The 95,348-nt window shown below is 33.9% G+C and carries 96 protein-coding genes and 1 pseudogene; 43 read left to right on the top strand and 54 right to left on the bottom strand.

The annotated features are described in order from the left end of the window. Together IL45_RS01315 and clpB are read right to left on the bottom strand one after the other, a co-directional pair. Positions 1-909 (bottom strand): annotated as a pseudogene (locus IL45_RS01315) (hypothetical protein); the annotation flags it as partial. Between the two features lie 292 nt (positions 910-1,201). Next, positions 1,202-3,808 carry an ATP-dependent chaperone ClpB gene (gene clpB / locus IL45_RS01310; RefSeq protein ID WP_036579314.1) on the bottom strand — a complete coding sequence of 869 codons (2,607 nt, stop codon included), beginning with the start codon at positions 3,806-3,808 and terminating at the stop codon, positions 1,202-1,204. A 211-nt stretch (positions 3,809-4,019) separates the two neighbouring features. On the opposite strand from clpB, the gene ytxJ reads away from it, so the two are divergent. From ytxJ to IL45_RS01295, 3 genes are read left to right on the top strand one after another with little or no spacing between them, the layout of a single operon-like run. Then, on the top strand, positions 4,020-4,430 hold the full coding sequence (ytxJ, locus tag IL45_RS01305; RefSeq protein WP_036579312.1) for a bacillithiol system redox-active protein YtxJ: 411 nt from the start codon (positions 4,020-4,022) through the stop codon (positions 4,428-4,430). A 1-nt stretch (position 4,431) separates the two neighbouring features. After that, complete coding sequence (locus tag IL45_RS01300; RefSeq protein WP_036579308.1) at positions 4,432-5,256, top strand: M48 family metallopeptidase; 825 nt, start codon at positions 4,432-4,434, stop codon at positions 5,254-5,256. 50 nt (positions 5,257-5,306) lie between these two features. Continuing rightward, the gene (locus IL45_RS01295; protein WP_036579305.1) at positions 5,307-6,644 is read left to right on the top strand and encodes an MFS transporter; all 1,338 of its coding nucleotides are present in this window, start codon (positions 5,307-5,309) and stop codon (positions 6,642-6,644) included. Between the two features lie 25 nt (positions 6,645-6,669). Here the strand turns inward: IL45_RS01295 and IL45_RS01290 are convergent, their stop codons facing one another. The 6 genes from IL45_RS01290 to IL45_RS01265 all read right to left on the bottom strand — a co-directional run bounded on the left by IL45_RS01290 (position 6,670) and on the right by IL45_RS01265 (position 11,366). After that, the gene (locus tag IL45_RS01290; RefSeq protein ID WP_036579303.1) at positions 6,670-7,194 is read right to left on the bottom strand and encodes a DUF421 domain-containing protein; all 525 of its coding nucleotides are present in this window, start codon (positions 7,192-7,194) and stop codon (positions 6,670-6,672) included. Between the two features lie 176 nt (positions 7,195-7,370). Continuing rightward, positions 7,371-7,676, bottom strand: coding sequence for a hypothetical protein (locus IL45_RS15050; protein WP_146128676.1), 306 nt, complete (start codon positions 7,674-7,676; stop codon positions 7,371-7,373). 324 nt (positions 7,677-8,000) lie between these two features. Further along, a complete protein-coding gene (locus IL45_RS01280) occupies positions 8,001-8,375 on the bottom strand; it encodes a hypothetical protein (RefSeq protein ID WP_036579297.1) in 375 nt (124 codons plus the stop codon). Positions 8,376-8,483: 108 nt separating this feature from the next. After that, positions 8,484-8,867: a VOC family protein gene (locus IL45_RS01275; RefSeq protein ID WP_036579294.1), complete on the bottom strand. Its 384-nt coding sequence runs from the start codon at positions 8,865-8,867 to the stop codon at positions 8,484-8,486. A gap of 38 nt (positions 8,868-8,905) precedes the next feature. Then, positions 8,906-10,090: a YHYH protein gene (locus tag IL45_RS01270; RefSeq protein ID WP_036579292.1), complete on the bottom strand. Its 1,185-nt coding sequence runs from the start codon at positions 10,088-10,090 to the stop codon at positions 8,906-8,908. Between the two features lie 166 nt (positions 10,091-10,256). Then, the gene (locus tag IL45_RS01265; RefSeq protein ID WP_036579290.1) at positions 10,257-11,366 is read right to left on the bottom strand and encodes a M42 family metallopeptidase; all 1,110 of its coding nucleotides are present in this window, start codon (positions 11,364-11,366) and stop codon (positions 10,257-10,259) included. A gap of 99 nt (positions 11,367-11,465) precedes the next feature. Between IL45_RS01265 and IL45_RS01260 the strand changes: the two genes are divergently transcribed. Next, positions 11,466-12,293, top strand: a complete 828-nt coding sequence (locus IL45_RS01260) for a DUF4294 domain-containing protein (protein ID WP_036579288.1) — start codon at positions 11,466-11,468, stop codon at positions 12,291-12,293. Positions 12,294-12,310: 17 nt separating this feature from the next. On the opposite strand, the gene IL45_RS01255 is transcribed toward IL45_RS01260, so the two are convergent. From IL45_RS01255 to IL45_RS01240, 4 genes are read right to left on the bottom strand one after another with little or no spacing between them, the layout of a single operon-like run. Further along, positions 12,311-12,685, bottom strand: a complete 375-nt coding sequence (locus IL45_RS01255) for a DoxX family protein (protein ID WP_235183306.1) — start codon at positions 12,683-12,685, stop codon at positions 12,311-12,313. Next, positions 12,682-13,065 carry a hypothetical protein gene (locus IL45_RS01250; RefSeq protein WP_036579284.1) on the bottom strand — a complete coding sequence of 128 codons (384 nt, stop codon included), beginning with the start codon at positions 13,063-13,065 and terminating at the stop codon, positions 12,682-12,684. The genes IL45_RS01255 and IL45_RS01250 overlap by 4 nt, the downstream gene beginning before the upstream one ends. A gap of 51 nt (positions 13,066-13,116) precedes the next feature. Then, complete coding sequence (locus tag IL45_RS01245) at positions 13,117-14,238, bottom strand: GNAT family N-acetyltransferase (protein WP_036579282.1); 1,122 nt, start codon at positions 14,236-14,238, stop codon at positions 13,117-13,119. Between the two features lie 9 nt (positions 14,239-14,247). After that, on the bottom strand, positions 14,248-15,216 hold the full coding sequence (locus IL45_RS01240; protein WP_036579279.1) for a transporter: 969 nt from the start codon (positions 15,214-15,216) through the stop codon (positions 14,248-14,250). A gap of 86 nt (positions 15,217-15,302) precedes the next feature. On the opposite strand from IL45_RS01240, the gene IL45_RS01235 reads away from it, so the two are divergent. Genes IL45_RS01235 through IL45_RS01220 form a run of 4 tightly spaced genes read left to right on the top strand, consistent with a single transcriptional unit; the run spans position 15,303 to position 20,806 of the window. Next, positions 15,303-15,569 carry a DUF4834 family protein gene (locus IL45_RS01235; RefSeq protein ID WP_036579276.1) on the top strand — a complete coding sequence of 89 codons (267 nt, stop codon included), beginning with the start codon at positions 15,303-15,305 and terminating at the stop codon, positions 15,567-15,569. A 30-nt stretch (positions 15,570-15,599) separates the two neighbouring features. After that, a complete protein-coding gene (locus IL45_RS01230; protein WP_036579274.1) occupies positions 15,600-18,068 on the top strand; it encodes a YfhO family protein in 2,469 nt (822 codons plus the stop codon). Continuing rightward, positions 18,069-19,364: a glycosyltransferase family protein gene (locus IL45_RS01225; protein ID WP_036579272.1), complete on the top strand. Its 1,296-nt coding sequence runs from the start codon at positions 18,069-18,071 to the stop codon at positions 19,362-19,364. It begins immediately after the preceding gene. After that, positions 19,355-20,806 (top strand): oligosaccharide flippase family protein, encoded by a 1,452-nt coding sequence (locus IL45_RS01220; RefSeq protein ID WP_036579269.1) that lies wholly within the window; start codon positions 19,355-19,357, stop codon positions 20,804-20,806. Before IL45_RS01225 ends, IL45_RS01220 begins: the two co-directional genes overlap by 10 nt. 53 nt (positions 20,807-20,859) lie before the next feature. Here the strand turns inward: IL45_RS01220 and IL45_RS01215 are convergent, their stop codons facing one another. Both IL45_RS01215 and IL45_RS01210 read right to left on the bottom strand, forming a co-directional pair. Then, a complete protein-coding gene (locus IL45_RS01215; protein ID WP_036579267.1) occupies positions 20,860-22,116 on the bottom strand; it encodes a hypothetical protein in 1,257 nt (418 codons plus the stop codon). Positions 22,117-22,295: 179 nt separating this feature from the next. Then, positions 22,296-23,000, bottom strand: coding sequence for a LytR/AlgR family response regulator transcription factor (locus IL45_RS01210; RefSeq protein WP_036579265.1), 705 nt, complete (start codon positions 22,998-23,000; stop codon positions 22,296-22,298). 204 nt (positions 23,001-23,204) lie between these two features. Between IL45_RS01210 and rpsF the strand changes: the two genes are divergently transcribed. From rpsF to IL45_RS01190, 4 genes are all read left to right on the top strand, one after another. Beyond that, positions 23,205-23,549 (top strand): 30S ribosomal protein S6, encoded by a 345-nt coding sequence (gene rpsF / locus IL45_RS01205; protein ID WP_036579261.1) that lies wholly within the window; start codon positions 23,205-23,207, stop codon positions 23,547-23,549. 3 nt (positions 23,550-23,552) lie between these two features. Beyond that, positions 23,553-23,849 (top strand): 30S ribosomal protein S18, encoded by a 297-nt coding sequence (gene rpsR, locus IL45_RS01200; RefSeq protein WP_036579259.1) that lies wholly within the window; start codon positions 23,553-23,555, stop codon positions 23,847-23,849. Positions 23,850-23,864: 15 nt separating this feature from the next. Continuing rightward, positions 23,865-24,317, top strand: coding sequence for a 50S ribosomal protein L9 (gene rplI / locus IL45_RS01195; protein ID WP_036579256.1), 453 nt, complete (start codon positions 23,865-23,867; stop codon positions 24,315-24,317). Between the two features lie 64 nt (positions 24,318-24,381). Beyond that, entirely contained in the window at positions 24,382-24,876 is a 495-nt protein-coding gene (locus IL45_RS01190) for a DUF6495 family protein (protein WP_036579254.1), read from the top strand. Here the strand turns inward: IL45_RS01190 and IL45_RS01185 are convergent. Both IL45_RS01185 and IL45_RS01180 read right to left on the bottom strand, forming a co-directional pair. Further along, positions 24,873-25,403, bottom strand: coding sequence for a methylated-DNA--[protein]-cysteine S-methyltransferase (locus IL45_RS01185; RefSeq protein WP_036579252.1), 531 nt, complete (start codon positions 25,401-25,403; stop codon positions 24,873-24,875). The two genes, IL45_RS01190 and IL45_RS01185, sit on opposite strands and share 4 nt — an antisense overlap. Further along, positions 25,396-26,637 carry an ABC transporter permease gene (locus IL45_RS01180; protein WP_036579249.1) on the bottom strand — a complete coding sequence of 414 codons (1,242 nt, stop codon included), beginning with the start codon at positions 26,635-26,637 and terminating at the stop codon, positions 25,396-25,398. The genes IL45_RS01185 and IL45_RS01180 overlap by 8 nt, the downstream gene beginning before the upstream one ends. A 125-nt stretch (positions 26,638-26,762) precedes the next feature. Between IL45_RS01180 and hisS the strand changes: the two genes are divergently transcribed. Continuing rightward, positions 26,763-28,133 (top strand): histidine--tRNA ligase, encoded by a 1,371-nt coding sequence (gene hisS / locus IL45_RS01175; protein ID WP_036579246.1) that lies wholly within the window; start codon positions 26,763-26,765, stop codon positions 28,131-28,133. A gap of 66 nt (positions 28,134-28,199) precedes the next feature. Here the strand turns inward: hisS and IL45_RS01170 are convergent, their stop codons facing one another. The 3 genes from IL45_RS01170 to IL45_RS01160 form a co-directional block, all read right to left on the bottom strand. After that, positions 28,200-29,357: a peptidylprolyl isomerase gene (locus IL45_RS01170; RefSeq protein ID WP_036579244.1), complete on the bottom strand. Its 1,158-nt coding sequence runs from the start codon at positions 29,355-29,357 to the stop codon at positions 28,200-28,202. A gap of 117 nt (positions 29,358-29,474) precedes the next feature. Then, positions 29,475-30,035, bottom strand: coding sequence for a gliding motility-associated peptidyl-prolyl isomerase GldI (gene gldI, locus IL45_RS01165; RefSeq protein WP_036579241.1), 561 nt, complete (start codon positions 30,033-30,035; stop codon positions 29,475-29,477). After that, positions 30,004-31,029 (bottom strand): DHH family phosphoesterase, encoded by a 1,026-nt coding sequence (locus tag IL45_RS01160; protein WP_036579239.1) that lies wholly within the window; start codon positions 31,027-31,029, stop codon positions 30,004-30,006. Before IL45_RS01160 ends, gldI begins: the two co-directional genes overlap by 32 nt. 186 nt (positions 31,030-31,215) lie before the next feature. Here IL45_RS01160 and IL45_RS01155 point away from each other — a divergent pair, with 186 nt between their 5' ends. Further along, on the top strand, positions 31,216-33,756 hold the full coding sequence (locus IL45_RS01155; RefSeq protein ID WP_051788599.1) for a DUF7619 domain-containing protein: 2,541 nt from the start codon (positions 31,216-31,218) through the stop codon (positions 33,754-33,756). A gap of 206 nt (positions 33,757-33,962) precedes the next feature. Further along, positions 33,963-34,382: a nucleoside-diphosphate kinase gene (locus IL45_RS01150; RefSeq protein WP_036579237.1), complete on the top strand. Its 420-nt coding sequence runs from the start codon at positions 33,963-33,965 to the stop codon at positions 34,380-34,382. An 88-nt stretch (positions 34,383-34,470) separates the two neighbouring features. On the opposite strand, the gene IL45_RS01145 is transcribed toward IL45_RS01150, so the two are convergent. The 8 genes from IL45_RS01145 to IL45_RS01110 form a co-directional block, all read right to left on the bottom strand. After that, positions 34,471-35,313, bottom strand: coding sequence for a DUF6503 family protein (locus IL45_RS01145; protein WP_036579235.1), 843 nt, complete (start codon positions 35,311-35,313; stop codon positions 34,471-34,473). 27 nt (positions 35,314-35,340) lie between these two features. Beyond that, a complete protein-coding gene (locus tag IL45_RS01140) occupies positions 35,341-35,715 on the bottom strand; it encodes a DoxX family membrane protein (RefSeq protein ID WP_036579233.1) in 375 nt (124 codons plus the stop codon). Between the two features lie 49 nt (positions 35,716-35,764). After that, positions 35,765-36,499 carry an SDR family oxidoreductase gene (locus tag IL45_RS01135; protein ID WP_036579231.1) on the bottom strand — a complete coding sequence of 245 codons (735 nt, stop codon included), beginning with the start codon at positions 36,497-36,499 and terminating at the stop codon, positions 35,765-35,767. A gap of 123 nt (positions 36,500-36,622) precedes the next feature. Continuing rightward, the gene (locus tag IL45_RS01130) at positions 36,623-36,832 is read right to left on the bottom strand and encodes a hypothetical protein (protein ID WP_036579229.1); all 210 of its coding nucleotides are present in this window, start codon (positions 36,830-36,832) and stop codon (positions 36,623-36,625) included. Position 36,833: 1 nt separating this feature from the next. Continuing rightward, positions 36,834-37,415 carry a Maf family nucleotide pyrophosphatase gene (locus IL45_RS01125; protein WP_036579227.1) on the bottom strand — a complete coding sequence of 194 codons (582 nt, stop codon included), beginning with the start codon at positions 37,413-37,415 and terminating at the stop codon, positions 36,834-36,836. A 2-nt stretch (positions 37,416-37,417) separates the two neighbouring features. Further along, entirely contained in the window at positions 37,418-38,329 is a 912-nt protein-coding gene (locus IL45_RS01120; protein WP_036579224.1) for a geranylgeranylglycerol-phosphate geranylgeranyltransferase, read from the bottom strand. A 33-nt stretch (positions 38,330-38,362) separates the two neighbouring features. Beyond that, on the bottom strand, positions 38,363-38,896 hold the full coding sequence (locus tag IL45_RS01115; RefSeq protein ID WP_036579222.1) for a KdsC family phosphatase: 534 nt from the start codon (positions 38,894-38,896) through the stop codon (positions 38,363-38,365). Further along, a complete protein-coding gene (locus IL45_RS01110; RefSeq protein ID WP_051788596.1) occupies positions 38,886-39,683 on the bottom strand; it encodes a Rossmann-like and DUF2520 domain-containing protein in 798 nt (265 codons plus the stop codon). Before IL45_RS01110 ends, IL45_RS01115 begins: the two co-directional genes overlap by 11 nt. Before the next feature lie 86 nt (positions 39,684-39,769). Here IL45_RS01110 and ccsA point away from each other — a divergent pair, with 86 nt between their 5' ends. Next, positions 39,770-43,042: a cytochrome c biogenesis protein CcsA gene (gene ccsA / locus IL45_RS01105; RefSeq protein WP_036579219.1), complete on the top strand. Its 3,273-nt coding sequence runs from the start codon at positions 39,770-39,772 to the stop codon at positions 43,040-43,042. 62 nt (positions 43,043-43,104) lie between these two features. On the opposite strand, the gene IL45_RS01100 is transcribed toward ccsA, so the two are convergent. From IL45_RS01100 to IL45_RS01085, 4 genes are all read right to left on the bottom strand, one after another. Beyond that, positions 43,105-43,602, bottom strand: a complete 498-nt coding sequence (locus IL45_RS01100) for a YehS family protein (RefSeq protein ID WP_036579216.1) — start codon at positions 43,600-43,602, stop codon at positions 43,105-43,107. A gap of 122 nt (positions 43,603-43,724) precedes the next feature. Next, complete coding sequence (locus IL45_RS01095) at positions 43,725-44,684, bottom strand: D-2-hydroxyacid dehydrogenase (RefSeq protein WP_036579213.1); 960 nt, start codon at positions 44,682-44,684, stop codon at positions 43,725-43,727. A 139-nt stretch (positions 44,685-44,823) separates the two neighbouring features. Next, positions 44,824-45,882: a 3-phosphoserine/phosphohydroxythreonine transaminase gene (gene serC, locus IL45_RS01090; RefSeq protein ID WP_036579210.1), complete on the bottom strand. Its 1,059-nt coding sequence runs from the start codon at positions 45,880-45,882 to the stop codon at positions 44,824-44,826. A gap of 71 nt (positions 45,883-45,953) precedes the next feature. Beyond that, positions 45,954-47,051, bottom strand: a complete 1,098-nt coding sequence (locus tag IL45_RS01085; RefSeq protein ID WP_036579208.1) for an autophagy-related protein 101 — start codon at positions 47,049-47,051, stop codon at positions 45,954-45,956. A 37-nt stretch (positions 47,052-47,088) separates the two neighbouring features. Here IL45_RS01085 and IL45_RS01080 point away from each other — a divergent pair, with 37 nt between their 5' ends. From IL45_RS01080 to IL45_RS01065, 4 genes are all read left to right on the top strand, one after another. Next, positions 47,089-47,439: a 4Fe-4S binding protein gene (locus IL45_RS01080; protein WP_036579206.1), complete on the top strand. Its 351-nt coding sequence runs from the start codon at positions 47,089-47,091 to the stop codon at positions 47,437-47,439. 116 nt (positions 47,440-47,555) lie between these two features. Continuing rightward, entirely contained in the window at positions 47,556-48,251 is a 696-nt protein-coding gene (locus tag IL45_RS01075) for a hypothetical protein (RefSeq protein WP_036579203.1), read from the top strand. Beyond that, complete coding sequence (locus tag IL45_RS01070; RefSeq protein WP_146128677.1) at positions 48,235-49,002, top strand: hypothetical protein; 768 nt, start codon at positions 48,235-48,237, stop codon at positions 49,000-49,002. The genes IL45_RS01075 and IL45_RS01070 overlap by 17 nt, the downstream gene beginning before the upstream one ends. 253 nt (positions 49,003-49,255) lie before the next feature. Continuing rightward, positions 49,256-49,969, top strand: coding sequence for a DUF6503 family protein (locus IL45_RS01065; protein ID WP_036579320.1), 714 nt, complete (start codon positions 49,256-49,258; stop codon positions 49,967-49,969). Here the strand turns inward: IL45_RS01065 and IL45_RS01060 are convergent. From IL45_RS01060 to IL45_RS01030, 7 genes are all read right to left on the bottom strand, one after another. Further along, the gene (locus IL45_RS01060) at positions 49,966-50,478 is read right to left on the bottom strand and encodes a hypothetical protein (RefSeq protein WP_036579199.1); all 513 of its coding nucleotides are present in this window, start codon (positions 50,476-50,478) and stop codon (positions 49,966-49,968) included. The genes IL45_RS01065 and IL45_RS01060 overlap by 4 nt on opposite strands. Before the next feature lies 1 nt (position 50,479). Further along, entirely contained in the window at positions 50,480-52,606 is a 2,127-nt protein-coding gene (scpA, locus tag IL45_RS01055; RefSeq protein WP_036579196.1) for a methylmalonyl-CoA mutase, read from the bottom strand. Next, positions 52,606-53,988, bottom strand: a complete 1,383-nt coding sequence (locus IL45_RS01050) for a methylmalonyl-CoA mutase subunit beta (protein WP_036579195.1) — start codon at positions 53,986-53,988, stop codon at positions 52,606-52,608. Before IL45_RS01050 ends, scpA begins: the two co-directional genes overlap by 1 nt. After that, positions 53,981-54,316 (bottom strand): FtsB family cell division protein, encoded by a 336-nt coding sequence (locus IL45_RS01045; protein WP_036579192.1) that lies wholly within the window; start codon positions 54,314-54,316, stop codon positions 53,981-53,983. Before IL45_RS01045 ends, IL45_RS01050 begins: the two co-directional genes overlap by 8 nt. Positions 54,317-54,326: 10 nt before the next feature. Continuing rightward, positions 54,327-54,944 carry a uridine kinase gene (gene udk / locus IL45_RS01040; protein WP_006795138.1) on the bottom strand — a complete coding sequence of 206 codons (618 nt, stop codon included), beginning with the start codon at positions 54,942-54,944 and terminating at the stop codon, positions 54,327-54,329. A 166-nt stretch (positions 54,945-55,110) separates the two neighbouring features. Continuing rightward, a complete protein-coding gene (locus IL45_RS01035) occupies positions 55,111-56,346 on the bottom strand; it encodes a M48 family metallopeptidase (protein WP_036579190.1) in 1,236 nt (411 codons plus the stop codon). A 43-nt stretch (positions 56,347-56,389) separates the two neighbouring features. Beyond that, a complete protein-coding gene (locus tag IL45_RS01030) occupies positions 56,390-57,205 on the bottom strand; it encodes a TrmH family RNA methyltransferase (RefSeq protein ID WP_036579189.1) in 816 nt (271 codons plus the stop codon). A gap of 172 nt (positions 57,206-57,377) precedes the next feature. Between IL45_RS01030 and IL45_RS01025 the strand changes: the two genes are divergently transcribed. Continuing rightward, positions 57,378-57,776, top strand: a complete 399-nt coding sequence (locus IL45_RS01025; RefSeq protein ID WP_036579187.1) for an acyl-CoA thioesterase — start codon at positions 57,378-57,380, stop codon at positions 57,774-57,776. Here the strand turns inward: IL45_RS01025 and IL45_RS01020 are convergent. Continuing rightward, positions 57,773-58,063: a DUF3817 domain-containing protein gene (locus IL45_RS01020; RefSeq protein ID WP_036579186.1), complete on the bottom strand. Its 291-nt coding sequence runs from the start codon at positions 58,061-58,063 to the stop codon at positions 57,773-57,775. The genes IL45_RS01025 and IL45_RS01020 overlap by 4 nt on opposite strands. Positions 58,064-58,211: 148 nt before the next feature. Between IL45_RS01020 and IL45_RS01015 the strand changes: the two genes are divergently transcribed. Then, positions 58,212-59,456, top strand: coding sequence for an FAD-dependent oxidoreductase (locus IL45_RS01015; protein ID WP_036579184.1), 1,245 nt, complete (start codon positions 58,212-58,214; stop codon positions 59,454-59,456). Between the two features lie 537 nt (positions 59,457-59,993). Here IL45_RS01015 and IL45_RS01010 read toward each other — a convergent pair. Together IL45_RS01010 and IL45_RS01005 are read right to left on the bottom strand one after the other, a co-directional pair. Further along, positions 59,994-60,548, bottom strand: coding sequence for a mechanosensitive ion channel domain-containing protein (locus tag IL45_RS01010; RefSeq protein ID WP_036579183.1), 555 nt, complete (start codon positions 60,546-60,548; stop codon positions 59,994-59,996). After that, positions 60,545-61,459: a septum formation inhibitor Maf gene (locus IL45_RS01005; protein WP_200875658.1), complete on the bottom strand. Its 915-nt coding sequence runs from the start codon at positions 61,457-61,459 to the stop codon at positions 60,545-60,547. Before IL45_RS01005 ends, IL45_RS01010 begins: the two co-directional genes overlap by 4 nt. A gap of 152 nt (positions 61,460-61,611) precedes the next feature. On the opposite strand from IL45_RS01005, the gene IL45_RS01000 reads away from it, so the two are divergent. The 7 genes from IL45_RS01000 (at position 61,612) to IL45_RS00970 (ending at position 68,317) form a co-directional block, all read left to right on the top strand. Beyond that, positions 61,612-62,655, top strand: coding sequence for an NAD(P)-dependent alcohol dehydrogenase (locus tag IL45_RS01000; protein WP_036579180.1), 1,044 nt, complete (start codon positions 61,612-61,614; stop codon positions 62,653-62,655). A gap of 118 nt (positions 62,656-62,773) precedes the next feature. Then, positions 62,774-63,763 (top strand): UDP-3-O-(3-hydroxymyristoyl)glucosamine N-acyltransferase, encoded by a 990-nt coding sequence (gene lpxD, locus IL45_RS00995; RefSeq protein ID WP_036579179.1) that lies wholly within the window; start codon positions 62,774-62,776, stop codon positions 63,761-63,763. 28 nt (positions 63,764-63,791) lie between these two features. Continuing rightward, a complete protein-coding gene (locus tag IL45_RS00990; protein ID WP_051788595.1) occupies positions 63,792-64,820 on the top strand; it encodes a hypothetical protein in 1,029 nt (342 codons plus the stop codon). Positions 64,821-64,882: 62 nt separating this feature from the next. Continuing rightward, a complete protein-coding gene (locus tag IL45_RS00985) occupies positions 64,883-65,338 on the top strand; it encodes a KTSC domain-containing protein (RefSeq protein WP_036579175.1) in 456 nt (151 codons plus the stop codon). Between the two features lie 36 nt (positions 65,339-65,374). Beyond that, positions 65,375-66,922, top strand: coding sequence for an SDR family NAD(P)-dependent oxidoreductase (locus IL45_RS00980; RefSeq protein WP_036579174.1), 1,548 nt, complete (start codon positions 65,375-65,377; stop codon positions 66,920-66,922). Further along, complete coding sequence (locus IL45_RS00975) at positions 66,922-67,809, top strand: EamA family transporter (protein ID WP_036579173.1); 888 nt, start codon at positions 66,922-66,924, stop codon at positions 67,807-67,809. The genes IL45_RS00980 and IL45_RS00975 overlap by 1 nt, the downstream gene beginning before the upstream one ends. Before the next feature lie 82 nt (positions 67,810-67,891). Then, on the top strand, positions 67,892-68,317 hold the full coding sequence (locus IL45_RS00970) for a PepSY-like domain-containing protein (protein WP_036579171.1): 426 nt from the start codon (positions 67,892-67,894) through the stop codon (positions 68,315-68,317). 50 nt (positions 68,318-68,367) lie between these two features. Here the strand turns inward: IL45_RS00970 and IL45_RS00965 are convergent, their stop codons facing one another. Further along, entirely contained in the window at positions 68,368-69,576 is a 1,209-nt protein-coding gene (locus tag IL45_RS00965) for a GAF domain-containing sensor histidine kinase (protein ID WP_036579169.1), read from the bottom strand. Positions 69,577-69,855: 279 nt separating this feature from the next. On the opposite strand from IL45_RS00965, the gene IL45_RS00960 reads away from it, so the two are divergent. From IL45_RS00960 to IL45_RS00930, 7 genes are all read left to right on the top strand, one after another. Continuing rightward, entirely contained in the window at positions 69,856-70,860 is a 1,005-nt protein-coding gene (locus IL45_RS00960; RefSeq protein WP_235183305.1) for a glycosyltransferase family 9 protein, read from the top strand. Between the two features lie 18 nt (positions 70,861-70,878). Continuing rightward, positions 70,879-71,394 (top strand): membrane protein, encoded by a 516-nt coding sequence (locus tag IL45_RS00955; protein WP_036579166.1) that lies wholly within the window; start codon positions 70,879-70,881, stop codon positions 71,392-71,394. 34 nt (positions 71,395-71,428) lie between these two features. Continuing rightward, complete coding sequence (locus tag IL45_RS00950; RefSeq protein WP_036579165.1) at positions 71,429-72,532, top strand: MBL fold metallo-hydrolase; 1,104 nt, start codon at positions 71,429-71,431, stop codon at positions 72,530-72,532. Positions 72,533-72,686: 154 nt separating this feature from the next. Further along, positions 72,687-73,997 carry a DEAD/DEAH box helicase gene (locus IL45_RS00945; protein WP_036579164.1) on the top strand — a complete coding sequence of 437 codons (1,311 nt, stop codon included), beginning with the start codon at positions 72,687-72,689 and terminating at the stop codon, positions 73,995-73,997. A 170-nt stretch (positions 73,998-74,167) separates the two neighbouring features. Beyond that, positions 74,168-74,359: a cold-shock protein gene (locus IL45_RS00940; protein ID WP_036579162.1), complete on the top strand. Its 192-nt coding sequence runs from the start codon at positions 74,168-74,170 to the stop codon at positions 74,357-74,359. A 179-nt stretch (positions 74,360-74,538) separates the two neighbouring features. Beyond that, a complete protein-coding gene (locus tag IL45_RS00935; RefSeq protein ID WP_036579160.1) occupies positions 74,539-74,730 on the top strand; it encodes a cold-shock protein in 192 nt (63 codons plus the stop codon). Positions 74,731-74,908: 178 nt separating this feature from the next. Then, positions 74,909-75,736, top strand: a complete 828-nt coding sequence (locus IL45_RS00930) for a hypothetical protein (RefSeq protein ID WP_036579159.1) — start codon at positions 74,909-74,911, stop codon at positions 75,734-75,736. Positions 75,737-75,793: 57 nt separating this feature from the next. Here the strand turns inward: IL45_RS00930 and IL45_RS00925 are convergent, their stop codons facing one another. Then, a complete protein-coding gene (locus IL45_RS00925) occupies positions 75,794-76,099 on the bottom strand; it encodes a hypothetical protein (protein ID WP_036579157.1) in 306 nt (101 codons plus the stop codon). A gap of 200 nt (positions 76,100-76,299) precedes the next feature. Between IL45_RS00925 and IL45_RS00920 the strand changes: the two genes are divergently transcribed. Next, a complete protein-coding gene (locus tag IL45_RS00920) occupies positions 76,300-76,551 on the top strand; it encodes a hypothetical protein (protein ID WP_200875657.1) in 252 nt (83 codons plus the stop codon). A 98-nt stretch (positions 76,552-76,649) separates the two neighbouring features. After that, the gene (locus IL45_RS00915) at positions 76,650-77,012 is read left to right on the top strand and encodes a DoxX family protein (protein WP_036579155.1); all 363 of its coding nucleotides are present in this window, start codon (positions 76,650-76,652) and stop codon (positions 77,010-77,012) included. 3 nt (positions 77,013-77,015) lie between these two features. Here IL45_RS00915 and IL45_RS00910 read toward each other — a convergent pair whose 3' ends face one another. From IL45_RS00910 to IL45_RS00870, 9 genes are all read right to left on the bottom strand, one after another. Beyond that, entirely contained in the window at positions 77,016-77,363 is a 348-nt protein-coding gene (locus IL45_RS00910) for a DoxX family protein (RefSeq protein ID WP_036579153.1), read from the bottom strand. 258 nt (positions 77,364-77,621) lie between these two features. After that, positions 77,622-78,350 carry an acyl-CoA desaturase gene (locus IL45_RS00905; RefSeq protein WP_036579152.1) on the bottom strand — a complete coding sequence of 243 codons (729 nt, stop codon included), beginning with the start codon at positions 78,348-78,350 and terminating at the stop codon, positions 77,622-77,624. A gap of 55 nt (positions 78,351-78,405) precedes the next feature. Next, positions 78,406-78,975, bottom strand: a complete 570-nt coding sequence (locus tag IL45_RS00900; RefSeq protein WP_036579319.1) for a Crp/Fnr family transcriptional regulator — start codon at positions 78,973-78,975, stop codon at positions 78,406-78,408. Positions 78,976-79,150: 175 nt separating this feature from the next. Next, positions 79,151-79,450, bottom strand: a complete 300-nt coding sequence (locus IL45_RS00895; protein WP_036579150.1) for a hypothetical protein — start codon at positions 79,448-79,450, stop codon at positions 79,151-79,153. Between the two features lie 221 nt (positions 79,451-79,671). Beyond that, on the bottom strand, positions 79,672-80,922 hold the full coding sequence (locus IL45_RS00890) for a mechanosensitive ion channel family protein (protein ID WP_036579148.1): 1,251 nt from the start codon (positions 80,920-80,922) through the stop codon (positions 79,672-79,674). A gap of 238 nt (positions 80,923-81,160) precedes the next feature. Next, complete coding sequence (locus tag IL45_RS00885; protein ID WP_036579147.1) at positions 81,161-81,727, bottom strand: DUF4494 domain-containing protein; 567 nt, start codon at positions 81,725-81,727, stop codon at positions 81,161-81,163. A gap of 195 nt (positions 81,728-81,922) precedes the next feature. Then, a complete protein-coding gene (locus IL45_RS00880) occupies positions 81,923-82,360 on the bottom strand; it encodes a TlpA family protein disulfide reductase (RefSeq protein WP_036579145.1) in 438 nt (145 codons plus the stop codon). Between the two features lie 164 nt (positions 82,361-82,524). Beyond that, on the bottom strand, positions 82,525-83,130 hold the full coding sequence (locus IL45_RS00875) for a hypothetical protein (protein ID WP_036579143.1): 606 nt from the start codon (positions 83,128-83,130) through the stop codon (positions 82,525-82,527). Between the two features lie 62 nt (positions 83,131-83,192). Next, entirely contained in the window at positions 83,193-83,825 is a 633-nt protein-coding gene (locus IL45_RS00870; protein ID WP_036579142.1) for a thiamine phosphate synthase, read from the bottom strand. Positions 83,826-84,252: 427 nt separating this feature from the next. Here IL45_RS00870 and IL45_RS00865 point away from each other — a divergent pair, with 427 nt between their 5' ends. The 4 genes from IL45_RS00865 to IL45_RS15210 all read left to right on the top strand — a co-directional run bounded on the left by IL45_RS00865 (position 84,253) and on the right by IL45_RS15210 (position 90,757). Next, the gene (locus IL45_RS00865; RefSeq protein WP_036579140.1) at positions 84,253-84,912 is read left to right on the top strand and encodes an oxygen-insensitive NAD(P)H-dependent nitroreductase NfsB; all 660 of its coding nucleotides are present in this window, start codon (positions 84,253-84,255) and stop codon (positions 84,910-84,912) included. 592 nt (positions 84,913-85,504) lie between these two features. Continuing rightward, on the top strand, positions 85,505-85,963 hold the full coding sequence (locus tag IL45_RS00860; RefSeq protein ID WP_146128678.1) for a hypothetical protein: 459 nt from the start codon (positions 85,505-85,507) through the stop codon (positions 85,961-85,963). Positions 85,964-86,151: 188 nt separating this feature from the next. Beyond that, the gene (locus IL45_RS00855; protein WP_036579138.1) at positions 86,152-86,799 is read left to right on the top strand and encodes a hypothetical protein; all 648 of its coding nucleotides are present in this window, start codon (positions 86,152-86,154) and stop codon (positions 86,797-86,799) included. A gap of 163 nt (positions 86,800-86,962) precedes the next feature. Further along, a complete protein-coding gene (locus IL45_RS15210; RefSeq protein ID WP_051788594.1) occupies positions 86,963-90,757 on the top strand; it encodes a YecA family protein in 3,795 nt (1,264 codons plus the stop codon). 395 nt (positions 90,758-91,152) lie between these two features. On the opposite strand, the gene IL45_RS00845 is transcribed toward IL45_RS15210, so the two are convergent. Both IL45_RS00845 and IL45_RS00840 read right to left on the bottom strand, forming a co-directional pair. Next, the gene (locus IL45_RS00845) at positions 91,153-91,719 is read right to left on the bottom strand and encodes a DUF4251 domain-containing protein (RefSeq protein ID WP_036579137.1); all 567 of its coding nucleotides are present in this window, start codon (positions 91,717-91,719) and stop codon (positions 91,153-91,155) included. 43 nt (positions 91,720-91,762) lie between these two features. Beyond that, positions 91,763-93,076 (bottom strand): hypothetical protein, encoded by a 1,314-nt coding sequence (locus IL45_RS00840; RefSeq protein ID WP_036579135.1) that lies wholly within the window; start codon positions 93,074-93,076, stop codon positions 91,763-91,765. Between the two features lie 319 nt (positions 93,077-93,395). On the opposite strand from IL45_RS00840, the gene IL45_RS00835 reads away from it, so the two are divergent. Next, on the top strand, positions 93,396-95,348 hold a 1,953-nt coding region (locus IL45_RS00835), incomplete at its 3' end, for a hypothetical protein (RefSeq protein WP_036579134.1).

The following is a 95,348-nucleotide window of genomic DNA, read 5'->3' as shown; positions in this document are numbered from 1 at the left end:
AACTAAAGCTGTAAAATCTAATTGAGTTGTCACACCATCTTCATCGGTATAATCTAGATTCGTATCATCCGCATTCAGCACTAAAGTCGTAAGCGTCTCAGCAGCATTCGTATCAATAGTGACTGGTGTTCCAGCTTCATTAGTATACGTAAAGGTACCATCGGTGTTATCCACTAGAGTCGTTATGGTTTCCAAGTTCTGAACAATGGTGGTTAAATCTAATGTAGTGATTACTCCATCCTCATCGGTATATTCTAGCCCAGTTTGGGAAGCATTTAAACCTAATGATGTAAGTGATTCAATAAAAGATGTATCGATTATTGTCTGGTTACCTAATTCGTCGGTATAAGTATAAGTCCCATCGGTGTTATCTATTAATGTAGATATACTTGTGTCTGCTATAGTAACTGTATTACCAGCGGCATCTGTAAATGTATATGTACCGTCTGCATTATCGATTAAAGAGACATTAGATGCGAGTCCACTTAGTTCATCGATAGCATCTTGAATGTTCATTGCAGCTAGACCTGATGTTGCATTGTTATATGGATTAGCAATGGCGTTAGTATCAATAGAGACAATACCACCGTTATCATTAGTAAAAGTGTATGTTCCATCATTGTTATCTACTAGAATACCACCGTTACAAAGACTTTCCCAGTTGTTATTTCGGTATTGAAATAAACAGTTTTGCGAGGTGTTGTAAATAATCGCACCATTAAGTGGTAAAATGGCAGCCATCTCTGCATCAGTGATACGAGTAACGACTAATACAGTTTCAGAACTTTCTAACTCTAAAATAGAGAAAGGATCAATTGTATTAGGGTTGTTTCCTATCTTAACTTGTGCGGTTGTAATTGCACCCATTAGGAGAAACAAAACACACAATAAATTCAATAATAATTTCATAATAAAAAATTAACTTCAAACAAAAATCACATATATTTTTCTCAAAACGCAATGCGTAAAATCCATTTGTAAATAATTGGATGAAATACTGAGTTTAACGCTGTAATACGTTAAATTGTTCATTATTGAACGTTTCTTGAAAATATTCTTGGTAAGTCAAATTGGTTATTAAGTATTGATATTAAATTTTTATTTTCACTTTCGCGAAAGCGATATGAAATGGAATTATATAAAAAAAACAGCATATTCTTACATAAAGAATATGCTGTTTTATCATTTTGTGCCTATTACATTATACTTCTACAGCGTCTGTTTCATTCCTAAAAACTATTTGACTTTCAAAAGCATCGATAAGGACGATACTTTCTGTAGAAATTTCTCCAGAAAGAATCTGTTTTGAAAGTTCGTTGAGCACATTTTTCTGTATGACTCTTTTTACTGGTCTAGCTCCATATTGTGGATCATATCCCTGCACTGCTAATAGCTCAATTGCCGCTGGTGTAGCATCAATAGTGATACCTTGAAGAGCTAACATTTTAGTGACACCTTTTAATTGCAAACTCACAATTTGCTGAATTTCATTTTTAGTGAGTGGTGTAAACATGACAATATCATCAATACGATTTATAAATTCTGGTCTAACACGTTGTTTTAAGGCTACTAAAACCTCTTTTTTTGTTTCCTCTAATAAAGATTCGGTCACAGAACTTGCGTTTTCAAAACGATCTTGTATTAAATCTGCTCCCATGTTAGAAGTCATTATAATGATAGTGTTTTTAAAATCTGCTACTCGTCCTTTATTATCTGTTAATCTTCCTTCATCTAGTACCTGTAATAAAATATTGAAGGTGTCTGGATGAGCTTTTTCAATCTCATCTAAAAGAACTACACTATAAGGTTTTCTTCTAACAGCTTCTGTTAATTGTCCTCCTTCATCATACCCTACATATCCTGGAGGTGCACCTACAAGCCTGCTCACGCTGTGACGTTCTTGATATTCACTCATATCAATACGTGTCATAGAATTCTCGTCGTTAAAGAGGTAGTCTGCTAACGCTTTTGCAAGTTCTGTTTTACCTACACCTGTGGTACCTAAGAATAGAAATGAACCAACGGGTTTTTTCTGATCCTGTAAACCTGCGCGACTACGACGCACGGCATCACTGACTGCAATTATTGCTTCTTGCTGACCTACAACACGCTTATGTAATTCATCTTCTAATTTCAATAATTTGTCACGCTCACTTTGTAACATTTTTGTAACAGGTATACCAGTCCATTTTGCAATGACTTCGGCAATATCATCATAAGTAACTTCTTCTTGTATTAAAGATTTACCGGTATCATTATGCGCTACTTCTTTTTGTAATTTATCTAGCTCTTCTTGAGCTTCTTTTATCTTTCCATAACGCAGTTCTGCTACTTGACCATAGTCTCCATCACGTTCTGCACGTTCTGCCTGTTGTTTATAGTTTTCTATGTCACTTTTTGCATTTTGAATGGCATCGACAATGTCTTTCTCATTCACCCATTGAGCATTAATCTCATTACGAGATTCTTTGAAATTTGCTAGTTCACTGCGTAAAGCCTTTAACTTAGTCTCATCATTCTCACGTTTAATGGCCTCAATTTCAATTTCTAATTGCATGATCTTGCGATCCAGTACATCTAGTTCTTCTGGCTTTGAGTTAATTTCCATACGCAACTTTGCAGCAGCCTCATCCATTAAGTCAATAGCTTTGTCTGGTAAAAAGCGATTTGTAATGTATCGTTGTGATAATTCAACAGCACCTATAATGGCTTCATCCATGATGCGTACTTTGTGATGCGTCTCGTATTTATCTTTAATACCACGCAAAATGGATATAGCGCTCTCTGTATCTGGCTCATCTACTAAAACACGTTGAAAACGTCTTTCTAATGCTTTATCTTTTTCAAAATATTTTTGATACTCATCTAGAGTAGTGGCTCCTATAGCACGTAATTCTCCTCGTGCTAGCGCTGGTTTTAAAATATTAGCAGCATCCATAGCACCTTGTCCACCACCAGCACCTACTAGTGTATGTATTTCGTCTATAAATAAAACAATATCTCCAGAACTTTCTGTAACCTCTTTAATAACTGCTTTTAATCGTTCTTCAAATTCCCCTTTATATTTTGCACCAGCAATCAGTGCTCCCATATCAAGTGAAAATATTTGTTTATCCTTAAGGTTTTCAGGCACATCACCAGCAACGATTCTATGTGCAAGACCTTCTGCAATAGCTGTTTTACCTACACCAGGTTCTCCAACTAACATAGGGTTATTTTTAGTACGTCTGGAAAGGATTTGTAAAATACGTCTGATTTCTTCATCTCTGCCTATTACTGGATCGAGTTTTCCCTGATCTGCGAGCTGGTTTAAATTTTTAGCATATTTATTAAGACTATTATATGTTTCCTCTGCGGTAGCACTGGTTACACGACTGCCTTGTCTTAGTTCTTCGATAGCCTTTTCTAGTTGACTTTTAGTAATTCCTTGATCTTTTAGAATATGTGCGGCTGTTGATTTACCATCAAATAAAGAGAGTAATAGATGTTCTAAGCTTACATATTCATCATCCATTTTTGTAGCAATACTCATGGCGCCATTAACGGTTTTAGAAGCATCTCTAGATAATTGAATATCACCGCCTTCTACTTTAGGAAGAGCGCTAAGACTACTGTCTATAAGCTGTATGACCAATGCTAAGTTTACATTTAATTTTTTAAAGATAAAAGGAAGTACATTTTCGTCTATTTGTATCATTCCTTTTAAAAGATGCAGGTTTTCTATAAATTGATGACCTGACTCTTGTGCAAGTTGTTGCGCTGCCTGGAGCGCTTCTTGCGACTTTATTGTAAGTTGATTCATGTTCATGTCTTTTTCTTTGTTTCCTTTTAGTAGTCAAATGTTATACCTCTTCTAAAAATTGCCAAAAAGTCACATGAAACGCAAATAAATACGACAAACTGTCTGTTAGTAAATCATTAGCGAGATTTAATTGTTACATCCCTTATCTTTGTAATTTAGTAGTGGAATGAGTTAGGTTCCGCTTTCGCGAAAGCGAGATAATTAATAAATATACAACATGGGATTGTTAGATAAGTTGTTTAAGTCACAACGTGATATTGCAAAAGATGAAATTCAAGAAGGATTACCATGGCAAATGCTGGAGTCTGAAGATCAGTTGAATAACTTGATCTCAAATTCAAAAAGAATTCCTAAGGTAATTTTTAAACACAGTACCAGATGTGGTATTTCTAGAATGGTACTTAAGAATTTTGAAGCTGGTTATTCTTTAAAAGATGAAGATGCTAGTTTTTACTTATTAGATTTATTAAATCATAGAGAATTAAGTAATACTATAGCTAGTAAGTTAAATGTGATGCATCAATCGCCTCAAATTATTGTTATTGATAATGAGGAGATTATACACACAGATTCCCACCACGGAATCGATATTAAAAGAGTTGAACAATTAATAAAAAAAGAGAATTAATATGAGGTTTAATAAATTACTGATCCTTACCATCGCGGTGACCTTGTTTTCTTGTAAAACAAACGTTTTTACTGGTAAAAAGACCCTTAATTTTATGTCTAATAGTCAGTTGTTCCCTATGGCTTTTAGTCAGTATGGAGAATTTCTCAATACTAATAAGGTAGTCACAGGTACGGCAGACTCTGAAATGATTAATCGTGTAGGAAGCAAGATAAAGGTAGCTTCTCAACGCTGGTTGAATGCATTAGGAGAAGAACAGTATTTAAAAGATTATGCGTGGGAATATAATTTAGTAGATGACCCAACGGTAAATGCATGGTGTATGCCTGGTGGGAAAATTGTTTTTTACACAGGTATTTTACCTATTTGTCAAGATGAAACAGGTGTTGCTATAGTAATGGGTCACGAGGTAGCGCATGCACTTGCTGATCATGGTGCACAACGCATGAGTGCTGGTCAAGTTCAAGCACTAGGTGCTGTAGGTGTTGCTGTAGGTGGACAACTAGGTGGCCTTAATGAAGGTACACAACAAATATTAAATCAGGCTTATGGTATTGGTTCTCAGGTAGGTGGAATGCTACCTTTCTCAAGGTCTCATGAAACTGAAGCAGATAAAATAGGATTGTACCTTGCTGCAATTGCTGGTTATAACCCAGACGCAGGCTCTGAATTATGGGAACGTATGAAAGCTAATAGTGGTGGAGAAGCACCACCTGAATTTATGAGTACGCACCCATCTAACGATAGTCGTATCGCATTTTTGAAAGAACTAGCACCGCTAGCAAAAGCTGAAGCTCGTAAATATGGTGTGACAAGTTTCAAATAAACGCTCGTTTTTATATACTTTTAAAGGGTTCTTAATAGAACCCTTTTTTTATGAAAAATATTTTACCGAGAGGTCACAAAAAGTTACTACATGCTTGGGCATTTTATGATTGGGCAAACTCTGTTTATTCACTAGTAATCACTAGTGCTATATTTCCGATATTTTATTCGGCCGTTAGTAAAACAGCCTATGAGGAAGGAAATGTGCCTGATTTTCTTAAGGATGTTAATAATGAGAATATCATATTTGTCACCACGGCAATCGCCTTTTTAGTAGTCAGTGTATTGTCTCCTATCTTATCTGGTATTGCAGATTATTCTGGGCAAAAAAAGCGATTCATGCAGTTCTTCTGCTATTTAGGTGCGTCTTGCTGTATCGGTTTAGCCTTTTTTAGTTTTGATTATTTGTGGTTTAGTCTTGCTATGTATTTTCTTGCTTTGATAGGTTTTTGGGGTAGCTTGGTTTTTTATAATAGTTATTTACCAGATGTTGCTTTACCAGAACAGCAAGATGCAACTAGTGCCAAGGGTTTTTCTTTAGGTTATATAGGTAGTGTAATTTTGCTGGTTTTTTGTCTAGCAATGAATGAATTTGGTCTTTATCCGGAAAGTGGCTATTTATTAAGACTTGATGCCGTACAAATGTCATTTATTCTAGTAGGAGTCTGGTGGATAGGATTTGCTCAATATACATATGCCTATTTACCTCTAGGAAATAAAAAGGACACTAGTGAGGTTAAAAACATTTTTACAAATGGTTTTAAAGAACTACATAAAATCTGGGATCAACTAGGTGATAATATACAAATGAAACGTTATCTAGCTGCATTTTTTGTCTACAGTATGGCAGTCCAAACAGTGATGCTGGTCGCTACCTACTTTGGTACAGAGGAAGTACAATGGGAAGAAGGTGGCGCAACAATGGGATTAATTGTATCTATATTACTCATTCAAATAGTTGCTATTGCTGGAGCTTTTATAGCAAGCAAATTATCTAACTATTATGGTAATATAAAAGTGCTTATAGGTATCAATATGATATGGGTAGCTATATGCATTTATGGATATTTTGTGTATTCACCAATGGAATTCTATTTAACAGCAGCAGCGGTAGGTTTTGTAATGGGGTCCATTCAATCGCTTTCGCGAAGTACATTTTCTAAAATGATACCAGAAGGTAATCCAGATACTGCTTCTTACTTTAGTTTTTATGATGTTGCCGAGAAAATAGGAATTGTAATCGGTATGACTATTTTTACCTTAGTTACACAATGGAGCGGTTCTATGCGTGGTAGTATTTTATTTTTAGTAGTATTTTTTGCAATAGGAGTGGTACTTTTATTAAGAGTGCCTAAGATTAAAACAGCAATCTTAGATCATAAAGTTTAGTAAGGTTTAGGATGTTATTAATAGGTTAAGGAGTTTTACGCACTCCTTCTAATAAATCTTGGTGTAGAGAATCTTCACCTTCTGTGCGGTGTAAAACTGAAATATCACCAGTAGATTCTAATACAACAGCTTCTACTTGATCAAAACTCATAACATTAGCCTCTCTTAATTTTGCAATAATCTGTTCTTTTTCAATTCGAGCGTGTTTTAAATTTTCATTTAAAATTTGATTACCATCCATTAATAGTAATGGTTTATTAGATGTTAGTTTTTTGATACTAGGAAGTACTCTTTGTAAATACGAAAATATAAACGTTAAAAACAGAAGAGTAGCAATCGCGGTAACTCCATGAACTACTGTTGTGCTTGAAGTAAGCGTCGCAGATATGATACTACCTATGGCTATGGTAAAAGCAAAATCATATGCAGTAAATTTAGCAAAAGACCTCAAACCTACGAGACGTGTGATAATGATAATGGCAAAGAATATTAAAAAGCTTCCTGCTATTGTGATTAAAATTGGGTCGTCCGATTGATAAATCCAGTCCATATTAATATTTTATGTAAATAGTTGATGTTTATATCATAAAAATAAAAGTATTTAAGAGTTATTAAGTGAGTATTATGTTAAATCATTATTGATAATTGATTTTTCTTTAAAAAGAAACTAAAGGGTTGACTTAATGTCAACCCTTTAGTAATAATGATTTTGGTCAATCTGTAGGATTACACAAAAATATTATTAGACTCTAATGTAGTCATTGTTGTAGGCCTCGTATCTGATGTATGTAGGATCTCATCTAATTTCTGTTTCCAGCTATGAGCCAGTGCTATTTCACCATCGAGTTGTGAGTTATCTTCATCGTTATAAAGTTCAAATTGTTCTTCTTCACTGTTTTTTGAGTTGTAAAATACTAATTTAACTCGTTCGATTAATTCATAATTCGACTTACCATTTGTGATACGCTTTGTAACTTTCACAACCTGACAGGTAGAAATTTGAGTTAGTTTGATCTTTTTAAATTGTTCCATCTCGCTCTTTTTAATATAAAAATAAATGAGACTGTTATTGCTGTCTATGCCGATAGCAAAACTATTATGAACTTCGTAATCCCCTAAAATCTTATTGTCCTTTTGAATTTTAGTTTCGAGAGTTGATTTAATTAATTGAGCTCTCTTTTTGGCTTTACCATTTATGATTAAAAAAGGTAAGACGCATATAATTATAAGTGTGATTGAAATAATCACCTTTGATGTTTCCATAATTTGAAATAATTTGATAATATAAATAGTTAGCAACCATTCATTATACTAATAATGATGGATGCCATAATCGAAGTAAGGTCAACTATGAGATTACCAAAATGTATGAAAAGGAAATATTAAAGCTTTTTTATAAGAGTTCTGAAAGGATAAGTGAGTATATAATAACAGACGATTTATACTCACGGAAGTTAATAACTGACTTCTTTTTAAAAGACCTTTTATCGTAATAGTGAAGTAATCTAATGAATAAGAATAACCATCAGTAGTGGACGTATTTACCACTAATTCTGTTTGAGAATCAATAATAAACAGTTTTGTGATGTTGGATTTTTGTTGAACAGTAGATTCTACATTAATTGATGTGACTATGGAGGATTCAGTTAATAAAGGTCCATGAGCACTTGCTTTTCCTAGAAAAAGAAGGGCTAATGCTGTAAAAATAAATATGTTGTGAATCGCTCTCACTATAATTTAAATCCTTAGGTTATATAAAACTTGTCAGTTTTGAACTTTTAAATCACATAACAAATGAAAAGTAAATAAATTAGTTCTATTATAATTTTACGTTATTTTTTAGATGTCATTATTAACTTCTATCCAATAGGCATCTGGATCCTGAAAGTAAACTTGTTGAATTCCATCTTTTCGTATATAATCTTTGAGAGCTGTTCCTAGCCAGTCCGAATATTCAATATTTAATTTTTTTAACCTTAAAACAAAATTTTCAAATTCAGAAGTAGTTAAGGCAAAATGAACTGCTTTATTTGTGTTAATACTGGCATCTGGACGCGGTATTAGATGTAGTTGTTTGCCATCGCCTAAAGACAGCCATCGTGTTTTTGAATTTGAAGCAGTGTTCTCAATCTCGTTAAGATCAAATAGTTTTTGATAAAACAATATAGATTTGTCTACATCCTTAACAGATAATGCGATATGATTGATAAAGAATTTTGACATGAATAATATTATTCTTTTAAAGCTAATTGATTTCTTTATTACTCTTTAACCTCTGTGTATCCTGCTAATCCGTGAAGACACTTTATTATCTGGTTACTACCAGGTTCACCTGCGTGATAATGATATCCTCTATGGTCATCGGTATGTCCGCCGCACTCATCTAAATCTGTAGGTTGATGATCGTGTTCATCGAGCATAGAATAAATCCCAAATCCATCAATAGCATACCCAATAATAGCCGAATGTAAATCTGACTGAGAAACTTCTTTTGTAGATCCTGTAGCGGCATGATAATGATAACCTCCATGTGGATTTACATGTCCACCGTGATCATCTAATGGAGCTATCGTATGTGCAGCAAGAATGGCATCCGTAGGTGCAGGTGGATCGTAGTTAACTCCATTAAAAGCAACACCTATAGCACCTCTTCCAAAACTTTGAGAGGTATTAACGTAAACTGGTGTCACAGGTATAACATACGTGGTGATTTGATCCTTGAAATATTCTGGTAAGCATTCTACACAATAATTTTGATAGGCTTCTTCAACATCTGGCTTTGCAGCTGCTAAACAACCTTCTTTGGTATCTGTATATTTCACAGTTCCATCTTCGCGATAAAGTTTCCATTTATCATCATTATAGAAATCATCTAAACTAGCAATAAAATGACCAGAAACGTCATAAACCTTACCACCATCAAACCATATTCCAGCTTTTTCATCGGTATCAGTGATTAATTCTGGGCACCATGGACCCATTTGATGTTCTGTAGCTTGTGAGTTGGTCTTGAATACATAACAAAGGGTTTCTATTCCATTTAAATTAATCAATTGTTCTTGAATGCCATCAATCATATTTTCTGAAATAAAATAATCGGTATTTACAGGAACAACCTTAATTTCATGATTAACCTCTTTTGATAAATCCTTATCGTTGTTAGATGGTCTAGGAGGCCTATTACCTGGATTTGTCTCTGCAGTATTTAATTCTTTTAAGGTTAAAAAGCCATCTTGATCTGTATCTATATTTTTAAAATCACTAGAGATTGGTCCATGAGCCTCTTCCTTAGATAATCGACCATCGTTGTTACGGTCCATTTCTGTTATCAATTGCGCTGCAGATGGTTTGTTGTCTTTAGATAAGTTAGAACTGCCTTGTTCTTGATTTGATTTACAAGAAAGTAAAATAAATAATAAGAAAAATAAGTAGATATAAGACTTCATAAGTGTGATATTATTTATTTGAGACTTAGCTATATTGAATTAGTTTAAAATTACTAAAACTATTGTTAAGTGGCGATGATTAAAAAAAAACAAAACCCTACCAGCACATGCCAGTAGGGTTTTAAATTGTTTAAAATAAATTTTATGCTAGAGTAGTGAGCTACTACTAGAATAAACCTTCATTATTATTGTTGAAGTAATTAAAATCATGATTGTTTTCAATCTTTAATAAAGACTGATAGATCATTTTAATCACATTTTCTACATCATCTCTATGTACCATTTCAACAGTAGTATGCATATAACGTAGAGGTAGTGAGATAAGCGCACTAGGGACACCACCATTAGAATATGCAAACGCATCAGTGTCAGTACCAGTAGAACGAGATGTCGCACGTCGCTGGTATGGAATTTCATGAGCATCTGCTGCATCCATAATCAGGTTGCGCAAGTTATTTTGTATTGCTGGCGCATAGGCTAGTACAGGACCTTTTCCTATAGCAGCCTCACCATTTGATTTTTTATCGATCATTGGTGTAGTCGTGTCATGGGTTACGTCAGTAACGATAGCTACATTAGGCTTTATAGTCTGCGTGATCATTTCTGCACCTCGTAATCCTATTTCCTCTTGAACAGAATTGGTTACATAAAGGCCAAAGTCTAATTCTTGTTTATTTTCTTTCAATAGACGAGCTACCTCTGCAATCATAAAACCACCCATGCGGTTATCTAATGCACGACATACAAATTTATTTTTGTTCAATACAAAAAACTCATCTGGATAGGTGATTACACAACCTACATCCACACCTAGAGCAAGAACTTCTTCTTTAGTCTCACAACCAGTATCTATAAAAATATTATCAGGTTTAGGCGGTTGCTCTTTTGCACGTGATCGTGTATGAATTGCTGGCCAGCCAAAAACGCCCGTCACGATTCCATTCTTAGTATGAATATTTACTTTTTTAGACGGTGCAATTTGGTGATCTGATCCACCATTGCGCACAACATATATAAGTCCATCGTCTGTAATATAGTTGACGTACCACGATATCTCGTCTGCGTGTCCTTCAATAACAACTTTAAACTTAGCATCCGGATTTATCACACCTACTGCTGTACCATAATTATCTGTAATAAACTCATCTACATACGGTTTCAGGTAGTCCATCCATACTTTCTGACCATTCCATTCATAACCAGTCGGTGATGCCGTGTTTAGGTATTTTTCTAGAAAATCTAGAGATTTTTTATTTAAAATGCTTTCTTGAGCCATGTGATAAAATTTAGTTTGTGAAGATAATAAACACCTTCATAAATCGCTATTAATAGACAGCTTTCTTATTTTTGGAATGCTTTTGGCAATTAACATTTTATGATCAATAAGATAATTATTATAGGACTAGTATTGTTGGGTTCCGCTTTCGCGAAAGCGCAAACAACACCTACCACATTGCCTATAGAATCAGATACGATTCAAACGCCACAGTACTTTTTTATAGATGGTGATTCTTTGAGTGCGATAGAACTGGATCGAGTAATGTTATTACAATCTCTAAAATTTGATAGCCGGTATGAAAATATACGCTACCAAATCATCAAGCGCAAGGTTAAAAAAGTGTGGCCTTATGCAAAACTAGCGGCAGAACGATTAACCGAGCTAGATCGTAGGCTTGCATCGCTAGAGTATGAAAGCGATAAAAAGAAGTACACAAAAATAGTCCAACGCTATGTAGAAGAAGAGTTTACAGCCGAGCTTAAAAAATTAACCACAACAGAAGGTCAGATATTAATTAAGCTATTGCATCGTCAAACTGGTATGACCACTTTTGAACTTTTAAAACAATTGCGTAGTGGTTGGAGTGCTTTTTGGTTCAAAAATGCGGCAAGTCTCTTTGATATTGATTTAAAAGCAGAGTATAGCCCAGAAACTAATATCGAAGATTTTTATATAGAAGATGTCTTGCTCAGTGAGTTCAAAAAAGAAACCCTTGAAGAACAAGCACCTGCAATAGATTATGATTATTTTAAAGGTCGTACTGCATGGAATGAATATGAAGATAATCTACCCAAAGACTATGATTCTATACAATTGGCAGAGCGTGCCAGAATACGTAAAGAGTATCTTGAAAAAAAGGCTAAAGAAAACGAGAAGAAACGCAGAAAACTAGAGCGCAAAAGACGTCGTGCTAGTAAACAATAACTAAATCTGTGTCGGGATTAATAGGATATCTTTCTAATAAACCATGCCCACCATATAAGTAATGGGTGGATAATTAACAATCTCACCCATGCAATCCATGGTGCAATGCAAAAAGTACCTGCACAACTACCTTGTTGTATAAAATAAACATGTGATATAGTAAAGGCTAGTAACATGGCAATTGTAATGTAAACGGCAACTACACGAGTATTTTTAGAGTAAGCAAGTATGGCAACCAGCAGTTCCATAGCACCAGCGAGGTAATTAATGATTACTTTATTACCCAGCCATTCAGGTATGACTTCTAGATATAAATCTGGTTGAACAAAATGTAAAATACCAGCGATGCCATATAAAAAGATGAAAGAATAGAGTAGTAGTTTATGGATCATGTTAGTCTCCATTTATATTCCGTATGGACTTTTTTCAAAATTAAGAAGAATGGTATCCACCAGATAAAATCATTAGTTATTAGAGTATAACTAAATTCAAATGGTACTACATCTTGCAAATAATTAAAGATAAAACCTAATGGGCCAAATATTTTTCCTAAAAAACCTACTGCAACTATAGGCCAGTGGCGCATCGGATTATAACTAGCCCACCAATATCCCAATCCATAAACACCTATAACCATTCCCATACCTTGCCACACCATGGGATGGTTTAATGGTTCCATACCTACAAGTTCAAAAAAATGATTGGGCATAAGGACTACCCATGCACCCCAAATAAGGTTATAGATTGCCGCTAATTGTAAGGTAAGTTTCATAATCTTTTTTGTGTAAGTCCGATAGTAAGACGAATCATTACACAATTAGAATTATGAAATATCTTTTCTATAAGTACGCCTGCGTTTGTGCAGTATAGGGTCATAATTTTTCCAAGATGCTTGTACTGCAAGATTATCCTCTAGTTCTGGATTGGTCTCACATAAGGTGATACCGTAGTCTATGAAATTTTGTGTAACATTTCTAAACATCATAGCAGTAACGCCTTTACCTTGGTATTCTGGATCGATACCTATCAAATAAAAAGCGGCTCTGTCATTTTTCTTTTTGGCTTTCAATAAATGTAAAAAGCCTAATGGAAATAGTTTACCATTTGCTTTTTGTAAGGCTTTAGAAAAAGAAGGCATTGTGATTGCAAACCCGATTAGTTTTCCTTTCTCATCTACCACTAACTCTAGGAAATCAGGATTAATAAATGGTAGGTATTTTTCTTTATAAAGATCAATCTGATATTGTTGTATAGGTACAAAAGTAACCAGTTGACTATAAGTCTTGTTAAGTAAATCAAACATGTCATCTACATAAGGCAGAATCTCTTTAGTAGATTTAAATTTAAGGGTTTTCAACTTATAACGTCTACCTATGATGTCAGCAAACTTGTTGATTTTTTCTGGTATAGGATTTGGCGGTTTAAATTTAAACTCTACCCATTCTGCTGCTTTTTCATAACCTAACTGCTCTAAATGCTCTTTGTAGTAAGGAGCATTGTACCAAGTGATCATGGTGCTTAATTCTTCAAATCCTTTTATTAGCAAGCCAGCTTTATCCATGTTAGAAAATCCTACCGGACCTTCTACAAATTCGAGCTCTTTTTCTTTTCCTATTTGGTGTACTTTATCGAGTAGGGCTTTTGTAACTTCTATATCATCAATCATGTCCAGCCATCCAAAACGCATCTTAGATTTTTTCTGTTCATTGATTTCTACATAGTTAATAATAGCGGCAATACGTCCTACGATCTTTTTACCTTCATATGCTAGAAAAAGCCAGCAGTCTGCATTTTTAAATACTTGATTCTTTTCAGGATCAAAGTTGGACATTTCGTCATTGACGATAGGCGGTACATAATAAGTATTGTCTTGATACAGCTCTTGCTGGAATTTGACAAATTTTTTGATATCAGCTTTTGCTGTAATTCTCTTGATTTCAATCATAATAGATTCCTAGAAATCGATTTTTTTCTTTTTTTCTTTTTTGGCTTTTCTACCGCTATCGTCACCAGTACCTTTCAAATTCTTTTTCTGGCTTATTGTTTCATCATCTTTATGAAAATCAAAACGATAAGACATTCCTACATTTGCTTGAAATACTGAAGGTGTGTCTTTAAAATTAAAAGTAGCACTAGCGTCAACTTGCCAGTCTTTAGTGATTAAATAAGCTAATCCACCACGGCCTAAATCATCACTATAAAAGTCTGATTTAAATCCTTGATATTCTCCAAAAACAGCCCATCGTCCGTTAATACTATGTGTCATCGTTAGTATCCATTCATAAGAAGGATAGTCTGTGGTAATGCGATCTACAATAAAATTAGTCACAAATACCCATTGTCCCCAATTGTTTTGAGTTATTAATTCAAAGCGCGGTGAGAATGTTGGATCATTAGGCGGCGTTAATAAATTATTATCTGATAAATCAATATTTGCACCAGCATAGACAGATATCGCTGGTACAAAATCTCTCCAGTTCAATCTATTGTTTGCTTTCCAACTCATGATATTTACTTTTTTCTCTCCAAAGAATTTTAAAGGATCAAATACTAAATATTTTGCTCCTATTGTACTTCTAGAAAAATTAGAAAAGCTGCTCTCGACATTACCAAAACCTCTGTTATCCATTTGATTTACAGAAGCAAAGCTACCTATAAAAGAAAATTCTAGTCGTTCCATAAATGCACCATAACGTAGTTGCATACTTAATCCGGTATAATCTCTTTCATATCGTTGCAAATCATGTTGTTCTGTTCGATAGAATAGATTTCCCTCAATTTGAGCAACTCCTTTACCTACTGCAAATGCGCCTTGAGATAAACCAGGATTGTTAGTATTAATAGTTTCTGTGTATTGCGCCGTTGCCATCACACTTAATAGGCATAGGGATACAAATAATAGTTTTTGCGTAAAAGCAGTCATAAAATGATTCCTTAAAAGTTCAAATTTAAGATATATTAAAGAGTAATAATAAAATGACTTTTTAATTTTACTTAAAATTACTTCTATTGAAACTTCTTCAAGTCATACTTATTGTTTTAGTGATCTATGTATCTGTGCGATTAATACTTAAATATTATGGCGCTAGTATTATAAAGTGGTTAGGTAAAAAGGCAATGCAGCGCATGTCTCGCAGCTTTGAAAAACGCAGTGGCATGTCTACAGATGACTTATTTAATCAACAACAAGGCTCTAATACAAATCAGAAAAAAGTTAATAATCCTAAGGAAAAGAAAACCGTAGGTGAGTATGTGGACTTTGAGGAAATTGATTAATTTTCAACTTTCATCCACCTAGACGACTTCATGACTTTTAATTTTAAGAAATTAGTACCACATCTGGCTGTTCTAGCCGTATTTGTTATTGCTGCATTAGCTTATTTTAATCCAGTGTTAAGCGGTAAAAAACTATACCAAAATGATATTGTTCAATATAAAGGTAACGCCAGACAACTTATAGAGCATCGCGCTGCTACTGGTGAGGAATTGTATTGGACAGATTCCGTCTTTGGAGGAATGCCTACATATCAGTTAGGAGCAAGATATCCTTATGATTTTATAGATGGATTAGATCGTGCTTTAAGATTTTTACCTCGTCCGGCAGATTACCTATTTCTGTATTTCTTTTCTTTTTATATGCTCATGCTTGTCATGCGTGTGAATTGGAAGATAGGATTGTTAGGTGCATTAGCCTTTGGTTTTTCAACTTATCTCATAATTATCTTAGGTGTAGGGCACAATGCCAAAGCTCATGCCATTGCTTATTTCCCACTAGTACTCAGTGGAATTATATTAGTCTTTCAGAAGCGATATTTATTAGGGTTTATCGTGACTGCACTAGCTATGGCACTAGAACTACAGGCTAATCATCCACAGATGACTTACTATTTATTATTAGCTGTTTTGATTTTAGGTATCGCATATCTAATCGATGCAATTCGTAAAAATATGGTACCACATTATTTTAAGTCTATAGGTATCATGGTGGCTGCGGTCCTATTAGCTTTAGGAACGAATGCTGGAAACCTTATGGCAACTAGCGAATATTCAAAAGAAAGTACTCGTGGTAAATCTGATCTTTCCATCAATGCTCAAGGCGAAGAAGTAATTCCACAATCAGGTCTAGATTATGATTATATCACGCAATACAGCTATGGACTTAGCGAGAGCTTAAATTTATTAGTCCCTAGATTTTCTGGTGGTGGTAGTAGTGCAAGACCAGATGAGGATTCTAATACGGTAAAGTATCTCACAGATCAAGGTTTACCTAAAGCAGACGTGGTGCGTTTTGTAAACGACAATGTACCTTTATATTGGGGTGATCAGATAATTGTTGAAGCACCACCTTACTTAGGAATAGGTGTAGTATTTCTTGCAGTGCTAGGATTGTTTTTAATTAAGGGTAGATTAAGATGGTGGACTAGTTCTGTGATTATTCTCGCCTTGCTATTATCTTATGGTAAAAACGCAGATTGGATTACTAGTTTTTTCATTGACGTTGTACCGTTGTATAATAAATTCCGTGCCGTTACATCCATTCAGGTTTTAATTGAATTGTGCGTTCCTATATTGGCTGTAATAGGACTTTGGCAGTATTTCAATGAAAAGAATACCGAAGAGACAAAAGCAAAAGCCCTAAAATATGCTGGTATAATTGTCGGTGGTTTTCTATTAATTTTAATCACTTTAGGTGGTCAATTATTTGATTTTGCTAGTGCTATGGATCAGTATTATATGGATAGTGATCAATTAGGAATCGGTTTTGTAGATGCGTTACGAGATGATCGATTTGAAGTTATGCGAGCAGATGCATTACGATCTTTGTTAATTGTAGGTGTAATCGCTGGTGCTTTATTCTTATTGCTTAAAAAGAAACTATCAGAAAATCTAGTTTTAGTAATTGCTGGAGTCGTTATTTTATTTGACTTAGTGAGCTTTGATATGAACTATGTCAACAGTGATGATTATGTAACAGCAAGTGAATATGACAATGCACATCGCAAAACTCCTGCAGATGATATCGCTATGAAAGACGCACAAGCTGGTGACCATTATCGTGTTTATGACTTATTGCTTAATCCGTTTAACTCAGGTAGAGCACCTTATTTTCATAAATCTATAGGTGGTTATCATGGAGCAAAGCCTAGACGTATTCAAGAATTATCTGAATTTTATCTTTTTGATGATAATGGAATAGCTCCTATAGGTCGTGAGAATATTGAAATTTTAAGTATGTTCAACGTGCGTTATGTCATCGATACAGAAGAAACAGGCTATGTTGCTAAAGAAAATCCTATGGCGATGGGTAATGCTTGGTTCGTCGATTCCTTAAAAACGGTATCTAACGATAATGAAGAGATAACAGGACTTTCTGAACTTAATGGAAATCAACTTGCGGTTATACAGCAAAGTCAAAAAGAATTACTGGATCTTACGACCACACATGCAGATTCTACAGCCAGCATACAATTAGTAGATTATGATACGCAACGATTGGTCTATAGAAGTAGTAATACTCAAGAAGCATTAGCTGTTTTTAGTGAGATGTTTTATCCTTATGGCTGGAAAGCAACTATTGATGGGGCAGAAACACCTATTGCTAGAGTTAATTATACCCTACGTGGTATTAAAGTACCTGCGGGATCACATGAAATTGTTATGAGTTTTGAGCCTCAGGTTGTTAAAACAGGAAGCAATATCATGCTAGGAAGTAATATTATGTTGTTGCTTATCATTTTAGGTGGGTTATTCTATACGTTTAAGAAAAATTCTTAAATGAAAAATCCTGTTCTTATTATAGCTTATTACTGGCCACCAGCTGGTGGTCCTGGTGTTCAACGTTGGTTAAAATTTGCTACATACCTAGGTCGACATAATTTTGATGTAACGGTAGTCGTACCGGATAATGCAGATTATCCAGTGGTTGATGAATCACTTATAGCAGAAGTACCTGATCATATTAGTATCATTAAAGTTCCTATTAATGAGCCTAGTCGTCTGGCGAGTTCGCTTTCGCGAAAGCGAACTAAAAATCTACAAAAAGGTATACTACCTAAGAATGCAGGACCTTTACAACGCGCAATGATATGGATGAGAGGTAATTTATTTGTGCCAGATGCTCGAGTAGGATGGAAGTCTAGAGTTCTTAAAGGCATACATCCTTACCTGTTAGCACATAAAAATCCAACAATTATTACGACTGGTCCTCCACATTCAATTCATTTAGTAGGATTAGAACTTAAGAAAAAATATACAGGTTTTAAATGGCTGGCAGACTTTAGGGATCCATGGACAACAATAGGTTATCATAAACATTTAAAAATAGGAACGAGAGCTCAAAAAAAACATGAAAGATTAGAGCAAGAGGTTTTAGATAGTGCGGATATGATAATTGTTACCAGTCCACATACTGGAAGAGAATTTGCGTCTAAATCTAGTACACCTATCCAGGTAATTACTAATGGGTTTGATATAACAACAGCTTCAACGACACGTCAACCTGATGGTGCTTTTACACTATCACATGTAGGTACATTATTATCAGACCGTAATCCTTTAGTTTTATGGGAAGTTCTTGCAGATTTGTGTAATGATGATGCTAGTTTTAAGGCTGTTTTTCAATTGCAATTAGCTGGTAATGTAAGTGATGAGATTATAGATTCCATTAAGGAATATGGTCTAGGCACGAATTTAAAACAGTTAGGTTACCTTTCTCATCAAGAGGCTGTAGAGGTCATGTTCAACTCACAATGTTTATTGTTAATTGAAATTGATAGCCATGATACTAAAGCGATTATACCAGGTAAGATTTTTGAGTATTTTGCCAGCGCAAGACCTATTATAGCGATAGGACCAAAAGATGCCGATATTGAAAACCTTATTCAACACACGCACTCTGGTCAATATTTTAATTATCTTGAAAAGCAAAATCTTAAAAATTATATTCTTGAAAAATATAAGTTATATAAGAATGGTAATAATGAAGGTCAATTGAATGATAACATTACCAGCTATAAAAGAGAAAACCTTTCAAAGACACTAGCTAAAACGATCGCCTATACATGGGAATAGTTATTAAACAATCTGGATGGAATCTGGCTATTACTGCGGCTGGGTTTGTATTAGGTGCGCTTAATGTATTGCTACTAGCAACGACTTATCTAGATGATGAATATTATGGGTTATGGGGCTATATATTATCGACAGCTTTTTTATTATTTCCTTTAATGTCTTTTGGTATTCATAACACTATTGTGAAATTCTATTCTAGATATGATGATAAGAAAGAACGTGATTCTTTTTTAACCCAAATGTTATTATGGCCACTTATTGTTATTATTCCAGTATTTATCCTCATCTATATTTTTTACGATCCTATCCGATTGTATATCGCAAATCGCAATCAAATAACGAGTGATTATGTGTGGTCTATTGCTATCATAGCAGTTTTTCAAGCCTATTTTGAAATATTTTATGCTTGGACTAAGGTTCACATGAAAACCATAGGCGGGAATTTTTTAAAGGAAGTCTTTTATCGGTTTGGTGCTACTATAATGTTAATATTACTAGCACTGGACAGTATTACGCAGGTACAATTTATATATAGTCTTGTTTTAATATATGGATTAAGGGCTTTTATAATGAAAATGGTCGCTTTGAAAACATACACACCGCAATGGCAGTTAGGTACAATTAAAGCTAGTAAGGATTTAGTTAATTATTCATTATTAATGATTGTCGCAGGTTCTGTAGGTACAGCACTGCTAGATCTAGATAAATTTATGATTAATGATTATCTTATAATAGATAATATATCCTGGTACAATGTCGCTGTTTTTATCGCTACTGTAATTGCCGTCCCTGCGCGTGGTATGGCTCAAATTATGCATCCTTTAACGGCTGGCCACTTTAATCGAGGTGAGATGGTAGAGGTAGAGCATCTTTACAAGCGCAGCTCACTTAACCTAAGTATTATAGCTGGATTTTTAGTAATTATTATTGTATGTAATGTTAATGAATTTTACGAGTTGATGCGCCCAGAATATCGCGTGGGAATACCAGTCGTAATGTTGATTGCTGTTGTTAAATTTTCAGAAAGTCTTTTAGGTAGCAATAATGCCATACTATATAATTCTGATTTATATCGTGTGACTTTATGGTTAGGTTTATTGCTAGCGGTTTTGGCTATAGTACTTAATATGTGGTTGATCCCACTTTATGGGTTGATGGGAGCAGCTATTTCGACATGTATAGCTTATGTTTCCTACGCTTTCGCGAAAGCGTTATATGTATATCATAAATTAAATATACATCCTTGGACTGCTAGAACTAGCCATTCGATTTTATTAATCTTAATATTTATCGGGATATTTTATTTCTGGGATTTTAATTGGCATCCTGTGGCTAATATATTTTTAAAGAGCGTTCTACTTACCATATCTTATATTTTGATTGTCAGGAAACTAAAATTATCTGATGAAATAAATGGATTGCTTGCTAAATATCTACGATAAAAAAAGCCAACTCAATTAAGAGTTGGCTTTTTAAGGCTTCATCAAATATAATATTAACTTCTTCCAGATCTTCTCGTTGAAGTTGAACGTTTTCTAGTAGTTGTAGCTTTACGACTGCTAGAATTGGTAGCTCTAGTATTTACTCTCGCTGAACTATTTCTTGAAGTAGCCGTATTAGACCTTGAACTTCTGGAAGAACCAGAAACAGTACCAGTGCTTCTGTTAGTTCTAGATGAACTACTTACTGCAGGCGTAGACCTTCTACTTGTTCTAGAATTAGAGACTGCTGGTGTCGATCTACTACTGCGATTAGAAATTGCAGGTGCGCTCGTTCTATTACTACGAGTTGTCGTTGCTGTAGTTGCTCTTCTCGATGTTCTACTATTTCTAGCTACTTGTGGTGATCTTGTCGTTGTAGTAGTCGCTCTTGAACTTCTATTACTTCTACTAGATGTTACATTATTATCACTACGCCTGGTTGATCTAGCCTGACTGTTACGACTATTATTAGCAACACGGTTATCACTTCTGGTAATAATTCTACGACCTCTAGTAATTGCCTCACGATCTCTTCTAGCATCCGTAGTAGCTATCGCACGACCATTGTTATTTCTACGACCTCTTTCAAAATTACGATAAGTTACTCTATCGTTAGGTCTATGGAAAGAACGTCTAACATTAGCTCTTGTAAATCTACCGTTATAATAGTTAGGTCTGTTCCAGTTTGTACGGTGATAGCTCCATCCATATCTATAAGGATTATAGTATAGACGATAAGGATTATTCCATACAATACAATTGTTTACTAATGGGATTCCATAGTAACCATGCCATGGTTGATAAACATAATGTCTATTAAACCTATTGATGTATCCGCTGGTCCTTAAAATTATTCCAGGTCTATTATAATAAACACGTAGGTTTCCAACACGGTTTACATAACCATTGCGATAATTTATAAAAACGTCTCCTGCTTGAATAATGCGACCATAACTATCATAATAGATAGGAGTGTTTTCTATTTGAATAACAGCTCCATATGTGTCATATTGTACATAAGCATCATAGTCATATCCTGTGTTAAATGATATACTTACGTTTGGAGTATTGATAACGGCTCCAAATTGAGGACCATCATTAAGATAATTAAAGTCAAATTGACCATCAGGAAAAACTGCAAATTCAATTCCACCTTCATTGAATATAAAACTGTTATCATATCCTTGATAACGATCATCTTCAATTGTGGTTGCATAGCTTATCCCGATTCCCATCAAGAATACTAATAGTAGGGTAGATAGCTTTTTCATAATTACTGGGTATTATAAGTAGACTTCAATGTCGTACTTGATTATGTAATTACAATCAGCGTGCCAAAAACCGAAATCGTTATAGTTACTCCTTTAAATATGAAGTGATAATTATAAATAAAAAAGGTCACTATTTCTAGTGACCTTACTTAATTAGGGGATATTAGGGTTCTATTATTTTAAAATTGAGATAAGGCATCGATTAATTCTGATTTACGATTTCTACTTAATGGTAACACTTCACTACCCAATTCAACTGCTTTAGAATTAAACTTTTCTATTTTACGTAAATTAACAATGTATGACTTATGAATACGTAAGAACTCATCTGAGGGAAGTTCGTTTTCAAAACTTTTCATTGTAGATAAAACAACTAGGCTATCATCTTCGGTTATTAGTTTTACATAATCACCTAACGCTTGAATATATTTTAATTCTTTAAGGTAGACTTTACGTTTCTTCAGATTACTTTTAACAAAAATAAATTCTCCACGATCTTCAATCATTTCTGTACGTAACTTGTGCGCAAGTAATGCTCTTTCTACAGCATAAAGAAAACGATCTTTCTTAATAGGCTTTTGTAAATAATCTATCGCGGCATAGTCAAAAGCTTTAAAAGCATATTTTGTCTGACCGGTTACAAAAATAACGCCTGGTTTCTCTGTAATATCATCTAATAAATCAAAACCAGTAAGGATAGGCATCTCTACATCTAAGAAGATAAGATCTACTTTTTGATCCTTAATAGCCGCTTTAGTTTCAATAGCATTACTAAATTCACCAATTAATTTTAAATTAGGATGATTCTCAATCATCTTCACTATAGCAAGGCGTTGAATACTTGAGTCATCAACTACATAACAGTTTAAAATAGTGTTGTTCATCGTTTAAGTGTTATATTAACGTGACAATGTTAACACTTTAACTGATGTAATGCAAATAAATCTGTTGTTTAAACGATTTTATTTTGTTTTTCATCGAATTTATATACAAATATGTTGTGCTGAATTATTTTATCTCTATGGTTTAAAAGTGTTGCGAGAACAAAAGAAAAGGAGTATTTTTGCAACCGTTTTAAACAATATATTATGAATCAATACGAAACTGTTTTCATTTTGAATCCCGTTTTATCTGATGATCAGGTAAAGGAAGCAGTAAAGAAGTTTGAAAATTTCCTTACTACACGTGGTGCAAAAATGGTAGCCAAAGAAGATTGGGGCTTGAAAAAACTAGCTTACACAATCGAAAACAAGAAGAGTGGTTTTTACACACTTTTCCAATTTGAAGTACCAGGTGAGGTAATCAACGACTTTGAAGTTGAATTCCGTCGTGATGAACGTGTAATGCGTTATCTTACTGTAAAACTTGATAAGTATGCTATCGAGTGGGCTGGTAAAAGAAGAGATAGAATGTCTAACAAAGCTAAAGCGTAACCGATGGCAACTTTACAACAACAAGCTAAAGGAAAAAAAGATGGTGACATCCGTTACTTATCTCCTTTAAAAATTGAAACTCAACAAAGAAAAAAATACTGTCGTTTTAAGCGTAGCGGTATTAAATACATAGACTATAAAGATCCTGATTTCTTAATGGGCTTTGTTAACGAACAAGGTAAATTGTTACCACGTCGTTTAACAGGTACTTCATTAAAATATCAACGTAAAGTGGCTGTAGCTGTTAAGCGTGCGCGTCACATCGCTATCATGCCTTACGTAGGTGATTTATTAAAATAAAACCAGATTAACGATATGGAACTTATATTAAAGAAAGACGTAGAACATTTAGGTTTTACTGACGATGTAGTAACTGTTAAGCCTGGATATGGTCGTAACTTCTTAATTCCTAACGGTATGGCTATTATGGCTACACCTGGTGCTAAGAAACAACTAGCTGAAACTATCAAGCAACGTGCTCATAAAGAAGCAAACAATATTAAACTTGCTCAAGAGCAGTCTGATAAGTTAAACGGTCTTGATGTTAAAATCGCTGCCAAAACTGGTGACGGTGACAAGCTTTTTGGATCTGTAACTACACAAGATCTTGCAGATGCACTTGCTAAGCAAGGTGTTGAATTAGATAAGAAATTTATTACTGTAGCTGGTGGAAACATCAAGCGTCTAGGTCAGTATGAAGCAACTTTACGTTTCCACAGAGAGGTAACAACTGCTTTTAGTTTTGACGTAGTTGGTGCTAAGAACTAGTCATTTCAATTTAGAATAATAACTAAGCCGTTCCTTTACTGGAGCGGCTTTTTTACATCATATTATGAAGTATAGAAGGTTAACAAAAGAACAATTAGAAGAATTACATCCAGAATTCATCAATTTTCTAGCGACACAAACCATCACAGCTGGAGAATGGGATGAAATAAAAAATAACAAACCAGAAGTTGCAGAGCAAGAACTCGATGTCTTCTCTGATTTGGTATGGGAAGGAGTACTTACTAAAGCTCAGTACTTGGAACATATCTCACCTCAAACCATGAATTTATTTCATTTACAAGAAAAAGAAATTTCTTTAATATCTGTAATGGTAGGTGATGAGTTGATCGATATAACTACCAAGGAAGGTTATGCCTGGTTACAAAAGAATTTGATGGACGACACTGTAAAGTTATTCACAGCAGTAAAAAAATATAGTGATGATCCTAACGGCGATAAATTTAAGTTGATTGAACAAGGAGCGGTAATCACAAAAGGTGATCTTTTCAACTACTTTGATGATTTAATGGAACTAGGAAAAGAAAAAAACGGATTCTAGAATAAATTTAATTGTCCTCTATTTAAAGCTCCTTCAATTTGTAGGAGCTTTTTCTTTACAGTTAATCCACCTGCATAACCTGTTAATTCACCATTAGACGCAATCACTCGATGACATGGTATGAGTATAGATAAGGCATTTGCACCATTTGCACTAGCTACTGCTCTAATAGCTTTTTCATGGTTTAGCTTTCGCGAAAGCGTTAAATATGAAATTGTGTACCCATATGGAATTTTCATTAACTCATTCCAGACTGTTTGTTGAAATGCGCTTCCGGTTAATAGTAGAGGAATTTCAAATTGTTTACGTTTTTTACAAAAGTATTCTTGTAGTTGCTCAATAACCTTTTGATGAAGTGGATGATCTTCAAAAATATAAGAAGCATCTAAATACTTGGTAACTCGGTGGTCAATAGCCACGCGTTGTTTGCGATATTGCCAGTCTAATAAGCAAAGTTGATGATCATAAACACCTATTAATACATTACCTAGATGAGATTGGTAAGGCTTTATAAATATTTTATTCATGCCTTAAAGCCTCAATAGGATCTAATCGAGCAGCTTTAATTGCAGGGATAACACCAGAGAAAATGGCTATAATAATAGAAATAATTGTGGCCCAAATCACTGGCGTCCATGGCATCATAAATTCAACTTCCAGATAATTTGAAACGGCATATCCTATAAGGATACCGAATAATATACCCAAAATACTTCCATACTGACTGATGAGCATGGTTTCTATAAAAAATTGCCACGATATAGTAGAACGCTTTGCGCCCAAAGCTTTTCGTACACCTATTTCTCGGGTACGTTCTGTAACTGATACAAGCATGATATTCATCAACGCTATAGAGCTTCCAAAGATTGTAATGATACTAATAATAAATCCTGCCGCATAAAGGGCTACTTTTATCTCATTTGCGGCACCTAGTAATTGATCACTTTGAATCACACCAAAGTTGTTCTCCTCTACTGGTGCAAGACCTCTAATATTACGGAAAAGGACAACAGCACGATCTTTAGCTCCTTCCATAAATTGATCATCTTTAACTTTCACACTTAAATCATAATTGATATTAGGACTAGTGTATATACTACGTGCAACATCTATGGGAATTAATACTCTCAAATCTATATTGTTTCCAAACGTGGAACCTTTTTCCTCAAGTAAACCTACAACGGTAAACTTATTACCTCTTATACTTAAAACCTGTCCTATAGGATTAAGACCTTGAAAGAGTTCATCTTCCATATCACTTCCTATAATACAAACACGGGCATTATTCTTTATGTCAAAACTTGAAAATCCACGGCCTTCATTAATTGTTAATCCCGCATTCTCAACATAGTTTGCATTAACACCAGAGATGATAACCTTAGGTTTTGTTTTGCGATCTTCACTTTTAACTTCGGCTTGTGACGTGGCCTGAAAAGATACTCCTACTTGAGAAAATGGGTAGTCCCATTGATTTTCAAAATCTTTCACCTCGCGGTAACTAATGATTGGATTTACTTTTACACGTTCACCACCACCACGACGCTGCATGGTGAAAGGATAGCGTTGCATGCTAAAGGTATTAGCACCTATACCAGAAAAGCCACCACCGATAGTGCTTTCTAAAGCACGTACCGAGCTTAAAATACCAACTAGTGCCGTAATTCCTATAGCTATAATTATAACTGTAAGAGCAGTTCTCAAGAATTGTCCCTTAATACTTTGCTGTGCAATATTGATATTTTGCCTTAATAATCCTGCCATACGTTGTTAGACTCATTTTTCTACACAATGTTACAAGTTCTAGAAAGTAAATCCCATTACTTTAAAATATAATTATGAAGTCTAGCCTGATTGATGTGTTTATATTTGCATCTTTAAATAAAGTTATGGCACAAAAACCTTCTATACCTAAAGGAACTAGAGATTTCAGTCCTGTTGAAGTACAGCGACGTCAATATGTTATGAATACCATTAAGCATCATTTTGAGCATTATGGTTTTATGCCTATTGAAACACCTAGTTTTGAGAATAGTGATACTCTACTAGGTAAATATGGTGAAGAAGGTGATCGTCTCATTTTTAAAATTTTGAATAATGGTCAGTACTTGAGTAAAGTAAATGATCAAGACCTACAATCTAAAAATGAATATAAAGTTTCACCACAAATCAGTAAACGTGCTTTACGTTATGATTTAACGGTACCATTTGCTAGATATGTCGTACAACATCAAAATGATATTGCTTTCCCATTTAAGCGTTATCAAATCCAACCGGTATGGCGAGCAGATCGACCACAGCATGGTCGTTTTCAGGAATTTTATCAATGTGATGCAGATGTTGTAGGAAGCGATTCTTTATTGCAAGAAGTTGAGCTTGTCAAATTATATGACGCTGTATTTTCAGATTTAAAATTAGATGGCTGCACTATAAAGATTAATAATAGAAAAATACTGGCAGGTATTGCTCAAATGATAGGTGCAGAAGATCAACTGATCGATTTTACCGTAGCACTGGATAAACTAGATAAAATAGGGGCAGATAAGGTTAAAGAAGAAATGGTACAAAAAGGTATTTCTGAAACAGCCATTGAAAAGCTTAATCCTGTTTTTAGTCTTCAAGGTGACTTTGCGACAAAACTTCAGGTAATGAGATCTCTATTATCAGAATCTGAAATAGGATTAAAGGGTATTGAAGAGCTTGAATTTATTAATCATAAAGTTGTGAAATTAGGCTTAAAATCGGCAACCTTAGATCTAGATATCACTCTTGCTCGTGGACTTAATTATTATACAGGTTGTATTTTTGAAGTAGCTGCTCCAGAAGGTGTGAAGATGGGTAGTATAGGTGGTGGTGGTCGATATGATGATCTTACTAGTATGTTTGGCTTAAAGAATGTGAGCGGTGTTGGGATTAGTTTTGGACTAGATCGTATTTATCTAGTGATTGAAGAGTTAGGGTTATTCCCAGATTCTGTAAGAGCAGGAGTTGACGTGTTATTCATAAATTTTGGAGATAAAGAAGCAGCACATGCTATGGATTTAGTATTCCGTTTCCGTGATAACGGTATCAAAACAGAGTTATATCCTGAAGCTACCAAAACTAATAAACAAATGAAGTATGCTGATCGCAACCAGATTCCTTATGTCATATTACTAGGTGAAGATGAAATGGCTGCAGGAGCTTTACTTTTAAAAAATATGGAAACTGGTGAGCAAGAATTGTTACAACCAGAAGCCGTTATTGAAAAGTTTAAATAATTTAAAAATAAACGTATAAAAAAAGCGCCCATCGGGCGCTTTTTTATTTTCATTTAACTTAGGAAATTAATCTTGTGGTAAGATTTCCATTTCAAAAATAAGCTCAGTATTAGGTGGAATTACATTTCCAGCACCACGCTCACCATATCCTAGATCAGATGGTACAAAAGCCACAATCTTATCACCATAGTTCATCGTTAAATAAGCATATTTAAAACCTACAGCACCCATAGGTGTTGCAGGATCATATTTAACAGGTATTTCTTGATAAGCTCCAGCTTGATCTTTACGCTCATTATAGTTTCCATAAGTCTGAGCAATTTCTACATCACTAGTGTCAAAAAGTTTACCATCCATAAAGAAGCCGCTATAATCTATGAAAACTTCAGATCCCATCGCTGGTTGAACGCCACTACCTTCAGAAATTTTATAAACTAATACATCACTATCTTTAAGTTTAGTTGCTTTAGCCTTCCATTCTTTTAATTGTGCAGCTTTTTTAGCTTGCATCTCTGGCGCTTGTGCCATTCTTTTTTGTAAAAGTTCTGCGGCCTCTTGTGCAGCCATAGCTTTGTCTTCTTGAACTGTTTTGAAAACTTCAACAGCATCCCATTTTTTTGCAGCTTTACCTTTTCTAATAATGCGAATAGTTTGCATTTTAACATCGTCAATAGGTCTGTTATTTGCTTGAGCATTCACTGGTACTGCAGCAATAGAATCGATAACAGCAAGGCCTTCTACCACTTTTCCAAAAACATTATACTTACCGTTTAAGAATGGTGTTTCCTTATGCATGATAAAGAATTGAGTTCCATTAGTATTAGGACCAGCATTTGCCATAGAAAGAATACCTTTTGCATTATGGTTTAAGGTGTCAACAATTTCTTGATCAAATTTATAACCTACGTTCCCTGATCCAGTGCCTGTATAATCACCACCTTGAATCATAAAATCCTTCATTACCCTATGAAACAATAATCCGTCATAATAAGGTTTTCCTTTAAGGCTATCCACGCCTAATTGTGGATGGTTTCCTTCTGCAAGGGCTACATAATTAGCAACAGTTAACGGTGCAGCCTCATAATATAATTCAGCAAGCATAGTTCCTTTATCGGTAACTATTTCGGCATAAATTCCATCTGGAGCATCTGCATATTTATCCTCGCAAGATGCTGCTGTAAGAATGACAGCTAGTAATAAAAGTAATCCGTGTACTTTTTTCATTATTCTAATTTTTAATAATTGGGTTGTTATTTTAAATTCTAGTTTGAAACTTGTTTTGTTATTGATAATTACGCTTTCGCGAAAGCGAATATCATATACCAATCACAATGATAAGAATTATTCTTCTATATTAATACCTAGTAATTTGACATCACTTTTAAAAGGTACATTAGTTCCTATACGGTCTTGATCACCATAATATCCGTAACCTGTGTATGATGGAAAATAAAAGGTAGCTTCTTCACCGGTTTGCATCAATTTTAAAGCATCACGCATACCGCGGAAGATCCCATATTCTTGCTCCATACTTTTAGTAATAGGTGAAAGTTCATCTTTACTATAAATCGTATCACCATTAAGCGCTATAACATTGTATTCAAAAGTAACACGATCACCAAAAGCAGGAGTTTTTCCTTTTAGACTATCCTTTTGAGTAAAGGAGTAATAGAATCCATAAGTTGAGCGCTCAAACTTTTGATCTAATCCTGCAATAACTTTTTCAATGGCGGCTTCTTCGGCAGCATATATTTGTTTATTGTTTTCGATAGATAATTCTGTAGTAGAACTGGTAGTACGACTTATAGGTTTACGAGGTTCTGGTGTTTTACAACTATAGGTAACTAGTACAAATAGTAATAGTATAGCTTTAAATAATGGTGTCGCTAAGTGCTTTTTCATAAGAAGGCAATATACTAATTAATTTTTGCTCTGTAGCTTTCATATCTAGGTCTGAACGCCCACCAGCAGCATTTTTATGACCACCACCGTGAAAGTGTTCTCTTGCTAATAGATTAACGTCAAAATCACCTTTAGATCGTAAAGAAATTTTTATAATTCCGTCGTCTTTATTCTCTATAAAAATAAGAGCAAACACGATACCTTTTAAACTTAGTCCATAGTTTACAAAACCTTCTGTGTCACCTTTTTTAAAATTATTATCGTTAAGCTCTTGCTGTGTTAGGGTGATGTAGGCTGTTTTAAACTCTGGTAATATCTGTAAATTATTAAGCGCTACACCTAGTAATTTCATACGCGATGGCGTATTTACATCATATATATTACGATTAATCGCCTCGCTGTCTGCACCTTTATCTTTTAAATGAGCTGCGACTCTTAATGTTGCACTGGTAGTGGATCGGTATTTAAAATTACCAGTATCTGTGATAATACCGGTGTACATTGAAGAAGCCATGTCTGCCGTAATGAGGTCTGTATGTCCCATCATATCTATGAAATGATAAATCATCTCACAAGTAGAACTCATAGATGTGTCGCTATACAAATATGTTGCAAAATCATCTGGTTGCTGGTGATGATCAATCATTACATAAGTCGTGTCAGTGGCAGTAAGTATGGTTTCCATTTCACCAGCTCTATGAAAAGCATTTTGATCTAGTATAAAGATGAAGTCAGCCTCTTTAATTAAGGAGTCTGCTTTATTTTTTTCTCTTTCATAAATCATTATTTCATTTGTAAATGGCATCCATTTTAAAAAGTCTGGATAATCATTAGGTGAGATAATAGTACAATCGTGATCCAATTGATTTAAGTATCCATAAAGAGCTGTGGTAGAACCTATAGCATCACCATCAGGATTGCGATGTGGTACAATAACTATATTTTGAGGTGTGCTCAGTTCTTTTTTGAGCTCTGCAATTTGTGCTGTATTCATAAGTGCAAAAATAGGGAATCGTGGTTTTGGAATGATGGTTTTGTTAGATACAAATTTTCTGTTTTGCTGAATTCGGAGATATCGTGTTTGATAAAATATTGAAATCAGTAAATCTTTGAAAACTTATCTCTCATTATTAGTTAGTTCTATTTTTTTTTTTTTTTCATTTGTAGGAAATATTTGATTATGAGAAAATTGATACTTGCTGTTCTTCTACTTAGTTCAATAAATTGTTTTGGACAAATTATAAATATTCCAGACCCAGCATTTAAAAACTTTTTAAGAACAGAATTATTAATTGATACAGATTTTAACGGAACACTAGATCAAGATGTCGATTTGAATAATGATGGCGAAATTGAACTTAGTGAGGCGTGGCAAGTGAAAGCTTTAAATATTAATAATACTCATGGAATTACTAATTTACAAGGGATCGAGTCATTTGTTAGGCTGACCGGAATCCAGCTAACAGATACAGTAATAACTACAATACCAGTTTCAACTTTATCAGATTTGTATCGAATTGATTTGATTAGAAATCAAATAATAAGTTTAGATGCAGGAAACCTTACAGATTTGAGGTATATCACTATACAAGATGAACCTCAATTTACCTCAATTAATTTCCCTCAAACGGCTACAATTTTCGGTATCAATATTCGAAATTGCCCATTATCAACACTTAATTTTACTGGACCAACCTCTGTTATTAGTCAACTAAATATAACTGATTGCCCAATCACTTCTATATCATCATTAAGCAATAAATATATTGGAGAATTGACATTACAAAACACTTCATTAACCAGTTTAACATTAGATCCCGTGGCATCGACTGCATATCCTGATGTTACTATTATGGGGAATTCAAATCTCACGAATATTGATGTTGAAGGTAATTATGGCGATTTGAATATTCTTTCTAATACAGGTTTAACAACCTTGGATATTTCCAATTATAGAATTTCTAGATTAATTATTGAAAATAATACGTCGTTAAATAATTTGATGAATTCAAATAGTGAAGTTAATATACTAAAGGTTAAAGAGAATAATTTCTTTTCTTTGAATTTTGATCAAATTAGTGGATTATATGATATTGAAATAAACGGTAGTTTTGGTTTGAGAGAACTCTCTATTCAAAATTTAGATATTTTTGCAGGTGTGGATGTAACAATAAATGGTCAATTACAAAGACTATATATGCAAAACACTAGATTGGATGATTTTGAAATTAATAATAATACAACATTATTATATATATGTGTTAGAGATAATATCTCTGATTACAATAAAGTGATTAATGAATTGCAAAGTCAAAACTTAAACAATGTCGTGGTTAATAGTTATTGTTCATTTGGAGCCGGTGGAGTAACAAGTGAAATTAGTGGTGCATTAATATTTGATGAGAACAACGATGGATGCGATCTTATGGACCCGTCATTTACAAACTTGGTTTTAAATGCTACAGATGGCAATGTTTCAGGTTTTATTTCCACTAATGCAGATGGTGATTATATAATTCCTGTCTCAGATGGTCAACATACCATCACTCCAAACCCAGAAAATCCAACCTACTGGAACTTCTCACCACCTAACGTAGTCGTAGATTTCCCAACCCAAGCTAGTCCATTTACACAAGACTTTTGTGTTACCGCAAACGGAACAATAGAAGATCTAGAAGTTATAGTAGTTCCATTAGAACAAGCAAGACCAGGTTTTGATACAGATTACAAAGTGGTAATAAAGAATAAAGGAAATGTGACTTCTAGTGGAACGGTAACGCTAGACTATGAAGAAGATTTTATGACTTTGCTGTCTACTAATCCTAACGCTGGAAATACACCAAGCAATCAATTGAGTTGGTCGTTTAGTAATCTACAGCCATTCCAAATGGAAGAGTATGAATTTACAATGACCTTAAATACTCCAACCGCAACGGTAAATCCATTAAATGGTGGCGATATTATAACCTATACAGGAACAGTTACAGGAACAGGAACAGACGCAATGCCAGCAGATAATGTGATGGTTTTTGACCAAACGGTAGTCAATAGTTATGACCCTAATGATAAAACCTGTCTGGAAGGAGAAACGATAGATCCAGTAGACGTAGGTGAGTATGTACATTATATAATTCGTTTTGAAAATACAGGAACAGCTAGCGCGATTAACGTTGTTGTAAAAGATGAAATCAATTTAAATCAATTTGATATCACGACATTGATTCCGCTAGGTGGCAGTCATGATTATTACACAAGAATCAGAGAAGGAAATGTGGTGGAGTTCATCCATGAAGACATCAACCTTGACTTTAATAATGCGACTAATGATGGTTATGTGTTATTTAAAATTAAAACCTTGAACACATTAACTGTAGGAGATACTTTTGATAATACGGCCGAAATATTCTTTGATTTTAACGCTCCGATTGTTACAAATACAGAAACCGTAACGGTTATGAGTACGGCGAGTATAGTAGAAGTAACAGATTCTAGCATACAGCTATATCCTAATCCTGCTAACAGTTTTGTAAATATCACAGCAGATTTAGGAATCAAAAGCGCTACCATCGTTGACTTAAATGGTAGAACGATATCACAGACAAACTTTACTGGTAATGAAAGCTCGCAGCGCATTTCTTTAGAAAATCTAAACTCAGGAATATATTTTGTGACTATTAAAAGTGAAGTAGGGCAAAAGGTAGAGAAATTGGTGGTACAGTAGTTTGCTTTTTACATAGTATTTGAAAAACACAAATTTAGAGATTTGTGCTTTTCTGTTTTGTTAGCAATGGTTAATGATAATTATCATTGACCGTTCCTCTTAACCACCTTGATTACAACAAAAAAGAACTGTTTTAATTAACTATTTTAATTTTATGTGCAACCATTAAAAATCAGTACTTTTGCAGCCTATTTAAAAAAATAAAGATGGCAACTAATAGAACATTTACAATGATTAAGCCTGATGGCGTTGAAAACGGACACATCGGTGCTATACTTGAAAAAATCACAGCAAGCGGTTTTAGAATCGTAGCGTTGAAGAAAACTCAAATGACTAAGGCAGATGCTGAGTCTTTTTATGCTGTGCATAACGAGCGTCCGTTCTTTGGTGAGTTAGTTGAATTTATGACTCGCGGACCTATCGTTGCTGCTATTCTTGAAAAAGAAAACGCAGTTGCAGATTTCCGTACGCTTATAGGTGCTACTAACCCAGCAGATGCTGCAGAAGGTACAATCCGTCAGTTATATGCAACTAGTATGGGAGAAAATGCTGTTCACGGTAGTGATAGCGATGAGAATGCTGCTATAGAAGGCGCGTTCCATTTCTCTGGTCGTGAGATGTTTTAATTAGAAGACATTTATCATATTATCTAGGGCTGGTCTCTAGAAAAAAAATCCACCGATAGGTGGATTTTTTTGTTTATAAAGATTTGAACTAGATGGCTTTGTTCTGAAAGTCTTGGTTGTTTATATCATTATTGAATTTTATATCTGTCCAATTAACATATATCCAAGGAGCATCTGTTACCGTTGCTTGCCAGTCGGATGCTTTATATTTTCGTTTTGTAGGTATTAATAATCCATCAATATTTTCATATTCCATTTGCATTAATGAAGGTTCCATTTTATTGAAGTCTGCAACGGTAAACAAAAATTGGTCAACTAATTTTGTATCGCGATTGATATACAATTGATAAATATCCTTAGGTGAATTATCTGTTGATTCAAATGATACTTTTATGATATCATAGGTATTATCACCTATAGACTCTTCCTTTATATAATCATAATTTACACCAGGATCTAATAATTTAGGCATCATGGTGAACCAGTAATAATTTGTAGGCCTATTAAAAGCAACTCTTTTTAATTTTTGTTCATCTAGAATGTTATGGTTGTTATGATTGAGCCAGTAGTTGGTTCCATCATATCCTTGTACAATAGTTCCAGTTAAATCAGGGAAAGTACGTTCATGTTTTTGATAGGCACCATAAGAAAGCTCGCCTTCAAATTGATACATTTCTGTTGACTGGTCTGTCTTACCATCAGGCGTTTGGTAAGTATAAGTGTAAATAACGTTTTGTTTTTCTAACAGTTGATTATAGTTGCCCACATTTTGCACCATATCATAAACTAATTGATGAGCTTGATTTGCAAATTGAGCATCTGTTTCTAAGTCAGGTTTCTGATCGTTTGTAGAAACATTAGTTTCCATCTGTTCTTTGCAGCTGGTAGTTATCAAACTGGCGATAAAAGCTATGGCTAATAGTTTTTTCATTTTATTCTTAATATAAGTTAGAGAAGTTTACTTTTTATTTTTAATTATGGTGTCTAGCGACCAATTATTATAATTGGTGTGCCATAAAAGAAATGCAAAAACGGCTGCATGAATAAGTTGTGAGTTAATCACAGTCCAGTTTTCAACCATCGTGCTTCCTAAGACTAATAACATCATCGTAATGATGCTACCGGTTAGTGCTTGTCTAGTAAACAATCCGAGCACTAATAAAACACCTAGTAAAAATTCTGCTATTGTCAGAACATAACCAAAGGGTTCTACTAAAAAGGATGGGATCATAGATTCACTGAATTTTGCCACCATACCGTTGCTAAATGCTACAATCTTAGGTAAACGTACTAATCCATGACCCAGCATACTTATACCTATAATAAGACGTATTAATAGATAGGTAAGGTTTTATCTTTCATAATTATAATTTTATTGATTATTAAACGACAGCTCCGTTTGCTAGTATGACCTGTCCAGATATCCATTTTGAATCATCACTAGCGAGAAATAATACCACCTTTGCGATGTCTATAGGGTCTGCGATTCTGTCAAATGCAGACATACCTTTTAGTTTTTCTATAAATTCTTCTGATTTTCCCTCTAAAAAAAGTTCCGTTTCTGTAGGACCTGGCGCAATGGAGTTTACTGAAATTCCACGACCTATTTCTTTTGAAAACACTCTAGTTAGTTGCTCTACAGCTGCTTTAGAGGCAGAGTATAACCCATAAGTAGGCAACATCATTTTTACAGTGCTCGAAGAGAAATTAATGATGTTTCCGTGATCTGCTAACTTTTCATCAGCTTCTTTTAGCCCGTTAAAAACACCTTTAAGGTTGACATTTATAATAGCTTGAAAATCATCATCTGTATAATCTTTAACATGCTTGTTAATCATAATACCAGCATTATTAATAAGAACGTCTACTTTACCATAAGCCTTTATCGCAGTGTCAAATAATCTAGTAAAATCTTCTTTAACACTTACATCTGCTTGAACAGCAATGGCTTCACCACCTAAGTTAAGGATTTCTGTAATTGTCCGATCCGCGGCATCCTTATTTGAATGATAGTTCACGACTAATTCTGCACCGTTTTGAGCGAGTAGAAGAGCAATTTCCTTTCCTATTCCTTTGGAGGAGCCTGTTACAATAATGGATTTGTTTTTTAGTTTCATAATTCTTGTATTTATGAACTATAAAACTAAACAATCGTTTAGTAATCGTATAGCATTTTAACTTTTTAGAAAGTTTAAGTTTGCTTTCGCGAAAGCGTAATCACATCAAGTTTGTGTAAATAATTATTGACTTTCATCTTTTTTCCGGCTCCATCGTTTGCCATGCCTTAACGAGATAAAGCCACTAATAGCTCCTACTACTAGAAAAAATAATACCTCACTGGCCCATAATTTTAATTTAAAGGCATCTATTTGAAAGGAAATACGTGAGAAGTAAAAAAGTGTGCCCAACGCAATGGATAGAATGATGATTAATAGAATGACTTTTTTCATTTTATAAACTCTTTAAAAACCCATATACCTTAGGCAATGGTAATCCCATTACATTGTAATAGCAGCCTTCAAGCCTGGTAACCGCTGCATAGCCTAACCAGTCCTGAATACCGTATGCACCGGCTTTATCCATTGGTCGGTATGTTTTTACGTAATATTCAATCTCTGCAGCAGTTAAATTTGCAAAATGCACTTTAGTACAATCGTTAATTACGGTTTGTTGAGTAGTAGAGGTAAAACAAACTGAGGTATAAACTTCATGAACTTGACCACTCATTGAAGTAATCATGTCGATAGCATGCTGATCATTTTTAGGTTTTTCCAGCGGTGCATCATTGAACCAAACGATAGTATCACTTGTAATTAATAGTTGATCATCCTTTAAATCATTTATGAAGGCATCAGCTTTAAGAACTGATAGGTAATCAGTGATTTGTGCACCTTTTAAATCATTAGAATATACTTCATTTACTGGTCTGGTTTCAATCTTGAAATTAATGTCAAGTCCTTTTAAAAGCTCTTGTCTTCTAGGTGATTGCGACGCTAGAATGATTTCGGTATTCTTAAATTTTTCTTGAAGCATAGTTATACAGTTAGGGAGATGACTGCCATAGAGCATATTCCGGCAAATAATACGATTTTAAGAATCATACTCAACAATGTGAATTGAGCTGTTTTTTCAGAACTCCATAGCCTTAACATCACATACATAAGTGGTGCAATAATGATAAATACAAAGTAGAATAGTGCTATTTGATTTTGATAAAGGTAATTATAGATGTACCACACAAATAAGGCTATCACGCCTAATAGAAAAATACTTACAACTCGTGCAGCTCTTATTCTGCCTATAGCAATGGCTAGCGTATTTCTTCCACCAGAATGATCTCCATTAATGTCTTCGCAATCTTTTACCCATTCACGAGCTAGATTTATTAAAAATGCACCAGTGGCAAAATCAAATAATATCTTTAACATGACTTGTTGCGCACCTTGATTTACCGGTGTTATCACTGGATATAATTCAAAGATTCCAGTAATCATAATTACTAACCCTACTAATAATGAAATCAATAGATTCCCTATCAGCAACATACCTTTTAAGGTGGTAGCATAGATATAAAGTACAAAGGCTATAAAAACAAAAACAGTGGCCATGATAGGTTTGTCAAGACTGTTTGAAAGAACAAAACCAGCAATAACCGCTATAATCGTTAAAACACCATAGATGGTAAACGCATTATTCTCGCTAATTACTTTGCCTACTAGAACTTTTTCAGGTTTATTGACTTTGTCGATTTCAACATCTTGTATATCATTAATAACATTACCACCAGCGGTTAATAATGCGGTCGATAGAATAAGTAATGTAAGTTGCCACCAGTTTAAAGCGAGATCAACACCAGACGGATTTAAAATTGCATAAACGATGACCAATTGTGCAAGTATGGTCATCAAAACATTAGGCCAGCGAATTAATTTAAGAAATGTAAGCATTGTCATTATAATAGTAGAAAATGTATAATCTATTTAAGATGATTGAATATTCTTTCCACCAGCCACATGCCATTTTCCTTGTACTTTGAGAACCTGCTCTATGACATCACGCACACAACCATCACCACCATGCTTGTGTGAGATATAATCGCTTACAGCTTTAACTTCGGCTATAGCATCTTGTGGGCAAGTTCCTAGGCCTACAAACTCGATAGCCTCGACATCTGGCATATCATCACCCATGTAAAGCATTTGTTCGGGTTTTAAATCATGTGCAGCAGCATATTGATGAAGGTATTTCATTTTATCATGCGCATCTAGAAATACATCTTTAACGCCTAGACCTTCTAACCTAGACTTTACTCCATTATTACGACCACCAGTAATAATACAAACATTAAAACCTTGCTGTAGTGCAGTTTTAATAGCATAACCATCTTTGGCATTCATCGTTCTTAATAACTCGCCACTTTCTGATATTAACATTCTACCATCGGTAAGTACGCCATCTACATCAAAGAAGAAGGTTGTAATCTCGTGTAATAATTCTTTATAACTAATTGCCATAGGTGTTTTTAATTGATTGTGTAATCGCGTCATACATATTGCGATCATTAGATTTTATAGCCTCAAGATGTCTCGCAATGGTTTGCACATCGTTACGCCTTGCAGGACCTGTTTGCGCCTCATATGGGCTTATTTCTTGTGCTTTTGCAAGCGTTTCATTCATTAAAGGATATAGTAAAGAAGCATCAATATTAGCTTCATTTAAAATTTCATCGGCTTTTGTATAACAGTGGTTGACAAAGTTATTCATATAAACGGCAGCGATGTGTAAACGTCCACGTTGTTGTGAATTAAGATATGTAAGCTTGCTAGACAACTGATTGCCTAATTTCTCCAATCCTTCTTGAGCAATATTGTTATTAAACTCGACACAGATAGGCAATTCTTTAAAGTTCATTTCTCTAGACTTACTGAAACTTTGTGGTATATAAAAAACACCGTGATTAACATGGTTAGATACAGCCTGCATTGCAACGCTACCACTGGTGTGAGCTATAATGGCGTTACTGTTAATGGTAGTACTTACATTAACGATGTGATCATCTGGTGTTGCGATAATAACCAGATCTGCTTTAGGAAGAGCCTTGATAGAGTAGAGTAGTGGTGCCTTTAGAGTATCTATACACGTAGCGCTCGTGTTGTAGTAACCTACTAATTTTAGGGTATTTTTAACGTTCGTGTTTTTTGCTTTCGCGAAAGCGGAATCATTATTAACATATTGATTTTCAATAGCCTTACATAGATTTAAACCTAGGTTACCAGTACCGATTACAATTATCTCCATCATGTTGTAAAAATACAAACTGTGGAACGACCTACAAGCTAGGTGAAACGGGTTTTGTAAAGTATCTTTGCAAACTGTAAAACAGCGCTATGAAAGACCACTGGATTGTCAAGTTACTCTTCTCTACTAGAACCATGACTTTTTTATTATTTGCATTTGCGTTGAGCATGGCGGTAGGTACATGGATAGAACATATTTATGACACACCTACTTCAAAAAAGTGGATTTATAACGCATGGTGGTTTAGTGCAATGATGTTCTTATTGGTACTCAATTTTATAGGGAATATAAAGCGTTATCAATTATTACAGTGGAAAAAGTGGGCGACGCTAACTTTACATTTATCATGGATACTTATCATTATAGGAGCTGGTATTACTCGTTATATTTCTTTTGAAGGAATGATGTTGATACGTGAAGGAAATACAGAAGAGGCTTTTTATTCTGATGAAACTTATATGAGTGTGATCATGCAAGGAATGAGTCCAGATGGGCAAGAAATGCAGCGTGAGATAAAGGATAAGATGTTAATCACACCATACGATTATGATTACTCTTTAAATGAAGAGTTTTATGATAAAGACATTTCCATAACAATCGACACATTGATTTTTGATGCTGTAGAAGGTTTAATACCTAGTGAAGATGGAAAAGAACGTTATCTTAAAATCGTAGAAGCCGGACAAGGAACACGTCATGATCACCTATTGAAAGATGGTGAAAAGGCTTTAATACACAATACACTTTTTGGAGTTAATTTAGATCCAGAACTAGCAGCAGCAGAGGACATTGTCAATATTGTAGAAAACTGGAATGGTTATACTATTCAAACACCTTTTGAAGGTCAGTTCATGCGTATGGCAGATCAGATGCAAGGCGAAGTTTTTAAAGATAGTATTCAGACTTTAAATTTAAGATCTCTATATACTTTAGGGAATATGCAGTTTGTGATTCCAGAACCGATTACAGCTGGTAACGTTGGTATTATTAAATCACCTGAGCCTACTGCGGCAAAGGCTTATGGGATAAAGGCAACGGTAACATCTGGTGGTGATAGTAAGAGAATAGAAATGCTAGGTGGAAAAGGTATAGTGTCTGATTATGTAGATGTTGAAGTTAATGGAGTGAATCTTTACATTAAGTATGGTTCTATCATGCGTGAACTTCCATTTTCTATCACTCTTGAGGATTTTATAGCAGATAAGCATCCTGGTACCGAGAAGGCATATGCCGCTTTTGAGAGTAAAGTTTTAGTAAACGACGATAATGGGAGTACCTCACAACGTATTTATATGAACAACGTTTTAGATAAAGAAGGATATCGATTTTTTCAAGCAGGATTTGATCCTGACGAACTAGGAACTCACTTATCTGTTAATTATGATTTTTGGGGTAAGACCGTGACTTATGCTGGTTATTATCTTTTATATCTAGGATTACTAGCCCTATTATTTGATCCTAATACTCGATTTGGTGAATTAGGACGATTGATAAAACGTGTTAATAAAAGAAAAGCCAAATTGAATATCACCGCTGTTCTCATCTTATTGATGTCTACTTTTAGCTTTGCCCAAGATGGACATGAAGGTCACGATCACGCTCCTGGAGAACATCAAGAGGTAACGGCTACAAACACTAAATTAAGACAAACGCCAGTATCTAGGTTGGATAGCATCATTGTTGCTAATATGATACCGCAAGAACAGGCAGATAAGTTTGGTGAAGTGATTATACAGGATAATGGTCGTATGAAGCCTATTAGTACACTAGCTTCTGAATTATTGCGTAAGATATCAGAGCGTGATTATTATGAAGCAACGGTAGGAGATAGTGTTGTACGTCTTTCGCCAGAACAGACTTTGTTAAGTATGATGCAGTTTGGTAACCTATGGTATGAGGTTCCATTGATTAGATTAAAAAGAGGAAATGATTCTATCAGAGATATTTTAGGTATAGATCGTTCTAGAAAATATGCTGCTGGGATGGACTTTTTTAGATCTCCAGACGGTGAGTTTATAGCTTTCAAACTTGCACCATATCTAGATGAAGCAAATCAGTCGGATCGCAAAAATGCTTTTCAAAAAGATTTTATCGATGTTAACTCAAACCTAGGAATACTAGATCAGGTGGTTTCTAGTTCTATGATTAGAATATTCCCTAAACCTAATGATCCTATTAATAAATGGTATTCTTATCCAGAATTGAATGATGCAGGATTTAAATCTACTGACTCTGTACTAACTAAACAGTTTATACCAGCATATCTTCAAACATTGAGATATGGAAAGGTAAAAGGAGATTATACCGAGGCAGATCAAGTATTAGCAAGTCTTAATCGTTTTCAAAAAGCATATGGAGGCGAGGTGATGCCTAGCGAGAATAAAATTAAAGCTGAAATCCTCTATAACAAATATGATGTTTTTAGAAACCTTTACATGTGGTATGCATGGTTTGGCGTTTTCTTAATCATTCTACTGGTTTCTGAAATTTTAATGAAGAAACCGTTGAAAGAATTACGATACGCTATTCAATTTCATAAAGTAGTGATTATTGGATTGTTTGTCGTTCACATGGCAGGTTTAATTACTAGATGGTATATCAGTGGTCACGCACCATGGTCTGATGCATATGAGTCTTTGCTGTATGTAGCTTGGGCAATCATGCTATTCGGTTTGCTACTAGGTCGTAAGAGCGAATTAACGATGGCGGCGGCAGCTTTTGTGGTAGCTATAGTATTATGGGTTGCACATTTAAACTGGTTAGATCCAGATGTGGCAAACATACAACCAGTCCTAGATAGTTATTGGTTGATGATACATGTTGCTGTTATTGTGGCTAGTTATGGACCATTTGCTTTAGGAATGATTTTAGGAATTATCACTTTTATACTTATGATTTTTTCAAATGATAAGAATAAAAAGCGCATGGATTTAAATATTAAGCAACTTACTTATATCAATGAAGCAGCCATTACCATAGGATTAATAATGCTCACCATAGGTAACTTTTTAGGTGGTATGTGGGCAAATGAAAGTTGGGGACGTTACTGGGGCTGGGATCCTAAAGAGACTTGGGCGCTTATTAGCATCTTTGTTTATGCCATTGTACTCCACTTAAGATTAGTACCAGGACTAAAAAGTAGGTGGACATTTAATTTGTGGTCTATCCTTGCTTTTCTATCGATTTTAATGACTTATTTCGGTGTGAATTTCTACTTATCTGGCTTACATAGTTATGCTAGTGGAGATCAAGTCTTGTCTTTAAAATATGTTGGATACTTCTTAATATTTGTTGCTGCCATCGGTATACCAGCTTATATAAAAGAAAAGAAAGTCTTTAAAAAGAAGGATCGAGAAGAATAATCCTTGAATGAAACTATGCATAAAAAAAGCCTCATCATTAACGATGAGGCTTTTTTTATATATTACTTTTTGTAAGAGTTCCGTTTCTCCTCTTTTTCACGTTGTGTTTTACGCTGAATTTGAAAGCCTTTTAAAAACTTACGTAAGTATTGATCATTTAAGTATTTATACTTAGCATGTGTTTTTTTTCTAAAGAAAGCACTTAATTCTGTTTCACTTATTTCGACATCTGCCTTTTTCCAGATATAAATTAATTCATCAGACTTAAAGTTAAAAGCAATTTTAAGTTTACGCAGAATCGTATTGTTGTCCAGAACCATTTCTGCTTCAGGAGTAACGCCATCTTTTTTACCACGATAATTAACAATCACACCATTAAGAAAGGTCGCTAAATTAACGTCTACAACTTCTTTAAAATCTACATCTTCTTCCTTTTTAAGCCAGTCGCTTACTTCAGCACGTGTTACTGGTGCGCCACCTTTAGCATAGGTATCGATCATTGCATCGTCACTCAAATTGAGTATAAATCGCAAGCGTCTTAAAATGTCATTATTGTCCATGTATCGTTATTGGATTGTAAAGATAGCAATAGTGTGTTGTTGTTACGCTTTCGCGAAAGCGTAATTATATACCATAAAAAAGCCGAGAAACAATTCACGACTTTTCACAGTTTTGAAATTATTTATCCTAATATCTCAATAATCTGATCTGCAAGTTCAGTTCCTATACGGTCTTGAGCTTCATTAGTCGCAGCACCGATGTGCGGACTTAAAGATAGATTAGAATTCATAAGTAAGACCATTTCTGGTTGTGGTTCTTTTTCAAAAGTATCTAGAGCGGCAAATGAAATATGCTCAGATTCCAATGCGTTTACAAGTGCCACCTCATCTATAACACCACCACGAGCTGCATTTATAATAGCAGCGCCTTTTTTCATTTGATTAAATTCTAGCTCGCTAATTACGTAATCTTTTTGAGCAGGAACATGTAAAGTGACAAAGTCTGATTGTGCTAGCAATTCTTCTTTACTAACTAATGGAATCTCTACAGAAACGGTTTGTCCGTCAAATAATTCCCAAGAAACGGTAGGAGCAGTGTCTGCATAAGAATCATGAGCCACAACTTTCATTCCTACACCAGCAGCAATTTTAGCAACTTCTTGACCTATACGACCTATTCCTATAATACCGAGAGTTCTACCACGTAGTTCAGAACCTTTTGCATATTGTTTTTTCAATCCTTTAAAATTCGTATCTCCTTCTAGAGGCATATTGCGGTTACTGTCGTAAAGGAAACGGACACCACCATAAAGGTGAGCAAAAACTAACTCAGCCACACTGGCGCTACTTGCAGCTGGTGTATTGATAACCTTTAAGCCTTTCTCACGTGCATATTCTACATCGATGTTATCCATTCCTACACCGCCACGACCTATAATCTTAAGGTTAGGGCAGTTATCTATAAGTTCTTTGCGAGCTGTCGTTGCTGATCGCACTAACAATACTGCAATTTCATGTTTATTGATATAACTTTCTAGTTGATCTTGTGCTACGTTAGTAGTAATTACCTCATAACCAGCTGCTGTTAACTTGTCTATTCCGCTTTGTGAAACTCCATCGTTTGCTAATACTTTTTTGCTCATCTTAATTGTATTGTCTATTGTCAGTTAATCAATAACTGTAGTTTTTAATTAGGTTTTATACTACTCTTTATTTCTATGAGATTCGTGATAAAAATTTATCAGTAAATCTCCCTTTACGCATCTATAAAATCTGTACTGCTTATGCCTTTTTTTCTAATTCTTTCATTACATCTACTAGCACTTGAACACTTTCTAAAGGTAATGCATTGTACATACTCGCTCTATAACCGCCTACAGATCTATGACCGTTAAGGCCGCTTATGTTTGCTGCATTCCATAAGTTATCAAATGCTTCTTTATGAGCCTCATCTTTTAGAGAGAAAGTAGCATTCATATTAGAACGATCTTCTACAGCTGCAAATCCTTGGAATAGTTCATTACGATCTATTTCACCATAAATTAATGCTGCTTTTTCATTGTTAGCTTTTTCTATGGCATCAATTCCTCCATTATTTTTCAACCATTCTAAGGTTAACATGCTTACATAAATAGGAAATACAGGTGGCGTGTTAAACATAGAATCTTTACTGATATGTGTTTGATAGTTTAACATAGAAGGAATGTGACGTGTCACTTTTCCTAAAAGATCCTCTTTAACTATTACTAATGTAGCACCAGCTGGTCCCATATTCTTTTGAGCTCCTGCATAAATCAAATCAAATTTCGTAAAATCCAACTGACGAGAGAAGATGTCACTACTCATATCACAAACTAGCGGAATATTAACTTGAGGAACTGTTTTTAATTGTGTGCCAAAGATGGTATTATTGCTAGTGATATGAAAATAATCTGCATCAGTTGGCACCTGATAATCCTTAGGTATAAAATTATAATTAGCATCTTTAGAAGAAGCTACTTCTATAATATCACCAAAAGCTTTAGCTTCTTTAATAGCTTTATCTGACCAAGTTCCTGTATTTAAATAAGCTGCCTTTTTCTCTAATAAGTTATAAGCAGTCATTAAAAACTGCATACTTGCTCCACCACCTAAAAAGAGTGCTTTATAGCCTTTATTAGTAAGGCCTAAGTGCTCTAATGCCAGTGATTGAGCCTTTTCCATAACAGCAACAAAGTCTTTACTACGATGCGATATCTCAAGAATACTAAGGCCGTTAAAGTCTAAAACCGCTTTTGAAGCTTGTTGAAATACGTCTTGTGGTAGAATACATGGTCCTGCCGAAAAATTATGGATTTTCATAATTGAGAGTTTACGATATTTACAAAAATGCAAATTATCAACCCAAAGCACGTTAGAAAATCAATAAATGATTAAGATAATGTCAACAAGAAATCAACCGTATCCACACCATCTGCATAATCGTTTAACATAGGACATTGTGTTGTGCCAAAATCTACCACAGCTGGTGCCGTTAAATTTCCAAGATTTGCTTTAATTGTTTGTGCAGCTTTTCCTTGAGCAACTACACATTGTAGCTTATCAGCGTCGTTTTTGATTTGGTCTGCCACATCACTGATATCATCATAAAAACTGTACCCTAAAGAGGCTATTGGCGAACTATAACTCTCATTTTCTTCCTTAATTAATAAGAATTCATTGTCCAATAAATCAAATTCACTCATTAGATAAACAGCCTTGTTATAGTCATAGTTGTTGACATACTTTTCGTTCTTTATCAAGTGTTGCTGTTTAAACATACCGTTAAAGAATAAATCAAAGTTGTATCCACGTGGCACCATTAAATGACTAACGCTACGACATCCTAAACCAAAGTAATTGAACACATCTTCACTTAAAGCCTCCATGTGATTAATAGTTTCAGAACCGGTAAGCACAGCAATACTATTTCTGTTTTTACGTATAATATTAGGTTTAGAACCAAAATAATACTCAAAATAACGAGCCGTATTGTCGCTTCCAGTAGCAATTACAGCATCATAGCCCGTAAGTCGACCATCATTATAGCTGTAAGATTGTGATAATTCTGGTAAATGATCTGTCGCAAGTTGCAATAACATAGGAGTTAACACATCATCATTACTACTATTTTTAATCATGGCATGGTGACCTGTAATAATTACAGATAACACATCATGAAATCCTACTAATGGTAAATTACCTGCTGTAATAATGGCAACCGTTCTCGGTGAAATATTTTTAAGATGGTATGGTGCAGTCCATATTTTAAGAGCATCTTCAGTGAGAGCTAGAGACCATTGCTCAAAGGCATGATTTAGATTTTCATCTGTAAACCATGAGTTTTTAGCCTGTGCTTTATAAAAAGCAGCTTCAATTGTAGTCGTTGCGTCTGTAGGCTCCTTTTTTAAATAGGAGGTAAGTAGAGATCCCGCTTTCGCGAAAGCGGAAATTCTATCATTTAACGTGGTATTAATTGCCAGTGAGTTCAATGGGCATTATTTTTGCACAAAAGTAAATAAAACAGCTATGGCAATCATCATAACAGACGAATGTATTAACTGCGGTGCTTGTGAACCTGAGTGTCCTAATACCGCAATCTATGAAGCAGCAGACGACTGGCGCTATGCAGATGGTACAGATCTAGATGGAAATGTAGTTCTTCCTAATGGAAAAGAAGTAGATTCTAATCAGACTCAGGAACCTGTAAGTGACGAGTTTTATTATATCGTACCAGATAAATGTACAGAGTGTGTAGGTTTTCATGAGGAGCCACAATGTGCGGCAGTATGTCCCGTAGATTGTTGTGTACCAGATGATAACCATGTGGAAGATGAAACAACTCTTAGAGCAAAACAGGCGTTTATGCACAAAGAATAAATTTATTATTTGATATAATTAAGGCCACAAGTTCTATAAACTAGAATTTGTGGCCTTTTTTTATAGCTGTTACGCAACTATTATAATTACTTTGCATCTATTGTAAAATAGGAAATATGAAATATTTAATATGCTTAAGCCTTATAGTATTATTAATTTCTTGCGAAGCCAGAATTGATAATAATAAAAGAGCATTATTTTCTACAACTGTTGTAGATGGTGCTAATAATCCTGTTGAGAATGTAGAAGTCGTTGTGTATAGCGGATTTTATTCTTATGATTTTCAATCCAGCGGCTTTACTAAATTTAGTCCTGCAGATGAGGATTTTATTCTAGGTTCTGGTATTACTGATTCTAATGGTGATGTTTCTTTTTTAATGCTTGTTAATACAGATGAGCAAACCAGTTTTAGTCTTACATCTACAGATTATCCTAGACGTAACATAAGTATTAGTAATGGAAATTATGCCGGTACGTTAGATTATAATATTCCAACTCAAACATTGAAACAGTCGGCCGTGGTCAACTTAAGTTTTACAAACACAACTGCTGTGACAGAGGTTTTTAATGCTTCAATATTTTTTGAATCATTAAACTGTTCCCAGTTTACAGAAGAAGGAATTACAACTGAGGTTGTATGTGAAGATCGAGAGTTTTTACCTTTTAATCAGTCGTCTAGCGATACATTTATCGATATTGAAACGGTTTATCCTTCTATAATGACGGTTGAATATGAAGATGCTACAGGTTCTTTAATTACAGAGCAATTTATGGTTACTAATGCAACAGAGAATTATGTCGTTCAATTTTAGATTCTTAATTATTGCAATAACTCTATTGCTTTCTAATAGCATGTTTGCACAAACAGATTCAATATCTGATCCAGAAAGTAGTCGGTTAAGAAGAAATGTGACTGATCTTTTTATACAGCGAGGTACGCCTATGGGTGATAATTATATAGGCAATGGATTAAGCGGTGGTTTAGGCTTTGGTATTCGTACACAGGCATATCTTTATAAAGGTCTTTATATCGGTGCAGCATTATCTAATGATTTTATGAAAGTTAACGATGTGGATATCGTTGGTAATTATGATAGAGCTACAAAATTTAACGCATACCTGTTTGCAGGATATGATTACCGCTTTACAGATTTATGGCATGTTACTGGAGATATCGGTATAGGATACAGCCAGAATAAGAATCGTCAAACAACAGCTCAAGGCGGCGCAAAATTTAGAGATAGTGGAACTCTATTCAGGTTTACAACGAGTATTGAATATGAGTTTACTCCAGCGATATCTGTATTTGCTAGTCCTAGCTTTGAAATGGTAGATTATAAAATAGCGACAGCACCAGCTTTAAGTAATGCTTTTAATAGCGGTAATTACTTTAATGTTGCGATAGGAATAAGAATTAGTGATAATATAGCAAGTATCGACCGATTAAAAAGAGATATCGATAGAATAGAGGCGATACCTGAAGATCAACGTGGTGGAGTACAGCGTATCCGTTTAAAGATTTATAAAAAACGTCTCGCTAGAAGATTAGCGAGAAAAAATTAAATCACGGTAAAGTAATATGCTATTAGTATCATGAACAAATATCCCGATGCTAGATAATAGCAAATGGTAGAAAGATTTTTGTTTGATTCACGCTTTAAATAACCAAAGGTAAAGAGAGTTATAGCAGATCCTAAAATGATGATACTAGCAATTATAATAGCTAGTGGACCAACGGGTGAATGAATGAGTAGCATATTTTAATATCTGAATAGAATTAATATTCTAATTTAGGCTTTCTAAAATGATTCAGACTATGCGATTTTTTTACTTATTTCTTTTTCTAAACACGTTTATCTTACAAGCTCAAGAATTAACAGGACAACAATTGCTAGATAAGGCGATTCAACATCATGATCCTGATGGGAACTGGCTAACGTTTCAAGATTATTTTCAAGTAACTATGACTACTCCTGGGAATCCTGATCGTGTAAGTAATATTGATATAAACCTACCAGCTGAGCGATTTGCATTAGTGGTCAACCGTGATAGTATTACAACCTCATATGTAGTAGAAAAAGGTGATGCTACCGTACTCAAGATAGATGAGAAGAAACCGATGGCTCAACTAGAAACCACTTTTAAAGATGAAGAACGAGCATTATTTATGCAAAACTATTACACTTATCTCTACGGCTTACCTATGAAGCTAGAAGATCCAGGAACTTTTATAACAAATCAAGTGGAACGTAAAAGCTTTAAAGGTAAAGAATACCTAGTCCTTGAGGTGATGTATGATGAAAATGTAGGTAGCGACGTGTGGTACTTTTATTTTGACCCTACGACCTATAAAATGGAAATATATCAGTTTTTCAAGCGTGATCAAAAAGGTGATATCGATAGAACTAGTGGTGAATACATTATTCTAACTGAAAATTATGAAACCAGCGGAATCAATATGCCTAAAGTGCGCCAATGGTATTATAATAAAGATGATAAGTTCTTAGGGACTGATGTGATAACGAATTAAAATAAAATAGTAACGCCAAAAAGGAACAATAACGCTCCTGCAAAGGAAAACACAAAATCTAAAGTTCTAATTTTTCTTCCGTTTTGAGGCTGTCCCAAACGATTACCAGGTCCAGTAATGATTAAATCATCTTTATATATGAATCGATTTAATAGATTAAACAAATGATAAGAAATTAACATGGCTGGTAAGAACAAGAGTGTACTTAAATATGTTCCTCCAATTCTATCAAAAAAGATGGATTCATTTTTGAAACTTACATAAATAATAATTTGAATTATAGAAAATACAATAAAGCTTGTTACAATAAAAGGTTGTTTTAATTTTTTGTAAAATAATCCATAAAGCATAAATGACCATCCGATACCAAATGCAACAAATAATTTGTGAATGACCGCAATAGGCAAAAGAGCATAATAATATGTTACAAAAAGTAACAAACCAGATAATAGATAAAGAAGCACTACTATTTTATCCCATATCGTAATAATGGTTCCAAGTCCTTTCAATTTAATCCTCCATCAACAACCCTAAAATATCAATTGCTGCATCACTGATTTTAGTACCAGGACCAAAGACAGCAGCTACTCCAGCGTCAAATAAATACTGGTAATCTTTGCGTGGAATCACACCACCAACGACGATCATTATGTCTTCACGCCCATATTTTTTGAGCTCTTCCATTACTTGAGGAACAAGGGTTTTATGTCCTGCAGCTAAAGAGCTTACGCCTAATACATGCACATCGTTTTCTACAGCCTGTTTTGCAGCTTCGGCTGGTGTTTGAAACAGTGGACCTATGTCCACATCAAAGCCTACATCAGCATAACCAGTAGCGACTACTTTTGCTCCACGATCATGTCCATCTTGTCCCATTTTGGCAATCATGATTCTAGGGCGGCGACCTTCTTTTTGAGCAAATTGGTCAGCTAGTTGTTGCGCTTTCGCGAAAGCAGGATCATTCATAATCTCTTTTTTATAAACACCTTGAACACTTTTTATTTGTGCACGATATCTTCCATAAACGCTCTCCAAAGCATCTGATATTTCACCGAGAGTAGCACGTTCTTGAGCAGCTATAACAGCGAGTTCTAGTAAGTTGCCATTCTTGCTTCTTGCACAATCTGTAAGGTTTTCAAGCGCTTTCTGAACCTTTTCGGTATTTCGAGAAGCTCTTATCTCTTTTAAACGATTGACTTGTTCAATGCGCACGGCAGCATTATCAACTTCTAGCGTATCAATCAGATCTTCATCTGGACTTGGGTATTTATTAACGCCTACGATGGTGTCTATACCGCTATCTATGCGCGCTTGCTTCTTGGCAGCAGCTTCTTCAATACGCATTTTAGGAATTCCGGCTTCAATCGCCTTGGTCATTCCGCCTAGTTCTTCTACCTCTTCTATAAGTTCCCAGGCTTTATGAGCGATATCGTTAGTTAGAGACTCGACGTAATAAGAACCAGCCCAAGGATCTACCGTTTTAGTAATTCCAGTTTCTTCTTGTAAGAACAACTGCGTATTACGAGCTATGCGTGCGCTGAAGTCTGTAGGCAAAGCAATAGCTTCATCTAGTGCGTTGGTATGTAGACTTTGTGTACCACCAAAGGCGGCCGCAGCAGCTTCAATAGTCGTACGTGCCACGTTATTAAAAGGATCTTGTTCTGTAAGCGACCAACCAGATGTCTGGCAATGTGTTCTTAAAGCTAGAGACTTAGGGTTTTTAGGATTAAACTGTTGAATCATTTTAGCCCATAACATGCGTGCAGCACGCATTTTGGCTATTTCCATAAAGTGATTCATTCCTATGGCCCAGAAAAACGATAGTCTAGGAGCAAAGGTGTCGATATCCATTCCGGCGGCAAGACCTTTACGTACGTATTCCAATCCATCTGCTAGCGTGTAGGCAAGTTCTATATCACTAGTTGCACCAGCTTCATACATGTGATAACCCGATATAGAAATCGAGTTGAATTTAGGCATGTTTTTGCTCGTGTATTCAAAAATGTCAGATATAATCTGCATACTAGGCGATGGCGGATAGATATAGGTGTTGCGCACCATAAATTCCTTTAAGATGTCATTTTGTATTGTTCCGCTTAATAAAGCAGGATCTACGCCTTGCTCCATAGCAGCAACGATGTAAAATGCCATGATGGGTAACACAGCACCATTCATGGTCATAGAAACAGACATTTTATCTAATGGTATTCCATCAAAAAGCACTTTCATGTCTTCAACACTATCGATTGCAACACCAGCCTTTCCTACATCACCAACGACACGCTCATGATCACTATCATAACCACGATGTGTTGCAAGGTCAAAGGCGACAGAAAGTCCTTTCTGTCCAGCAGCGAGATTGCGTCTGTAAAAGGAATTAGACTCTGTAGCACTTGAGAAACCAGCATATTGGCGAACGGTCCATGGACGACGCACATACATTGTAGAATAAGGACCACGTAAATTAGGTGCAAGTCCAGCTACAAAATTTAAATGTTCTAAATGTTCAGTATCTTCTTTAGAATAGTACTTTTTGATATCAATTCCTTCAGATGTTTCATAAACTGGTAAATCAGCTTTTTGAGAAGAAGCAAAATTAAAATCGGCTTTTACTTGAGATATATCTTTTCTTTTCATTACAACTGTGCTTTTTCAATAGACTCGGCTAGTCGAGTAGGAACAATAGGAGCTATAAGAGTCTTACGAGGATTTGCTTTTACAAATGGGTATAATTCATACTCCTTTTGTAGTGGCAAATCTGCATTTGGATATTTATTGACACCAACGAGAATTTTTTTACCATTGCCTAAGTCACTTAATTCTTGTGCCGCACTTTCTTTTATTTTGCGTTGTATCGTGCCATCAAATAACGATTGTACAAAACCACCGCCATTTTCTATCATTTTAAAAAGATCTAAGGCTTTTTCTGTAAGTTGTTTTGTTAGTGTATCGATATAGTAAGAACCATCTGCTGCATTATTTATTTTTTCTAAATAAGCTTCATCTTTTAAGATGCGTAGTTGGTTGCGAGCTATACGATCTCCAAACTCATTTTCTTTATTAAAGAAGGCGTCATAAGATAAATTATATAAGGTATCTGCGCCTCCTAAGACGGCACTCATACATTCTGTCGTGGTGCGTAATAAGTTGACATTATAGTCAAGTAAAGATTTATTTCGGAGACTTGGACTCGCTGTGATATAGCATTTTAAGTCTATACTATAGAGATTGCCTATAGCTTTGGTTATTAACCGATATGCTCTATATTTTGCAATTTCCATAAAGTAATTATTACCTATGGAAGTGTCTATGTTGATTCTTTTTTCTGCTTTCGCGAAAGCTTCATAAACACCTGCATCATGCTCTTTACTGGTATCGCAATAGTGATTTAAATACTCGTTTAAATGTGCTGCATAATAGCCTAATTCTTGAGTGGTAGTAGCACCAGCATTTTGATATAAACTCGTGTTTACTGTAAACTGAGAAAAGTATGCTGAGAATGATTTAATGAACTCAGCATAGTTGTAATGATCCTTTTTTGAATCATTAAACCAGTTTCCATCACTTGCTAATTGATTGATAATATCAATATGTACGTAAGCTTTAGGATTGATATCATGTACCTGTTTTATGTAATCCAAGTCCATAAATTGTGGATGGATTTGAATTCCATATTCTGGTAATCCTTTAAGTAAAACCGTTGGGTCAATTTCTTTATTAGGGATAACAAAAAGTACACCTTCACTACCACGATTTAATACGTCTTTTGCTTTCTTGTTTGCTGCCGTAGCATTACCAGCATAGATTCTTTGAGAAATAAACCAGTTATCTGTGGCACGAGCAGGAATATTTAATTGTGGAGCACTGTCACTGTGATATATCGGTTTAATATCGATTCCAGTATTTGTTTTAGTGACTAGTGTCTCGTTATAATCTGCACCTTTAAGGTCCATCTGGATTTTTTGTTTCCAGGCCGTTTCTGAGACAGGTTCAAAACCTTCAAACAATCGATTACTCATTTGTGTCTTTTTTTAGGGAATCTGCGTGTTGTATGATAAACACTTCTTCATTTTCTCTTTTCATTAAATAGCGTTCACGAGCAAATTTTTCAATGCCAGCGCTATCTTTTAATGCCTTAATTCTATTTTGATCCTTCTGGATACCTCGTTTATAGAAATCAACATTTTGTTCTTTTTCTACGATTTGTTGGTCCAGTTCTCTATGGGAAATAAGCCAAGCGTTTGCATCTAAGAACAAAATCCATATCACAAATATGATACTGATAAGTACGTACTTATTAGTAAAAACTTTCCAATATTTATTCTGTTTTAACTGATTCCACTTCATTATGTGAAATTTAAGAAAATTCAGCCAATCGTTGGTCGATTATACCTCTTAAGATTTGAACACCTACTGTATTAAATCGATTAGTAGGTATAATCACATCTGCATAGGCCTTAGTAGGCTCAATAAATTGCTGATGCATCGGTTTTAATGTGTTTTGGTAACGTTCTAGAACTTCTGTGAGATCACGACCGCGATCTGCGATATCTCTTTTCAACCTGCGTATCAATCGTTCATCACTATCACAATCAATGTAGACTTTAATATCAAATAGATCTCTAATGCGTGGTTGGGTAAGTATTAAAATCCCTTCAACGATTACCACTTTAGAAGGTGCTGTTTTAACCACTTCACCAGTACGGTTGTGCTCGACAAAAGAATAAACTGGTTGATCAATTGTTTTACCTTCTTTAAGTTCAAGCAGGTGTTTCTCTAATAATTCAAAGTCGATACTTCCTGGATGATCAAAGTTGATTTTCACACGTTCTTCATAACTCAAATGGGAAGTGTCTTTATAATAGGAGTCTTGAGAGATTACATTTACTTCATGATCTGGATAGGTATGGACCATTTGGTCTACGACTGTGGTTTTTCCACTTCCAGTTCCACCAGCTATTCCTAGTATAAGCATTTGATTTTTTTATTTGTGCAAAAATAGGGATTTGAACTTGAATTTGAACTCGAACTAATGGGCTAACTTTAATTTGAAATTAATGGTTATTTCAAATAAATTTTCTGATTGGAATGAAATTTTGCATCTTGGCAATTAATTGAATTTCATTGATGGATACAATTGTCTAATTTTCTCTCATCGCCATCATTCTTTGATATAGTGTAGGATGCGAGTAGTTGAAGAAGACATAAGCTGGATGCGGTGTAAGATTGCTTAAACTGGTTTTATTCAATTTTTTAAGTGCATCGATGAGCGGTTCTCCTTTATAAGTATCTTTTGCAAAAGCATCGGCTTCATATTCAAATTTTCGCGAAAGCGAACTCATCACTATTCCAGTAATCGTAGAAATAGGCGAGTAAAGCAGTCCAAATGCCACTAAACCGACATGGAAAGAAGGTATGGCCACACCTAGAGCCTCTGAAAGTGTTGCGCTATCGACAAATAATGAAAACAACCATAGTGTAAAACCTGTCGTAATAGTACTTGCTATCAAGTTATAAATGATATGTTTACGTTTATAATGCCCAACCTCGTGAGCTAGTACGGCAACTATTTCTTCTTCAGTTAATTTAGAAATTAATGTGTCATAAAGTGTTACACGTTTCTCACTTCCAAAACCACTGAAGTACGCATTAGCCTTAGTAGATCTTTTACTACCATCTATCACAAAAATCTTATCGAGTTGAAAACCTACACCTTGTGCATAATTTCCAATTGACGTTTTTAAAGTTCCTTCTTCTAGAGGTGTTTGTTTATTAAAAAGTGGAACAAACCAGCGCGCATAGAACATATTCATCAATAGAGAGATCGCAAAAATCAAAATCCATACATACCACCAGAAATTTGCTCCAGCCCAATCATAACATACAATTACGAGAGACAATATTCCACCGCCTAGAATTGCGGTAAGCAACCAACCTTTGATTTTATCGATGATAAAAGTCTTTATCGTTGTTTTATTAAAACCAAATTTTTCTTCAATTACAAAAGTAGAGTAGTAGGAAAAAGGTAGTGAGATGATTTCACCAGCGGCCGCAATGACTGTAAAAAATAATAAGCCAACTAGTATATCGTGATTTACTAAAGTGCGTGCCCATGTGTCGATAATAGCAAATCCATCATAAAATAAAAAAATCAGAATTGCAATAAAGGAAATACTGCTGCTTAATAGACTGAATCGATAATTGGTCTTTTTATACTCTTGTGATTTAGCATACTCATCGGCATCATAGACGTCATTCAATTCTTGGGGAACATCTTTAGAATACCATGTATAATTAAGATAACCTAATAATTGATCTAATATAAAATCAAAAACAAGTATTCCTATAATAAGATAGAACAATGAAATAGCGTCCATAGGTTAATTTTTCACAAATGTAATGGTAAATAAGAAGCTTTGATTATTTAAAATCTCGTTGCCTTTTTGCCTCAAATATTAATATTGCTGCACTTACTGAAAGATTCATAGAATCTATAGCACCACTCATGGGGATAATTATGTTTTTCAAGGCAGCGTCTCGTATTTCTTGAGATAATCCGGTTGCCTCAGTTCCTAGTGCAATGGCGCTTCCGGTAGTATAATCCATGACATCATAGCGTTCACTAGATTGTAATGTAGCTGCATATAAGTTGATGTTTTTGGACTTTAAGAAATCCACTACTTCGCTAGTTGTACCTGTTGCAGTAGGAACGGTAAACACACAACCTACGCTAGAACGTACTACGTTAGGATTAAAAAGATCTGCTACTGGATTTGCGATGATAACGGCATCTACTTTTGCAGCATCTGCAGTTCTTAAAATTGCACCTAAATTCCCAGGTTTTTCAGGTGATTCTGCTATAAGGATTAAAGGATTCTTAGATAATTTTAAATCTTGTAGTTGTTGAGATTTTGCTTTTGCGAAAGCGATAACACCTTCTGTTCCTGTCCTGTATGCAAGTTTCTCATACACTTCTTGAGTAACTGATATAACTTCTGGATTACTATTGATATTTATTTTGTGGTAGACATCACTAGCTTCAAAATCTTCTGTATTTAAAAGAATAGATCCACAGACTAATAATTGCTGTAACTCAAAACCACCATGATCACCTAGCATGATCTCGCGTTGTCCTTCAATAAGAAATAGGCCTTCTTTTTTACGTGCTTTACTCTTGCGTTGCAATAATTCTGCATGACGGATGATGGCGTTGTGTGGACTGGTAATGTGTTTCATTAAAGCAAAGGTAAGTGGAAATTGAGTGATATTTAAAATGATGATACAATCTTTTAAATAGATAATAGATTACGTTTATAGTCAGTTTTTCTTATTTAATTATTGATTTTGAGTATCTACTTTTACTCGGCCGCAACCATGATTCTATTATCTTTATAATAAAATAAATATTATGAATTTTCACACTAGAAAATGGATCAAACCCGAAGATTTAAATCCTAATGGCACCTTGTTTGGTGGCCGATTGCTAGAATGGATTGATGAGGAAGCAGCGCTTTATGCTATAATCCAAATAGAGAATCAAAAGGTGGTAACTAAATACATGAGTGAGATCAACTTTAGAGCCAGTGCAAAACCTGGAGATATTGTTGAAATAGGACTAGAGGTTAACAAATTCGGTAGATCATCTATAGATCTTAAATGCGAGGTGCGTAATAAGATGACTTATGAAACAATCATTACTATTGAAAACATCATCTTAGTAAATCTTGATGAAGATGGTAAACCTCTCGCACATGGAAAGACCGAAGTTGAATATCAATCTGATCGAATGAAAAAGAAAGGCTTTTAAGCTTTTACTTGATTATCGTTCAAGTATTTTTCTTCCATCCAGAAAGTTCCAAATGGTACAACAGACATCGCTAAAACAATAAGTAAAGTTTTAAAGCTCCATTTGTTTAATTGAGCTACTAATATCGCTACGACTATGTAAGAAAGAAAAAGGACACCATGTGCCATTCCTATAATCTTGTTAGGCATAGGCATTGCTGCTAGATACTTCAACGGCATGGTTACAAAAAGGATTAATAAAAAAGAATAACCTTCTGTAATGGCTAGATATTTGAAAAACTTGTTCATAGCAGTGAATTATAAATGCAAAGATAAGCTCTAGCGATTTTTTTACTGCTTATCATGATTGTAAAAGCATGTATTTGTTGGTAAAATATTTGTTAAAATGGAAGTAGATGATGTCGCGCTATTATCTTTGTATTCTTAATAAATATTGATGGCTCATAAAGACGTAAAGATTCATATAATAGGTGCTGGTGTAAGTGGACTAGCTGCGGCTCTTACATTAAAAAAAGCTGGTTATAATGCTCAAGTATTAGAACAGGCTGCTACAATTGGTGGTCGAGTAAACACAACTATCAATGGCGCAATGAAGCTTGATCATGGTTTTCAGGTATTATTAGATCATTATCCAGCAGCGCAAGAGTTCCTTAATTTAGATGCTTTAGACTTAGTAAAATTTAGTCCTGCGTCTGTCATTTATATCGATGGTAAAAAGCACGTAATAGGTGATGCGCAACGTGATATGAAATATGCGTGGAAAACGATTGTTGCTGGAGTAGGTAGTGTCAGTGATAAATGGAAGGTATACACGCTTTCGCGAAAGCTAAAACAGAAGAATCTAATAGATATTTTTAAAAGCCCAGAAAAAACTACTCTTCAATATCTTCAAGATTATGGTTTTTCTGAAAAGATGATCAAAAGCTTTTTTAAGCCTTTTTATACCGGTATTTTTCTAGAAACTCAACTGCAAACGAGTAGTCGTATGTTTGAGTTTGTCTTTAAAATGTTCAGTGAAGGAAACGCAACTATTCCTGCTGCTGGAATCAAAGCAATACCTGAACAAATGGCTCATCAATTAGATGGACAAATCCGATTAAACACCACCGTTAAAGAAGTTGTTGCAGATACAATTCAACTAGTTAACGGCGACAATCTTAAGAGTGATTATACTATTATAGCTACTCCTGCAGATGTTTTAGTGCCCAATTTACCTAAGTCAAATAATCCATGGCACAGTGTTCAGACTTTATATTTTGATACAGATGATCATGGTTTTGACCAGCCTATCATCGGTTTAATTGCTGGTGATGATTGTTTAAGTAATAACTTTCATTTTCTAAATGATGTTTTTGAAAATCATCCAAAGGTGATTAGTGTAAGCGTTGTGGCAAAACATGATCTCACTAAAGATCAACTAGAAGAACGTGTGCGTAAAGAACTTATAGAGCAGGCTCATATTAAAGCTGGCGATTTGATTCAAATGATGGAAATTAAAAAGGCATTGCCAACTTTTGATAGCATTCAATATGCTATGAGCCCTACTGAAACTCAACTTACTCAAAACATCTTCTTAGCTGGTGATCAATTAAGCAATGGATCATTAAATGCAGCAATGCTGAATGGTAAGGCTGCAGCGCAAGCGGTAATTAGTAATATCGAGAATGGAATTTTTGTATAATGACTAAAAGTGCGTGACTTCTATAATTTTAGATGTAGAAAAATCAATATGATATACTTTTTCCATGATTCTGAATAGTTCTTCAGTTATTTCGACGGTTGTAATTTGATTTCGATCGTATTCCTTAGAGTAGTTAGATTTATATTCTAGCTCTTTTGAGAAACCGTTTTTTAATAATAGAGAATAATTGGGTTCTATAGTTCTGATAACTGTTTTATTAAAATCACCACTTGAAGCCTCGCAATAAATAGGACGTGACTTGATATCCCTTCTTGAATAGATGGCATATTGTACATAATCATCATCAAAAGCTATTACAGCACTTCTGTTTTTATTATTGTCTTCATAGAACAGATTAGTAAGGTATTGTTGTAATTCTTTTCTTTGAGTTAATAAATCAAATGTATCTATTGTTTCGTTTGAAATCCATTGATTTTTAGAACAATCCTTAAAGAAATTGCTATATATGATATAAAATAAAGCACTAGCAATTGCTACGTACCTGCAATGTTGAAAACATAATCCATCACAGTGCGTTTATCTTGCTGTAGGATCAGCATCTACATGGTTAATATCAAAAACAGACTCTTTTTTATTTCCTAGAATGCTAACACCTTTTTGCATTAGTAGGTTATTAGGGTAGGTGATGGTCTCGCCATCATTAGTTTTAAGTACGGTATAAAAGCCTTTAATATCTTCTATAACAGCAGTTACCGGTAAATCTTTATCATGTATTCTAATACGATCACCTATTTTAAATGGAAAGGCAAAATATAGTATAAAACTAGAGGTTAGGTTGCTTAAAATACTCCAGTTTGCAAACAACGCAACACCTATTACTGCAAACGTAGATGCCAGTGCTGTCCAGAAACCGTCTTTAGAAATTCCCCAAACAAAAATAATTGCAATGGTTGATAACGTCCATAGTAAGTAACCTACATATCTATTGATATACTGACGTCTTAATTTTGATCGATTAAGATCTTTTGAAAGTTTTGCAGCACTCCATGTCACAAATCGGTGTACACCTATTGTTAGTATTAGGATAACAATTGTGAATATGACTTCAGTCCTGGTTAAGAAATCGATCATAATTGTAAACTATCTCTTAAAACTTGATACTCACTACCTTTTTGCGACCAGTATGGTGTATTTAATGTTTTAATTAACGTACCTGTAGAAACGGCAGGTTGACCATTATCATTATAACGCTCCATCCAAGAAAGGATTTTATAAGGAGCCTCTTTTTGAGTTTTAAAAGCAATAATACGATCTAAGTCTTTGTACCTAACACTGTATAAATAACCATCCTCAATCTCTCTAAAACTTGCAGTTGCTTCATAAGGTTTAGTCTCGACATGCTTTAATCTTAAATACTCAAGACTAGGAATTAATTTTAAATCGCCTGTAGGCATTGAAGTAGGGTCTATCCTTAATTGCACAGGAATTTGATTTTCAGTCATGACATGCTCGACTTCAAAATAATCTTCTTGTTCAGACTGGAAATAAGAAAACAAACTTACATCATACACCTTATCGTATTGATTTAATTGCATGTATGTATGTCCACACCATTCTTGAATACTAGAAGATATTTTAATCGCATTATCCTTCTTATCTAATGGTAAAAAGGTGCTACTCATAATAGAATAAGGATAGATACCTGTATTAAAATTTCTAGTTACATTTAGTTTCATAACAGGACGATTATCATCTGATGGATTATCAGCCTTAACTTCATCTACTGTATTGAATGGTTCAGTAACAAAAATCATCACAGATTTACCATCACGCATTTCTCCATATCTAGATTGTGAGAGTTCATAACTAGAAATTTCTGCCTTACCACTGTACCAATAGTCTTTAAAGTCTTGTGTTAAGGTAAGATCTTCTAGTGATTCTAGACGATTGTTATCAGTACTATGATCTGTATTGGTGCTTGATGTTTTAGAATTACAAGAAGTTATAATTAAAGCAATAGCGATGTAGAGAAATTTATTCATGGTTTTTAATCTTATAGTAAAGATACTGTTTGTCATTTCAATACTAATTTAAAATGGCGTTAAGTATTTCTATTTAAAATTAAACACTTTATGATTTCTCTAGTACCATCAATCAATAATTTTTATAAATTTTGTATCTACAATTAATAACTATGAAAGAAGTAAAAGCATATGCAGCATCTGCAAACGATGCGCCTTTAAAAGAAGTTAATATTAACCGCCGTGATTTATTAGATAACGATGTTTCCATAGACATCATGTATTGTGGTGTATGTCATAGTGATATACACGCAAAGCTTAATGATTGGGGAAATGCAAAATATCCTATCGTACCAGGACATGAGATAATAGGTAAAGTGACAGCTGTGGGAAGCAATGTTTCTAATCATAAAGTAGGAGACTTAGTAGGAGTAGGCTGTATGGTTGACTCTTGTCAGGAATGTAGTGCTTGTAAGGAAGATCAAGAAATGTGGTGTGAGAATGGTTCTACCAGTACTTATAATAGTAAAGATCCACATTTAGGAGGTCATACACTAGGAGGATATTCTAAGCTTATAGTGGTAAGAGAGGAATTTGTTCTTAAAGTACCGACTAATCTTGATACTAAAGCAGTTGCACCACTTTTATGCGCTGGTATAACAACCTATTCACCATTAAAACACTGGAATGTTAAAAAAGGTGATAAAGTAGGTATTATTGGCCTTGGTGGTCTAGGTCACATGGGAATCAAATTTGCTGCTGCAATGGGAGCAGAAACAGTGATGATTACCACTAGTGAAGAAAAAGCAAAGGATGCTAAAAGACTAGGAGCAGATCAAGTAATTATTTCAAAAGATGAAAGTCAAATGAAAGAACACAATGATTCTTTTGATTTTATTCTTAACACGATACCGGTAGGCCATGACGTTAATCCTTATCTAGCCTTGCTTAAAAGAGATTGTACCATGTGTTTAGTAGGAGCTATTGAACCTTTAGAGAATGTGCACGGTGCAAATCTTATTTTAAGAAGAAAAAAATTAGCTGGATCATTAATAGGTGGTATTAAAGAAACGCAAGAGATGTTAGATTTCTGTGGTGAACATAATATCACATCAGATATTGAAATGATTGACATGCAAGATATTAATAATGCCTTTGAACGCGTTCAGAAAAACGATGTTAAGTATCGTTTTGTAATTGATATGGAGACGTTGTAGTATCTCGCTTTCGCGAAAGCGTATTCATTAAAGCTCTTAAAAACTCAGCATCTATGGTGCTGAGTTTTTTTTTATGCCTGTTAAGAGTTAGTTTTACCATTCATCTTTATATATTTTAATGAATTCATTTACTGCCCAACAAATTTGTGACGTTTTAGAAGGTACCCTTATAGGATCTACCACTCAAGAAATCACAGGAATAGAAGAAATAAGAAAAGCTACAAAATCTGACTTAACCTTTATAGGAAATAAGAAGTATGCAAAATTCTGGGCAGATTCTAAGGCATCAATTGCAATCATTAGTGAAAATATTGAACTAGCGCCAGGTGATAATCGCGTTTTAATAAAAGTAAAAAACGCAGATCTAGCTATGGCTAACATGTTAGAAGCTTTTTTACCACCAACACCTGTTTTTGAAACAGATATTCATCCTACAGCAGTGGTACACGAAACGGCAACTATAGGAAAAGGTGTCCAAATAGGTGCGCATTGCTATGTAGGTAAAAATGTAACCTTGGGCGATGGAGTGAAATTATATCATAATGTAAGCGTGTTTGATGACTCTACTATTGGTCCACAAACAGTTGCCTGGTCTGGAACGGTGATTAGAGAACGTTCTCAAATAGGTGCTCAATGTATATTTCATAATAACGTGAGTATAGGTGCAGATGGTTTTGGATATCGTCCATCAGATGATGGTCGTGGACTTATTAAAATACCTCACATAGGAAATGTTGTAATAGGTAATGGCGTGGAGATAGGTGCTAATTCTTGTGTCGATAGAGCTAAGTTTAATTCAACTATAATAGGTGATGGTTGTAAAATTGATAATCTAGTACAAATTGCACATAATTGTATATTAGGAAGATGTTGTATCATGGCAGGTCATAGTGGTCTTGCTGGATCTGTAACCTTAGGTGATGGCGTAATTATAGGTGGTAGTGCATCTATAAAAGATCATACAACTATTGAGTCAGGAGCAACGGTAGGTGCTGGTAGTGGCGTTATGAATAATGTAGCTGCTGGTAAAACAGTACTGGGCTATCCAGCAACGGACTCTCGAGAGATGCTTAAGCAATGGGTTGCACTGCGCAAGCTTGCTAAATAAAAATGTTTTTTAATATTACTATTTGATCATGAATCAGTTTGTGAAGTTATTATCATTACTATTATTTGTGAGTGTTTCAAACGCGCAAACAGATCAATTAAAAGGATTTAAAGATTATTATCCAATATCAGTAAGACCAGAAGCGTCTATAGGATTAGGTAATAATCCATATGAACAAATTCTTTTAGAGGCAACTCCTGTGGTTTACTATGGTTTCTATAATGATATGCGTCGTTCTTTAAATCAAGATACAATTACTAGCGGTGATGCAGTTTACTTATCTTTTCAGCCTCATTTTAGAATCTATAATGAAGAATCTAAACCAGTTAAAACACCTAGTTATAAAGTTCTTATAGGATGGCAACGTATTATTAAAACTGATGATGATAACTTCCTAACGGCAGCTATAGAGTCAGGTCATTTCAGTAATGGGCAAGCAGGCAGTGCTTTCAGTACTGAGTTTGAAGATAATTCTGAAGAAAGTATTGCAATTTATGATCGTATTACTGATGATACTGATCTTGCAGCGCTACTTAATAGGAGTACAGGTAATTTCTCTACTAACTTGACTCGTTTTAGTTTTAATTATAGATTAAATACGTTTAACGAAGACAATATTCCCCAAAAAATACATTCTATGACGGCTACCTATCAATTGTATCATGATAAATTTATGGGCTTAATTGATTTTGGTGGTTATAATCCACAGGATATTGACATTTACGGTAGACATAAGTTTGAGCTAGGATATGAGTTTACTTCCCATCTTAAAAAAATGCGTTTTACATTAAGTCAGCAGTTTGATTATACCATAGGTTCTCATCCTTCCAGTGTCCCGTATCGATCAGTTACTACTGGAATTTTATATCCATGGGATAATGATTTAGGCTTTTTTACAAAATTCTCTTTTGGAAGAGATAACTATAATTACCGTTTTGTAGATAATTTTCCTCGCTTTACAGTTGGTGTGACATGGGATTGGTTTACGCCATTTGTGATTAAACCTAAAAAATTACAGTTAGATCCTAACGAACTTGAAAATAAAAATCAAGGCTAGCATATTTAACGTAAATATCGTTAAAGAATAGACTACTTTTGCGCGCTATAAAAAAGTAGAAAATGAAGCGTATTAATCAGTACAAGAAGATGTTCAGTGTTGAAAAGAATATTGATCTTAAAGAACTTAAGAAGAGTTATCGCAATCTTGTAAAAGAATGGCATCCAGATAAATTTCAGGATGGTGATGATAAGAAGGAAGAAGCAGAGGTTATGAGTCGTCAGATTATTGATGGTTATCATTTTCTAGTAAGTATTGCTCCAGAAACTAAGGAAGCAAACCTAGAGGCTTATACAGAAACAATAACTAACACAGGTATTGAAGACTTTGATCATAAAGGTCAAGTACTAGAGGTAACCTTTACTGATGGATCAACTTATGAATATTTTGGTGTTCAAAAGCCTGTTTTCCGTAAGTTAGTAAACGCAGACAACCGTTATAGATTTGGTAAACGTAATATCTTTAGTAATTACCTTTATCGCAAATCTAAAAAAGATCAAGACCAAGATCAAGCATAATTATATCCTTGTATTTTTGTTTTAATAGTTAGGGCCATGGCAGAATTTAAATCATCTCAACAATCTTTATCTCCAGAAGAGATACAACAGTGTATTGATATACTTAATAGATTGAATACAGATACTGATGAGATATTTGAAATTCCTATGGAGACGCGTATAGAGCTTATTAAACAAGCTGGAATGCTCTCTAGACCTAGTCGTGACGAATATAAAAGAAGAAAAAAGGATGCTGTAAAAGCTGCAAAACGCAAAAGAGCAACTAGAGATAAACACGCTCGTAAAGAAACTGGAATACGTAGTGCTCGTGAAGCTAGTGTCTTTGTTGCTCCACAAATCTTACTGCAACAACAGCTTGAACAACAAGAACCAGGAGAATTAAGTACTCCTAGAAACTGTTACGTCTGTAAAACGATGTTCACAAAGTTGCATCATTTTTATGACCAGATGTGCACAGACTGTGGTGATTTCAATTACGCAAAGCGCTTTCAAACTGCAGACGTTAAAGGTCAGGTAGCTCTAATTACAGGTTCAAGATTGAAAATAGGATATCATATATCCTTAATGTTACTGCGTGGTGGCGCTACCGTAATTGCTACAACACGTTTCCCTGCAGATAGTGCTATACGTTTTTCAAAAGAACCCGATTATAATGATTGGGCACATAATTTGAAAATTCATGGTTTAGATTTAAGACATATTCCTAGTGTAGAAATCTTTTGTAATTTCATAGAACAACGCTATGAAAAGCTAGATATTCTCATTAATAATGCAGCACAAACAGTACGTAGGCCATCCGGTTTTTATGCGCATTTAATGCCAAATGAAAACTTAGACTACAGTGAGTTACCACCTTATGCTCAAGAGTTACTTAAGGATCATCAAGATTGCCTTGCAGAGATTAAAGCACTTTCACCAGCAGCTTCATCAAATAAGAACATGCCTGTAACATGGCATGGTCCAGAACCTGGAATAGGATTAAGAGCTAGTGCTCAACTTTCTCAAATTCCTTATAGTTTTGACAAAGCCCTTAGTGCTCCAGAAGTTTTTCCCGAAGGTGAACTGGATGCAGATTTACAACAGGTAGATTTGAGGAAAACCAACAGCTGGAGACTAAAATTAGGGGAAATTGAAACAACTGAGATGATTGAGGTACAGTTAGTAAATTCTGTGGCTCCATTTGTACTTTGTAATCGTCTTGCTGAGTTGATGAAAAAAGAAAATACGGGTAAAAAACATATTATCAATGTTAGCGCCATGGAAGGTAAGTTTCATACCTTTTTTAAAGAAGATCGTCATCCACATACTAATATGGCAAAAGCAGCCCTTAATATGCTTACCCATACTGCTGCGGGAACACTAGCTAAGGATGGCATATACATGAATGCTGTTGATACCGGATGGGTCACAGATGAAGATCCGGCCGAGCTTTCAAAACGAAAACAAGAATTACACGATTTTCAGCCACCATTAGATATTGTAGATGGTGCGGCACGAGTTTTAGATCCTTTATTTGACGGTATCAATACTGGAAAGCATTGGTGTGGTAAGTTTTTAAAAGATTACAGACCTATAAGCTGGTAATGGAAAAGAAACCAGTATTAATCATCCTTTCTTTTTTTGCAGTTTACGTTTTTTGGGGTTCTACATATTTATGGAATAAAATGGCGGTAACAGAACTGCCACCATTTATGCTTGCTTCCATAAGATTTAGCACAGCAAGTGCTATTATATTTGTTATTGCAGTTTTGTCGGGTAAAAAACTTACCATCACTAAAAAACAATTTCTCAATACTGTCTTAGCTGGGTTTTTATTTCTAGCCTATGGAAATGGTGTTTTTGTATGGGCGTTAAAATATGTTGATAGTGGTTTTGCTTCTTTATTAGCTTCATTACAACCGTTAGTCTTGTTATTAATGATGCGATTTGTACAACGCAAATCATTAAAAATTAAATCTATAATAGGCGTTCTTCTTGGTCTTTTTGGAATGTATTTATTGGTAAGTCAGAAAGATTTACAGATGCAAGAAGATAGTTGGATAGGAATTCTCATGATTATGAGTTGTATCATAAGTTGGAGTGCTGGTAGCTTATTTGTGGCAAAAGCTGATACTCCATCTAATTTTTTTATGACAACTGGATATCAAATGTTGAGTGCAGGAGTTATACTAGCCATAGGAAGTTGGGCGTTTGATGAAAGTTGGTCAGAACCATTGAGCTGGCAATTGAATACACAAATTGCTATAGTCTGTTTAATTTTATTTGGTAGCATTGCGGCATTTACCGCTTTTAACTATTTACTTAAAGTAGTGAGTACAGAAAAGGTAGCTACATCATCTTATGTTAATCCAATTATCGCTTTGTTACTGGGTTGGTATTTTCTCAATGAAAGCATTACAGTACAATCTATGATTGCAGCAGCAATAATGTTAACAGGTGTATATTTTATAAATTCTCGTAAAGTACGTTGATTTAACAATCCGTAACAGTAATTATTATAGTCTTAAGACATGTATTACTTTAAGTGTAGTACATTGTTAGAAAATTAAGAACATGAGAATTACCATACTATCTTTTTTAATATTATTTATCTACACTACGGCTAGTTGTCAGGAGCAGTCGGACAAAGTGCCTCAAGTGGTTCTCAATGCTTTTCAAGCTAAATATCCTGGAGAAAATGACCCAGATTTTGAACTAGATGATCATGGTTATTGGGAAGCTCATTTTAAAAAAGATGGTGAAAGTTATCGTGCCGATTTTCATGCCGATGGTACATGGAGGGAAACTGAAAATTCAATTAAGAAATCTGAGATTCCTAAAGCCATTCAAGATGCAATTGAAAAAGAATATCCCGATAAGAAAATCACTGAGGCAGAACACGTCATTAGCGCAACACAAGGTGAATTCTATGATATTGAATTCAAACAGGAAGGAAAAAATATGGACGTCATGTACCGAAAAGACGGTACTAAAGTCTAAGTTTATAATTTAAAATTTAGAAACGTTGAAATTTTATTTCAACGTTTTTTTTATACCTCTTTTTTAGGAAGAAAAATTTTAAATTCAGTCCATTTTCCTAATTCTGAGCTTACTTCAATTCTACCATTCATGTGTTCTAAAAGTCTAGCAACGGTAGCCAGACCAATTCCTGTCCCTGGTTTACCGTTCTTATCCTCTTGAGTGGCTATATAGAATAACTTAAAAATTGATTGTATTCTATCTGGCGCAATACCCATTCCGTTATCTTTAATATGTAATTCATATTCATTAGAATGATTTATCAGAACAACGTCTATAGCTGTTTTTGATTTATCGCTATATTTTACAGCATTAGTAAATAAATTAATTAGAATTTGTTGAAGTGCTATTTCATTAGTTACCAGCGTTGTGTCTGTTTCTGGTATGTAAATAACCTCTACACTATCATCCATTACAGTCATAGAAATAACATCTTCAATTAAATCCACGTAACTTACATTATCATAGTTCTCAGTAACCAATTCTTCACTGCGATAAAATTGCAACATGCCGTCTATATAACGGCTCATACTTTTAGTACTATCTTTAAGAATACCTAGATACTCTATCGATTGTGAGGATAGGCTAGTTGAATCTTCTTTAAGTAAATCTGATATCATAAGGATATTAGACAACGGTGCTTTTAAGTCGTGTGACACAATACCTGCAAAATCTTTTAACTCATCATTTCGCTCCTTTAATATGTTGCCTAATCTATCTAATTCAAAAGTTTTAAATCGTTCTTCAAAGAGAGACATCACCTGTTTAGCCATTGCTTTAAGAGCACTAATTTGATGACCAGTTAATACTCGTGGCTTATGATCATAAACGCATAAAGTCCCTAATTTATAACCGTTTACATCTACAAGAGGTACACCTGCATAAAATATAGCCTTTAAACCTTCTACTAATGGATTGTCTTTAAATCGTTCATCTTCTCTAGCATCAGGCACAATCATTATATCTTCCTCACTTACAATAGCATGCCCACAAAAAGAAATATCTCGTGGTGATTCACTTAAATCAACACCTTGTCTTGATTTTAAAAAATTCCTGTCTTTATCCACTAGAGTAATCAATGAAATAGGAGCCTCACAAATACTAGAAATAATAGAAGTGATATTATCATAGTTTTCCTCGGGCATGGTATCTAGTAATTTATACTTTTCTACAGCAGCCTGTCTTTGAATCTCATCTTTAGGAATAGGTGGAGCTATCATTGTTGTCAAATTATAACTGCAAATTAAGAGTATTATCATTGATATATACTCTGAAAATCACTTTTTTAAAGACTATATGTTATTACTTATCATTATTATAGTTAATGTTATATAGATCATGATAATTGCGCTTTCGCGAAAGCGAGATCGTTAAAAACCTCACAGATTAAAATAAAATATTTAATTAAACACTTTGGTTGCTGTTGCTTACTTTTGCCATTCGTTTGAAATAAAACAATGGCGTCTTCTAAAAAAGTCAATAATTATCGTAGGAAAATCATGAAATCTCTAACGAGAAAGTTAGGGAGCAATCATGAACCGATGCCTGGCGATTTAAAAGACCTTAAAGAAGTAAAAAGAGTGTTAATCGTGCGCACTAATCATAGATTGGGCAATCTTATTTTAATAACACCTTTAGTACAAGAAGTCATACGTACTTTTCCTAATGTAAAAATTGACCTAATTGTTCAAGGGTTTCTAGGACCTATAATCTTTGAAAATTATGAAGCAGTTGATCATATCACTAGACTTCCTAAGAAGCCATTTAAGAATCTTAAAGATTATATTGAAGGAGCAACATCAGTTCGCAAATACAAATATGATTTTGCTATTAACGCTGTGATAGGCTCTTCTTCTGGTCGATTATATACACAAATGGCTAGAGCTAAGTATAAAGTCTTTGGAGAAGAAGGACAAGACTTTACTCAACAGTTCGAGGATGGACGTCATATCGCAAAAGAACAAGTCTATGCCTTCAGAGCTTATATGACAAGATTAGGTTTTATTAATGATAATTTACCAGTACCTAACCTAAGTTTAAAACTTAGTAATAAGGAATTACAAAGTGGACTAAAAAGACTACGAGAAATAGTTGATGATTCAAAGAAGGTCATTTCAATTTTCACATTTGCTACTGGAGATAAATGTTATCAACCAGAGTGGTGGATACCGTTTTATAAAAGATTACAATTAGAGTATCCAGATTATCACATTGTAGAGGTGTTGCCTTATGAAAATGTTTCACAAATCAATTTTACAGCGCCATCTTATTACAGTAAGGATATAAGAGAAATTGCAGCTTTCATTTCTCATACTGATGTGTGGATAGGTGCCGATTGTGGAATCATGCATCTTGCAAGCGCATCTGGAGCACCTGTTGTAGGATTGTTTTCTAGAACTAATCGTCACGTATACGAACCTTTTAACGGAAAGAGTTTTTCCTTATTTACAGGAGACTTAACCTATGATGAAATAATTAAAGCCGTAGATGGCGTTATTAAATAAATTTAAACTTTATATATTATGGCAAGACCAAGTGCTACATCGCTTAAAATGAGAATATTTCACCGCTATTTAGGGTTTTTCCTTGCAGGAATAATGGCTATTTATGCAATAAGTGGTATTGTTTTAATTTTCCGTGATAGTGATGTAATGAAACGCGAGGTTTCCTATACAAAAACAATTAATGCACAACTCAATGAGAAAGCTTTAGGACAGGCTATAGGTGATAAGCGATTAAAGATAGAAAAAGTGAATGGCGATGTATTGACCTTTAAAAATGGAGATTATAACAAAGCAACTGGTGCTGTAAATTATACAAAAATGGAATTACCATATGTTTTGGATAAAATGACTCACTTACACAAAGCAAAATCTAGTCAACCTTTATTCTTTTTAAATATCACATTTGGTCTAGGATTATTATTCTTTGTATTATCCAGTTTCTGGATGTTTATGCCTGGTACTTCTATATTCAAAAAAGGAATGTATTATACGGCAGCTGGTATAGTGCTAGCCTTAGTTTTGTTATTTATTTAAAGAATTGAAGACATTTAAAAAAATACTACGACGCATGATTTGGACCATCCTTAGCATCATTATTTTACTTGTTGTAGTATATTTTGTATTTGTCAATTTCTATCCCACTTTTGGAGGTGATGTAAATGAAGATAGACAACGTTTATATCAATCATCATCAAACTATTCTGATCATAAGTTTAGAAACATTGATGCTAGTGTACCACCTGATTTAGGGTTAAGTAAAACTTTAGGTATCGCTTATAAGTTCCTTACTACTAAGGTTCCTAATGGATCACCATCACATGATCTTCAGGTACAAAAAGTCAATAAAAAGATATTAAAAGAGCAGGATTCTACACAATTGATATGGTTTGGTCATTCTGCTTTTTATTTAAAAATGAATGATAAAAGCATTCTCATAGATCCTATGTTTGGTAAAGTGGCAGCTCCACATCCATGGTTAGGTGCAAATCGTTTTAATAGTGAATTACCTATTGAAATTGAAGATTTACCGTCTATTGATGCCGTTATTATATCTCACGATCATTACGATCACCTTGATTATGATTCTATTATAGCTTTAAAAGATAAAGTTTCTCATTATTATGTCCCATTAGGTGTAGGCGTTCATTTAGAAGCATGGGGAATAGAGTCCAGTGCTATTACAGAACTAGACTGGTGGCAAGAGGTGACACTAGGTGATATACAACTAGCGTGTACACCAGCACAACATTTTTCTGGTAGAAAGATAGGAGCAGAGCAAAGTACTTTATGGAGTAGTTGGGTGATACAAAATGAGACTGAAAAGTTATTCTTTAGTGGTGATAGTGGTTATAGCGATCATTTTAAAGCTATTGGGAATCAATATGGTCCATTTGATCTAGCTTTAATGGAATGCGGTCAGTACAACGAGTTGTGGTCTGATATTCACATGATGCCAGAGGAAACAGCTCAAGCTGGTAAGGATCTTAATGCTCGCGCAATAATGCCTATTCACTGGGCAGGATTCAAACTAGCTTTACATGATTGGCGAGATCCAGTGAATCGTGTTACTACTGCTGGTGAATTGTTAAATCTACCTGTTATCACACCTCAAATTGGTGATGTGATACATCTCGATGATACTGCATCAGCTTATGGGCAGTGGTGGAAGTAGAGGTTCTATTTATTGAACATTACATTGCATAATATCCGTCTTTAACCTCGCTTTCGCGAAAGCGGAATACCTATTTACTGAGCAAGTATATCATCAAACTCACTTATGATCATTCTTAAGGCATCACATTATAAGAAACGACTACTTTTGCACTATGTCAACAACTATAAAGAATCAAGAACAAATACTTGCAAAATTAGGAATCACAACACTGAATCCTATGCAAGAACAGGCCATACTAACCATACCTGCCTATCCTAATACTATTTTACTGTCACCTACAGGTACCGGAAAAACGCTCGCTTTTCTATTACCCGTCATTGATTTATTAAAACCACAAATTAAAGAGGTACAGCTTCTTATCATAGTTCCGTCGAGAGAACTAGCTATTCAAATTGAGCAAGTGATACGTGATATGGGAACTGGTTTTAAGGCAAACGCAGTATATGGTGGACGTCCTATATCAAAAGATAAAATAGAACTTGCCCATACACCAACTATATTAATAGGTACTCCAGGTCGTGTGCTAGATCATCTAGATCGTGAAAGTTTCTCAATTGATGATCTTAAAACAATTGTACTTGATGAATTTGATAAGTCTCTAGAAATAGGGTTTGAACGTGAAATGAGTGATATCATGAGTATCCTAGTCAATGTTAAAAAGCGAATTCTAACTAGTGCTACTCAAAACATACGTATACCAGATTTTGCAAGAGTTAAAAATCCTAAGGTAATAGATTATACCGCTACAGGTGTTAAAGAGTTGGCTATTAAAAAAGTGAGCTCTCCAGATAAGGATAAATTAAAAACGTTAGTAGAATTATTACACCATATAGGAAACCAACCAGGTATCATATTTTGTAATTTTAAGGATACGATCAATTTTGTTAGCGAATACTTAAGTACTCACGATATTGAACATGGACTTTTCTATGGTGGTATGGAGCAACAAGAGCGTGAACGTGCGCTGATAAAATTTAGAAACGGTACTCATCAAATTATCATTGCAACAGATCTTGCAGCACGTGGATTAGATATTCCAGAATTGAAATATATCATACACTATCAATTGCCTCTAAAGGCAGAAGAGTTTACGCATAGAAATGGTAGAACAGCACGAATGAATGCCTCTGGAACTGCATATGTATTGCAGTGGAATAAAGAAACCGTGCCGGAATTTATAACAACAGAAGACGTTCTGGTACCAGATGCTATTAAAAGTTCTTTACAAACAGAATGGGCTACCGTATTTATTTCTGGTGGTCGTAAGGATAAAATTTCTAAAGGTGATATCGCTGGGTTATTCTTTAAACAAGGTGGATTAAATAAAAATGAGTTAGGAGTTATAGAGTTGAAACAGGATTGTGCTTTTGTAGCCGTACCTAAGAAAAAACTTTATGATGTGATTGAAAAGACTAATAATACGCGGCTTAAAAAGAAAAAGGTGCGCATTTATAAACTTTAGTTAATCTAATTGCTTGAAAAAGAATGGCTTTTAGTCGTGATATATTAGTTTTATAAGCTTGAAAGGCTTGTTAAGCCTCAATAAATGAAGATATATCAAAAAATAAAGCCGATTAGCAGTTTAATGGCTCTATCTTTGCAACTTACATTATATAATTTAATTACATTAAGATGAGTAAAGGAACAGTAAAATTTTTCAACGAGACTAAAGGATTTGGTTTTATCACTGAAGAAGGAGTAGACAAAGATCACTTCGTACACATTTCAGGATTAATCGACGAGATCCGTGAAGGTGACGAGGTTGAATTTGACCTTAAAGAAGGTAACAAAGGATTAAATGCAGTGAACGTAAAAGTTCTTTAAGACATATATTCAAAGTTTAAGAAAAAGCCCATCCATATGATGGGCTTTTTTATGCGCTATTTTTTGTGAATTGGTGATGAGTGGTATTCATAAGCGTAGAGATTTGAATATAATAGTTTGTTTAAAAGATGGCACGTGCTTTGCTAACTAAATAGTATAATAAATTTAATTACATTACAATGAGTAAAGGAATAGTAAAATTTTTCAACGACACCAAAGGATTTGGATTCATCACTGAAGAAGGAGTAGACAAAGATCATTTTGTACACATTTCAGGATTAATCGATGAGATCCGTGAAGGTGACGAAGTGGAATTTGATCTTAAAGAAGGAAACAAAGGATTAAATGCCGTGAACGTTAAAGTTCTATAGGACATATATTTTTAAAGTTTTAGAAAAAGCCCATCCATAGTGATGGGCTTTTTTATGATCTATTTTCTAGAATCATCGGTAATTAGAGATAAAGCTTGAGATAAGTTTAACAGCACATCACAACTCAAATGATAATTAATATTGAAATTTGTATTTCCAAAAAAAATAAAATATAATTATGAAAAAAATCTTACTGATATGGGTCTTAGCCATAGCTATTACGAGTTGTAAGGAAGCACAAAAAGAAATTGAGATAACAAAAGAAACGACCAAAGTTACTGATGTAATTGATTTAGAGCCTATTAGTGAGTTTACAGCAGCGATTGAAATGGCACACAAAAAAGATGCTTTTTTAGATAAGGATGCAGTACAATATGACTTTAGTGTAGCATTTGGTGGTAATACAATCTTTGAAGGTGTAATTACTCAGGAAACTGACGGTTCAATGATACATATGGTGAAAAACGATGGTAGTGTAATTGTTTTTGATGGTGATAACGTATTTGCTAGTAATGAAGCTGATTTAACTAACCCAATGACTAGATTTCACATCTTCACTTGGCCATATTTCTTTTCTATGCCATATAAATTAAATGATGGCGGTACGATTTGGCAAGATGAAAAAGCAATGACATGGGGCAATACAACTTTTCCGACAGCTCGATTATCTTTTGAAAATGGAGTAGGTGATACCTCTGAGGACTGGTACGAGGTTTACAAAAACCCAGAAACTAATGTTCTTGCAGGAGTTGCTTACATCGTTAGTTATGGTAAAGGAGTTGAGGCTGCAGAAAAAGAACCACATGCTGCAAAATATAACGAGTTAACTATGGTTGACGGTGTGCCGTTTGCTACTAATTGGTCTTTTCATAATTGGAATACACAAGATGGTTATACCAATCAAATAGGTCTGGCTACTATAAAAAATATCCAGTTTGTTAATAAAGAAGATTCATTCTATGCACAACCTGATGGTGCTGGAGAGGTTGCTATGCCTGGTGAGTAAAAATTATTTGATATAAAAAAAGCCTGTCTCATGACAGGCTTTTTTTATATCAAAATTTTAACCTTGTAGAGATACGCTCGCATTACATGCTGCACAAGTCATAGCTTTTCCTGCTGTTAAATCCTTTGTTTTAAAGCTTATTATCGTACCGCAGTCAGGACACGGAATTGTTGTTTCATTAACTTTTTTACTTTTAGTAAATAGTTTCAATTCTTTAAGCTTTTGAGCATCGACATCAGTAGGCTCATTTATTCCTAGAATAGTGTCACATTTTGAACAAGTAAATGTTTGACCTTTTAAATAGAGCTCTGTGTCTACAGTGATAGGTGTGTCACATTTTATGCATGGTATATCATTAATCATATTCAATAGGATTTTAAGTATGCAAAATTATTCTTTAAACTTATCATATACTATTAAGTGCTATGAATAAATGAGATTTACATAAATTAGTAATTCATAAAAGATATTACACTATCGCGCTTCAATATTTATTCATATGTTCTGCAAATAAGGATCGATCAAAAACCACCGAAGACTTTTTCAGTTCTCAATATAGACAAATGTCCTTTGAATCTGCAGGCACAAATGATGTGACTTGTAAAAAGTTAGGAACGAACCTAGTTACAAAAGATATGATGGAAAAATCCCATAAAGTATATGTTATGGAGACCAAACATCAGATCTCTTTACAAAAGAAATTTGGGAATCAATTCTTTATTAAGATTACAATTCTACATATTCCCGACATCTATAAATATGGATCTTCAGTATTAATAGATATTCTTAAAAAAAGAGTTTGTTTTGATTCTTAGATTGATTTTAACATAAATTCATACATGTTCCTTTAAATTTATTAAAAATATAAAGAGAGTATTTAAATCTGCTTTCGCGAAAGCATAATAAAAAAAACATGGAATATTTTATCATCGCCCTTAAGGCTGTAGTAGCAATTAGTTTATTAAATGTATGGTTATTACAATTTAATAAAGCCACCAAATGGCGCGGTGGAAATGCACAAAATATGATTGAAGAATTTAGGGTTTATGGTTTACCAGCATGGATGTGCTATGCTGTTGGCTTTTTTAAAGTAACTCTATCGTTACTCTTAATAGCTTCTATATGGTATCCTAACTTAGAAAATATTGCTGCAATAGGTCTTGCTTTATTGTTATCGGGTTCTATATCTATGCATATCAGAATTAAGGATCCAATGTTTAAATCTATTCCTGCAGCTATATTTTTAGCAATGTGTTTAATCATTGCTATTATATAAAGGTTAAAGCATAAGGAAAAAGCGGTAGGCCAAATAAGCATTTAATAAACCAAACAGAAATGCTGGTGCAGATAGCACAAAACTATCCTTGATTTTTAAACGTACTCCAAATCCTAAAAACATCAGTAAGGATAAGCCTAGAGCACCCATAAACCCAAGTATCGATATGGTATAAAGCCCTAGTATGATACTTAAACCACCTAATATTTGAAGTATACCAGTCAAATTGCGATATTGTGGAATACCAAATCGCTCAAACTCTAATGCCATACGGTTAGAAAGTAGACAACTGAAACCGTAAAAAAGGAAACAGGCGCCAGAGAATAAGGCTATTACTGTAAAGGAAGTCATATTTTATTAATGAGTTAGTAATTTACTCTTATTGCATTTATATCACAAGCTTTTACAGAAAGATTAGGATTATACTCTTCATTTAATTTACGTGAGATATTTAATAACATAATTAGCTCAGCTTCTCATAAAGCGGTAACAAAAAAGGTTCCTAAGAATTACTTAGGAACCTTTTTTTAAACCATTAAACTTCATGAATACCATGAAGGATAGAGGATACGTTTTAGCTCTAAAAATGGAGTTGCTTATAAAATAAAATTAAGCTCTTTTTAATTTAATAACACCTATTGAGTTCAATACTTTAATGACTAAGTAGGTCATGTCTATTTCATACCATTTCACACCAAAATTTGCTCTACTAGCATGTTTATGATGATTGTTATGATAACCTTCTCCCATCATTAAAAAATCAAATCGGAATAAGTTTTTACTCGTATTTTTCATTTTAAAGTTTACATAGCCATATATATGACCGAACCAGTTGATGATCACACCATGAACAGGTGCCATCAAAAAAGTAAGCGGTAATAATAACCATTGCCACCAGGCTGTTGCAAATAAGGCAAAGAATAATACATAACCTGTAATCCATAAAAGTCTAGAGAATCTAGAACTAGCAAATTGATCAAAGCCTTTCCACTGTGGCACGTCTTTAGTAAAACGTTGATCGACCTCAATACGTTGCTTATTGATATCTTGATATATGGTTTTAGTCTTCCACATCATGGCAAATAAATTTGCGTCATGTGATGGAGAATGAGGATCTTTTTCAGTGTCTGTATAGGCATGGTGCATGCGGTGCATGATCCCATAGCCATAAGCACTTAAATAACTAGCGCCTTGAAATATCCAAGTAAGGATAAAAGTAATGCGCTCCATCGTTTTAGACATCGTAAATACTTGATGAGCAGCATATCGATGCAGGAAAAACGATTGAAAAAACAAACCGCCATACCACAGCACCAAAACAAAAATTATAATAGTCATGTTTTTTTTACAAAGGTAATTTCAGGCAGCAAGCTAAACAATGAACCTAAATCAATTAAATGCGCTTTCTAATCCTACTTAAAGCTTGTGCGGTAACACCTATATAAGAACTGATATACTTTAACGGTATATCTTTTAAAAGCTCTGGACGCTCTTTAAATAGCTTAATGTAACGTTCTTCAGCAGTAAGATTAAGAAGATTTTGTTCTCTCTTTGATTTTATTAAAAATAGACGTTCTGCAGTAAGTCGACCTATAAGATTACCTATTTGAGTGGTTTGATAAACCGACTGTAAATCTGCATAAGTAATGCTTAAAATTGTGGTGTCTGTTAAAGCTTGTAATTGATATGCCGACGGAGATTGTGTTAAGAAAGAATCATAAGCACTTATAAATTGATCTTTAAAACTAAAACCAAAAGTGATTTCTTTCTCGGTATCTTCTTTAGGTATGTATAAACGTACCACACCAGATTCTATAAATGAAATATGATTCTCTATTTGATTTATTTTTAAAAAAACCTCTTTTTTGGCAACAAAACGGCGCTGTAATTTTGACATAAAAAACTCCCAATCTTCATTAGATATGGAGGCAATTTGCTCGAGATATGCTTTAATCTGCTTCACTAGAATAGGGACTTTAATAGAATTCGAAGATAGTAATTCATTAGATTTATAATCTATGACGATTATCATTTAAGCCTATGTAATTATAGTTCATATCAAGTAATGCTTTTTTGAATAGTCCATTAAAAAAGCTCTCCTAATGTAGAGAGCTTTGAATGAATTATTTTTGTGACCATTATCGGGCAGCATCGTCACGTTCTAGGTTGTTTTTGCGTTCAGATCCCTGACTATGCAATTTATTTTCCTCATCATTGAGACCATTAGGGCCATGATTTTTTTGTGCACTTGTGCGTCCTGGTATATCAAGATCTTTTCCAGTAAAATCTACTTTTTCTTCTCGATTGATTAATTGCTGATCTGATTGATCATCCGTATGAATGTTAGCATTATCATTACGTAAGGTTTGTAAATCTTCCTGAGTCACGTCTGGATTATAAGGTAAGTTTTCTTTGTTTTTTGATTCTTCAGTCTTCATAATTTTTCCTTTTACTTCAAGATAAAGAACTCATAGAAGACCTAGGACTCAATTAACAATACCATAACAATGATTAACAATAGATTGTAATTTATATATTACTTCTGTTAAAATAGTTAAGAAAAAACAACAATTTACTAATAGAGTCAAATAAGATAGCTCGGTATAATGCTGTGTGATAATATAATTACGCTTTCGCGAAAGCGTAATTCATAGTCCAGTTATGCCTTAATATCCTTAAAACTTGAATTACTAGGATACTCAAAAATCTCAAGATTGAAATAAGGAACAGCTGCAATCGTGTGGTCAAATATATCTGCCATGATATATTCATAATTTTTCCATCTCTTATCACTACTAAAGGCATAGATTTCTATAGGAATTCCGTGAGAAGTAGGAGCGAGCTGTCGTACCATGATCATCATGTCTTTATTTACACCACTGTGTTGTTCAATATAGGTTTCAAGGTACTTTCTAAATACACCGATATTAGTCAGGTTGCGGCCATTTAACAAGATGTCTTTATTGATATTTTGCTCACTATTATAACTGTCTATGTCTGATTGTCGAGTCTCTAGATAACTCGATATCAAGCTTATATTTTTTAAGGTATCTACTTCATCTTTAGTCAAATAACTAACGCTATCTAATTTAATGTTTAAGGCTCTTTTAATACGTCTACCATCCGACACTTCCATACCACGCCAGTTTTTAAAAGAGTCTGATATTAACGCATAAGTAGGTATCGTGGTAATAGTTTTATCAAAGTTTTGAACCTTCACCGTAGATAAGTTAATTTCTATCACGTCACCATCTGCACCATATTTTTCAAAGGTGATCCAGTCACCTATACGCACCATATCGTTAATAGAGACTTGTATACTAGCCACAAATCCTAAAATAGTATCTCTAAAGACTAAAATAATAATAGCAGATGCAGCACCTAGAGTTGTAAAGAATTTAATAAACTCAACACTGGTTATAATAGCAAACGCAGATAATAATCCCAGTGCCCAAGCAAAGATCATAAACACCTGTATATAGCTGTCTATGGGCTTATCTCTTAATCGAGGTAAGGTTTTAAAATAATCTTTAAGCGCGTTTAATAAACTGCGTACAATCCATAATGTCAATATGATAGCAAAAACTTTAAAGCCTTTTTCTACCATATTTTCAAAATAAGGAAAATCCTGAAAAACAATAGGAATAAACTCAAGTCCAAAAATAAGTGGAATGATATGCGCTATGTTTTGAGGTACTTTATTAGAAACTAAAAAATTGTCAAAATTAGTCTTGGTCTTTACCGTAAACTGTGTGAACAGCTTTATAAATATCTTTTTAATGATATAATCCACTAAAAATGCAATGACCAGTAAAGCTACAAGAAGAATGAGCATATTTAAATACTTAGCATACACTGCAGTCATACCAGTCTCTACTAGATAATCATATATAAAGTGTTTCATACTCATAGTTGTACTGTTTTAATCTTGTACTGTGTGTCAATGATTTGATCAAGCTAACAGGTTGTAAAATTAACCATCAATAAATCAATAAAAGTCTGTTTAACAATCTTTATGAAATCTAGTGGATTATGGAATCTTTAAGCACTCCATTAGCCTAGAAAAAGGGTAGGAGCTTATGGTTAGAAAACTTAAAAGCCCAACAATCATCGATGATTGTTGGGCTTTTATAAAACTATAAAAAATATTACTCCTCTTCGTCTGCAGTAGCGAGAACATCTGCCATTTCTAGATCTTCATCCATAGCGTGATTTGCCGGTACTGAATCTTTAAGAGCTACAAAGGCTTTTAAACGTTCCATATCTTCATCTTCACCCGTAAAATATGGAAATACATCCATAATCGGTGATTCTGTAATGGCAGGTATGGTATATTCTCCCATGGTATCCTTCATGGTACTCACGGTATTATCATATGCCTCTTTTACATCGTTTGCCTGTACTAATAGATACAGGTTGGTTTTACGTTCTTTACCACTTTCTTCATCAAACGCGATTAGGGACACACGTGATTTAAACCATCGATCAGTATTCTCAAACGGATGGATTTCGGCAAAATTTGCCACTTTTATATTAGTGATTTTAATCTCTTCACTTTCTGGCAAGTAAGCTGCCATTTCTTGAGTGATTCTACTTTCTGCCTCTGTATAAGAAATGGCATCTACTAGAAACGGTTCTGTTTTAATTTTTTGTGTGCCTGACGCTTCATCAAATTTTCTATATTTCACTTTACATTCGTACCAGGTTGCGCTCATCTTTTTTGTTTTTAGGGTGCCAAATATACCCTAGCACAACAACTCAAATCTTCAAAAAACCGAATAGATATTCACAATTTGAAGTGGTCATTTTTAGGTGGTTTAATCCTAGAGGTTTAGGAGATTTATTTTTTTAAAATAATGGATTGCAATAATCTCGCTTATGCGAAAAGGGAATCATAAAAAACATTAAAACTATGCATTTACTAAACTTTCTAGCGCATAAAACAATCGATTTTTGGCATTATCTTGAGAACCGAAGATAGAGCGGTAAAGTTCACCTGTTGCGGTGATGAGTAACCATTGTGGTGTACCTTCTGCTTTAAACTGGTCATATACCTGATGATGCTGGTCGATGTAAATAGGAAATGGGATCTCACCACTGGTGAAAATAGCTTTAATATTCTCTTTTGTGCCTTCGCGATTTTTAAAGTCACTGTGTATAGCAGCTACTTCTATGTCTGGATATTGTAATTGGAATTCATAGGCGAGTGGTATGGCACGTCCAGTACAGCCTAGACAGTCATTATTATAAATAAGTAATAATTGCACCTTACCAGAGTGCTGTTGTATCAAGTCTACTTGATTTAAATCTAGATCTTTAACGTCTATGGATGTGATAGAAGAATTCATCTTTTAATTTTAATGATGATGATAATAGGTTAGTTTAAAAAGACGTTTGTGCTGCGTTAAGGATTGTAACGGCATCCTTTTGCGATGGAGCAAAAGATATAGTGAAAAGCCTGACCCAATAGGGAAACGCCCTAAAAGCATTTACAGTTATAAATGATCAAGGATTATTTTTCAAAGATTTGCTTTATTGATTTGAGTAAACGAGTTTTTATATCGTCTAAAGACTTTGGATTCATGGCAGTGATGCTAGTAGTAGCTACGGGCGCATCTTTTGACGTTTTGTTGATATCATAAACTGCTGCCTCAATAACATAGGTCGTAACTTGATCGGTCTCATACTCTAGATCGTCATCATAACCTTCTATACTTAAGGCATGTAAATCGTTCATATAATTATGCAAGGATTTACTCATTACAGTATCTACAGTTTGGGACTTTTTTGAGGCAAAAAGTATTTTGTTGATTTGCTTTTCTTTACAATGTTTTAGAAAAGCGGCAATTTCTTCTTGTGTTCTCTCTTCTTTATAGGTCACGTCAGGAAAGGTATCATGCATTTTAAAGGTAGTAATATCTAGATCTGATAAAACCTGTGCTGTCTCATTTTCAAATTCTTTTTGTAAAACGATATCTGGTGTACTGGCATAAATTAGTACTTTATCTGTAGGTTGATTATTAAAATCGTCTGCTAACCATTTTGAAGTCGTCATTTTTGAAGAAGAACATGCTACACAAAGTATGATGATTCCTATAATAAAAGTAATTTTTTTCATGAAGCTTGGTTTTACCGCAAGTTAAATAAAATCATAATATCAATTGAACTATAGCTATTGCATTAAAAAGTATGTCGCATCTCACCGGTTGATGAGGCTCCTAGAAGTTGATTAAAGGTTTTAATGCTATTAAAATCTTGTTGTATGGCTTCTGATACAACAAGTCCAGAGATACCTGTATCTAGTAAGCTATTTACATCGGCCGTTGTGATGTCGCCATAAGCGAGTAGTGGTGTCTCTGTTTTTAATGTTTCTATGACTACTGAATATGCTGTGAGATCTAAAGCTTTTATAGAATCATTTGTTGAATTTTTAAATGGACCTAGTACAATATAATCTACATCGCTATTTATCAAATCCTCGCAGTCTTGCAGATGATGTGCTGCGGCACCAATGGATTGCCAGCTATGCAATTGCTCGCGTACATGAGTAGGGCTGGAGTCACTAGGCAATAGATAGACACCATCTAACTTAAGTTCTATAGCAATTTTATAATGGGACCTGATGATTAATCTAGTTTGGAAATGAGAGGTGATTTTAAGAACCTCTGTGGCTAGTGTCAATCGTTCATTTTCTAAAATGTGTTCGAGATCCAGTTGTATTAATTCGGCTCCTGAACTACAGGCTTTTTGAATATTTTCTAGGTGAAGTGCTGCGGTTGCTGCTTGCGATATATAATGAAGTTTAGGTATCATTTTTAGAATCTGAGTATAAGAAATATCATTATAATAACGATTAATATCGATTTAAAATCAATCCTCAAAAGTATATCAATAATATGGGATTATAGAAAGTGTTGAGCAGAGATAATAGCTTCAAAATATAGACAAAGAATCGATAAACCAGTACTATTATATTAATTAAAAGAAGTTGGATTCATTGTTTGTAACTATCAGAAAATGGTAGGTAAAATCCTTAGTTTATACTACATAAAATACGCCATCTGACTTTTATGAAAATTTTAATTTAATTATAATACATTGATTATTAGTTTTTTGTATTGTATTATGATTGTTAAAGAGGTACTACCATTTATGACCGTTATTGTGTGCAAGGTATACTATACATACTTTTGTCACTATACTTTTGATAGTATGATTTTAATCAATTAAAAAATAACAGATGAATTTAAAAGAAATATTAAACTGGAGATACACTACTAAGGAATACGATGTAACCAAGAAAATATCTGAATCAGATATGTCAGAGGTTAAAAACTTGCTAAGGATGAGTCCATCAAGCGTAAATCTTCAACCTTGGCATTTTATAATTGCTGAAACTGAAGAAGGAAAAACACGTATGGCAAAAGGTGCACAAGGTTTCTTTCATTTTAATGAGTCTAAAATTACTAATGCTTCAGCTGTAGTTTTATTTTGTGTTAAAACGGATGCAGATGACGAGTATTACCAACATATTGCAGACACTGAAGATAAAAATGGAAGGTTTCCAAATGAAGACATAAAAAACGGTTTTCTAGGAGCTGTTAAAGCTTTTGCAGGTATTCACAAGTATGATTTAAAAGATCAACAACACTGGATGGAAAAACAAGTTTACTTAAACATAGGAAGCTTTTTATTAGGTGTTGCTAGTTTAGGTATTGATGCTACTCCAATGGAAGGTATAGATGTAAAGGCATTAGATGAAGAATTCGGGTTAAGAGAGAAAGGTTTTACCGCTTTAGTAGCTGTATCTATAGGATATAGAGCCGAATCTGATTTCAATACTACAGATAAAACACCAAAATCAAGATTACCTGAAAGTGAAATTTTTACGGTGCTTTAATTAATGCTTAATTTTACTCTTTATACCATGAGAAAAAGTAGAAATCGCTTTTTTATTTGAGTCGGAAAAAAATGCAAATTCTTTTCTTTAAATTGAAAAAGAAACAATTATTTGGATAAGAAATAATGGGAATTTTATAGTCAAGTAAAGTCAACTAGTTGATTGCCATAAAATCTACTTTTTATTTAAAACTTTTAAAAAGCCACAGTTTGTGGCTTTTTTATTTGGTAACCGTTTGATGCTATACACGTGCGAATCCTGTTGCTATAATATTTACATCATCATGGCATATTCTTCATTATATTAAATTTATAAGTAAGCTGTGTTAAGTTAGTTGTGGTATTACTGATGTCTAAAACCAATGTTACAATTTGTTCTATAATGTACCGCGTTATGTAACTTGAGCTTTGGTTAAAAGCGAGAGTTGTTACTTCTTGTTCTTCATTTTATCCTCATTTTTTTTTGACAAATGTTTCTATACGATGTTAATGGAACACTCTTTATACGAAACGACGATAGGAGAGTAATGAAATGTGTGTGGAATGGAATTAAAATGCGATTTTATTATATTGCAAATAAAGACACCAAATTCATGAAAATTGACTTGAATGATTTCGAACAAGACGAACAGAATAGATATAATAAGGTCAAAAAAATGACCGAGGAAGATTTAATGAAAATTAGTCCAAAATGGGCTGTTGGTAAAAATTACACCAAATGTTCTGAACCGAAATTTTTGCCTGATAGCGATTACACTATAATAGAACTAAACTTATCAAAATTGATTGAATCAACTGATTTTATTGAGCTAAATCCATATGAACTAATTACAGATGATATCAACGATTTTAGATTTGTATATATAATTGAAAGATGGGATAATGGTTTATTTATTGATCCACCTACTATCTATTTAACGAATAATGATGAAAAAGTTAGAATTACTGATGGTCGACACAGAACAATTGCTGCATATCACACTGGAGCAGAATTAATTCCTGTTGCAATTCATAAATCTTTTAATATTGAAAGATTAGACTATTTAAATTAGGATTTCTTTGAGAGAAATAAGTTAAGCTTAAATTAATATTTGTAATATGGATAAGAAAAGTATATTTTAATGACATAGCGACATCTTTTTGTTGTATTTATTTGATATCTGTCAGTAATTTTATTAAAAAAATAAAAAATCATTAATTGGTCTAACGTTTGACTTCTTTAAGTCAAATAAATAGAATTATGAGTACTTTAATTATTTTAGGAACTGCTCATTCGGAAGTAGGAGTTTGTACTTCTGAAGAATTATATAAAATTATAGAGAAAATCAATCCTCAGGTAGTTTTTTGTGAGATTTCTCCTGAAAAATTATCTCGATTTGTGAAGAGAACTGATATTGTTACTCCAGAAATGGAGGTCATTAAAAGATTAATTAAAGAAAAACCTATTGAAATAGTCCCTATTGATGTTAATGAAGATCCATTCGACAAACGTCTAGAAGCTATGTTCTCCTTAATTAATCGGAAAATGAAAGTATACTCTAACGCAAATAATAAGCTATTAAATGAGACATATGTGAAAGGTTTACCTTTTTTAAACAGCCCAGATAGTGATAAGATATTTAGAGATAAAAATTCCATGGAGAAACACTTCATAGATAAGGTGAATAATCAGGAGTTATCAGACTTCTACTCTGAGTGGTTAAGATGGAATGACCTACGTGAGAACCAATGGATTAATCTTATTGATAACAACTTTAAAATAAATAAACCTAATAAGGCAGTATTCCTTGTTGGAGCTGGTCACAGATTTCGATTATTAGACAAGATTAAAAAAATTCATAACAATAGCGAGAATAGTTATGATTGGGATTTCTTTCCTTACAAATGAAACATATGATTTAGGAGAGAAGCCTATTAAGTGTGTGAAATGATTTCAAGTTCACTAATTTTCAAACATTTACGGTTTCACTCAAAGTTATTCCTATAATAATTTGTAAAATTAAAATCTCCCTATTTGTTAAATAATCTTTTCAATATTCTATTAATTTATTATGGGTAATAAAATTGGACGAAATGATAAATGCCCTTGTGGAAGTGGTAAGAAATACAAAAAGTGCTGTATCGGTAAAATTAGCACTGTAAAAATACCAAGACCTACAAATGCACATCCTTTATCAAAGTTTAATATTAATTTTTTAATTGATGTATTTAGTTCGAGTTTTCTTTTTCCAAACAATCATGGAAAAAACATTCGCCTCGAATTATTAATGCGAGAAAGCTTGCTACATGGTAAAAAAGATAATGGTTCAGCAAATATAATTGAATTGATAAAAGTGTTAAACACTTATTATGCACACCATCATTTTGAAGATCCTCCAGTTAATCCGTTTACAAAAATAATTACCTTTTTTGGAGGAGATTATTTAATCTTACCTGGAATATCTGAAGGAGGTGATTTTATATTATCGAATATTCTCGGTGCAATTTTTCACACTAAAAACAAGCTACCAAACACTTTCAAAAGCTTAGTTACTCAATTAAGTTTATTAATGTTAAATATTTCTGACAAAGCAATTAGAGATGTTGGTCTCGAAAGATATTTAGAAGCAGATATTGTAAATAATGAGATTAGTGTTTTTAAAAAAGAAGAAGCTATTGATTATATAAATGCAATTAGTATTGTTGAAGATGATTTTTTGAAATTATGTGAGATATATAAAATTGAAAAGGAAATCATTAATCTAATCCTTTTGGGTATTCAAGAAGAAGATTTAACAACCGTTGAAGAAAGTAAAAATCCTGTTATCGGAAAGCCAATATTAAAAGTAAATGGTGGTTACAAAATAATTTCATTAGGAAACTTTCATATTGCGCTATTACATGCAATAATTGAAATGTCTATTTCTCAAAACTGTTTAAAAGAATTAATAACTATTTATACCTCAATAATTTGGAATAACATTAATGTTCATCTTGGCTACTCAGATTATATTAGGCTAGAAAAATACAAACCTATTGATAATTCAGGCTTAGATATATATGAAGAGTTCTACAGAATTGACAGAGATAAAATTGTATATGTAAGTATGCAATATGATGATGGTAGTAATTATGATATTACTAAACCATTTGGTTCTCAGGGAAAAAATAAGAATGCATCGAGGATAGAAAAACATATTGATCAAGTTATTGAAAGCTTACAAACTCAATTCCCAGATGATAAAATTTTATCAATACAGATTTTTGCAGGATTGGGAAGAGAGTATTATAGAACTTATAAAAAATATGATAGTGTAGAAGTTTTGGCTTTTCCTGCTTATTATTTTGATCTTATTATGAATACAAGAGAATACGAAGCTCTTGATTTTTGGTATTATTCTCAAGCAAAGAAACGATTCGTTGAAAAAACTAGATTTTCTTCCTTTACAGATGAAATCGATTTGTATTCAATGTACAAAGATTTAGATAATTCATTTTATATGAATGATGATGCTCAACCAGATATGATGTGGGTACAATTAGGATATGCTAAGAAATTTATACAAAAAGTATATGAGGATGAAGATGCGCATTCAATCAGTCGTCGAGATGATAAAGGAAGAGTTTATAAGACACCATGCATCAGAATAAAAGGACAGGAAAATCTATACTATTCTCCAGCTGATTTAGGCAAGAGACTTACAAAAGTAATAACAGGTTATAAACAACCTATTTGGGTAGAATCTTTGGATAATTTATCTAAAGTACCAATAGAATCTAAAGGTATCTATATTGAATTTCTTGATGCAATTAGTTATTGGATTTGGCAAATAACTGAATATTTGTCAATTGCTTTGGAAAATATTGATTATCAACCGATAACTATAAACTTCGATTTTAAAGAAAAACTAAAGTTTCATGAAATTGAATTCAAATTTGATAGGGAAGAGGGAATAGAAAATGATTTTGAGATTAGTGTTACAGGTACTACAATTACCATAATTATTCCGCATAAAATTTTGCCGTACTTATATGGTGAGGATAATTTAGGAGAACAAATATTGGTTAGAAAAATCTTGGAAGGATTTAATATGCTTTCAAAAAACAAAATAAATAAAGGTATCTTAACTCAAGATAGCATAAATGAAATAATAGAAAATGTTGTAAATATTCCACATAAAAAGAAGATATATCTTTTAAATACTAATAATAATTTACTGCTTGACCCAAGAGGAACTTCTTCAGTCCGATACATTCAAGAATACAATATAAATAAGAATTTAGATAAACTTATTCCTAAACTTATAAAACATAAAATTATAACAAATAAAACGGTAGATATTGAAGATAAAAACAATTTCATAAAAAAAATGTCTTCTAAAATATTCCTACCAGAATTAATAAACGAAATTGAAAAGTATGACAGTCACTTTTTATTAGAACATTTCATTAGATTGAATGAATCTCTAATTTATAATAGAAATAGGAAAATACTAAACACACCTACAATGATAGCTTGCTTTATAAGTAAGGAAAAGCAAATAGACGATTTAAATGAAAGTTTTCAAGATATCGATAGAACTACATTATCAATTAGATGCTTAATTGAACATATTGCAGCATGTCCTGGAAATGGGAATTTATTGCCAAGTCAAGAAGATATTGATAATTTATTAGCTAAGATGGATCAAATAATTAGTTGGGGAATGATTGGCGATCAAATAAATTATGATTTAGATGATATAAAAATAAATGTTTTAAAGTCTGGAAGAATTGGAACAGATAAAAAATTATCAGAACAGGTATTTAAACCTTTTAGGTTGTCTAAGTCAAGTGAAAATGTAAGTGATGCAATAAATACTTATAAAAACAATTATAAAGATTTGCCTGAAGATGATGGGAAGGAAATATTTACTAAAAAAACAGAAGAAGCATTTATATCCGAATATGGCGTTAACTTGACTCAATTAATCCAATTTAGTCAAGTTCTAAGTGGAATTTGTTTTTTCAAAGATCCTAGTTGTTCTATTTTATATGAAGATGATTTAATATATGAAATACAAAAATTGTTACCTGAATTGAGTAAAGAAAAAATAATAACATCATTAAATCATTTTTCGCTCAGTAAAAGGAAGCACATTATGGATCTTCCAGATGGAATGGAAACCTATGATGTATTTCCTTGGAGATTTAATAGAAGACTTTCCCTTAATCAAAAACCTCTTGTAAAAGTTTTTGATACAGAAAAAAAGGAAAATAAATATTATGTAGGACCTAGACAATTAATTAAATCAGAAAGATTTTTACTTTATTTATTTTATTCAGGGAAATTAAGAACTAAACCAGAGGGGAAATTAAATAAATTAATTGGTAAAAATCTAGATAAAAAAGGAGAGGCCTTTACTAATGAAGTACATCATTATTTTAATGATACTATTCAAAATAGTATAATCGATAAAGAAGTTGAAATAAACACCAAATCTCAATTAAAACACTCGAAAGACATTGGTGATATAGACGTTTTGGTTATTAATAAAGAATCAAAAAAAATCTATTTACTTGAGTGTAAAAATACAGAAGCTGCAAAAAATATTAAACAATTAGTGGAAGAAGTAAATAACTTATTTGGAAGTGAATCAAAAAAAGGATGGATAAAAAAACACAATGAACGATATGAATGGATAATAGCTAATAAAGATTTACTTGGAGCAAAATATAATATTGATTTAAAAGAATTTGATGTTATTCCAATAATATTAACATCAGAACAATTAGCTACAGAATTTCTTAAAAAAGAAGAATTGCCATTTAAATTAGTAAGCTTTTATAATGTTAAAGAAAAATTATTTAGTGCTTTTGAAGATTAAGATTATTATGTAAAATAGAATTTCGATGTTTAGCTCGGCCTCATATACATAGAATTTTATTTTTTTTTTAAATTAATGATTTTGTGACAATCCACGAGAATCGTCTAAAATTTTTTATCACGTACATTTTATCGAATACGCGATTTTTAATTAAAGTAGTAATGAATCCCAAGTTCCAATTATTCTTATAAAGAGAATACTTTAGGAATACTTTTCATAATACTAGATTATAGCTGTCAAATGGATCAAGTGCTCTTATGAACTAAACTATCCTTTTGTTCTATAATTTATATTATGTCAAATAGAATATTTGTAAATGATACTACTCTTTTAAAAGAGCTTTCAAATCTTTTATATGATTATGGATAATAAATTCATACTGATATAGTATCATTCTATAATGGTAATTCTTTAATCTGCTCCATTACACCAGTATATCTAATATTAGAACGATGTGAACTGCTCACATTTATATTTGCCTTGCGGTTTGTAAATATTTCAATGGTAATGTCAAATGATTCTGCCTGATTGCTGATTTGATATTCAACTCGTACTAAGCCTTTTTTATAATCGATATATTGTGTATAATTGGTCGGTATGCCATTAAATTCGATTCCGGTATCTTGATTTCCATAACCTGATGATATGCGTCGTTCTCCAAAATAAGACAATTCGCCTTTTACAGATTTGTTTCCTAACTCGATATAATCATCTCGATCAGATAAATCGATACGGTTTGCACTATCGCCGTTAGGAATTAAAATACCGTTAAGAACATTAGTAACAGCATTAGTTGCTAGTGGATACGCTGTATTCATCACAATTTGAAAATCGTCTTGTTTTATCTTAACCGCTATCTGCTCGAGTTGTTGTTTTTGTTGTGCAACCTCTGCACTATTAAGGTTTGACTTACAACCTATTAATGTTAATACTAAAAGAATTGCTGCTGTTATATGTTTCATTTAAATTTTTAATTATTAGTCGTAATCATCAAATCATATTCTGTTAATCTAAATAAAAAGGTACAACAAAACAGTAGGACGGTCTCACTTTACCTGTAAACCTGTTTCTAGTATATGTACGAATCACATGTCGCCCTGGATCAAGTGTATCTACCTTTATATAAGCAAGATAACCTTCTTCTTTTGTTTTATAGTGTTGATAACGGTCCCAGTTGATATCTGTATATAATTTGTCGTCTATCTCTACTTTAATTAATCTATTGAGTGCTACTTGATCTAATATTCCTCTTTCTTGGACATACTGTCGTCTTAAACTATTTGACTTTGGTTGTTGATAGGTATTTAATTTCAAACTGTCTTGTACATACTTTAAATACCAGTCATACTTACGATGATGCACAATAAATACTTTTAAATAATTATCCTTTACATATTGACTTTGTATTCCACCATTGAAAAAAACCTCATTGGGTGCTAGTTGATCTTCGTACATTTTATAATCTACGATATAGTTTTGAGAAGAATCAAAGGTTTCTCGATCATCAAATAGATTCACATTAAAAGTTCCTGCTTGATAAAACTCTCCAATCTGGTTGATAGATATAAATAACGCTAGTAGTAAATAACCACTACCAAAAGTCAGTAATAACCAAGTCCTACCATTAGTGCGCAGTACAAGTAATTCACGCCTATAAAAGAAAAGACCACTACCATAATAATAGATCTTATACAGCATGTCCCCTATTTTAAAAAAAGTACCGCGTTGATGTTTTTTTCTTAAAAGAAAATCAAATAATCCCAACTGAAGTAATAATACAAATATGGCGGAAGTGTAATTAAACACGGCATTATTGATTAACCAGTATGCTCCAAACAATTCGGCCAAAATGAATTGAATTGATAAAAGGACAATTATCGAACTGAATACTATAAAAGTGAATATGATTGTGATGCTAAAACTAAGGTTAGCCCATTTATCTAGGTTTAATAATCGAGCCTTTGCATTTGCCTGTTCTTTATGATTTTTCTTTTGATAAAAATTGAGTTTCAATTTATCATAATTCACATCATCTGGATGCCAGTAAGATATAGCAAAGTAAGCTAGCCATACTGTTCTTAAAACCAGATTAAGACCAAAACCAATCAATAACACTCTAGTTAATACATAAGTGCCAAAAAACAACAATACTTGTGCATAATCAAAATTAGAAATTGGATATTTTAAAAGAAATAAATGCTTAAAATAATCGGTACTGGTGTAAAGAGAAAAGATAATTCCTCCAGCTATTAAGAATTCTAATTGCCAACTTACTGGAGCATAGTTTTTATACGATGTTTTAAGATGATTTTTCTTCATTTAAAATTAGTTGATATAAAATAGTACGCCCTAAAAGGTAATTGCAACATGGACCTTATAATTACGCTTTCGCGAAAGCGTATATAAAATTTACCTTATAAAAATACAGCATCAGAATTAAATACAATCTTTTCTTTAAGGAAATTGCCTCATTGATTCAGAAAAAGACGACCAAATGAATAGCTATAATCCATATTAACCGATATACAGGTGATTTAACGATTGTTAATGAACTTTTAATAACTCTATACATCTCTTACTATTGAAGGGTTTACAGACAAGTTATTTTTGCATGTTGAATAATAGATGATTATTTTTTATGAAAAAAAACTTACTCACTAGCTGGACCAAAAGAAAATTGCTGTTCATTGCACTTTTAGGTCTACCTTTTTTAAGCATACAGGCTCAATGCCCAGCAGTACCGATTTCACCTCAAGTGATTTGTGATGCTTCTCAACTTACCTTTAATGATTTAGATGCATTTGTAACATCAGGACCAAATGCTGTACGTTGGTTCTTAAATCCTACTGGTGGTAGTGCAATACCACAAACACAACTAGTTCGACAAGGAACATACTATGCTGGTGATACTACAGGTACTTGTGGTACTAGATCACCATTAGTCATTGATTTTACTGTAGATCCTAGTGGACAAAGTCTAGATGCTATTTTTTGTTCTAATGAAATGCCTACCGTACAAAGTTACATAGACACTGCTCTTGCGGTTAATATACCTGCTGGTGGTAGCGTTGAAGTTTATTCAGACTTTGCATTGACAATGATGGTTAGTCCATCGAGCGCTTTATCTGGAAATGCAAACTATTTTATAGTTTTTGTAGATGCTACAGGTTGTAAAGGACAGATAGAATCTGGTAGTACTGCTGTATTTCCTTCCCCTAATGCTCCTACTCCACCTTTAACTCAAGAATTTTGTAGTGATACCAATCCTACTGTTGCCGATTTGAATCCTGGAACTACAGATAATTTTAATTGGTATAGTGATGTTGATATAGCAAATAATCCTATTCCGCCAGCATTACAGCTTACGACTCCATTAATAGATGGTGAAACATATTACATACAAGCAGATAATTTCTTTTGTGAAAGTGATGTCGTTGAGGTAATGGTTCAAATTGATGACCCTGCAAATCCTGGTATAGGAGACACGATAGAGTATTGTGTTGATAGTTTACCAGCTTCAGATTTTGATTTATTTCCTCTATTAACGGGTATGCCAGATACATCAGGTACGTGGTCTGGTCCTACTACTATTACAAATGGTAATCAAGGAACAACTAATATTAGTACTCTAATTGCGGGAACATATAATTATGTCTACACTGTTCCTGGACCAGGTGCATGTCCAGATGAAAACACAACGATAGTCATAGTTATTAATGATGTTTTATCATCAGGAATAGCATCTGCAATCGTTCCTCTTAATTTTTGTGAGTCACAAGCTCCTACAGCTTATGATTTATTTTTATTATTAGACAATGAAGATGCTGGTGGTACATGGACACAAGGTTCTACAAGCGCTTCGCCAGTTATCAATACACCATTTGACTTTACTGGATTAATGCCTGGTACGTATGATTTTACTTATAGTCAAAACCTAAGCCCTAATCCATGCCCAGAAGAATCTACAACGGTTCAAGTTACGGTTCTTCAAGATCCTAATGCAGGAACCGCAATCGCAACTGAGTTTTGTGAGAATGATTTAGTAACTAATTCACCATATGATTTATTTAGTTCATTAGATGGAACACAAGATAACAACCTAGGAACATGGACGGATGCTTCAAACTCTGTAGTAACCAACCCTATTGACATAACTGGTTTAACTGTTGCAGGAAGTCCTTATAATTATACTTATACGATTGATAACGGTTCTTGTACAGATACAGAATCGATTGTTATTACTATTTTACCAGCACCAGAGTCTGGTAATTATATAGGAACACCATTTGAGATTTGTGAAGATGAAGTAGCGGCTAACTCGCCATATGATTTATTCAATTTACTAGATGGAACTCAAGATACAAACGGTACATGGTATACTGGAAATTCTTCAACAGGAACAGCAGTAACAAATTCTATTGACTTAACAACACTAGGAAACGGAACCTTTAATTTCACTTATAATGTTCCAGCCATAGGAACTTGTACTGATGTTGATGTAACGGTAACGGTTATTATTAATCCACTACCAGATACAGGAGTTCCTACTCCACTTTCAGTATGTATCAATGATCTAGCAGCTAATTCTCCT

This window comes from Nonlabens ulvanivorans (assembly GCF_000732625.1).
Taxonomy (GTDB): Bacteria; Bacteroidota; Bacteroidia; order Flavobacteriales; family Flavobacteriaceae; genus Nonlabens; species Nonlabens ulvanivorans.
This window is presented reverse-complemented; position numbering and strand designations above follow the sequence as displayed.

Bases quoted from the DNA above. Each gene is read 5' to 3' on its own strand.
- clpB (WP_036579314.1), bottom strand. From the start codon at position 3,808: ATGAACATGAATCAACTTACAATAAAGTCGCAAGAAGCGCTCCAGGCA.
- ytxJ (WP_036579312.1), top strand. From the start codon at position 4,020: ATGGGATTGTTAGATAAGTTGTTTAAGTCACAACGTGATATTGCAAAA.
- IL45_RS01300 (WP_036579308.1), top strand. From the start codon at position 4,432: ATGAGGTTTAATAAATTACTGATCCTTACCATCGCGGTGACCTTGTTT.
- IL45_RS01295 (WP_036579305.1), top strand. From the start codon at position 5,307: ATGAAAAATATTTTACCGAGAGGTCACAAAAAGTTACTACATGCTTGG.
- IL45_RS01290 (WP_036579303.1), bottom strand. From the start codon at position 7,194: ATGGACTGGATTTATCAATCGGACGACCCAATTTTAATCACAATAGCA.
- IL45_RS15050 (WP_146128676.1), bottom strand. From the start codon at position 7,676: ATGGAACAATTTAAAAAGATCAAACTAACTCAAATTTCTACCTGTCAG.
- IL45_RS01275 (WP_036579294.1), bottom strand. From the start codon at position 8,867: ATGTCAAAATTCTTTATCAATCATATCGCATTATCTGTTAAGGATGTA.
- IL45_RS01270 (WP_036579292.1), bottom strand. From the start codon at position 10,090: ATGAAGTCTTATATCTACTTATTTTTCTTATTATTTATTTTACTTTCT.
- IL45_RS01265 (WP_036579290.1), bottom strand. From the start codon at position 11,366: ATGGCTCAAGAAAGCATTTTAAATAAAAAATCTCTAGATTTTCTAGAA.
- IL45_RS01260 (WP_036579288.1), top strand. From the start codon at position 11,466: ATGATCAATAAGATAATTATTATAGGACTAGTATTGTTGGGTTCCGCT.
- IL45_RS01255 (WP_235183306.1), bottom strand. From the start codon at position 12,685: ATGATCCATAAACTACTACTCTATTCTTTCATCTTTTTATATGGCATC.
- IL45_RS01250 (WP_036579284.1), bottom strand. From the start codon at position 13,065: ATGAAACTTACCTTACAATTAGCGGCAATCTATAACCTTATTTGGGGT.
- IL45_RS01245 (WP_036579282.1), bottom strand. From the start codon at position 14,238: ATGATTGAAATCAAGAGAATTACAGCAAAAGCTGATATCAAAAAATTT.
- IL45_RS01240 (WP_036579279.1), bottom strand. From the start codon at position 15,216: ATGACTGCTTTTACGCAAAAACTATTATTTGTATCCCTATGCCTATTA.
- IL45_RS01230 (WP_036579274.1), top strand. From the start codon at position 15,600: ATGACTTTTAATTTTAAGAAATTAGTACCACATCTGGCTGTTCTAGCC.
- IL45_RS01225 (WP_036579272.1), top strand. From the start codon at position 18,069: ATGAAAAATCCTGTTCTTATTATAGCTTATTACTGGCCACCAGCTGGT.
- IL45_RS01220 (WP_036579269.1), top strand. From the start codon at position 19,355: ATGGGAATAGTTATTAAACAATCTGGATGGAATCTGGCTATTACTGCG.
- IL45_RS01215 (WP_036579267.1), bottom strand. From the start codon at position 22,116: ATGAAAAAGCTATCTACCCTACTATTAGTATTCTTGATGGGAATCGGG.
- IL45_RS01210 (WP_036579265.1), bottom strand. From the start codon at position 23,000: ATGAACAACACTATTTTAAACTGTTATGTAGTTGATGACTCAAGTATT.
- rpsF (WP_036579261.1), top strand. From the start codon at position 23,205: ATGAATCAATACGAAACTGTTTTCATTTTGAATCCCGTTTTATCTGAT.
- rpsR (WP_036579259.1), top strand. From the start codon at position 23,553: ATGGCAACTTTACAACAACAAGCTAAAGGAAAAAAAGATGGTGACATC.
- rplI (WP_036579256.1), top strand. From the start codon at position 23,865: ATGGAACTTATATTAAAGAAAGACGTAGAACATTTAGGTTTTACTGAC.
- IL45_RS01190 (WP_036579254.1), top strand. From the start codon at position 24,382: ATGAAGTATAGAAGGTTAACAAAAGAACAATTAGAAGAATTACATCCA.
- IL45_RS01185 (WP_036579252.1), bottom strand. From the start codon at position 25,403: ATGAATAAAATATTTATAAAGCCTTACCAATCTCATCTAGGTAATGTA.
- IL45_RS01180 (WP_036579249.1), bottom strand. From the start codon at position 26,637: ATGGCAGGATTATTAAGGCAAAATATCAATATTGCACAGCAAAGTATT.
- hisS (WP_036579246.1), top strand. From the start codon at position 26,763: ATGGCACAAAAACCTTCTATACCTAAAGGAACTAGAGATTTCAGTCCT.
- IL45_RS01170 (WP_036579244.1), bottom strand. From the start codon at position 29,357: ATGAAAAAAGTACACGGATTACTTTTATTACTAGCTGTCATTCTTACA.
- gldI (WP_036579241.1), bottom strand. From the start codon at position 30,035: ATGAAAAAGCACTTAGCGACACCATTATTTAAAGCTATACTATTACTA.
- IL45_RS01160 (WP_036579239.1), bottom strand. From the start codon at position 31,029: ATGAATACAGCACAAATTGCAGAGCTCAAAAAAGAACTGAGCACACCT.
- IL45_RS01155 (WP_051788599.1), top strand. From the start codon at position 31,216: ATGAGAAAATTGATACTTGCTGTTCTTCTACTTAGTTCAATAAATTGT.
- IL45_RS01150 (WP_036579237.1), top strand. From the start codon at position 33,963: ATGGCAACTAATAGAACATTTACAATGATTAAGCCTGATGGCGTTGAA.
- IL45_RS01145 (WP_036579235.1), bottom strand. From the start codon at position 35,313: ATGAAAAAACTATTAGCCATAGCTTTTATCGCCAGTTTGATAACTACC.
- IL45_RS01135 (WP_036579231.1), bottom strand. From the start codon at position 36,499: ATGAAACTAAAAAACAAATCCATTATTGTAACAGGCTCCTCCAAAGGA.
- IL45_RS01130 (WP_036579229.1), bottom strand. From the start codon at position 36,832: ATGAAAAAAGTCATTCTATTAATCATCATTCTATCCATTGCGTTGGGC.
- IL45_RS01125 (WP_036579227.1), bottom strand. From the start codon at position 37,415: ATGCTTCAAGAAAAATTTAAGAATACCGAAATCATTCTAGCGTCGCAA.
- IL45_RS01120 (WP_036579224.1), bottom strand. From the start codon at position 38,329: ATGCTTACATTTCTTAAATTAATTCGCTGGCCTAATGTTTTGATGACC.
- IL45_RS01115 (WP_036579222.1), bottom strand. From the start codon at position 38,896: ATGGCAATTAGTTATAAAGAATTATTACACGAGATTACAACCTTCTTC.
- IL45_RS01110 (WP_051788596.1), bottom strand. From the start codon at position 39,683: ATGATGGAGATAATTGTAATCGGTACTGGTAACCTAGGTTTAAATCTA.
- ccsA (WP_036579219.1), top strand. From the start codon at position 39,770: ATGAAAGACCACTGGATTGTCAAGTTACTCTTCTCTACTAGAACCATG.
- IL45_RS01100 (WP_036579216.1), bottom strand. From the start codon at position 43,602: ATGGACAATAATGACATTTTAAGACGCTTGCGATTTATACTCAATTTG.
- IL45_RS01095 (WP_036579213.1), bottom strand. From the start codon at position 44,684: ATGAGCAAAAAAGTATTAGCAAACGATGGAGTTTCACAAAGCGGAATA.
- serC (WP_036579210.1), bottom strand. From the start codon at position 45,882: ATGAAAATCCATAATTTTTCGGCAGGACCATGTATTCTACCACAAGAC.
- IL45_RS01080 (WP_036579206.1), top strand. From the start codon at position 47,089: ATGGCAATCATCATAACAGACGAATGTATTAACTGCGGTGCTTGTGAA.
- IL45_RS01075 (WP_036579203.1), top strand. From the start codon at position 47,556: ATGAAATATTTAATATGCTTAAGCCTTATAGTATTATTAATTTCTTGC.
- IL45_RS01070 (WP_146128677.1), top strand. From the start codon at position 48,235: ATGTCGTTCAATTTTAGATTCTTAATTATTGCAATAACTCTATTGCTT.
- IL45_RS01065 (WP_036579320.1), top strand. From the start codon at position 49,256: ATGCGATTTTTTTACTTATTTCTTTTTCTAAACACGTTTATCTTACAA.
- scpA (WP_036579196.1), bottom strand. From the start codon at position 52,606: ATGAAAAGAAAAGATATATCTCAAGTAAAAGCCGATTTTAATTTTGCT.
- IL45_RS01050 (WP_036579195.1), bottom strand. From the start codon at position 53,988: ATGAGTAATCGATTGTTTGAAGGTTTTGAACCTGTCTCAGAAACGGCC.
- IL45_RS01045 (WP_036579192.1), bottom strand. From the start codon at position 54,316: ATGAAGTGGAATCAGTTAAAACAGAATAAATATTGGAAAGTTTTTACT.
- udk (WP_006795138.1), bottom strand. From the start codon at position 54,944: ATGCTTATACTAGGAATAGCTGGTGGAACTGGAAGTGGAAAAACCACA.
- IL45_RS01035 (WP_036579190.1), bottom strand. From the start codon at position 56,346: ATGGACGCTATTTCATTGTTCTATCTTATTATAGGAATACTTGTTTTT.
- IL45_RS01030 (WP_036579189.1), bottom strand. From the start codon at position 57,205: ATGAAACACATTACCAGTCCACACAACGCCATCATCCGTCATGCAGAA.
- IL45_RS01025 (WP_036579187.1), top strand. From the start codon at position 57,378: ATGAATTTTCACACTAGAAAATGGATCAAACCCGAAGATTTAAATCCT.
- IL45_RS01020 (WP_036579186.1), bottom strand. From the start codon at position 58,063: ATGAACAAGTTTTTCAAATATCTAGCCATTACAGAAGGTTATTCTTTT.
- IL45_RS01015 (WP_036579184.1), top strand. From the start codon at position 58,212: ATGGCTCATAAAGACGTAAAGATTCATATAATAGGTGCTGGTGTAAGT.
- IL45_RS01010 (WP_036579183.1), bottom strand. From the start codon at position 60,548: ATGATCGATTTCTTAACCAGGACTGAAGTCATATTCACAATTGTTATC.
- IL45_RS01005 (WP_200875658.1), bottom strand. From the start codon at position 61,459: ATGAATAAATTTCTCTACATCGCTATTGCTTTAATTATAACTTCTTGT.
- IL45_RS01000 (WP_036579180.1), top strand. From the start codon at position 61,612: ATGAAAGAAGTAAAAGCATATGCAGCATCTGCAAACGATGCGCCTTTA.
- lpxD (WP_036579179.1), top strand. From the start codon at position 62,774: ATGAATTCATTTACTGCCCAACAAATTTGTGACGTTTTAGAAGGTACC.
- IL45_RS00990 (WP_051788595.1), top strand. From the start codon at position 63,792: ATGAATCAGTTTGTGAAGTTATTATCATTACTATTATTTGTGAGTGTT.
- IL45_RS00985 (WP_036579175.1), top strand. From the start codon at position 64,883: ATGAAGCGTATTAATCAGTACAAGAAGATGTTCAGTGTTGAAAAGAAT.
- IL45_RS00980 (WP_036579174.1), top strand. From the start codon at position 65,375: ATGGCAGAATTTAAATCATCTCAACAATCTTTATCTCCAGAAGAGATA.
- IL45_RS00975 (WP_036579173.1), top strand. From the start codon at position 66,922: ATGGAAAAGAAACCAGTATTAATCATCCTTTCTTTTTTTGCAGTTTAC.
- IL45_RS00970 (WP_036579171.1), top strand. From the start codon at position 67,892: ATGAGAATTACCATACTATCTTTTTTAATATTATTTATCTACACTACG.
- IL45_RS00965 (WP_036579169.1), bottom strand. From the start codon at position 69,576: ATGATAGCTCCACCTATTCCTAAAGATGAGATTCAAAGACAGGCTGCT.
- IL45_RS00960 (WP_235183305.1), top strand. From the start codon at position 69,856: ATGAAATCTCTAACGAGAAAGTTAGGGAGCAATCATGAACCGATGCCT.
- IL45_RS00955 (WP_036579166.1), top strand. From the start codon at position 70,879: ATGGCAAGACCAAGTGCTACATCGCTTAAAATGAGAATATTTCACCGC.
- IL45_RS00950 (WP_036579165.1), top strand. From the start codon at position 71,429: ATGATTTGGACCATCCTTAGCATCATTATTTTACTTGTTGTAGTATAT.
- IL45_RS00945 (WP_036579164.1), top strand. From the start codon at position 72,687: ATGTCAACAACTATAAAGAATCAAGAACAAATACTTGCAAAATTAGGA.
- IL45_RS00940 (WP_036579162.1), top strand. From the start codon at position 74,168: ATGAGTAAAGGAACAGTAAAATTTTTCAACGAGACTAAAGGATTTGGT.
- IL45_RS00935 (WP_036579160.1), top strand. From the start codon at position 74,539: ATGAGTAAAGGAATAGTAAAATTTTTCAACGACACCAAAGGATTTGGA.
- IL45_RS00930 (WP_036579159.1), top strand. From the start codon at position 74,909: ATGAAAAAAATCTTACTGATATGGGTCTTAGCCATAGCTATTACGAGT.
- IL45_RS00925 (WP_036579157.1), bottom strand. From the start codon at position 76,099: ATGATTAATGATATACCATGCATAAAATGTGACACACCTATCACTGTA.
- IL45_RS00920 (WP_200875657.1), top strand. From the start codon at position 76,300: ATGTCCTTTGAATCTGCAGGCACAAATGATGTGACTTGTAAAAAGTTA.
- IL45_RS00915 (WP_036579155.1), top strand. From the start codon at position 76,650: ATGGAATATTTTATCATCGCCCTTAAGGCTGTAGTAGCAATTAGTTTA.
- IL45_RS00910 (WP_036579153.1), bottom strand. From the start codon at position 77,363: ATGACTTCCTTTACAGTAATAGCCTTATTCTCTGGCGCCTGTTTCCTT.
- IL45_RS00905 (WP_036579152.1), bottom strand. From the start codon at position 78,350: ATGACTATTATAATTTTTGTTTTGGTGCTGTGGTATGGCGGTTTGTTT.
- IL45_RS00895 (WP_036579150.1), bottom strand. From the start codon at position 79,450: ATGAAGACTGAAGAATCAAAAAACAAAGAAAACTTACCTTATAATCCA.
- IL45_RS00890 (WP_036579148.1), bottom strand. From the start codon at position 80,922: ATGAGTATGAAACACTTTATATATGATTATCTAGTAGAGACTGGTATG.
- IL45_RS00885 (WP_036579147.1), bottom strand. From the start codon at position 81,727: ATGAGCGCAACCTGGTACGAATGTAAAGTGAAATATAGAAAATTTGAT.
- IL45_RS00880 (WP_036579145.1), bottom strand. From the start codon at position 82,360: ATGAATTCTTCTATCACATCCATAGACGTTAAAGATCTAGATTTAAAT.
- IL45_RS00875 (WP_036579143.1), bottom strand. From the start codon at position 83,130: ATGAAAAAAATTACTTTTATTATAGGAATCATCATACTTTGTGTAGCA.
- IL45_RS00870 (WP_036579142.1), bottom strand. From the start codon at position 83,825: ATGATACCTAAACTTCATTATATATCGCAAGCAGCAACCGCAGCACTT.
- IL45_RS00865 (WP_036579140.1), top strand. From the start codon at position 84,253: ATGAATTTAAAAGAAATATTAAACTGGAGATACACTACTAAGGAATAC.
- IL45_RS00860 (WP_146128678.1), top strand. From the start codon at position 85,505: ATGAAAATTGACTTGAATGATTTCGAACAAGACGAACAGAATAGATAT.
- IL45_RS00855 (WP_036579138.1), top strand. From the start codon at position 86,152: ATGAGTACTTTAATTATTTTAGGAACTGCTCATTCGGAAGTAGGAGTT.
- IL45_RS15210 (WP_051788594.1), top strand. From the start codon at position 86,963: ATGGGTAATAAAATTGGACGAAATGATAAATGCCCTTGTGGAAGTGGT.
- IL45_RS00845 (WP_036579137.1), bottom strand. From the start codon at position 91,719: ATGAAACATATAACAGCAGCAATTCTTTTAGTATTAACATTAATAGGT.
- IL45_RS00840 (WP_036579135.1), bottom strand. From the start codon at position 93,076: ATGAAGAAAAATCATCTTAAAACATCGTATAAAAACTATGCTCCAGTA.